Source organism: Streptomyces krungchingensis, assembly GCF_054729265.1.
The window spans coordinates 5,197,371-5,310,928 of sequence record NZ_JBPUKY010000001.1 but is presented as its reverse complement, the minus strand read 5'-3'; the positions used below and the strand labels follow the sequence as shown (position 1 = coordinate 5,310,928).

General features: G+C 71.2%; 92 protein-coding genes, 5 tRNA genes, 3 rRNA genes and 1 riboswitch (2 of these 101 cut by a window edge). Of the genes, 54 read left to right on the top strand and 46 right to left on the bottom strand.

The window, feature by feature from the left end; translation table 11 throughout:
• From hrpA to ACSYGO_RS23300, 6 genes are all read right to left on the bottom strand, one after another.
• On the bottom strand, nt 1-3,587 hold the 5' portion of the coding sequence (hrpA, locus tag ACSYGO_RS23325; protein WP_460387506.1) for an ATP-dependent RNA helicase HrpA. It extends 358 nt beyond the left edge of the window; the window shows 3,587 of its 3,945 coding nt (coding positions 1-3,587); its start codon is at nt 3,585-3,587; its stop codon lies beyond the left edge, outside the window.
• A 148-nt stretch (nt 3,588-3,735) separates the two neighbouring features.
• Nucleotides 3,736-4,293: a hypothetical protein gene (locus tag ACSYGO_RS23320; protein WP_460387505.1), complete on the bottom strand. Its 558-nt coding sequence runs from the start codon at nt 4,291-4,293 to the stop codon at nt 3,736-3,738.
• Between the two features lie 100 nt (nt 4,294-4,393).
• Nucleotides 4,394-4,467: transfer RNA gene (locus tag ACSYGO_RS23315), tRNA-Phe, on the bottom strand.
• Nucleotides 4,468-4,491: 24 nt separating this feature from the next.
• A tRNA-Asp gene (locus ACSYGO_RS23310) sits at nt 4,492-4,566 on the bottom strand.
• Nucleotides 4,567-4,615: 49 nt separating this feature from the next.
• A tRNA-Glu gene (locus tag ACSYGO_RS23305) sits at nt 4,616-4,688 on the bottom strand.
• An 80-nt stretch (nt 4,689-4,768) separates the two neighbouring features.
• Nucleotides 4,769-6,352 carry a metallophosphoesterase family protein gene (locus ACSYGO_RS23300; RefSeq protein WP_426677194.1) on the bottom strand — a complete coding sequence of 528 codons (1,584 nt, stop codon included), beginning with the start codon at nt 6,350-6,352 and terminating at the stop codon, nt 4,769-4,771.
• 198 nt (nt 6,353-6,550) lie between these two features.
• Between ACSYGO_RS23300 and ACSYGO_RS23295 the strand changes: the two genes are divergently transcribed.
• The 5 genes from ACSYGO_RS23295 to ACSYGO_RS23275 all read left to right on the top strand — a co-directional run bounded on the left by ACSYGO_RS23295 (nt 6,551) and on the right by ACSYGO_RS23275 (nt 11,909).
• Nucleotides 6,551-6,901, top strand: a complete 351-nt coding sequence (locus ACSYGO_RS23295) for a metallopeptidase family protein (protein WP_028804536.1) — start codon at nt 6,551-6,553, stop codon at nt 6,899-6,901.
• 114 nt (nt 6,902-7,015) lie between these two features.
• On the top strand, nt 7,016-7,528 hold the full coding sequence (locus ACSYGO_RS23290) for a hypothetical protein (protein ID WP_460389751.1): 513 nt from the start codon (nt 7,016-7,018) through the stop codon (nt 7,526-7,528).
• A gap of 245 nt (nt 7,529-7,773) precedes the next feature.
• Nucleotides 7,774-9,912, top strand: a complete 2,139-nt coding sequence (locus ACSYGO_RS23285; protein WP_460387503.1) for a DEAD/DEAH box helicase — start codon at nt 7,774-7,776, stop codon at nt 9,910-9,912.
• A gap of 267 nt (nt 9,913-10,179) precedes the next feature.
• Complete coding sequence (locus ACSYGO_RS23280; protein ID WP_426677196.1) at nt 10,180-11,715, top strand: amino acid permease; 1,536 nt, start codon at nt 10,180-10,182, stop codon at nt 11,713-11,715.
• Nucleotides 11,716-11,836: 121 nt separating this feature from the next.
• Nucleotides 11,837-11,909: transfer RNA gene (locus tag ACSYGO_RS23275), tRNA-Lys, on the top strand.
• Between the two features lie 79 nt (nt 11,910-11,988).
• Here ACSYGO_RS23275 and ACSYGO_RS23270 read toward each other — a convergent pair.
• Both ACSYGO_RS23270 and ACSYGO_RS23265 read right to left on the bottom strand, forming a co-directional pair.
• Nucleotides 11,989-12,615: a GTP cyclohydrolase II gene (locus tag ACSYGO_RS23270; RefSeq protein WP_095935266.1), complete on the bottom strand. Its 627-nt coding sequence runs from the start codon at nt 12,613-12,615 to the stop codon at nt 11,989-11,991.
• A gap of 195 nt (nt 12,616-12,810) precedes the next feature.
• Nucleotides 12,811-13,314, bottom strand: coding sequence for a MarR family winged helix-turn-helix transcriptional regulator (locus ACSYGO_RS23265; protein ID WP_426677197.1), 504 nt, complete (start codon nt 13,312-13,314; stop codon nt 12,811-12,813).
• 103 nt (nt 13,315-13,417) lie between these two features.
• Between ACSYGO_RS23265 and ACSYGO_RS23260 the strand changes: the two genes are divergently transcribed.
• The 5 genes from ACSYGO_RS23260 to ACSYGO_RS23240 all read left to right on the top strand — a co-directional run bounded on the left by ACSYGO_RS23260 (nt 13,418) and on the right by ACSYGO_RS23240 (nt 18,937).
• Nucleotides 13,418-14,563: a dihydrofolate reductase family protein gene (locus ACSYGO_RS23260; protein WP_460387501.1), complete on the top strand. Its 1,146-nt coding sequence runs from the start codon at nt 13,418-13,420 to the stop codon at nt 14,561-14,563.
• An 88-nt stretch (nt 14,564-14,651) separates the two neighbouring features.
• Nucleotides 14,652-14,725, top strand: a tRNA-Met gene (locus ACSYGO_RS23255).
• Between the two features lie 189 nt (nt 14,726-14,914).
• Complete coding sequence (locus ACSYGO_RS23250) at nt 14,915-16,120, top strand: PP2C family protein-serine/threonine phosphatase (RefSeq protein WP_460387500.1); 1,206 nt, start codon at nt 14,915-14,917, stop codon at nt 16,118-16,120.
• A 233-nt stretch (nt 16,121-16,353) separates the two neighbouring features.
• A riboswitch (cyclic di-AMP (ydaO/yuaA leader) is annotated at nt 16,354-16,508 on the top strand.
• 11 nt (nt 16,509-16,519) lie between these two features.
• Entirely contained in the window at nt 16,520-17,560 is a 1,041-nt protein-coding gene (locus ACSYGO_RS23245) for a M23 family metallopeptidase (RefSeq protein WP_460387498.1), read from the top strand.
• A gap of 432 nt (nt 17,561-17,992) precedes the next feature.
• Nucleotides 17,993-18,937, top strand: coding sequence for an aldo/keto reductase (locus ACSYGO_RS23240; protein ID WP_460387496.1), 945 nt, complete (start codon nt 17,993-17,995; stop codon nt 18,935-18,937).
• Between the two features lie 116 nt (nt 18,938-19,053).
• Here the strand turns inward: ACSYGO_RS23240 and ACSYGO_RS23235 are convergent, their stop codons facing one another.
• The 4 genes from ACSYGO_RS23235 to ACSYGO_RS23220 form a co-directional block, all read right to left on the bottom strand.
• The gene (locus ACSYGO_RS23235; protein WP_460387494.1) at nt 19,054-20,439 is read right to left on the bottom strand and encodes a PrsW family intramembrane metalloprotease; all 1,386 of its coding nucleotides are present in this window, start codon (nt 20,437-20,439) and stop codon (nt 19,054-19,056) included.
• 115 nt (nt 20,440-20,554) lie between these two features.
• A complete protein-coding gene (trmB, locus tag ACSYGO_RS23230; RefSeq protein ID WP_426677203.1) occupies nt 20,555-21,400 on the bottom strand; it encodes a tRNA (guanosine(46)-N7)-methyltransferase TrmB in 846 nt (281 codons plus the stop codon).
• A gap of 179 nt (nt 21,401-21,579) precedes the next feature.
• Nucleotides 21,580-22,785, bottom strand: coding sequence for an L-2-hydroxyglutarate oxidase (lhgO, locus tag ACSYGO_RS23225; protein WP_426677204.1), 1,206 nt, complete (start codon nt 22,783-22,785; stop codon nt 21,580-21,582).
• A 133-nt stretch (nt 22,786-22,918) separates the two neighbouring features.
• Entirely contained in the window at nt 22,919-24,343 is a 1,425-nt protein-coding gene (locus ACSYGO_RS23220; protein ID WP_028805910.1) for a hypothetical protein, read from the bottom strand.
• Between the two features lie 804 nt (nt 24,344-25,147).
• Here ACSYGO_RS23220 and ACSYGO_RS23215 point away from each other — a divergent pair.
• On the top strand, nt 25,148-27,244 hold the full coding sequence (locus ACSYGO_RS23215) for an asparagine synthase-related protein (RefSeq protein ID WP_426677205.1): 2,097 nt from the start codon (nt 25,148-25,150) through the stop codon (nt 27,242-27,244).
• Nucleotides 27,245-28,023: 779 nt separating this feature from the next.
• On the top strand, nt 28,024-31,320 hold the full coding sequence (locus ACSYGO_RS23210) for a BTAD domain-containing putative transcriptional regulator (protein WP_460387491.1): 3,297 nt from the start codon (nt 28,024-28,026) through the stop codon (nt 31,318-31,320).
• 13 nt (nt 31,321-31,333) lie between these two features.
• On the opposite strand, the gene ACSYGO_RS23205 is transcribed toward ACSYGO_RS23210, so the two are convergent.
• Both ACSYGO_RS23205 and ACSYGO_RS23200 read right to left on the bottom strand, forming a co-directional pair.
• Complete coding sequence (locus ACSYGO_RS23205; RefSeq protein WP_460387489.1) at nt 31,334-33,430, bottom strand: sigma-70 family RNA polymerase sigma factor; 2,097 nt, start codon at nt 33,428-33,430, stop codon at nt 31,334-31,336.
• Between the two features lie 461 nt (nt 33,431-33,891).
• The gene (locus ACSYGO_RS23200; RefSeq protein ID WP_426677208.1) at nt 33,892-34,659 is read right to left on the bottom strand and encodes a TetR/AcrR family transcriptional regulator; all 768 of its coding nucleotides are present in this window, start codon (nt 34,657-34,659) and stop codon (nt 33,892-33,894) included.
• A 372-nt stretch (nt 34,660-35,031) separates the two neighbouring features.
• On the opposite strand from ACSYGO_RS23200, the gene ACSYGO_RS23195 reads away from it, so the two are divergent.
• From ACSYGO_RS23195 to ACSYGO_RS23185, 3 genes are all read left to right on the top strand, one after another.
• Nucleotides 35,032-36,399 carry an NAD(P)/FAD-dependent oxidoreductase gene (locus ACSYGO_RS23195; protein ID WP_426677209.1) on the top strand — a complete coding sequence of 456 codons (1,368 nt, stop codon included), beginning with the start codon at nt 35,032-35,034 and terminating at the stop codon, nt 36,397-36,399.
• 131 nt (nt 36,400-36,530) lie between these two features.
• Nucleotides 36,531-38,189 carry an ATP-binding SpoIIE family protein phosphatase gene (locus ACSYGO_RS23190; RefSeq protein WP_432175933.1) on the top strand — a complete coding sequence of 553 codons (1,659 nt, stop codon included), beginning with the start codon at nt 36,531-36,533 and terminating at the stop codon, nt 38,187-38,189.
• A 115-nt stretch (nt 38,190-38,304) separates the two neighbouring features.
• Nucleotides 38,305-39,120 carry a class I SAM-dependent methyltransferase gene (locus ACSYGO_RS23185; protein ID WP_460387487.1) on the top strand — a complete coding sequence of 272 codons (816 nt, stop codon included), beginning with the start codon at nt 38,305-38,307 and terminating at the stop codon, nt 39,118-39,120.
• Between the two features lie 73 nt (nt 39,121-39,193).
• Here the strand turns inward: ACSYGO_RS23185 and ACSYGO_RS23180 are convergent, their stop codons facing one another.
• Complete coding sequence (locus tag ACSYGO_RS23180) at nt 39,194-40,468, bottom strand: MFS transporter (protein ID WP_426677212.1); 1,275 nt, start codon at nt 40,466-40,468, stop codon at nt 39,194-39,196.
• Nucleotides 40,469-40,661: 193 nt separating this feature from the next.
• On the opposite strand from ACSYGO_RS23180, the gene ACSYGO_RS23175 reads away from it, so the two are divergent.
• The 4 genes from ACSYGO_RS23175 (at nt 40,662) to rrf (ending at nt 47,035) form a co-directional block, all read left to right on the top strand.
• A complete protein-coding gene (locus ACSYGO_RS23175) occupies nt 40,662-41,210 on the top strand; it encodes a MarR family winged helix-turn-helix transcriptional regulator (RefSeq protein WP_359494733.1) in 549 nt (182 codons plus the stop codon).
• A 663-nt stretch (nt 41,211-41,873) separates the two neighbouring features.
• Nucleotides 41,874-43,399, top strand: a 16S ribosomal RNA gene (locus tag ACSYGO_RS23170).
• A gap of 313 nt (nt 43,400-43,712) precedes the next feature.
• Nucleotides 43,713-46,832: ribosomal RNA gene (locus ACSYGO_RS23165) — 23S ribosomal RNA — on the top strand.
• A gap of 86 nt (nt 46,833-46,918) precedes the next feature.
• A 5S ribosomal RNA gene (gene rrf / locus ACSYGO_RS23160) occupies nt 46,919-47,035 on the top strand.
• The 16S, 23S and 5S rRNA genes sit together here, the layout of an rRNA operon.
• Nucleotides 47,036-47,439: 404 nt before the next feature.
• Here rrf and ACSYGO_RS23155 read toward each other — a convergent pair.
• Nucleotides 47,440-48,201 (bottom strand): CDP-alcohol phosphatidyltransferase family protein, encoded by a 762-nt coding sequence (locus ACSYGO_RS23155; RefSeq protein ID WP_460387485.1) that lies wholly within the window; start codon nt 48,199-48,201, stop codon nt 47,440-47,442.
• A 160-nt stretch (nt 48,202-48,361) separates the two neighbouring features.
• Between ACSYGO_RS23155 and ACSYGO_RS23150 the strand changes: the two genes are divergently transcribed.
• Nucleotides 48,362-48,913: a GNAT family N-acetyltransferase gene (locus tag ACSYGO_RS23150; protein WP_426679128.1), complete on the top strand. Its 552-nt coding sequence runs from the start codon at nt 48,362-48,364 to the stop codon at nt 48,911-48,913.
• A gap of 133 nt (nt 48,914-49,046) precedes the next feature.
• Nucleotides 49,047-49,430, top strand: a complete 384-nt coding sequence (locus ACSYGO_RS23145) for an SH3 domain-containing protein (RefSeq protein WP_028804298.1) — start codon at nt 49,047-49,049, stop codon at nt 49,428-49,430.
• A 117-nt stretch (nt 49,431-49,547) separates the two neighbouring features.
• Here ACSYGO_RS23145 and ACSYGO_RS23140 read toward each other — a convergent pair whose 3' ends face one another.
• From ACSYGO_RS23140 to ACSYGO_RS23115, 6 genes are all read right to left on the bottom strand, one after another.
• A complete protein-coding gene (locus tag ACSYGO_RS23140) occupies nt 49,548-51,194 on the bottom strand; it encodes a type IV secretory system conjugative DNA transfer family protein (protein ID WP_460387483.1) in 1,647 nt (548 codons plus the stop codon).
• Between the two features lies 1 nt (nt 51,195).
• The gene (locus ACSYGO_RS23135; RefSeq protein WP_028804300.1) at nt 51,196-52,620 is read right to left on the bottom strand and encodes an ATP-binding protein; all 1,425 of its coding nucleotides are present in this window, start codon (nt 52,618-52,620) and stop codon (nt 51,196-51,198) included.
• 14 nt (nt 52,621-52,634) lie between these two features.
• Entirely contained in the window at nt 52,635-54,194 is a 1,560-nt protein-coding gene (locus ACSYGO_RS23130) for an SCO6880 family protein (RefSeq protein WP_426679126.1), read from the bottom strand.
• Complete coding sequence (locus ACSYGO_RS23125; protein ID WP_432175759.1) at nt 54,191-55,510, bottom strand: hypothetical protein; 1,320 nt, start codon at nt 55,508-55,510, stop codon at nt 54,191-54,193. Before ACSYGO_RS23125 ends, ACSYGO_RS23130 begins: the two co-directional genes overlap by 4 nt.
• Nucleotides 55,500-56,351, bottom strand: coding sequence for a hypothetical protein (locus ACSYGO_RS23120; RefSeq protein ID WP_432175758.1), 852 nt, complete (start codon nt 56,349-56,351; stop codon nt 55,500-55,502). Before ACSYGO_RS23120 ends, ACSYGO_RS23125 begins: the two co-directional genes overlap by 11 nt.
• A 198-nt stretch (nt 56,352-56,549) precedes the next feature.
• On the bottom strand, nt 56,550-56,858 hold the full coding sequence (locus ACSYGO_RS23115) for a hypothetical protein (protein WP_028804304.1): 309 nt from the start codon (nt 56,856-56,858) through the stop codon (nt 56,550-56,552).
• Nucleotides 56,859-57,455: 597 nt separating this feature from the next.
• Between ACSYGO_RS23115 and ACSYGO_RS23110 the strand changes: the two genes are divergently transcribed.
• Complete coding sequence (locus ACSYGO_RS23110) at nt 57,456-58,097, top strand: SRPBCC family protein (RefSeq protein WP_426679123.1); 642 nt, start codon at nt 57,456-57,458, stop codon at nt 58,095-58,097.
• Between the two features lie 253 nt (nt 58,098-58,350).
• Here the strand turns inward: ACSYGO_RS23110 and ACSYGO_RS23105 are convergent, their stop codons facing one another.
• Nucleotides 58,351-59,046, bottom strand: a complete 696-nt coding sequence (locus tag ACSYGO_RS23105) for a hypothetical protein (RefSeq protein WP_460387480.1) — start codon at nt 59,044-59,046, stop codon at nt 58,351-58,353.
• Nucleotides 59,047-59,134: 88 nt separating this feature from the next.
• Between ACSYGO_RS23105 and ACSYGO_RS23100 the strand changes: the two genes are divergently transcribed.
• Nucleotides 59,135-60,142, top strand: coding sequence for a C40 family peptidase (locus ACSYGO_RS23100; protein WP_426679121.1), 1,008 nt, complete (start codon nt 59,135-59,137; stop codon nt 60,140-60,142).
• Between the two features lie 216 nt (nt 60,143-60,358).
• Nucleotides 60,359-61,060, top strand: coding sequence for a phosphatase PAP2 family protein (locus ACSYGO_RS23095; RefSeq protein WP_426679120.1), 702 nt, complete (start codon nt 60,359-60,361; stop codon nt 61,058-61,060).
• Nucleotides 61,061-61,148: 88 nt separating this feature from the next.
• Here ACSYGO_RS23095 and ACSYGO_RS23090 read toward each other — a convergent pair whose 3' ends face one another.
• Entirely contained in the window at nt 61,149-62,708 is a 1,560-nt protein-coding gene (locus ACSYGO_RS23090; protein ID WP_426679119.1) for an FAD-binding oxidoreductase, read from the bottom strand.
• 77 nt (nt 62,709-62,785) lie between these two features.
• On the bottom strand, nt 62,786-62,968 hold the full coding sequence (locus ACSYGO_RS23085) for a hypothetical protein (RefSeq protein ID WP_095935238.1): 183 nt from the start codon (nt 62,966-62,968) through the stop codon (nt 62,786-62,788).
• Nucleotides 62,969-63,087: 119 nt separating this feature from the next.
• On the opposite strand from ACSYGO_RS23085, the gene ACSYGO_RS23080 reads away from it, so the two are divergent.
• The gene (locus ACSYGO_RS23080) at nt 63,088-63,933 is read left to right on the top strand and encodes a hypothetical protein (RefSeq protein WP_460387478.1); all 846 of its coding nucleotides are present in this window, start codon (nt 63,088-63,090) and stop codon (nt 63,931-63,933) included.
• A gap of 94 nt (nt 63,934-64,027) precedes the next feature.
• Nucleotides 64,028-64,216, top strand: coding sequence for a hypothetical protein (locus tag ACSYGO_RS23075; protein WP_426679118.1), 189 nt, complete (start codon nt 64,028-64,030; stop codon nt 64,214-64,216).
• 76 nt (nt 64,217-64,292) lie between these two features.
• Here the strand turns inward: ACSYGO_RS23075 and ACSYGO_RS23070 are convergent, their stop codons facing one another.
• A complete protein-coding gene (locus ACSYGO_RS23070) occupies nt 64,293-64,679 on the bottom strand; it encodes a metal-sensitive transcriptional regulator (RefSeq protein ID WP_426679117.1) in 387 nt (128 codons plus the stop codon).
• Nucleotides 64,680-64,881: 202 nt separating this feature from the next.
• Here ACSYGO_RS23070 and ACSYGO_RS23065 point away from each other — a divergent pair, with 202 nt between their 5' ends.
• Both ACSYGO_RS23065 and ACSYGO_RS23060 read left to right on the top strand, forming a co-directional pair.
• Complete coding sequence (locus tag ACSYGO_RS23065; protein ID WP_037622416.1) at nt 64,882-65,502, top strand: DUF47 domain-containing protein; 621 nt, start codon at nt 64,882-64,884, stop codon at nt 65,500-65,502.
• A 6-nt stretch (nt 65,503-65,508) separates the two neighbouring features.
• The gene (locus tag ACSYGO_RS23060) at nt 65,509-66,507 is read left to right on the top strand and encodes an inorganic phosphate transporter (RefSeq protein WP_426679116.1); all 999 of its coding nucleotides are present in this window, start codon (nt 65,509-65,511) and stop codon (nt 66,505-66,507) included.
• Nucleotides 66,508-67,017: 510 nt separating this feature from the next.
• Here the strand turns inward: ACSYGO_RS23060 and pstB are convergent.
• The 11 genes from pstB to ACSYGO_RS23005 all read right to left on the bottom strand — a co-directional run bounded on the left by pstB (nt 67,018) and on the right by ACSYGO_RS23005 (nt 78,761).
• Entirely contained in the window at nt 67,018-67,794 is a 777-nt protein-coding gene (gene pstB / locus ACSYGO_RS23055; protein WP_426679115.1) for a phosphate ABC transporter ATP-binding protein PstB, read from the bottom strand.
• Nucleotides 67,795-67,842: 48 nt separating this feature from the next.
• Nucleotides 67,843-68,901: a phosphate ABC transporter permease PstA gene (gene pstA, locus ACSYGO_RS23050; protein ID WP_426679114.1), complete on the bottom strand. Its 1,059-nt coding sequence runs from the start codon at nt 68,899-68,901 to the stop codon at nt 67,843-67,845.
• Entirely contained in the window at nt 68,898-69,905 is a 1,008-nt protein-coding gene (gene pstC / locus ACSYGO_RS23045; RefSeq protein WP_426679113.1) for a phosphate ABC transporter permease subunit PstC, read from the bottom strand. The genes pstA and pstC overlap by 4 nt, the downstream gene beginning before the upstream one ends.
• Before the next feature lie 95 nt (nt 69,906-70,000).
• Complete coding sequence (pstS, locus tag ACSYGO_RS23040; RefSeq protein WP_426679133.1) at nt 70,001-71,134, bottom strand: phosphate ABC transporter substrate-binding protein PstS; 1,134 nt, start codon at nt 71,132-71,134, stop codon at nt 70,001-70,003.
• A gap of 383 nt (nt 71,135-71,517) precedes the next feature.
• The gene (locus ACSYGO_RS23035; protein ID WP_426679112.1) at nt 71,518-71,940 is read right to left on the bottom strand and encodes an NUDIX hydrolase; all 423 of its coding nucleotides are present in this window, start codon (nt 71,938-71,940) and stop codon (nt 71,518-71,520) included.
• A gap of 10 nt (nt 71,941-71,950) precedes the next feature.
• Nucleotides 71,951-73,009, bottom strand: coding sequence for a CHAD domain-containing protein (locus ACSYGO_RS23030; RefSeq protein ID WP_426679111.1), 1,059 nt, complete (start codon nt 73,007-73,009; stop codon nt 71,951-71,953).
• Nucleotides 72,990-75,221, bottom strand: a complete 2,232-nt coding sequence (locus tag ACSYGO_RS23025) for an RNA degradosome polyphosphate kinase (RefSeq protein WP_095935293.1) — start codon at nt 75,219-75,221, stop codon at nt 72,990-72,992. Before ACSYGO_RS23025 ends, ACSYGO_RS23030 begins: the two co-directional genes overlap by 20 nt.
• Nucleotides 75,222-75,521: 300 nt before the next feature.
• Complete coding sequence (locus tag ACSYGO_RS23020; protein WP_460387475.1) at nt 75,522-76,496, bottom strand: hypothetical protein; 975 nt, start codon at nt 76,494-76,496, stop codon at nt 75,522-75,524.
• Entirely contained in the window at nt 76,493-77,446 is a 954-nt protein-coding gene (locus ACSYGO_RS23015) for a hypothetical protein (RefSeq protein WP_460387473.1), read from the bottom strand. Before ACSYGO_RS23015 ends, ACSYGO_RS23020 begins: the two co-directional genes overlap by 4 nt.
• The gene (locus ACSYGO_RS23010) at nt 77,443-78,366 is read right to left on the bottom strand and encodes an ABC transporter ATP-binding protein (RefSeq protein ID WP_460387471.1); all 924 of its coding nucleotides are present in this window, start codon (nt 78,364-78,366) and stop codon (nt 77,443-77,445) included. The genes ACSYGO_RS23015 and ACSYGO_RS23010 overlap by 4 nt, the downstream gene beginning before the upstream one ends.
• Nucleotides 78,363-78,761, bottom strand: a complete 399-nt coding sequence (locus ACSYGO_RS23005; RefSeq protein WP_460387469.1) for a GntR family transcriptional regulator — start codon at nt 78,759-78,761, stop codon at nt 78,363-78,365. Before ACSYGO_RS23005 ends, ACSYGO_RS23010 begins: the two co-directional genes overlap by 4 nt.
• A gap of 123 nt (nt 78,762-78,884) precedes the next feature.
• Between ACSYGO_RS23005 and ACSYGO_RS23000 the strand changes: the two genes are divergently transcribed.
• The 5 genes from ACSYGO_RS23000 (at nt 78,885) to ACSYGO_RS22980 (ending at nt 83,599) form a co-directional block, all read left to right on the top strand.
• Nucleotides 78,885-79,427 carry an RNA polymerase sigma factor gene (locus ACSYGO_RS23000; RefSeq protein ID WP_095935224.1) on the top strand — a complete coding sequence of 181 codons (543 nt, stop codon included), beginning with the start codon at nt 78,885-78,887 and terminating at the stop codon, nt 79,425-79,427.
• The gene (locus ACSYGO_RS22995) at nt 79,424-80,296 is read left to right on the top strand and encodes a cupin domain-containing protein (RefSeq protein ID WP_426679107.1); all 873 of its coding nucleotides are present in this window, start codon (nt 79,424-79,426) and stop codon (nt 80,294-80,296) included. The genes ACSYGO_RS23000 and ACSYGO_RS22995 overlap by 4 nt, the downstream gene beginning before the upstream one ends.
• A 146-nt stretch (nt 80,297-80,442) precedes the next feature.
• A complete protein-coding gene (locus ACSYGO_RS22990) occupies nt 80,443-81,303 on the top strand; it encodes an ABC transporter ATP-binding protein (protein ID WP_426679132.1) in 861 nt (286 codons plus the stop codon).
• Nucleotides 81,300-82,865, top strand: coding sequence for an ABC transporter permease (locus tag ACSYGO_RS22985; protein WP_460387467.1), 1,566 nt, complete (start codon nt 81,300-81,302; stop codon nt 82,863-82,865). The genes ACSYGO_RS22990 and ACSYGO_RS22985 overlap by 4 nt, the downstream gene beginning before the upstream one ends.
• Nucleotides 82,853-83,599 (top strand): ABC transporter, encoded by a 747-nt coding sequence (locus ACSYGO_RS22980; RefSeq protein WP_460387466.1) that lies wholly within the window; start codon nt 82,853-82,855, stop codon nt 83,597-83,599. Before ACSYGO_RS22985 ends, ACSYGO_RS22980 begins: the two co-directional genes overlap by 13 nt.
• Here ACSYGO_RS22980 and mshD read toward each other — a convergent pair.
• Nucleotides 83,577-84,503, bottom strand: a complete 927-nt coding sequence (gene mshD / locus ACSYGO_RS22975) for a mycothiol synthase (protein WP_359488820.1) — start codon at nt 84,501-84,503, stop codon at nt 83,577-83,579. The genes ACSYGO_RS22980 and mshD overlap by 23 nt on opposite strands.
• A 278-nt stretch (nt 84,504-84,781) precedes the next feature.
• Between mshD and ACSYGO_RS22970 the strand changes: the two genes are divergently transcribed.
• The 3 genes from ACSYGO_RS22970 (at nt 84,782) to ACSYGO_RS22960 (ending at nt 88,911) form a co-directional block, all read left to right on the top strand.
• Nucleotides 84,782-86,581: a bifunctional metallophosphatase/5'-nucleotidase gene (locus tag ACSYGO_RS22970; protein ID WP_460387464.1), complete on the top strand. Its 1,800-nt coding sequence runs from the start codon at nt 84,782-84,784 to the stop codon at nt 86,579-86,581.
• A 256-nt stretch (nt 86,582-86,837) separates the two neighbouring features.
• Complete coding sequence (locus tag ACSYGO_RS22965; RefSeq protein ID WP_426679103.1) at nt 86,838-86,966, top strand: hypothetical protein; 129 nt, start codon at nt 86,838-86,840, stop codon at nt 86,964-86,966.
• Nucleotides 86,967-87,141: 175 nt separating this feature from the next.
• Nucleotides 87,142-88,911, top strand: a complete 1,770-nt coding sequence (locus ACSYGO_RS22960) for an ABC transporter ATP-binding protein (RefSeq protein ID WP_460387462.1) — start codon at nt 87,142-87,144, stop codon at nt 88,909-88,911.
• A 1,237-nt stretch (nt 88,912-90,148) separates the two neighbouring features.
• Here the strand turns inward: ACSYGO_RS22960 and ACSYGO_RS22955 are convergent.
• From ACSYGO_RS22955 to ACSYGO_RS22940, 4 genes are all read right to left on the bottom strand, one after another.
• Nucleotides 90,149-91,648 (bottom strand): sensor histidine kinase, encoded by a 1,500-nt coding sequence (locus tag ACSYGO_RS22955; protein WP_432175746.1) that lies wholly within the window; start codon nt 91,646-91,648, stop codon nt 90,149-90,151.
• Nucleotides 91,645-92,376 carry a response regulator transcription factor gene (locus tag ACSYGO_RS22950; protein ID WP_095935216.1) on the bottom strand — a complete coding sequence of 244 codons (732 nt, stop codon included), beginning with the start codon at nt 92,374-92,376 and terminating at the stop codon, nt 91,645-91,647. The genes ACSYGO_RS22955 and ACSYGO_RS22950 overlap by 4 nt, the downstream gene beginning before the upstream one ends.
• A gap of 176 nt (nt 92,377-92,552) precedes the next feature.
• Entirely contained in the window at nt 92,553-92,759 is a 207-nt protein-coding gene (locus tag ACSYGO_RS22945) for a hypothetical protein (protein WP_426679100.1), read from the bottom strand.
• Nucleotides 92,760-92,821: 62 nt separating this feature from the next.
• Nucleotides 92,822-94,018 carry a S1C family serine protease gene (locus tag ACSYGO_RS22940; protein WP_432189325.1) on the bottom strand — a complete coding sequence of 399 codons (1,197 nt, stop codon included), beginning with the start codon at nt 94,016-94,018 and terminating at the stop codon, nt 92,822-92,824.
• Between the two features lie 345 nt (nt 94,019-94,363).
• Between ACSYGO_RS22940 and ACSYGO_RS22935 the strand changes: the two genes are divergently transcribed.
• Nucleotides 94,364-96,118: a trypsin-like serine protease gene (locus tag ACSYGO_RS22935; RefSeq protein ID WP_460387459.1), complete on the top strand. Its 1,755-nt coding sequence runs from the start codon at nt 94,364-94,366 to the stop codon at nt 96,116-96,118.
• Nucleotides 96,119-96,206: 88 nt separating this feature from the next.
• Here ACSYGO_RS22935 and ACSYGO_RS22930 read toward each other — a convergent pair whose 3' ends face one another.
• On the bottom strand, nt 96,207-97,229 hold the full coding sequence (locus tag ACSYGO_RS22930) for a LacI family DNA-binding transcriptional regulator (protein ID WP_345646861.1): 1,023 nt from the start codon (nt 97,227-97,229) through the stop codon (nt 96,207-96,209).
• A 52-nt stretch (nt 97,230-97,281) separates the two neighbouring features.
• Nucleotides 97,282-98,070: a winged helix-turn-helix transcriptional regulator gene (locus ACSYGO_RS22925; protein ID WP_426679097.1), complete on the bottom strand. Its 789-nt coding sequence runs from the start codon at nt 98,068-98,070 to the stop codon at nt 97,282-97,284.
• A 250-nt stretch (nt 98,071-98,320) separates the two neighbouring features.
• On the opposite strand from ACSYGO_RS22925, the gene ACSYGO_RS22920 reads away from it, so the two are divergent.
• From ACSYGO_RS22920 to ACSYGO_RS22885, 8 genes are all read left to right on the top strand, one after another.
• Nucleotides 98,321-99,214 (top strand): alpha/beta hydrolase, encoded by an 894-nt coding sequence (locus tag ACSYGO_RS22920; protein WP_426679096.1) that lies wholly within the window; start codon nt 98,321-98,323, stop codon nt 99,212-99,214.
• Between the two features lie 57 nt (nt 99,215-99,271).
• Nucleotides 99,272-99,526 carry a MoaD/ThiS family protein gene (locus ACSYGO_RS22915; protein WP_028804339.1) on the top strand — a complete coding sequence of 85 codons (255 nt, stop codon included), beginning with the start codon at nt 99,272-99,274 and terminating at the stop codon, nt 99,524-99,526.
• Nucleotides 99,527-99,534: 8 nt separating this feature from the next.
• Nucleotides 99,535-100,923: a hypothetical protein gene (locus tag ACSYGO_RS22910; RefSeq protein WP_460387457.1), complete on the top strand. Its 1,389-nt coding sequence runs from the start codon at nt 99,535-99,537 to the stop codon at nt 100,921-100,923.
• Nucleotides 100,924-101,074: 151 nt separating this feature from the next.
• The gene (locus tag ACSYGO_RS22905) at nt 101,075-101,818 is read left to right on the top strand and encodes an LmeA family phospholipid-binding protein (RefSeq protein ID WP_095935209.1); all 744 of its coding nucleotides are present in this window, start codon (nt 101,075-101,077) and stop codon (nt 101,816-101,818) included.
• Nucleotides 101,819-102,098: 280 nt separating this feature from the next.
• The gene (locus ACSYGO_RS22900) at nt 102,099-102,179 is read left to right on the top strand and encodes a putative leader peptide (protein ID WP_350310325.1); all 81 of its coding nucleotides are present in this window, start codon (nt 102,099-102,101) and stop codon (nt 102,177-102,179) included.
• Nucleotides 102,180-102,322: 143 nt separating this feature from the next.
• Nucleotides 102,323-103,168, top strand: a complete 846-nt coding sequence (locus ACSYGO_RS22895; RefSeq protein WP_095935208.1) for a sulfurtransferase — start codon at nt 102,323-102,325, stop codon at nt 103,166-103,168.
• Nucleotides 103,169-103,198: 30 nt separating this feature from the next.
• Nucleotides 103,199-103,486, top strand: coding sequence for a DUF1416 domain-containing protein (locus ACSYGO_RS22890; protein ID WP_028804343.1), 288 nt, complete (start codon nt 103,199-103,201; stop codon nt 103,484-103,486).
• A gap of 134 nt (nt 103,487-103,620) precedes the next feature.
• Nucleotides 103,621-103,881 (top strand): DUF3099 domain-containing protein, encoded by a 261-nt coding sequence (locus tag ACSYGO_RS22885; RefSeq protein WP_028804344.1) that lies wholly within the window; start codon nt 103,621-103,623, stop codon nt 103,879-103,881.
• Between the two features lie 28 nt (nt 103,882-103,909).
• Here the strand turns inward: ACSYGO_RS22885 and ACSYGO_RS22880 are convergent, their stop codons facing one another.
• A complete protein-coding gene (locus ACSYGO_RS22880; protein WP_432175741.1) occupies nt 103,910-104,272 on the bottom strand; it encodes a DsrE family protein in 363 nt (120 codons plus the stop codon).
• A gap of 273 nt (nt 104,273-104,545) precedes the next feature.
• Between ACSYGO_RS22880 and ACSYGO_RS22875 the strand changes: the two genes are divergently transcribed.
• From ACSYGO_RS22875 to ygfZ, 6 genes are all read left to right on the top strand, one after another.
• A complete protein-coding gene (locus ACSYGO_RS22875) occupies nt 104,546-105,355 on the top strand; it encodes a hypothetical protein (protein ID WP_460387453.1) in 810 nt (269 codons plus the stop codon).
• The gene (locus tag ACSYGO_RS22870; protein WP_460387451.1) at nt 105,352-106,260 is read left to right on the top strand and encodes a hypothetical protein; all 909 of its coding nucleotides are present in this window, start codon (nt 105,352-105,354) and stop codon (nt 106,258-106,260) included. The genes ACSYGO_RS22875 and ACSYGO_RS22870 overlap by 4 nt, the downstream gene beginning before the upstream one ends.
• Complete coding sequence (locus tag ACSYGO_RS22865) at nt 106,257-107,279, top strand: hypothetical protein (RefSeq protein ID WP_460387449.1); 1,023 nt, start codon at nt 106,257-106,259, stop codon at nt 107,277-107,279. The genes ACSYGO_RS22870 and ACSYGO_RS22865 overlap by 4 nt, the downstream gene beginning before the upstream one ends.
• A 249-nt stretch (nt 107,280-107,528) precedes the next feature.
• A complete protein-coding gene (locus tag ACSYGO_RS22860) occupies nt 107,529-108,104 on the top strand; it encodes a heme-binding beta-barrel domain-containing protein (protein WP_426679090.1) in 576 nt (191 codons plus the stop codon).
• Between the two features lie 35 nt (nt 108,105-108,139).
• Nucleotides 108,140-108,577: a Fur family transcriptional regulator gene (locus ACSYGO_RS22855; RefSeq protein ID WP_028804350.1), complete on the top strand. Its 438-nt coding sequence runs from the start codon at nt 108,140-108,142 to the stop codon at nt 108,575-108,577.
• A gap of 9 nt (nt 108,578-108,586) precedes the next feature.
• Nucleotides 108,587-109,561, top strand: coding sequence for a CAF17-like 4Fe-4S cluster assembly/insertion protein YgfZ (gene ygfZ / locus ACSYGO_RS22850; RefSeq protein ID WP_432175737.1), 975 nt, complete (start codon nt 108,587-108,589; stop codon nt 109,559-109,561).
• A 35-nt stretch (nt 109,562-109,596) separates the two neighbouring features.
• Here the strand turns inward: ygfZ and dtd are convergent, their stop codons facing one another.
• Nucleotides 109,597-110,022 (bottom strand): D-aminoacyl-tRNA deacylase, encoded by a 426-nt coding sequence (dtd, locus tag ACSYGO_RS22845; RefSeq protein WP_432175766.1) that lies wholly within the window; start codon nt 110,020-110,022, stop codon nt 109,597-109,599.
• Between the two features lie 389 nt (nt 110,023-110,411).
• Here dtd and ACSYGO_RS22840 point away from each other — a divergent pair, with 389 nt between their 5' ends.
• From ACSYGO_RS22840 to ACSYGO_RS22830, 3 genes are all read left to right on the top strand, one after another.
• On the top strand, nt 110,412-111,065 hold the full coding sequence (locus ACSYGO_RS22840; protein ID WP_432175736.1) for an RsiG family protein: 654 nt from the start codon (nt 110,412-110,414) through the stop codon (nt 111,063-111,065).
• Between the two features lie 408 nt (nt 111,066-111,473).
• Nucleotides 111,474-112,478 (top strand): asparaginase, encoded by a 1,005-nt coding sequence (locus tag ACSYGO_RS22835; RefSeq protein ID WP_426679087.1) that lies wholly within the window; start codon nt 111,474-111,476, stop codon nt 112,476-112,478.
• A gap of 179 nt (nt 112,479-112,657) precedes the next feature.
• Nucleotides 112,658-113,558 carry the 5' portion of a GNAT family N-acetyltransferase gene (locus ACSYGO_RS22830; protein ID WP_460387447.1) on the top strand. It continues 356 nt past the right edge of the window, so the window shows 901 of its 1,257 coding nt (coding positions 1-901); it begins with the start codon at nt 112,658-112,660; the stop codon falls past the right edge of the window.

The following is a 113,558-nucleotide window of genomic DNA, read 5'->3' as shown; positions in this document are numbered from 1 at the left end:
AGGTTCGTCAGCAGCGTGGGGCTCCTGACGCCCTTCAGACGGCGCTCACAGGCCTGCCAGGCGGCCAGCACCTGCTGCACCTGCCCGACCGTGCGGACCGTCGTGTCGACGATCTCGGCGCGCACCTTGTCGTACAGCTTCCGGTACGACTCCTCGTCCCACGCCGGGCCGCCGAAGTCACCGATGAGCTTGTCCGCCGCCGCCATGGCGCAGTCGTCGAACAGGGCCTGCACCGATCCGTGCGGGTTCGCCGACAGGGCGAGCTTCTGGGCGTTGCTGAGCTTGTCCGACGCGAACTTGCCGGGGTTGACCGGGATGTTGCGCAGGATCAGCCGGCGCGTGCCCTTCCACATGGCCTGCTGCTGCTCGGCCTCCGTGTCGAAGAGTCGTACGGAGACGGTGTCGCCGTCGTCGACGAGCGCCGGGTACGCCTTCACGGGCTGGCCCGCCCTGCGGGTCTCGAAGACGCGCGTCAGCGAGCCGATCGTCCAGTCCGCGAGCCCGGAGCGCTCCAGGGACTCGCCGCCCGTGCGCTCGGCCGTCGCCGCCGCGGCCTGCGAGATCGCCTTGCGCGCCTTCGGCTTCAGGCGCAGCTTCAGCTCCTCCAGATCCTTGTCCTCGGCGAGCTTGCGGCGCCGCTCGTCGACGATCCGGAAAGTGATCTTCAAGTGGTCGGGGACCCGGGACCAGTCGAAGTCGTCGGCCGTGAGCGGCACGCCGACCATCCGCTTCAGCTCGCGCGCCATGGTCACGGTGAGCGGTTCCTGGAGGGGAACCGCCCGCTCCAGGAACCGCTGGGCGAAGTTCGGGGCCGGGACGTAGTTGCGGCGGATCGGCTTCGGGAGGGAGCGGATGAGCTCGGTGACGACCTCTTCGCGCAGGCCCGGGATCTGCCAGTCGAAGCCCTCGTCCGTGACCTGGTTGAGGACCTGGAGCGGAATGTGGACGGTCACGCCGTCCGCGTCCGCGCCCGGCTCGAACTGGTACGTGACCTTGAACTTCAGCCGGCCCTGCCGCCACGTGTCCGGGTAGTCGTCCTTGCTGACGTCGCCGGCGCGCTCGTTGATCAGCATCGAGCGCTCGAAGTCGAGGAGTTCGGGCTCGTCGTGGCGCTTGTGCTTCCACCAGGAGTCGAAGTGCGCCCCGGACACCACGTGCTCGGGCACCCGCTGGTCGTAGAAGTCGAACAGCGTCTCGTCGTCCACGAGGATGTCGCGGCGCCGTGCCCGGTGCTCCAGCTCCTCGACCTCGGTCAGCAGCTTGCGGTTGTCGGCGAAGAACTTGTGGTGCGTGCGCCAGTCGCCCTCGACGAGGGCATTGCGAATGAAAAGCTCCCGGGACGCCTCCGGGTCGATCCGCCCGTAGTTCACCTTGCGCTGGGCGACGATCGGCACGCCGTAGAGCGTGACCTTCTCGTACGCCATCACCGCGGCCTGGTCCTTCTCCCAGTGCGGTTCGCTGTACGTCCGCTTCAGCAGGTGCCCGGCGAGCGGCTCGACCCACTCGGGCTCGATCTTCGCGTTGACGCGCGCCCACAGCCGCGAGGTCTCCACCAGCTCGGCGGACATCACGAACCGCGGGGGCTTCTTGAAGAGAGCGGAGCCCGGGAAGACCGCGAACTTGGCGCTGCGGGCACCCAGGTACTCGTTCTTCGCGCCGTCCTTGACGTCCTTCATCCCGATGTGCGAGAGCAGGCCCGCGAGCAGCGACACATGGACGCTCTGGTCGGCCGCGTCCTCCTCGTTCAGGTGGATGCCCATCTGCTTGGCGACCGTGCGCAGCTGGGAGTAGATGTCCTGCCACTCGCGGATGCGCAGGAAGTTCAGGTACTCCTGCTTGCACATGCGACGGAACGCGGACGAACCGCGCTCCTTCTGCTGCTCGCGGACGTACCGCCACAGATTCAGGAAGGCGAGGAAGTCGCTCGTCTCGTCCTTGAAGCGGGCGTGCTGCTGGTCGGCCTGCGCCTGCTTGTCGGAGGGGCGCTCGCGCGGGTCCTGGATGGAGAGCGCGGCGGCGATCACCATGACCTCGCGCACACAGCCGTTCCTGTCGGCCTCCAGCACCATGCGCGCCAGGCGCGGGTCCACCGGCAGCTGGGCGAGCTTGCGGCCGGTCTGCGTGAGCCGCTTGCGTACGTCCTTCTGCGCCGGGTCCAACGCGCCCAGTTCCTGGAGGAGTTGGACGCCGTCACGGATGTTGCGGTGGTCCGGCGGGTCGATGAACGGGAACTTCTCGATGTCCCCGAGTCCGGCCGCGGTCATCTGGAGGATGACGGAGGCGAGGTTCGTACGGAGGATCTCCGCGTCCGTGAACTCCGGGCGCGCTTCGAAGTCGTCCTCGGAGTACAGGCGGATGCAGATGCCGTCGGACGTACGGCCGCAGCGGCCCTTGCGCTGGTTGGCGCTCGCCTGCGAGACCGGCTCGATGGGCAGCCGCTGGACCTTGGTGCGGTGGCTGTACCGGGAGATCCGGGCGGTGCCCGGGTCGATGACGTACTTGATCCCGGGGACCGTCAGCGAGGTCTCGGCGACGTTGGTCGCCAGAACGATCCTGCGGCCGGTGTGCGGCTGGAACACCCGGTGCTGCTCGGCGTGCGAGAGGCGGGCGTACAGCGGCAGCACCTCCGTGAACCGGTAGTTCTTCTTCGTCAGCGCGTCGGCGGTGTCACGGATCTCCCGCTCGCCGGAGAGGAAGACCAGGATGTCGCCCTTGCCCTCGGCCTGGAGCTCCTCGACGGCGTCGCAGATCGCGGTGATCTGGTCGCGGTCGGCGTCCTCGGCGTCCTCCTCCAGGAGGGGCCGGTACCGCACCTCCACGGGATACGTCCGCCCGCTGACCTCGACGATCGGGGCGTCCCCGAAGTGCCGGGAGAAACGCTCCGGGTCGATGGTCGCGGAGGTGATGACGACCTTGAGGTCCGGCCGCTTGGGCAGCAGCTGGGCGAGGTAGCCCAGCAGGAAGTCGATGTTGAGGGACCGCTCGTGGGCCTCGTCGATGATGATCGTGTCGTACGCGCGCAGCTCGCGGTCCGTCTGGATCTCGGCGAGCAGGATGCCGTCCGTCATCAGCTTGACGAAGGTGTTGTCCTGGTTCACCTGGTCCGTGAAGCGGACCTTCCAGCCGACGGCCTCGCCGAGGGGGGTGTCCAGCTCGTCCGCGACGCGCTCGGCGACCGTGCGGGCGGCGATGCGGCGGGGCTGGGTGTGCCCGATCATGCCGCGCACGCCGCGCCCCAGGTCGAGGCAGATCTTGGGGATCTGGGTGGTCTTGCCGGAGCCGGTCTCGCCCGCGACGATCACGACCTGGTGATCGCGGATGGCATCCGCGATCTCGTCCCTCTTCTGGCTGACCGGCAGCTGTTCGGGGTACGAGACGGCAGGTATGCGCGCGGCGCGCTCGGACATGCGGGCCACGCCCTTGGCGACCTCGGCCTCGATCTCGGCGAGGACGGCCGTGCGGGCCTCGGGCTTGCGGATCTTGCGTGCGCCTTCGAGCCTGCGCCCGAGCCGGTGCGCGTCGCGCAGGGACAGCTCGGCCAGGCGGGGGGCGAGATCGCCCAGGGCGGGGGCGGGATGCGTAGACATACGCGGTCCAGGATCTCACCTCGGCGAAATGACTGGCGAACGCTTTTGCGTCCGAGGCGTCCGGGGTGCCCGACGCGGCCGAGGCCTTTGGTGGTGCCGCCGCCCGACGCGTACGGTCCGCCCCCGGACCCGCCCCGGCGCGTCCGGCCTATTCCCCGGGTGTCTGCTTGGGCAGTGGCGGCTGCGCGGCGGGCGGCGGAGAACCGGCGGGGGCGCCGGACCCGGGCTCGGCCGCCGGGGACCGTTCGGCGGCGGGCCGGTCCGCGGCCGGCTGCGATCCGGTGGTCCGGGACTCGGGGAGCCCGGTGGCCGGGGTCGGGGACCCGGGGGGCTCGTCCGCCGGTGTGCGCGCCCCGGACGACCGGAGGTCCGGGCGGCGTGCGCCGTCGCCGAGGGCGATCGACTTGGCGGTGTTCGAGACGGCCTTGATGCCGAGGTAGGCCGTGGTCATGCTGCTGACCGCGGTGAAGGCCGCGGTGAGCACACCGACGATCACGGACTTGTCGCCGCCCAGGCGCCAGACGCCGAAGATCGCGACTCCGGCGATCGCCAGGTTGCTCAGGACCACCGCGACCAGCCCGTACCGGGCCCGGTACCGCTCGAGATCGAGCTCACGCACCGGTTTCGCCTCACGTCCGCCCACCATCAGGTCCCCCGCCCAAGTCGCCGTCCTGCCGGCCAGAACGTAGCGCTGTGCCGGGAACATGCCAAGCAGGGGGAGGGCGGGCGCGTGAGGTGCCGGGGGAGCGGACGGGAGCCCGGAACGACCGAAGGCCCCGTCCTGTACGGACGGGGCCTTCTGCTTGTGGCTGGGGCCGGGGTCGAACCGGCGACCTATCGCTTTTCAGGCGATCGCTCGTACCAACTGAGCTACCCAGCCACGAGGCTTCCGTGGAAACCTCAGCGGTCCTGACGGGATTTGAACCCGCGGCCTCCACCTTGACAGGGTGGCGAGCACTCCAAACTGCTCCACAGGACCAAGCTGTTGTGTGCGAACAGGCGAACCTAGTGTCGCACACCGTCTTGCGTGCCCCCAACGGGATTCGAACCCGTGCTACCGCCTTGAAAGGGCGGCGTCCTAGGCCGCTAGACGATGAGGGCTATCGGCCCGCCTGCGCGCTTCTCAGCGCGTCGGGGACGTGAGAAGCATATGGGATGGCGGGAGGTATCGCCAAAACGGTTTACGGGGCGCTCGGGGAGGGCGTGCGGGAGGGGGTCGGCGTCGGTGTGGCGCCGGGCTGGTTCTCCTTCGGGAGATGGCGGCTGACCTCGGCCGTCGTCAGGCCCAGGCCCCCGAGTTCGATCTCGTCCCAGGCCTGCAGGCGCCGGGTGTCGCGGTCCAGATAGAGGACCGACGCCTCGATGGGGTCCGGGTACTTGCCCTCCACGGCGCGCAGGCCGCTGCCGCCCGTCGACCCCTCGACGCGCAGACGGGTGCCGTACTTCATGACCTCCATCTCCTCGTGGTGCAGATGGCCGGACAGGACGAGGGGCACGTCGCCGTCCGTCTCGCGCGCCGCGGACGGTTCGTGCGCGACGGCGACGTCCACGGGCGTGCCCGCCGCCCGCTGGTCGCGCAGGGCCGAGGCGAGCCGCGCGCCCGCCAGCTCCTCCGCGGCACCGCCGCCGGGCTCGACGGAACGGTCCGGGGTGAACTGGGGGTCGCCGATGCCGGCGAACCGCACGCCCGCGACCGTGACCGCCCGGCCGTCGTCCAGGACGTGCACGTTCTTCATCCGCTCCAGGTAGCGCTGGGTGACGCGGGAGTCGTGGTTGCCCCGGACCCAGACGTACGGGGCGCCGAGGTCGGCGACGGGGTCCAGGAAGCCGTTCTCGGCGGCCGTGCCGTGGTCCATGGTGTCGCCGGAGTCGACGATCACGTTGATGGAGTACTGCTTCACCAGCGAGGCGACGATCTTCCAGCTCGCCGGGTTGAGGTGGATGTCGGAGACGTGCAGCACACGGATCGTCGTCGGGTCGGGCTCGTACGCGGGAAGGGTGGACGTGACGTCGTACAGCTTGGTCACGTTCGTCACCAGCCGGGCCAACTCCTTCTGGTAGACGTCGAATTCGCTGACGATGCTGCGTGCGTTGCCGACCAGGGAGGGGGCCGAGGAGAGCAGCCCGGAGAACTTCGGCTCCAGGACCGAGTTCGGATTCCAGGTCGCGACGGCGGTCGCGCCGGAGGCGGCCAGCAGGGTGAGCGCGAGCCCGCCCGCGGCGAGGGCGCGGCGCGGGCGGCGGTAGACGGCGAGGCCGAGGGCCGTGGCGCCGGACACGACGGCGATGCACGACCGCACGGCGACGTCGAGGGTGCCGTGCTCGACGTCGCGGGCGACCTCGTCCTGGAGGCCGGAGAGCCGTTCCGGGTGGTCGACCAGGGCCTGCGAGCGGACCGGGTCGAGCTGGTCCACATCCACGTCGAGGCGGATCGGGGCCTCGTGGCTGCGCAGCTCCAGCGCACCGAGCGGAGACACGTTGATCTTGGTGCCGCCGGTGAGGGAGGGGCGCAGGGTCATCGTGGTGTTCATGGGGCCGACCGGCACGCGGACGTTGCCGACGACCAGCAGTCCCAGCCAGGCGCCCAGCAGGACGACGCAGAGCAGGCCGAGCGCACGGGTCCAGGGGCGCGCGTGGGGGTCGAGGTCGACCGCCGTGAGGGTCCGGGGCGGGCGGTGGCGGCGGGTCAGGGCGCGGGGCACCGTGCGCGCGCCGTTTCGTATGCGGTGCACGGTGGCGGTCACGGCAGCGGGGACGCGGGCCATTGGTCCCGTATGCCCAAGTGTGCGGGCGGGTATGCGGGCGCGGCCCGCGGGCGTGCGGACCGTGGCCCGCCGACTCCCCCTCGTCGGCGCCGTTCGCCCGCGCGTGCCGTGGCCGACGCCCCCGTGCGGCGTCGTCGTGAGCTCGCGCGCGGGGGTCGCCGGCTCTCGTACGGTGGTGTCGTGCCGGACAATGGCCGTGTGCTGGAGATGACGCGCGAGGAGTTCGAGGAACTGGTCGCCGAGGCGTTGGACCGGATCCCCCCGGAACTGACCCGGCTGATGGACAACGTGGCGGTGTTCGTCGAGGACGAACCGCCCGCCGACGATCCCGAGCTACTCGGTCTGTACGAGGGGACCCCGCTGACGGACCGTGGGGAGTGGTACGCGGGCGTGCTCCCCGACCGGATCACGATCTACCGCGGCCCGACGTTGCGGATGTGCGACACCCGCGAGGACGTCGTCGCCGAGACCGAGGTGACCGTGGTGCACGAAGTGGCGCACCACTTCGGGATCGACGACGCCCGGCTGCACGCGCTCGGCTACGGGTGACGGCGGCCCGTTTCGCCGGGCCGGCCCGCCGGGGCGCGTGTCCTCTTGCGGGCGGCGGGAGTTGGGCAGGGGGACTCCCGTACCCGCCCTCGGAGGTGGCTGCCCGTGCGCGCCATGTACGTACCCGTCCGACTGGCCGTCACGGTCCTGGCCGCAGCCGCGGCGGCCGGCTGCATGAACGTCGGTGACGACGGGCGGCAGCCGGGGCCCTCGCACTCGGCGGGACAGCACGGCGGGCAGGCCCCCGGCGGAGGCGGCGCGGTGAACGGAGGCGGCGCCGGCCACCACGGGGGCAAGGGGGCGAAGGGGGGCTCCCGCGGGGCGAAGCCCGGCGAGTCCGCGTCCGGCGAGGAGTCCGCGTCGGCGTCGCCGTCCAAGGGCGGGAAGCCCTCCGCCAAGGCCTCGGACAAGGGTGGCAAGGGATCCTCGACGGTGCCCGAGCCGCCGCCGGGGCAGCCGACGCCCACGCACACGACGGCCGAGCCGACACCTCCCCCGCCCCCGCAGGAGACACCGCCGCCGGCCACCGATCCCGGCACGGCGGAGCCGTCGTCCTCGGCGCACGAGCAGCAGGCCGCGCAGCTCGTGGAGCGGGAGCCGGCACCCGAGGCGGGGGCGCCGGCCTGACCGGCGCGCGGGCCGCGGACCGCCGCGGAAGCCGCTGACCTGCTCCTTCGGGCTCGGTTTGCCTTCAGGGGTGGTGGGTGCGTATGGTGGTAGATCGTTTGATCCCATTTGCCCGGCGCCATTGCAGAGAGCGCCGCGTTGGCGCGTACTCTCCCTTGCCGTGGCCGGACCGCATTGAGGCGGTCGATTGCGACTTCACGGAGTTTGGGCGCGTGCCGTAGAACTCCGGAAGGTTCGCATTTCGCATGTCCGTTTCCAGTACTGATCACGTCGTCGTGCCCGAGAACGCCGAGAACGAGGGCGCCGAGGCCGTCGAGAGCACGCAGAGCGCCCCCGAGATCACCTTCGGTGACCTGGGTCTGCCCGAGGGTGTCGTCCGCAAGCTCGCGCAGAACGGCGTGACCACCCCCTTCCCGATCCAGGCCGCGACCATCCCGGACGCCCTGGCCGGCAAGGACATCCTCGGCCGTGGCCGCACCGGCTCCGGCAAGACCCTCTCCTTCGGTCTGCCGACCCTGGCCCGTCTCGCCGAGGGCCGTACCGAGAAGAAGAAGCCGCGCGCCGTCATCCTCACGCCGACCCGTGAGCTCGCGATGCAGGTCGCCGACGCGCTCCAGCCCTACGGCGACGTCCTCGGCCTGAAGATGAAGGTCGTCTGCGGCGGTACGTCGATGGGCAACCAGATCTACGCCCTGGAGCGCGGCGTCGACATCCTCGTCGCCACCCCGGGCCGACTGCGCGACATCATCAACCGCGGCGCCTGCTCCCTGGAGAACGTCGAGGTCGCCGTCCTCGACGAGGCCGACCAGATGTCCGACCTGGGCTTCCTGCCCGAGGTCACCGAGCTGCTCGACCAGGTCCCGGCCGGCGGCCAGCGCATGCTGTTCTCGGCCACCATGGAGAACGAGATCTCCACGCTGGTCAAGCGCTACCTGGTCGACCCGGTCTCGCACGAGGTCGACGCCGCCCAGGGCGCGGTGACGACCATGACGCACCACATCCTCATCGTGAAGCCCAAGGACAAGGCGCCGGTCACCGCCGCGATCGCCTCCCGCAAGGGCCGCACGATCATCTTCGTCCGCACCCAGCTGGGCGCCGACCGCATCGCCGAGCAGCTGCGCGAGGCCGGTGTGAAGGCCGACGCGCTGCACGGCGGCATGACGCAGGGCGCGCGCACCCGCACGCTGGCCGACTTCAAGGACGGCTACGTCAACGCGCTCGTCGCGACCGACGTCGCCGCGCGCGGCATCCACGTCGACGGCATCGACCTGGTGCTGAACGTGGACCCGGCGGGCGACCACAAGGACTACCTGCACCGCTCCGGCCGTACCGCCCGCGCGGGCCGCTCCGGCACCGTCGTGTCGCTGTCCCTGCCGCACCAGCGCCGGCAGATCTTCCGGCTGATGGAGGACGCGGGCGTCGACGCCTCGCGCCACATCATCAACTCCGGTACGGCCTTCGAGCCCGAGGTCGCCGAGATCACCGGTGCCCGCTCGATGACCGAGGTCCAGGCCGAGTCCGCGGGCAACGCCGCGCAGCAGGCCGAGCGTGAGGTCTCGCACCTCACCAAGCAGCTGGAGCGTGCGACGCGCCGTGCGGCCGAGCTGCGCGAGGAGGCCGACCGTCTGGTCGCCCGTGCCGCGCGTGAGCGGGGCGACGACCCGGAGGCCGCCGTCGCCGCGGCGGCCGAGGCCGCCGAGCAGGCCGTCGTGGCGGAGGAGCCCGCGGAGGCTGCCGTCGCCGAGCAGCCCGCCGAGCGTCCCGCCTACGAGCAGCCGCGTCAGCGCCGCGACGAGCGGGGCAACTACGAGCGTCGCGACGACCGCGGTGGCTTCAACCGTGACCGTCGTGACGACCGTGGTGGCCGTTCCTTCGAGCGTCGTGACGACCGTGGCGGCTTCAACCGTGACCGTCGTGACGACCGTGGTGGCCGTTCCTTCGAGCGTCGTGACGACCGTGGCGGCTTCAACCGTGACGACCGCGGTGGCTTCAACCGTGACCGCCGCGACGACCGTCGTGACGACCGTGGTGGCCGTTCCTTCGAGCGTCGTGACGACCGTGGCGGCTTCAACCGTGACGACCGCGGCGGGTTCAACCGTGACCGTCGTGACGACCGTGGTGGCCGTTCCTTCGAGCGCCGTGACGACCGTGGCGGCTTCCGCCGGGACAACGACCGCGGTGGCCGTTCCTTCGAGCGCCGCGACGAGCGCGGTGGCCACCGTGGCAGCGACCGCCCCTTCAACCGCGACCGTCAGGGCGACCGCCCCTCCGGCGGCTTCCGCTCCGGCAGCCACGACCGCCCGTACGGCCGTCGTGACGACCACCGCGGCACCGGCTCCTTCGGCCGCCGCGACGAGAAGCCGCGCTGGAAGCGCAACGGCTGACGCCCGCTGAAGCAGTGAACTGACGTGGCCCCCACCCGACTCGGGTGGGGGCCACGTCGTCGCTCGGGCGGCGGGAGCCCCGCAGACGTCCTCGCGTTCGCCGGAGAACGGGGGACGAGAACGGCACGCCGTATTGCGACGACGGCAAGGGGAACGGCTCCTTCGGTCCGCGGGTGAAGATCGCCTGCGGACGGCGGGGCCGCAGGGGGCTCTTTTGGCCAACCGATGGGCGCATGTCATGCCCCCGGCAAGGGAATCGCTGGGGGCATGAAAGATGACGCCATCGCGAGTGGGCTGTCGGACGAAGAACGGCTTGCCCAGCTCGGCTACACGCAGGTTCTCGCCCGCCGCATGTCGGCGTTCTCCAACTACGCGGTCTCCTTCACCATCATCTCGGTCCTGTCGGGCTGTCTGACGCTCTATCTGTTCGGCATGAACACCGGCGGCCCCGCCGTGATCACCTGGGGCTGGGTGGCGGTCGGACTGATGACGCTCTTCGTCGGGCTGGCGATGGCCGAGATCTGTTCGGCCTATCCGACCTCGGCCGGGCTGTACTTCTGGGCGCACCGGCTCGCCCCGGAGCGCAGCGCGGCGGCCTGGGCGTGGTTCACCGGATGGTTCAACGTCCTCGGACAGGTGGCGGTGACCGCCGGTATCGACTTCGGCGCGGCCTCCTTCCTGGGGGCCTATCTGAACCTCCAGTTCGACTTCGAGGTGACCCCGGGCCGCACCGTAGTCCTGTTCGCCGGGATCCTGGTGCTGCACGGCCTGCTGAACACCTTCGGCGTCCGGATCGTCGCCCTCCTCAACAGCATCAGCGTGTGGTGGCACGTGGTGGGCGTGGCGGTCATCGTGGGCGCGCTCGCCTTCGTGCCGGACCACCACCAGTCCACGTCCTTCGTGTTCACGGAGTTCGTCAACAACACGGGCTGGGGCAGCGGGGTGTACGTCGTCCTCGTCGGCCTGCTGATGGCCCAGTACACGTTCACCGGGTACGACGCGTCCGCCCACATGACGGAGGAGACCCACGACGCGTCCACGGCGGGCCCCAAGGGCATCGTGCGGTCCATCTGGACGTCGTGGATCGCCGGCTTCGTCCTGCTGCTGGGCTTCACGTACGCCATCCAGTCCTACGACGCGGAGCTGAACTCGGCGACGGGCGCGCCCCCCGCCCAGATCCTGCTCGACGCGCTGGGCGCGACCGCGGGCAAGCTGCTCCTGCTCGTCGTGATCGGCGCGCAGCTGTTCTGCGGGATGGCGTCGGTGACGGCCAACAGCCGTATGATCTACGCCTTTTCGCGGGACGGCGCGCTGCCGTTCTCCCATGTGTGGCACACCGTGAACCCGCGGACGCGGACACCGGTGGCGGCGGTGTGGCTGGCGGCGATGGGAGCGCTGGTGCTCGGCCTGCCGTACCTGATCAACTACACGGCCTATGCGGCGGTGACCTCGATCGCGGTCATCGGACTGTACGTCGCGTACGTCATCCCGACGCTGCTGCGCGTGCGCAAGGGTGACGCCTTCGAGCGCGGCCCCTGGCACCTGGGCCGCTGGTCCCGCCCCGTGGGCGTGGTCGCGGTCTCCTGGGTCGTGGTCATCACGGTGCTGTTCATGCTGCCGCAGGTCTCGCCCGTCACCTGGGAGACCTTCAACTACGCCCCGGTGGCGGTGCTCGTGGTCCTCGGGTTCGCGGCGACCTGGTGGCTGGCCTCGGCCCGCCACTGGTTCCTCAACCCCGACCACGAACGGACGATCGCCCGTGAGGCGGCGCGCCGGGGTGCGCCCGAACCGGTCGATCCGTGACCTAGCGCGCTTTTGGCGTGGCCGGTGCGCCGATACCCGATCGGAGTCCCGGCCACGTCCGGCTATGCTCGGGGATGCATCGGCGCGGACCGGTGCAGCGCGTCGGCGTCGGCCGGTGCGTGGACCCTTAGCTCAATTGGCAGAGCAGTGGACTTTTAATCCATTGGTTGTGGGTTCGAGTCCCACAGGGTCTACCGCGAACGGCGCCCCACCCGGTCTCGGGTGGGGCGCCGTCGTCGTCCGTGCGGCCGAGCGCCGCGGGGCGGCGGGACGTCAGCCCGCCGTCAGTTCCGGCAGGGGCAGCGTGTGCTGGGTCTGGAGGACCTTGGCGCGCAGGTAGCGGACGTTGTGCGCGGTGGTGAAGACGCCCGTCGGGACACGCCGGGCGACCGTGATGCCGAGGTCGCGGAGCTGGTCGGCCTTGTCCGGGTTGTTGGAGAGCAGGTCCACGGAGTCGATGCCGAGGGCCCGGAGCATCTGGGCGGCGGCCGTGTAGTCGCGGCCGTCCTCGGGCAGCCCGAGCGCGGCGTTGGCGGCGTACGTGTCGAGGCCCTGGTCCTGGAGGGCGTACGCGTCGAGCTTGTTGTAGAGGCCGATCCCGCGGCCTTCCTGACGGAGGTACAGCAGCACGCCGCCCCGGTCCGCGATCCGTTCCACCGCCTCGCGCAGCTGCGGGCCGCAGTCGCAGCGGGCCGAGCCGAAGACGTCGCCGGTCAGGCACTCGGAGTGCAGCCGCACCAGCGGGTCGGGCCCGGGCTCGCCGAGCACGACCGCCAGGTGTTCCTGCTCGTCGGCGAGGCCGTGGAAGGTGACCAGCTCCGCGTCGACCGAGTAGCCGTCACCGAAGCGCAGCGGCACGCGGACGCGGGTGCGCACCGTGGCGGTGGGGTAGTCGCGCATGTTGTCTCTCCGTCCAGCTGGTTCGTTCGAGGCAGTGCTTCAGATTTGAAGCAAGCTCTCGGAGGGAGACAATACACGGTGCTTTAAAGTTCAAGCAACGCGTTCCGCCGTGTGGCGCCCGGTGTGCCGTGCGGCGCGACCCGAGGCCGGGGCCGACTCGCGCATCCCCCGGTCCGCGCGTCTGGCGCGCGGACCTCACGAAGAACGCCGCCGCCAGGGCAGATCTTCCCCGCAGGTCCCGGACTGGTCGCCCTGGATCGCCCGCGTGATGACCCCGCAGATCTCCTCCAGCTGGCCGACCTGCTCCGGGGTGAGGTGGTCGAAGAGCGCCGCCCGCACCGTCTCCACATGCCCCGGCGCCGTCCGCTCCAGGACGGCCATGCCCTCGTCGGTGAGGGCCGCCACGTGGCCGCGCTTGTCGGTGGGGCAGCCCTCGCGGCGCACCGTCCCGTCCTTCTCCAGCCGTGTCACCGCGTACGTCAGCCGGCTACGGGTGATCTTCAGGATCTCGGCCAGCTCGGTCATGCGCAGCCGCCGGTCCGGTGCCTCGGAGAGCATGGCGAGGATGGAGTAGTAAAGGTGTGGCATGCCCGCCTCCGCCTGGAGCCGACGGTCGATCGTGTCCTCCAGGAGCGAGGAGGCGGAGACGTACGAGCGCCAGGCGCGCTGTTCGGCGGGGGAGAGCCAGCGGGTCGTCATGCCGCCAGTCTAGGTATTGTTTAAAAGTTGAACCACTGAGTCCAGCCGGGCCGGGCCGCCGCGAGCCGGTTCGAACCGCCGAGAGCCGGAGGGTGCGCCTCCCATGCCCCATCCCTACGTCCTGCTGTCCGCCGCCGTCTCCCTCGACGGCTTCCTGGACGACACCGGCCCCGAGCGGCTGCTGCTCTCGGGAGCGGCCGACTTCGACCGGGTCGACGAGGTGCGGGCGTCCAGCGACGCGATCCTGGTCGGAGCCGGCACGATCCGCGCGGACAACCCGCGCCTCCTGGTCAACTCGACCGAGCGCCGCGCGGCACGCGTCGCCGCGGGACGCCCGGAGTACCCGCTGAAGGTCACCGTCAGCGGATCCGGCGACCTGGACCCGGCGGCGCAGTTCTGGCACACCGGTGGCGAGAAGGCCGTCTACACGACCGACAAGGGGGCGGTCCGGGCGGCCGAGGCCCTGCGCGGACTCGACCACCTCGGCATCGACATCGTCTCCACCGGCCCCGAGCTCGACTGGCGCGCGCTGCTGGAGCACCTGCACGACGTCCGGGGCGTGCGCCGCCTCATGGTCGAGGGGGGCGGGCGGGTCCACACCCAGCTGATGCGGGAAGGGCTCGCGGACGAGCTGCAACTCGCCGTCGCACCGCTCTTCGTGGGCCAGCCGGACGCGCCGCGGCTGTTCGGCCCGGGCGCGTATCCCCCCGGGCGGATGCGTCTCGTGGAGACGCGGGCCGTCGGAGACGTCGTCCTCATCCGGTACGTCCCCACGGCACCCGGCACCGGGGAGCTCGCCGGTGCCGCGGACCGGCAGTGGCTGGCCCTCGCCTGCGAGCTGGCCGCGCAGTGCCCGCCCTCGGAGACGGCGTTCAGTGTGGGCGCGGTGGTGGTCGCGGCCGACGGCACCGAGCTGGCCCGCGGTCACTCCCGGGAGGGCGACGACCCCGTCGTGCACGCCGAGGAGGCCGCGCTCGTCAAGATCGACCCCGCCGACCCCCGGCTGGCCGCCGCCACCGTGTACAGCAGCCTGGAGCCGTGCGCCCGACGCGCCTCCCGGCCCGCCCCCTGCGCCCGGCTGATCCTCGACGCCGGGGTGCGGCGTGTGGTCACCGCGTGGCGCGAGCCCGACACGTTCGTCACGGAGGCCGACGGGAGCGGGCTGCTCACCGCCGCGGGCGTCGACGTCCTCGAACTGCCGGAGTTCGAGGAGCGGGCGAAGGCGCCCAACCGGCACCTGCTCGGATAGTCCCGGGGCCAGCGCGACACGCCGGGCGGCGGCGCGGGGAAACGTGTGTGCTTCGGGTCCCGCGGATGGCGTACACTGGTTTCACCGACGCGGGGTGGAGCAGCTCGGTAGCTCGCTGGGCTCATAACCCAGAGGTCGCAGGTTCAAATCCTGTCCCCGCTACTGAAACAAGGGCCGGACTCGACATGACGAGTCCGGCCCTTGGTCTTTCCTCCGGCCCTTTCCCGCTCCTCGGCCTTTCCCCTCGTCCTCGCCCCGCGCCCCCAGGTGGCGGCCGGGCACGACCTGGCGCGTTCCCCCGGTCGGTCCACACCGGTCGCTGCCCGCCCCCGGGCCGGGAAATCTGGACGGGTGGGGCGACCAGGAAGCGAGCGGCGAGCGGCCACGGGCCCGTACGACCGGTCCGGTGGACGGCTGCCCGGCGACCCCGTGCCCGACCCCGGCCTCGGGGACACCCCGCGGCCCCGCCCGGCGGGCACCGGGGAGCGCGGGGTCTCCTCCATGCGGACCTTCGTCCGGGTGCTGCCCGTGCTGTTCGTCGTCGCCGGGGTCCTCTACGACTACCTGACCCCGGCGGAGTTCACCGCCGCCCCCTTCTTCACGGCCGACCCGCTGGTGGCCGCGCCGCTCTACACGCTGCTGTGCACGGCGCTCACCGGCCTGGTGGCCGTCGCCGCCGTCCTCGCGGTGCACCTCAGGCTCGGGATCGTCTTGCACGTCGACGCGGTCACGGAAGTCGTCACCGTGGCGACCGCCGCCGCCCTGGCCGCGCTCATCAACGTCCTCGTGCGCCGCAGCGACGAACGGCTCGCCTCGGTCCGGGAGGTCTCCGAGTCCGCGCAGCGCGCGGTGCTGCCGGAACCGGCCGAGCGGATCGGCGGCCTGGAGGTCGCCGCCCGCTACGAGGCGGCGCAGGCCGACGCGTTCATCGGCGGCGACCTGTACGCGGTGCAGGACTCGCCGCACGGCGTACGCCTGGTCGTGGGCGACGTGCGCGGCAAGGGCATGGGCGCGGTGGCCGCCGTCGCCGTCGTGATCGGCGCGTTCCGGGAGGCGGCCGAGCAGGAGGCGACCCTGGAGGCGGTCGCCGGCCGTCTGGAGCGGGCGCTGGCGCGTGAGGGCACCCGGCGGGAAGGCCTCGACGCCTTCGAGGGCTTCACCACGGCCGTGCTCGCGGAGGTCCCGCACGGCGAATGCGCCGTGCGGATCCTCAACCGCGGTCATCCGCCGCCCCTGCTGCTGCACGCCGACGGCACGCTCGTCACGCTCGACGGCGGTCCTTCGGCGCTGCCGCTCGGGATGAGCGAGTTGGGCAGCTGGCCCGACCGCGCGGTGTGCGAGAAGTTCCCGCACGGGGCGACGCTGCTCCTCTACACCGACGGTCTGTCCGAGGCGCGCGACAGGCGCGGGGACTTCTACGACCCGGCGGCGCGTCTCGCCGGACGCGTGTTCCCGGGTCCCGACGCCCTGTTGACCGTCCTGGCCGAGGAGGTCCGGCGGCACGCGGGAGGCGGCACGACGGACGACATGGCGCTGCTCGCCGTGCGACGCCCTTGATCGTTGTCACCCGGGGTGACCGGACCGTACCCCTCCGCATAACAACTGACGCACCATCAGAGAAGGGCGTGTTTACGAGGTGCGGTCAACTCGCCCGGTTTCCGGCAGCGGTGCCCCCAAAGTCCAGGCCAAAAGCGTTAACGATCAACCCGAACGGCTTGGAATCCGGTGCCTGCGTCTATTAACGTTCGATAACGCAGCGCGGTCGTCCCAGCCGTCACAAGAGGCGGCTCCGTGCGCACGCGCCGAATCCCGCAAGGGAACCGGGGAACCACCAACTTGGGGTGAATCGGGCGTTCTTCGCGGTCATTTCCGTGAGGGACGCGCGTAGGAGACCTTCCTGCTCCGAACCCGTCAGCTAACCCGGTAGGCGAGAAGGAAGGAAAGGAGCGCGCCCACGTGGCGTCCAACCGGCCTGCCCAGCCAACCTCGTTCGCGCCGGACGAAACCCAGTCCATCGGCTACGCGTACGGCAACGACGAGGGCCCCTGGGAGGAGTGGAATCCCACCGCGGATTCCGTCCGTCCCGTCCGCGGCCGGCACCGCGTCAGCAAGCAGCGCGGCGGAGGACTCGCCCGCAGCTCCACCGTCCTCGGTGTCGGTGTGATAGCCGCCGTCGGCGCGGGTGGCATGGCCACCGCGGCGCCCGGCAAACCGCCGGTCTCGATCTCCCTGCCCGACCTCTCCTCGGTCACCGAGTCCGCCAAGGCCCTGATCTCCGACGGCGGCGAGTCCAGCGCGCCCAAGGGCTCCGACACTCCTCTCACCACCGCAGGGCTGACCAGCGCGGACGCCGCGCAGGGCAGCGCCGACGCCGGTGAGGCGCTGCGGGCCCGCATCATGCAGCAGGCCGAGTCGCAGCAGGACCAGGTCGACAACGCGGCCCAGGAGGCCGCCGAGACCGCCGCCGCGAAGCAGGCCGCCGAGACCGCCGCCAAGCAGCAGGACGCCGCCGAGGCCAAGGCCGCCGCCGCCAAGAAGAAGGCGGAGGAGGAGGCCAAGGCCAAGGCCGAGGCGGAGCGCCTGGCCGAGCTCGCCAAGAGCTACTCGCTGCCCACCTCCTCGTACACGCTGACCTCCACCTTCGGTGACGCCGGCTCCATGTGGTCCTCCGGGTACCACACCGGCCTCGACTTCGCGGCGCCCACCGGGACGCTCATCAAGGCGATCCACGGCGGCACCATCACGGAGGCCGGCTGGGCCGGCGCGTACGGCTACCGCACGGTCCTCACCCTCGACGACGGCACGGAGCTGTGGTTCTGCCACCAGTCGTCGATCAGTGTCACCGCCGGGCAGAAGGTCACCACCGGCGAAGTGATCGGGCGCGTGGGCGCGACGGGCAACGTCACCGGACCGCACCTGCACCTGGAAGTGCACCCCGGCGGAGGCGACTCCATCGACCCGATGGCCTGGCTGCGCGGCAAGGGCCTCACCCCCTGAGCCGACCGTCTCCACCCTTGCGCCGAGGGGCTCCGGCTCCGGGCTGAGGGTTTCCGCACGCGTGCCGAGGGGTCCGACCCCTGGCTGTGGTGCTCCACCCTTGTGCCGGGGGATCTCCCCTGGCACAAGGGCCTTCACCCTTGCGCTCAGGGATACGACCCTGGGCCGAGGGTCTCCGCCCGACCCCAGGGCCTCGCGCCCCGGGTCCACGGGCTTCGTCCCGAGCCGAGGGTCCTGGCCCCGGTGCGAGGGACTCCACTCCTGAGGCGCGACCACACACCCTCCGCCGAGGCGGCTTCGCTTCCTCAGCGGCAACGGTCTCCGGCGGTCCTGACGACAACCCCCCGACGTCAGGGCTGCCGGTCAGGTGCATTCGGGTGTCCTCGGATGCATGCGGAATACACCCATCCGGTACGGGTGTTGGGGCGAGGTATGACTCCTCTCCACAAGCTCGGTCCGTCCGACCTCGAGGTCTTCCCGCTCGCCCTCGGGGGCAACGTCTTCGGCTGGACCGCCGACGAAGCGCACTCCTTCGCCGTGCTCGACGCGTACACCGCCGCCGGCGGCAACTTCATCGACACCGCCGACTCCTACTCGGCGTGGGTCGACGGCAACGAGGGCGGCGAGTCCGAGACCCTCATCGGCTCGTGGCTGAAGAAGCGCGGCAACCGCGCCGACGTCGTCCTCGCCACCAAGGTCAGCCAGCACCCCCGGTACCCGGGCCTGTCCGGTGCCAACATCAAGGCGGCGGCCGACGCGTCCCTGCGCCGCCTCGGCACCGACCACATCGACCTGTACTACACGCACTTCGACAAGCCGGAGGTGCCGGTCGAGGAGATCATCGGCGCGCTCGACGAACTGGTGCGGGCGGGCAAGGTGCGGCACATCGCCGCGTCCAACATCTCCCCCGAGCGGCTCCGCGAGTCCCTGGAGTTCTCCGACCGCGAGGGCCTCGCGCGCTATGTCGCCCTCCAGCCCCACTACAACCTCGTCTCGCGCGAGACGTACGAGGGACCCCTGCACGACGTCGCCTCCCGCGCCGGCCTCGCCGCCGTCCCGTACTTCGCCCTCGCGTCCGGCTTCCTCACGGGCAAGTACCGCCCGGGCGTGAGCGTCGACTCGGCCCGCGCCGCCGGGGCGGGCAAGCACCTCGACACCGAACGCGGCATCCGCGTCCTGGCCGCCCTCGACGAGGTCGCCGAGGCGCACGGCGCACCGGTCGCCACGGTGGCCCTGGCCTGGCTGGCCGCCCAGCCGACGGTCGCGGCCCCCATCGCCTCCGCCCGCACGGTCGAGCAGCTCCCGGCGCTGCTGGGCGTGGCGGACCTGGTCCTCACGGAAGGGGAGCTGGCGAAGCTGACGAAGGCGTCCGCCTGACGCCGACGGCGGCCCGGCGAAGGCCTCTGCCCGAGGGGAGCAGCCGCTAGGTGTATTGGCCCGCAGCGTTGTTGATCAAGCCCCGTCAGTGTCAACAACGCTCGTGATCAATACAGCTAGGTGCGGTACGGGTTGTAGGCGGGGTTCGGGGCCACCGGGCCGTACGGGTTCCCGTGCGGCTGTCCCTGCGGTCGCTCCGGGGGCTGCCCGTACGCCCAGGCGTACCCGCGGCCGTACCCGCTCGCGTGGGCGGGCCACGGCGGTGCCGGAATCCGCGGCGCGACCGCCCGTGCCGCGTACGCCAGGGCGGGCCGGGCGATCTCCCTGCGCCGCCACAGCTCGTCGAGCAACTCCCGTTCCCGCACGACGAAGTCGGCGCCGGCCCGGCCGCGGCGGCCCCGGTGACGCAGGAACGCGAGCGAGGTCGCGTACGCCTCGTACTCCGCGACCGAGCGCGCCGCGGCCTTCCCGCCGTGATGCCCCGCGTACTCGCGGGCGAGCCGCCGCGCGCGCATGGAGCCGAGCACATGGGGTTCGACCGGGGTCAGCCACCCGGCGACGGCGTACGCCGGAAGCTCCGTGCGCACGGTGCGCAGTTCACGCTGCCGCGTCCAGACGACCAGCCAGGTCAGCAGTCCGAACGCGGGCACCATGAACGCGGCGTACACCGCGAAGAACCCGTACTCCCCGAACGTCGAGGAGCCGTTCCACACGGAGTGCATGCCCATGGCGAGCAGCAGCCCGCCGAAGGGCAGCAGCACGCGGCGCAGCTGCTGGCGTTCCGCGGACAGCGCCGCGACGCCGAACCCGATGCCGGTCAGCACGGTGAACAGCGGATGCGCGAACGGTGACATGACCACGCGGACGAAGAAGGTCGCGGCGGTGAGGGAGGCGAGCCCCCGCTCCCCGCTGAGCTGGTCGGTTCCGAACGCGGTGCCGAGGTAGAGGATGTTCTCGGTGAACGCGAAGCCGGTGGCCGTGATCCCGGCTATCACGACCCCGTCGACGATCCCGGTGAAGTCCCGTCTGCGGAAGAGGAAGACCAGCAGCACGGCGGCCGCCTTCGCGGATTCCTCGACGATCGGCGCTATGACGGTCGCGCCGAGCGTGTCGGCGCTCGACGGGTCCGCGGTCGAGGTCGCTATCCATCTGGTCGCGAAGCTGTTGGCGACGATCGCTATGAGCGCGGCGGCGCAGGCGCCCCAGGCGAACGAGAAGATCAGATTGCGCCAGGGGCCCGGTTCGACACGGTCCAGCCAGCGGAACGCGGCGACGAGGAGCGGTACGGGGAACACGGCGAGACCGAGACCGACCAGAAACCCCTCGGTGCCGGTCTGCTCGCGGACGAGCGCCAGGATCACGAGCCCCGACATCGCGAGCAGGGTGATCAGCGCGCCGTACCGGACCCATCGGCGCTGCCACCAGTGCGCGTGCCGCAGCCCACCGCCGGCGGGACCGCCGGGGTGTGTCGGGTACGTCGGGTACGGGGGGCAGGTGGCCACGGCATCGACCCTAACGAGGGAGGGGCACGGTCCGCGACGGTGCCTGGTGCCGCCCGGGGCACCCGCGCGGACACCGAAGGGACGCCCGGGTGGCTCCCGGGGCTTCAGCGGCCCTTCAGCCGTCGGCGGACTGCTGGTCCGGGTGTTCTTCGAGCTGCAGTACGCGCCGGAAGAGGAGGTCGTTCACCACATGACCCTTGTCCAGTCCCTGGCCCTCGAAACGGGTCAGCGGCCGGAAGCCGGGACGTGGCGCGTAACCGCCGTCGGGCCGGGTGTTCTCGAAGTCGGGGTGCGCGCTCAGCACTTCGAGCATCTGCTCGGCGTAGGGCTCCCAGTCGGTCGCGCAGTGCACGATCGCCCCCGGCTTGAGGCGGGTCGCCACCAGGCTGAGGAACTCGGGCTGGATCAGCCGCCGCTTGTGGTGCCGCTTCTTGGGCCAGGGGTCGGGGAAGTAGACCCGCAGACCGCTCAGGGACTCGGGCCGGAGCATCTCCCTGAGCAGGATGATCGCGTCGCCGTTGGCCACGCGGACATTGGACAGGCCGCCCCGGTCGGCGAGATTGAGCAGGTTGCCCTGGCCCGGCGTGTGCACGTCGACCGCGAGGATCCCGGTCTTCGGGTCCTCGGCCGCCATCTGCGCGGTGGCCTCGCCCATCCCGAAGCCGATCTCCAGCACGACGGGGCAGTCGGTCCCGAACAGTTCGGCCAGATCGATCGTCCGCTGCCCGTCGATGTCCAGACCCCACTTGGGCCACAGCCGCTGGAGCGCGTCCGCCTGCCCGGCCGTCACCCGGCTGCGGCGCGGCTGGAAGCTCCGGATGCGCCGCTCGAAGTGCGACCCGGCGGGGTCGGCCTTCGGACCGTCGGGGAACCGGGGCTCGCCCTTCGCACGGGTATGCCGCAGCGAGCCGGCGTCGGTGGCCGGCCCGGCCTCTTCGGGGGAGTCAAGGAAGTCAGACACAGTGGTGTCGATTTTACGGGGGTGTGCGGGGTGGGGGATCCGGGTCCGCGGGGCAAGGCCCCGAGGCCCCGAGGCCCCGAGGGGCCGGCAAGACCCCAGGGGCAGGGCATGGCCAGCCAGGGGCAGGGGCCAGGGGCCGCCAGCGGCAGGGGTGAGGTCCGGCCGGGGAAGCCGGGGTGTCATGTGCCGGCCAGCGCGGCCAGCGCCCTGCGGGCGACCTCCCGTCCGATGGGCAGCGAGGCCGTGGCCGCGGGGGACGGCGCGTTCAGCACGTGGACCGTGCGGGGGCCCTCCTTGATCAGGAAGTCGTCCACCAGGGTGCCGTCGCGCAGGACCGCCTGGGCCCGCACCCCGGCCGCCGCGGGGACCAGGTCCTCCGGGGCCACCGCGGGCAGCAGACGCCGGACGGCCGTGGTGAACGCCGCCGTCGACAGGGAGCGCCGCAGCTCCCCGGCGCCGTACCGCCAGTGCCGTCGGGCGATCCGCCAGGAACCGGGCCAGCTCAGGGTCGAACCGAGCTCACGGGGACGTACGACGCCCCAGTCGTACCCCTCGCGGGCGAGCGCGGGCACCGCGTTCGGGCCGATGTGGACGCCGCCGTCGATGCCGCGGGTGAGGTGCACCCCGAGGAAGGGGAACGCGGGGTCGGGCACGGGATAGACCAGTCCCCGGACCAGCTCGGGCCGCGCCAGCGTGTAGTACTCGCCGCGGAACGGCACGATGCGCATCCCGGGGTCGTCGCCCGTGAGCCGGGCGATCTCGTCGCAGTGCAGCCCCGCGCAGTTCACGAGGACGCGGGCGCGGACGATCGTGCCGTCGGCGGTGCGCACCGCGGCGCCCAGGGCCGGGCGGCGGTCGATGCGGACGACCTCGGCCCCGTACCGGATCTCGGCTCCGGAGGCCTCCGCCAGCTGCCGGGCCACCGCGACGAAGTCGCAGATCCCCGTCGTGCCGACATGGATCGCGGCGAGGCCGCGGACCTCCGGCTCGTACTCCGCGATCTGGGTGGGGCCCAGCTCGCGCACCGGAATGCCGTTCTCCCGGCCGCGCTGCACCAGGGCGTGCAGCCGGGGCAGCTCGGCCTTCTCCGTGGCGACGATCAGCTTGCCGGTGACGGCGTGCGCGATGCCGTACTCCGCGCAGAACTTGACCATCTCGGTGGCGCCGCGCGTCGCGTACTGCGCCTTGAGGGAGCCCGGGCGGTAGTAGACACCGCTGTGGATCACCCCGCTGTTGCGTCCCGTCTGGTGACGGGCGGGGCCCTGCTCCTTCTCCAGCACCGTCACCCGCGTGCCCGGCGCCGCGCGCGTGATCGCATACGCCGTCGACAGACCGACGATCCCGCCGCCGATCACCAGCACATCGCAGTCGTACGTGCTCCGCACCTGCCACACCTCCCGACTCGATAGTGCACTGCGCCACTGACAATGCCCTCAAACCCGGAAGGTGCCCCGAGGACGCGCAGGACGCATCCCGGCCCGCGTCGTGCCCGCTCCTCGGGGCCCGGCACCGGTGCCGCTAGGCCGGAGCCATCAGCAGCGGCCGTGCGCGCTCCCGCAGCTCGACCACGCGCGGCTCGTCGCCGTACGGCTCCAGCCGGTGCAGGAGATCCTTGACGTACTCGGTGGTGCGGGCCGAGGAGATGCGCCCCGCGACCTCCACCGCCCGGACGCCCTGCTCGCACGCCGCGTCCAGATTGCCCGACTCCAGCTCCGCGACCGCCGACACCACCAGGCGCAGGCCGTGGGAGCGGACGAACTCCTCCGTCGGCTTCGACAGCGCCTGCTCGGTGAAGCGGCGCACCTGGCGCGGCGCCTTCAGGTCGCGGTAGCACTCCGCCGCGTCGGCGGCGAAGCGGTCGTAGGAGTAGAAGCCGAGCCAGGACGGGTCGTTGTCGCCCTCCCGGGACCGCTCCAGCCAGCCCTCGGCGGCCTTCAGGGCCGCGCCCGCCGCCTGCGCGTCACCCGCGCGTGCATGCGCGCGTGCCTCGACGAGACGGAAGAAGCTCATGGTGCGGGCCGTGGCCAGTCCCCTGTTGCGCTCCAGGGCGGCCTGGGCGAGGTCGACGCCCTCGTCGCCGAATCCGCGATAGGTCGCCTGGAGGGACATCGACGCCAGGACATAGCCCCCGAGGGGGACGTCGGCGGCCGCGCGCGCGAGCCGCAGCGCCTGGATGTAGTAGCGCTGGGCCGCCTCCTGCTGGCCCGTGTCGAAGGCCATCCAGCCCGCGAGACGGGTGAGTTCGGCGCTGGCCCCGAACAGGGCCCTGCCGACCTCGTCGGAGTACGAGCCGAGCAGCAGCGGTGCCGCCTCCACCCGTAAGCACTCGGGCACCATCGACGAACGCCAGTCGCCGCCTCCGTACTTGGAGTCCCAGCGCCTGGCGTCCTCGGCTGCCTCGCGCAGCTTCTGCACGTCGCTGTGGCCGACTTTCAGCGGTGCTCCGGAGCCCTCACCGGGGCTCACCTCGCGCGCCACCGAACTGTCGGCCGGTGTTATCAGCCAACGGGAAGCGGGAGTTGCGTATGCGCTCACTGCGAAGGAGCCGGCCAGCGACTGCCAGATGCCGCCGCCACCTGCGCGGCGACCCGCGAGGTCGAGGCGGTACAGCTCGGTGGCCGACCGCACCGCCTGTCCGACGTCCCGGGGGAAGGCGAGGCCCACTTCCGGCGCGGGGTCCGCGTCCGCCAGGCCGATCTCGTGGAGCGGCACGGGGCGGCCGAGCTTCTGGCCGATGGCGGCGGCGATGAGGTGCGGCGCCGCACCTTGCGGCACCATTCCCTTCGACACCCAGCGTGCCACCGACGTCTTGTCGTAGCGAAGAGTCAACCCGCGTTGGGCGCCAAGGTCGTTGACGCGTCGCGCGAGTCCTGCGTTGCTGATTCCCGCGAGGGCGAGAACGGCGCCGAGTTTTTCGTTCGGCCCGCGTTGCTCCCTGGACATGCGCCACCCCTCGACACAGACGGCTGCCGCGCTGGCATAACCACGCGGCATTCGTAAACCCAGCGTAGTTCGCCCGATCCCAAGCGTTAAGGGGCGTTCTTCCGGATGGCGGGATTGTGGTCCGTACGACTGTACGGACGGTTGCGATGTGCTCCCGCTGTGTGGCTGTGCGCCTGCCCGTGCGCTCTTCTCCGGCCATCCGGGGAGCGCTTCCATGGACCCTGCGTGGGTCGGCCCGCTGTACTGGATCCAGTGGGCTGGGGGACACCGCCGCCTCCATCCCCGCGGGCGGCGGACCGGTCCGGGAGGCGAACTCCGCCTCCCGGACTGTGCGTTGCCGAAGCGGTGCGCAGGGCCTGTACGGAGAGTGTGCATGCCTGTGCGTCCGTAGCCGATTTGGCTGAAAATCGATGGCGGCTTTCCGCGGCGAATAAGGCTCCCACCACGTCAGTTGAGGGCGCGTAGGGGGTTTTGGGGGAGCGTATCGGGGGCGCATTCGCGTCGGCCGGGCGGGGGCGGGGGGAGCCCGCGTGGGCCCCGGGCGGACTGCGGCGCGGGGCGGGCGCGCCGGGTCTCCTGGTGTGGATTCGCCTGTGAGCCAAGGCGGTTGAGCGCCGGCACTCCGTGCCCGGGTGGGCGGGTCCCGTGGGCGCGTGGCGGGTGCGGAGCGGCGCGGTCGCATGCACAGGGGCGCATTTCAGGGAGCGCAAGCCGCCGCAGGGGCCCTCCCGCGCGCTTCCTTCGTGGCAGCATGGTGCCCAGTTCGTGCGGTGCACTGGTTGTCCACAGCCTGTGGAGGCGGCGATGCGATGGTTGGTGGGGTGGAGCAGTACCGCCGCCAGAGCGCCTGAGATCGGCTCGGCGGGCGCCACCGGCAACGACGGCGAGACCGTGCATCCGGTCGGCTCCCAACTCCTGTGGGGCGACCCCGATCCCCTCTGGGCCGTCGGCGACTGGCGCCCCGACGAGGTCCGCGTCGTCAAGGCCGACCCGCAGAACCGCATCGCCGTCCTCGGCACCTGCGCGGCCTCCGACGAGGAGCTCCGCGTCGGGCTGTTCGCCGCGCGCGGCGGGGCACTTCGGCACCTGACCAACTGGGCCGGCAGCTACACCGCCGTCGTCCAGGTGGGCCGGCGCGTGACCGTCTGCGGTGACCTCGCGGGCGCCCGGCCCGTCTTCTACACGCCATGGGCCGGCGGCACCGCGTACGCGACCGCCGCGCTGCCCCTCGCCGACCTCATCGAGGCCAACCTCGACTTCGGGCATCTCGCTGCCCTGCTCGCCGCCCCCGACGTGCCGGACGCCGTGCACGACTCGACCCCCTACGAAGGGGTGCGGCGCATTCCGCCGGGGCACGCGCTCATCCTGCGCGCGGGGGCACGTGAGATCGCCGGGTACGAACCCGTCGCGTCCCTCGCCGTCGCCACCCCCTCCGCCGACCCCGACAGCGCCGTGGACGCCGTGCGGGACGCCCTCGTGGAGGCCGTGCGGGCGCGTCTCGCCGCGCCGCGGCACGTGCCCGGCACCGACGTGGACCCCGGGCCGGTGCCCGGCATGGGGCCGGCCGAGCGGCGCGCCGCGCGCGGCATGCCCGTGCCCGGCATCGGCGCCGACCTCTCGGGCGGACCCGCGTCCGGGACGCTGGCGCTGCTCGCCGCCGGGCTTCCCGGGGCGCCCGGCACGGTCCTCGGGCACGGCACCGGCGCCGGTGAACGGCTGCTCGCGGTCACCTTCAACGACCTCGCCGTCAGAGGGCGGGAGGCCGAACTGGAGCGGGCCGGGACGCTGGCCGCGAATCCCCGGCTGCACCACGTCGTCGTCGCCGGGGGCGAGGAGGTCCTCCCCTACGCCGACCTCGAAGGCCCGCTGACGGACGAGCCGGGGCCCTCCCTGGTGACGGCCGCACGCCACCGCGCGCGACTCGCCTCCGGCAGCGCGGACCACTTCACGGGGTACGGCGCCCGGCAGGTCCTCGACGCGCACCCCGCCCGGCTCGCGGACCTCCTGATGGACCGCAAGCGGCGCCATCTGGTGCGGCCCGTCGCCGCGTTGGCGAAGGCCGACGGGTCGGTGATGGTCCCCGCGCGCGTGTACGCCGCGGCGCGGAAGCTGGCCCGTACGCCCTACCGCACCGGGGTCGACGTCCTCGCCGAGCGGCTGCTGCACCGGCGGTTCGAGGAGCCCGGCGGGGCCGTGGGGGCGTCGCTCGCCGCGCTCACCTGGGCCAGACCCGGGCCTGCGGCGCGTTGGCTCACCGGCGAGGCGTTGGCTGAAGTATCGGTTCGCCTCCAGGCGGGTGGGGGGCGCGCCGGGGTCGGACCCGGGCAGCGGCCCGGCGACTTCCGGGCGCGGGCCGCGCTGGCCCGGCACGCGGCGGACGTGCGGGTGCTGGAGCAGGCCGCCGAGATCCGCTTCCAGCGGCTGCACGCTCCGTTCCTGGACAACCAGGTGGTGCGGGCCTGCCGGAGCCTTCCGGAGGCGCTGCGGGTGCAGCCCGGGGCGCGGGCGGCGATTCTCCGTACGGTGCTGGAGGGGGCCGGGGTGGGGGATCTGCCGCCGGGGTGGGGTGCGCCGTCCCATGCGTCGTCGGCGGCGGCCGCGCGGACGGGGTTGCGGGCGTTCGCGGATCCCCTGATCGACCTGTTCGACACGCCGTTGCTCGCTCAGGCGGGGCTGGTCGAGGCCCGCGTCGTCCGCAAGGCGCTCCGCGCGGCCTCGGAGGGCGAGACCCTGCCGCTGGACGGCCTCGCCCATCTCGTCTCCCTGGAGGTGTGGCTGCGCCGGCTGCTGTCCCGCCGCGGCACGTGCTGGACGGGGACTCCGGCTCGCCAGCGGGCCGTTCCCGCGGGGATAGTGCCGCAGGGACGTGCCCTGGGCGCGGGGGCGGGCCGTCACGCCTGAGCCGGGGCTGACCGCGGCGTGCGGGCTCGGGTGCGGTGGGCCTCGCCTCCGGTGCGGTGGACCTCGCCTCCGGTGCGGTGGGTGGGTCGCGCCTCCGGTGCGGTGGGTGGGTGGGTCGGGTCCGTGCCGGTGATCCGCCGGTTGCAGCCGTCGTGGGGTCCGGTGGGTCGCCTTCGGTCCGGTGGGCCTCGCCGTCTGTCCGGTGGGTGGGTCGGGTCCGTGCCGGTGATCCGCCCGTTGCAGCCGTCGTGTGGTCCGGTGGTTCAGTGCGGTGGGCTTGTGTTGCCGTCCGCAACGGGCATTTGATGCACCGGCACGGCCCCTTCGGTGCATGGGCGACTGCGGGTGTGAGTGGGGCTGAGGGCCGACCGTTGACCCGTCCGGCGGCAGCTCCGGTGCCGTGTCCGGCGGCGGCTTCCGTCCTGTCCAGGAGCAGTTCCCCTCGGGTCCGGCGACAGCTCCCGTCAGGTCCAGCAGCAACTCCCCTCGGGTCCGGCGACAGCTCCCGTCCGGTCCAGCAGCAACTCCCCTCGGGTCCGGGACAGCTCCCGACCGCCCGACGGCAGTTCCCCGGCGCCAGATCCCGTCCCGTCCTGCCTTGAGGGCAGAGAGCCACCTTCCAGCCCGTCCGGCGTTTGAGGACGAGGCCGTCCAGGCCGATCGGGGGTCCGGGGCGGAGCCCCGGGGCGGAGCCCCGGGGGAGGGTGCCGGTGGGGGTGCGGACCGGCTCGCCGGGGAAAGGCGGTGTTCCGGCGGGCGCGGGCGGCGAGAATGGGCGGGTGCGGTACAGAATTCTGGGGATCACCCAGGCGGAGGACGACCGGGGAACCCAGGTGGACGTGGGCGGCCCCCGCGTACGCGCCCTGCTCACCGCACTCGCCCAGCGCCCCGCCCGCCCCACCAGCCCGGCCACCCTCATCGACGAGGTCTGGGCGGACGCTCCCCCCGCGGACGCTCCCGCCGCGCTCCAGGCGCTGGTCGGCCGTCTCCGCCGGGCCATCGGCAAGGACGAGGTCACCTCGGAGGCGGGCGGCTACCGCCTCCGTGCCACCGGCGACGACGTGGACCTGTTCGTCTTCGAGCGGCTCGCCGCGGAGGGCCGGGCCGCTCTGGACCGCGGCGACGCCACGACCGCGGCCGACCGCCTGCGCGAGGCCCTGGCGCTGTGGCGCGGCCCGGCCCTGGCCGACCTGCCCGACCGCTCGGCGGCGACCCGCCCGGAGGCGCTGCGTCTGGAGGCGACGCGGGCCCGGGCCGAGGCGGACCTGCGGCTCGGCCGTGCCTCCGACGTCGTACCGGAACTGCGGGAGCTGACGACGGCCCATCCCTACGACGAGGGGTTGCAGGTCCTGCTGATCCGCGCCCTGCGAGACGCGGGGCGGGGAGCGGACGCCCTCGCCGCGTACGAGGAGGTGCGCCGCGGGCTGCTGGAGGGCCTGGGCGCCGATCCCGGGCCGGAACTGCGGGCCCTGCACGCGCAGTTGCTGAACGGGTCGCCCGGGGGCGGTCCTGAGGCCGGACCCGCCGAGCCCTCGCGGGGCGGGAATCTGCGCCCGCGGCTGAACTCGTTCGTGGGGCGCGAGCCCGAACTCGACGCCATCCGTGCGGATCTCGGCAGGGCCCGCCTGGTCACCCTGACCGGACCGGGCGGTTCGGGAAAGACACGCCTCGCGGAGGAGGCCGCCGCCGGGCTCCCGCAGGCCTGGCTCGTCGAGCTGGCCCCGCTCGACCGGCCCGAGGCGGTCCCGGGCGCCGTGGTCAACGCGCTCGGCCTGCGCGAGACCGTCCTGATGACCAACGAGATGGCGGGCGTGCCGCAGGACGACCCGGTCGCGCTGCTCGTCGAGCACTGTGCCCCGCGCAGCCAGCTCCTGATCCTCGACAACTGCGAGCACGTCGTCGACGCGGCGGCCGAGCTCGCCGAGACCCTGCTGACGCACTGCCCGGGGCTCACGATCCTTGCGACCAGTCGCGAACCCCTCGGTGTGCCGGGCGAGTTGCTGCGCCCGGTCGAGCCCCTGCCACCGGATCCGGCCCGCCGGCTGTTCATGGAGCGGGCATCGGCCGTGCGTCCCGACGCCGGTGTCGCGCTCCACGACGCGGCGGCGGTGGACGAGATCTGCCGGCGGCTCGACGGTCTTCCCCTCGCCATCGAGCTGGCGGCGGCGCGGCTGCGGCTGCTCACCCCCCGCCAGATCGCCGACCGGCTCGACGACCGTTTCCGTCTGCTGACCTCCGGGAGCCGTACGGTGCTGCCCCGCCAGCAGACGCTGCGTGCCGTCGTCGACTGGTCCTGGGACCTGCTCGACGAGCGGGAGCGGACGGTGCTGCGCGAGGTGTCCGTGTTCGCCGGCGGCTGGGACCTGGCGGCGGCGGAGGCCGTGTGCACCGGACCGGCGGCCGATCTCGTCGGGGCGCTCGTCGACAAGTCCCTGATCGTTGCGACGCCGTACGACGACGAGTGGGGCGGCATGCGGTACCGCATGCTGGAGACGATCCACGAGTACGCCGCCGAGCGCGCCGCCGAGGTCCCCGGGCTGCGCGCCGCTGCCGAGCGCCGGCACCGCGCGTGGGTGCGCGCGCTCGTGGAGGAGGCCGAACCACTGCTGCGTTCCGCCGCGCAGCTCCCGTGGATCCGCCGGCTGGAGACCGAGCTCGACAACATCCGGGCGGCCCTGCACCGCACGGTCGTCGCCGGTGACGAGGAGACGGCCGGCGCCGTGGTCCTCGCCATGGGCTGGTTCTGGTGGCTGCGCAACTACCGCCGCGAGGGCACGGAATGGACGGAGCTCGTGCTGCGGCTGGGCACGGCGGCCGAACTGGGCACGGTGCCCGCGGCGGACGACACCCACTCGTTCCTCGCCGCACTGCAAGCGGTCGACCCCGTGGCGGTGTTCCTCGAGGCACCCGGGCGCGACGCGCTTCATCCGCTGCGTCCGATGCGCATGAGGCTGCGGATGTTCGACCTGTTCATGAAGCTGGAAGCCGGGCCGCCCGGCGACTGGGCGGACGACTGGTCGCGGGAGTACATCGAGCGGGTGCAGGCCGCCTTCAAGGCGGGCGGCCCGGACGCGGCGCGGATGCCGGGACTCGTCTGGCCGCTGGCCTCGTACTTCCTCGGCGGGGCGGTCGACGCGCAGCCCGCGCTCGACGCGGCGATCGCCAACTGCCGTGAGTACGGCGGTGAATGGGAGGTCGGCGTGATGCTGATGTTCCGCACGCACATGGTCGTCGACGCCCCCGGCGGCATGCCCGGCGTGGACGACGACCTGACGGAGCTGCGCGGGCTCAGCCGCCGGGTGGGCGACCGCTGGATGCGCGCCCAGGTGTGCAGCGCGGCCGGTGAGGCGGCCATGGCGCGCAGCCGTTTCGGTGAGGCGAAGGGCGAGTACGAGGAGGCGCTGCGGCTCGCCCACGAGGTGGGGGCGTACGCGGAGACGCCGTTCCTGATCGCGCGGCTGGCGGAGGTCGCGTACCGCTCCGGCGAGCGGTCCAAGGCCCTGGCGACCCTGGACGAGGCGGGCGCCGCCGCCGACCGCTACGGGGTGATGGACTCCAGGCCGTTCGTCCATCTGCTGCGTGCCCAGATGGTCCTGGACGAAGGGGAGGTCGCCTTCGCGCGCGAGCTGTGCGAGCGGGCGCGCTCCGAGTCCGCCCAAGGCAGCCCGCCGCCGCAGTTCACCGCGGCGCTCAACTGGGTCGACGCGCTGGTGACGGTCGCCGAGTCCGGGCCGCTCATCGGTCTGCGGAAGATGGTCGACGCCCTGCGGGAGGCGGTGGACCTGCGGTGTGCCGACGTGGTGGCGGCCGCTTTCGTCGACGTCGCCGCGGGGCTCGTCGGCGAGCTCGGTGACCATCCGCTCGCGGTCCGGCTGCTCTCCGCCGGTGCACGGTGGCGTGGCGGCCATCCGCGGCCCGCCCGCGAGGAGTCCGTCGCCGAGCGCACGGAGGCCGCCGCGCTCGCCGCCCTCGGCCCGGTCCGCCACGCGTCCGAGCGGGCCGCCGGCGCGGACTTCACCACCGAGGAGGCGCTGCGGGACCTGGCCGCCGCGCTGCGGGAGCGTGCCGTCGGCTGACGGCGTACCGCGCTCACCTGCACCGGAACTTCGACTCCGCCCAGTCCGCCAGCGACGCGGAGTCGAACGGGCCGTGCGGTTCGACCTCGAGGCGGACCGTCCTGCGGCCGGTGAGGTCGACGTGGACGGGGACGGCCCGGTCGCCGCCCTCGATCAGCGGTGACCGCCACAGCCGCGTCCCGTCGGCGTGGACGGAGAAGCGCACGCTGCCGAGGCCCATCGTCAGGTCGTCGACGCCGACCATCGCGTCGTACGAGGAGCAGGTGCGGTTGAGGTCGATGGTGACGGAGGACCGGCCGTGCACGGTCACCCCGTGGGCGTACCGGTCGTTCGCGATCGACAGGCCGTCGCGCTGCCACACCCAGCTGCTCTCGCCGAGCCGCATCTCGGGCCCGGTGTGGTCGCCCTCGATGCTGTAGCCGAGCTCGCTCCACCGGTAGACGACCGGTGCGGGAGGGGGCGGCGGCGGGGTCGGCGTCGGCGACGGCGACGGCGGTGGTGTCGGGCGGGGCGTGGGCTGTGCCTTCGTCGGGGTGGGCGTGGGCGTCGGGGTGGGGGACGGATCGGGGGCGGGTTTCGGGGAGGACGTCGGCGTCGGCTTCGGGGGCAGGGTGGGAGCCGGGGCCGGGGGATTCGGCGCGGGCGCCTGCTTCGGAGGCTTCGGTGAGGGCAGCGGCGCCTCGACGGCGGGCGAGGCGGGTGGCTTGGCCTCGGGCTGCTTCGCCGGGCTGTCGTTGCCGGCCAGGGCGAGTGCCACCGCGGTCGCGGCGACGGCGACGACGCCTGCCGCGATGCCCGCCTTGACCGGCGCCCCGAGCCCTTCCGCGGCTGCCGCGCCGCCTCCGGCGCTCGCCCCGCCGGAGCCGCCGCCCGCCGCTGCCGCGCCCGCGGCCCCCGCCGCTCCGGCCCCGGCGCCGCCGGCGATGAGCGCGACGGCCTTCGCGTACCCGGCGGCACCGAACCAGCCGATGACGGCGACGGGCACGACCGCGGGGATGCCGCCGGCGACTTCCTTGATCTGGCCGGCGGCCAGCCGGCACTTGGCGCACTCCTCCAGGTGCTTGCGCAGTCCGCGCTCGGCGCGAGTGCGCAGCCCGCCGCGGGCGTAGGCGCCGAGCCGGTCGGCGTACCGGGCGCACTCCTCGTCCATGGTGAGCGTGGCGCTGACGTGCGCCTGGAGGTAGGCCTGCTTGAGGCCTTCACGGGCGCGGCTGGCGAGGACGCGGGTGCCGTTGGCGTCGAGTCCGAAGAGGGTGGCCACCTCGCTCGGCGACTCGTCCTCGACCTCGGTGTGCCACAGCACGGCCTGCCAGCGCTCGGGCAGCGACCGGAAGGCCTGCATGGCCATGGACTGCTCGGCCTCGTGCATCGCGCGCACGTCCGCGCCCAGGTCGAGCGTGTCGTCGTCGGACACCTCGGATCCGCGGGCCGCCTGCGCGGCGAACACCGCGAAGTCGTCGACCAGATGCTCACGCTTCGCCGACTTCGTCCAGTTCGCGGCGACGCGGCGGACCGTCGTCAGCAGGTACGCGCGGACGGCGTGTTCGGGGCCGCTGCCGCCGCGTACCGCCTGGAGCATGCGGGCGAAGACCTCGGCCGTGAGGTCGTCGGCGGTGTGGGCGTCCCGGCAGCAGGTGCGGGCGTAACGGCGGACGGCCTCCGCGTGCCGCCGGTAGAGCGCTTCGTAGGCGGTGTCGTCGCCCGCGCGCATCCGTGCGATGAGGTCGGCGTCGGACGGCGGCCGTTCGACCGGGGGCGGCAGCACGCCGTCCTCGCGCCGGTCGCGCTGGGCCGGGACGCCGGCGTCGGGGGCTCCACCGGTGGGCACGGGGGGCGCGGGGATGCCCTGGCGTCCGCCCTGGCTGGGTACCTGTCCGGGCATGTGGCCGGGCACCTGGCCGGGCACCTGCGGGGTCGGGCCGTCGCCGGCTTCCGGGCTGTTGTCGGCTTCCGGGCTTCCGCCTGTTCCCGGCCTTCCGTCGGCTCCAGGGCCCCCGTCGGCTTCTGGGCTTCCGCCGGTTCCCGGGCCTTTGCCGATCTCCGTGTTGTCGTCCGCGCCGCCGTCCGCGTCACCGTCGCCGGGTGACCCGTCCCGCCCGTCAAAACTCATCGCGGAAAGCCCCCGCCTGCACACTCGGACCCGAATACCGGGCAAGAGTGCCACACGCTCCAGGGGCGGGTCCTTCCCGTACGGGCCAACCACTCGTCCGGGGGGACTTCCCGCCCGGGAGTACTACTGGTCACTCGTTCGGGGAATGGTCAACGGCCGTGGCTCGAACGGGAGTTGTCTTATGTCCTGATAGGGGTGGAGTGCGGTGCGAGGGCCGTGCGCACCGGCTCCGTGACCGTCGTACGCACGGCCCGCAACGGGCGTGTGTTCTTCGGGTCCTCGGCCCGCACCGGGCCATGGCTTCGTGCGCACGGTCCGCACCGGGCCGTGGTCTTCGTGCCCACGGCCCGCTGTGGCCCCGGAGCCCGCGGCCCGAACCGGCGCCCCCTCAGGGAGCATGTCGGCGCAGGGCCGGGGGCGACGGGACCGCACGCTTCACACCGAGCGCCCCCTGGCGTGCGTCACGCCGGGCGGGAGCGCAGCCCTTCCAGCAGGATGTCGAGCAGCCGGGCCGAGGCCGCGGCCTGCTGGGCGGCGTCCGGCAGCGACGGGGCGGCCGTCGCGATCACCAGGAGGACGTCCGCGACGGTGACGTCCGCGCGCAGTTCGCCCGCCGCACGGGCCCGGTCCACCAGCCGGCCCACCACGTCGAGCAGGGCCGCCACGCCGGCGTCGTCCGCCGCGAGGATCGACTCCTCCTCGGCCGGTGCCGGCCGCTGCTCGACGAGCCGCAGTTCGGGCGTGGGCTGCGAGCGCTGCTGCGGCACCCGCGCCTCGTCCGTCTCGGAGCCGTCCTCGGCGACGCCGACCCGCAGCACCTGCGGGGGCAGCAGCCGTCCGGCGCCCGAGGCCACCGAGGTGCGCAGGAAGCGCGAGAGCGCCGACCACGGCTCGTCCTCCTGGCCGAGTGCCGCGCGCGCCTGGTCGGTCAGCCGGGAGGTCTCCTCCTCGGCTATGCGGCGGACCAGGACGTCCTTGCTCGGGAACCGCCGGTACACCGTGCCGACGCCGACCCGCGCGCGCCGGGCGACGTCCTCCATGGGCGCGCCGTACCCCAGCTCGCCGAAGACCTCGCGCGCCGCGCGCAGGACGTGCTCGAGATTGCGCTGTGCGTCCACGCGCAGCGGTGTGGTGCGCGATCCGTCCGCCGGCACCCGGCCGTTGCCGCCCGCCGCGCCGCCGGGCGCGATGGCAGACGCGGAAGACCAATGAGAGTCCTGAATGTGCATAACGTTCCCCCGGTAATGACGTCTCCCCCCGGAGACTCTCCCCGCCATTGATAGCCGGAGCATGGGGCACGAGCTCGTCCGCACGGGTCCCCGTCGGACCCGTGGAGCGCATCCCCCTACACTCCGTCGACACACGAACATAGTTGAGAGGCAGTCAATTCAGAAGGGGCAGGTTCCGCACGGAGCGCCCCCCGATCGGAGTACGGGCCGGTTACGTCCCGATTGCGCCCCCTCCGTGCCCCCCTCGCACCCTCTCTGAGCTGCGGTTTTCTCGCAGAGCCCGGCAAATCGGCCAACTCTTCGCGTTGTCGGCGGCCGGTCACACAAATTGCCGGGGCTGTGGACAAACGCTGTTGTCGGGTGCGTCATGGGATGGTGAAGGAACGTGCGCGCATTCTCATTGTCGGCGGCGGCTACGTCGGGATGTACACGGCCCTGCGCCTCCAGCAGAAGTTGAAGGCCGAACTGAAGCGGGGCGACGTCGAGATCACCGTCGTGTCCCCCGACCCGTACATGACGTATCAGCCGTTCCTTCCCGAGGCCGCCGCGGGCTCGATCTCCCCGCGGCACGTCGTCGTCCCGCTGCGCCGGGTCCTCGGCCAGTGCAGGATCGTCATCGGCGAGGCGCAGTCGATCGACCATGCCAAGCGCACCGCGACCCTCACCACCCTCGCCACCGAGGAGGAGGGAGCCGGCGCCGAGCAGATCGAGTACGACGAACTGGTCCTCGCCCCGGGCTCCGTCTCGCGCACCCTCCCGATCCCCGGCCTCGCCGACTACGCCATCGGCTTCAAGACGGTCGAGGAGGCCATCGGCCTGCGCAACCACGTCATCGAGCAGATGGACATCGCCTCCTCGACCCGCGACCCCGCGATCCGCGACGCCGCGCTGACCTTCGTCTTCGTCGGAGGCGGGTACGCGGGCGTCGAGGCGCTCGGCGAGCTGGAGGACATGGCGCGCTACACCGCGCGCTACTACCACAACGTCCGGCCCGAGGACATGAAGTGGATCCTCGTCGAGGCCTCGGACCGCATCCTCCCCGAGGTCGGCGAGGCGATGGGCAAGTACACCGTCACCGAGCTGCGCCGCCGCAACATCGACGTGCGCCTGGAGACCCGCCTCGAATCGTGCGCGGACCGCGTCGCGGTCCTCAGCGACGGCGCGCGCTTCCCGACCCGCACGGTCGTGTGGACGGCCGGCGTGAAGCCGCACCCGATCCTCGCCGCCACCGACCTGCCGCTGAACGAGCGCGGCCGGCTGCGCTGCACCCCCCAGCTGACCGTCGACGGCGCACCGCACGCGTGGGCCGCCGGGGACGCCGCCGCCGTCCCGGACGTCACCGTCGACAAGCCCGGCACGGACACCGCGCCCAACGCCCAGCACGCCGTACGGCAGGCCAGGACCCTCGGCGACAACATCGCGCACTCCCTGCGCGGCGAGCCCCTGGAGACGTACTCCCACACCTACGTCGGCTCGGTCGCTTCGCTGGGCCTGCACAAAGGTGTCGCACACGTCTACGGCCGTAAGCTGAAGGGCTATCCTGCCTGGTTCATGCACCGCGTCTACCACCTGAGCAGGGTGCCCACCTTCAACCGCAAGGCCCGTGTGCTCGCCGAATGGACCTTGGCGGGGCTCTTCAAGAGGGAGATCGTGTCTCTCGGCTCGCTCGAACACCCCCGTGCGGAGTTCGAACTCGCGGCCGGTGGAAAGCCTCCTCACGACCCGAAGGGGTCGTCCTGACCGGACCGCGGAACTCCACCGGCCGGACCGGCGTCTGACGGATGTCGGCCCGGTCCGCCAGACTGCCAGACTGGTCCACGACCTCGGGCGGGCGAACCGCTCGCCCTTCTCACCACGAGGCTTTCCCCACTGTGAACTTCACGCGCTGGAGCGCCCGGCTCCCCGGAACGCAGCGCCGCGCCGCAGCGCGGACCGAGCACACGGTCTCCCCGGACCGACGAGGGGAGGGCTCCGTGCCGGCGGCCCGCGTCGAGCAGCTGACCGACGACGCGCCGCCCGCCCTCGCCGTCGACGAACTGCGCGTGCGCGAGGTCCTCGACCGCGTCCCGGCGCTCGTCGCCCTCGTGCACGGGCCCGACCACCGCCTCGCCTACGTCAACGACGCCTATGCGGCGGCCTTCGGCGTCCGCCCGGTCGGCGTGCCCGCGCGCGAGGCACTGCCCGAGCTCGACGCGCTCGGCCTGCTCCCGCTCCTCGACCAGGTGCTGCGCAGCGCCAAGCCCCGCACGGTCAAGTCCCGCAAGGTGCCGAGCGGTCGCTCCTACACGTTCACCTGCACACCCGTCGACATCGCCCCGGACGGCGAGGGCCGCGGTGTGCTCGTCTTCGCCACCGACGTCACCGACCACGCCGAGGCCGCCGAACGGCTGCGCGCCAGCGAGCGCCGCCAGCGCGAGACGGCCGTCACCCTGCAACGCTCGCTGCTCCCCCAGGAGCTGGAGCAGCCCGACGACCTGCGCATCGCGGCGACGTACCAGCCCGGCGGCACGGAGGCCGCGGTCGGCGGCGACTGGTACGACGTGATCACCCTCGGCGGCGGCCGGACGGCCCTCGTCATCGGCGACGTCATGGGCCGGGGCGTGCGCGCCGCCGCCGTCATGGGCCAGCTGCGCACCGCCGTCCGTGCGTACGCCCGCCTCGACCTGCCGCCCCACGAGGTCCTGCAGCTGCTCGACGGCCTCGCCACCGAGATCGACGCCAACCAGATCGCCACCTGCGTCTACGCCGTCCACGACCCCAACGAGGGGCGTCTCGTGTACGCGTCCGCCGGCCATCTGCCGATCCTCGTACGGGACGAGAGCGGCACCGTCCACCGCGCCGACGAGCCCACCGGGCCGCCGCTCGGCACCGGCGGCTGGCTGCACGCCTCCGGCTCGGTCCCGCTCGCTCCCGGCTCCACGGCCGTCCTGTACACGGACGGTCTCGTGGAGCGCCGCGACGAGGACCTGGACGAGGGGATCGCCGCGCTGGAGCGCGCCCTGGCGGGAGCCACCGGCACACCGCAGGTGGTCTGCGACCGGCTGGTCCGCTCGGCGGGCGTCACGGCCGACCACGACGACGACGTGGCCGTCCTGGTCCTCCAGCACCCGGCGCGCACCGGAGCGGACAGCGACCTGTTCCGCAACGCCGCCCTGGAGCTCCTCGGCGGGGTGGAAGCGGCTCCACGCGCGCGTGCCTTCGCCTCCGGTGTCCTCACCAGCTGGCGCTTCCCCGCGGACCTGCACGACCTGGGCGTCCTCGCCGTCAGCGAGCTCGTCGCCAACTCGCTGCAGCACGGCACCCCGCCGATGCGACTGCGCCTGCGGCGCACCGACCGGCGCCTGACCATCGAGGTGACCGACGGCGACGAGCATCTGCCCCGCCGGCGCCGCGCCGAGCCCGGGGACGAGGCCGGCCGCGGCATCGCCATCGTCGCCACGATCGCCTCCGCCTGGGGCTCGCGCCGCACACCCGGCGGCGGGAAGGCGGTGTGGTGCGAGTTCGTCCTGCCCCGCGGCGGCACCACGTGAGCCCGCCCGACGCCTGAGATCTCCCGGCGCGTGCACGCGCGGAAGGGGGTGCGCGCCGGAGGCACCTCCGCGCGCCATCTAGCCGTCCGCACCCGCCGGTGCTAGTAGCTCCCCCATGGCAGACGAAACGGGCTTTCAGCTCAAAGGAACCGCCCCCGAGCGGTACGAGCAGTACGCCGCGCCGTTCATGGCGCCCTTCGTCGACGCGGCCCTGGACGCCGTCGACCTCTACCCGGGCGCCACGGTCCTCGACCTGGCGTGCGGAACCGGCTTCGTGGCCCGCGCGGTCGCCGCCCGCGTGGGCCCGCCGGGCCGCGTCTTCGGCGCGGACGTCAACGAGGGAATGATCAGGGTGGCCAGGGCGCACGCGCCCCGCATGTACCCGGACATCGACTTCACGACGGCCCCGGCCGACAAGCTCCCCTACAAGGACGCCACCTTCGACACGGTCGTCTGCCAGCAGGGCGTCCAGTTCTTCCCCGACCTCGACGCCGCCTTCGCCGAGGTGGCCCGGGTGACCCGGCCCGGTGGCCGGTTCGCCGCCACCGCCTGGGCCGCGCGGGAGCTGATCCCGTACTTCGTCGCCCAGTACGAGGCCGTCAGGGAGTACGGCGGACCCGAGGTCGCGGCGGACTACGAGGGCGCCTTCTCCGGCACCGCGGAGCGCCTCACCGCCGCCCTGCGCACCGCCGGCTTCCACGACGTCACCGCACGCGAGGTCGGCTTCGGCGTCACCCTCCCGCCCCTCGACGCCTACGCACCCGGCCAGCTCTCCTCGACCTCCTGGGGTCAGACGATCATCGACACCCGGGGCGAGGAGGCACTCGCGCGGGCCGGTCGCGCCGTCCACGCCCGGCTCGCGAACCGCACCACCCCCGACCACAGCGCGACCGTCCCCTTCACGGCCAACCTGGTCACGGCGGTGCGCTGAGAGACGGCGACGGCCGTCACCACGGTGCTCCGTGGTGACGGCCGCCGCCCGTCCGTGCCGGTACGTCCGTGCGTCAGGCGCTCGCCGTGACCGGCTCCGCCGGCGCGCCGCCCTGTGCGACCACCCGGCTCCTCACGAGCGACGGCTGGTTCTGCACGGGCGTGAGCTGCCGTCCCAGGCGCACGGCGAGGAACGTGATGCCGAGCGAGAACAGCAGGAACGTGACGATGTACGGGCCGTGCAGCGACGCGCCCATCGGGCCACCCACCGCAGGACCGATCGCCAGCGCGAGCTGCTTCACCAGGGCGAACGCGGAGTTGTACTGACCCGCCATGCCCGTCGGCGCCAGATCGGCCACCAGCGGGGCGACCGTCGGCGACAGCATCGCCTCACCGAGCCCGAAGAGCGCGTACGTCGAGACGAACGCGGCGGTCGCCATGGTCCGGCTGCCGTGCCCGAGACCCGCGTACCCGGCCGCGAGCCACGCCACGGCCCAGATGAGCCCGACCGCGGCGATCACCCGGGACCGCTTCCTGCGCTCGACGAACTTGAGGACCGCGAACTGCGCGACCACGATCATCGCGGTGTTGGCGGCCATCGCCGTGCCGAGCGCGGACGTGGAGATCCCGGCCGCCTCGACGCCGTACGCGGACAGACCCGACTCGAACTGCCCGTAGCAGGCGAAGAACAGCACGAAGCCCAGTACGGAGAGCTGCACCATGGCCCGGTTGCCGAGCAGTTCCTTCCAGTTGCCGCCCCTGGCCTGCGGCGCGTTCCCCTCGATCCGGGGTGCTCGCGGCATCCGCACGGTCGACATGATCACGACGAGCAGCAGGAACATGGCCGCTTCGATCGCGAACAGCAGGGTGAACGAGCTCGTCCTGCTCGTGTCGACGATGTGGCCGCCGATCAGGCCGCCGACGCCGAGGCCGAGGTTCTGCAGGAAGAACTGCATCGCGAAGGCACGCGAGCGGGTGTCCGCGGTGGAGCAGTCCACGATCATCGTCGCCAGCGACGGCTGCATCACGGCCTGGCCCGCGCCGAGCGCGGCGGCCGACAGCAGCACGGTGGCCGCGCTGCCGGCCAGGCCGAGGCTGAGCGCTCCGACGGCGGCGGTGAGCAGGGCAGCGAGCAGGACCGGCAGCGGGCCGCGCCGGACGATGGCCCGCCCGGCGAACGGCAGCACGACCAGGGCGGCGACGGCGAAGACGGCGAGCACGACGCCCGCCGTCATGGAGCCGAGTCCCCGCACCTGCGCCACATAGACGTAGAGGAAGGGGACCGTAAAGCCGAGCCCGAACGCGCTGAGAGCGTTGCCCACGTGGATCCGGCGCATCGCTGCGCCCATCGCCCTGGTCACTTTCACCTGCCTTGGTCGTGAAGCCCCGGGCCACGTACGTGCCCCCTGCCCATGTCGCCGCTGCGGGCGCATGTTCAGGGGGCATGAATGCAGACCTGAAGACTTCGAAGCTAAAGTTAGGAGTTGAACTCTACACCTTGAAGGACTTCAACGCCAAGCGACGTCGTGCGATACTGCCGCCATGGGCGACACTCCCGGCGTCAGCGAGCCGACACTCGAAGAACAGATCGCCGCCTACCAGCGCGAGTTCCAGGACCTCGACCCCCAGGTCGAGAAGATCGTCTCGGCGCTCTCCCGCCTGAACCGGCGCATGAACGTCGCCTACGGCCGCCAGACCGCCGCCCTCGGCATCAGCAACGCCGAATGGGAGGTCCTCAAGGCCCTCGTCCTCTCCGGCGCCCCGTACCGCATGGGCCCGAGCGACCTCGCCAAGCGGCTGGGCCTGACCCCGGCCGCGATGACCCACCGCATCGACCGCATGGTCGCGGAGGGGCTGGTCACCAGGGAGCGCGACGAGTCGAACCGTGTGCGCGTCATCGTGGAGCTGACGGACGAGGGGCGGGAGAAGTGGCTGGAGGCGATGCGCCTCGCCACCGTCTTCGAGGAGGACCTGCTCCAGGACCTGTCCGCCGAGGAGCGGGGTGTCCTGGGTGAGGCCCTGACCCGCCTGCTGCGGCGCGTGGAGCACGCCCAGCCGGACGCCGGCGGCCGGCTCAGCGACCTCGATTAAAGATCTTGACAGGGATGGTTGACATCGTCCTGCCAGATCCGTAAGGTTCTTCGAGTTGCCACGGGGCCGTAACGGTTCTGCGGCAGCACCTCCGCCGCTGATGCGGCAACCCAACCACCAGCACGATCTCCCAACCGGGGTGAATTCGGCGTGCCCGAATTCAATTCGATTCGGGCTCGACGGCCCGATTAGGAACCGCCGGGAGGATCCGCTAAAGTTTGGGACGTCGGAACGGCCCAACAGCCGGGAAGACAAGCCCCCCTGACTGGGAGTCAGACACGAAAGAGTCTGATAGAGTCGGAACCGCCGGAAAGGGAAACGCGAAAGCGGGAACCTGGAAAGCACCGAGGAAATCGGATCGGAAAGATCTGATAGAGTCGGAAACGCAAGACCGAAGGGAAACTGCCCGGAGGAAAGCCTGAGAGAGTCTCTCGGGTGAGTACAAAGGAAGCGTCCGTTCCTTGAGAACTCAACAGCGTGCCAAAAATCAACGCCAGATATGTTGATACCCCGTCTCCAGTCATTCGGCTGGGGCGAGGTTCCTTTGAAAAAGTCCTGCCGGGCACTGCCTGGCAGGCGCACAGCGAGGACGCTGTGAACCGAGGGGATCATTCCTCTCCTTGGTTCCGCTCTCGTGGTGTTCGACCGGATTACCGGTAAACATTCACGGAGAGTTTGATCCTGGCTCAGGACGAACGCTGGCGGCGTGCTTAACACATGCAAGTCGAACGATGAAGCCCTTCGGGGTGGATTAGTGGCGAACGGGTGAGTAACACGTGGGCAATCTGCCCTTCACTCTGGGACAAGCCCTGGAAACGGGGTCTAATACCGGATACGACCTGCCGAGGCATCTCGGCGGGTGGAAAGCTCCGGCGGTGAAGGATGAGCCCGCGGCCTATCAGCTTGTTGGTGAGGTAGTGGCTCACCAAGGCGACGACGGGTAGCCGGCCTGAGAGGGCGACCGGCCACACTGGGACTGAGACACGGCCCAGACTCCTACGGGAGGCAGCAGTGGGGAATATTGCACAATGGGCGAAAGCCTGATGCAGCGACGCCGCGTGAGGGATGACGGCCTTCGGGTTGTAAACCTCTTTCAGCAGGGAAGAAGCGAAAGTGACGGTACCTGCAGAAGAAGCGCCGGCTAACTACGTGCCAGCAGCCGCGGTAATACGTAGGGCGCAAGCGTTGTCCGGAATTATTGGGCGTAAAGAGCTCGTAGGCGGCTTGTCGCGTCGGTTGTGAAAGCCCGGGGCTTAACCCCGGGTCTGCAGTCGATACGGGCAGGCTAGAGTGTGGTAGGGGAGATCGGAATTCCTGGTGTAGCGGTGAAATGCGCAGATATCAGGAGGAACACCGGTGGCGAAGGCGGATCTCTGGGCCATTACTGACGCTGAGGAGCGAAAGCGTGGGGAGCGAACAGGATTAGATACCCTGGTAGTCCACGCCGTAAACGGTGGGCACTAGGTGTTGGCGACATTCCACGTCGTCGGTGCCGCAGCTAACGCATTAAGTGCCCCGCCTGGGGAGTACGGCCGCAAGGCTAAAACTCAAAGGAATTGACGGGGGCCCGCACAAGCAGCGGAGCATGTGGCTTAATTCGACGCAACGCGAAGAACCTTACCAAGGCTTGACATACGCCGGAAAACCCTGGAGACAGGGTCCCCCTTGTGGTCGGTGTACAGGTGGTGCATGGCTGTCGTCAGCTCGTGTCGTGAGATGTTGGGTTAAGTCCCGCAACGAGCGCAACCCTTGTTCTGTGTTGCCAGCATGCCCTTCGGGGTGATGGGGACTCACAGGAGACTGCCGGGGTCAACTCGGAGGAAGGTGGGGACGACGTCAAGTCATCATGCCCCTTATGTCTTGGGCTGCACACGTGCTACAATGGCAGGTACAAAGAGCTGCGAAGCCGCGAGGCGGAGCGAATCTCAAAAAGCCTGTCTCAGTTCGGATTGGGGTCTGCAACTCGACCCCATGAAGTCGGAGTTGCTAGTAATCGCAGATCAGCATTGCTGCGGTGAATACGTTCCCGGGCCTTGTACACACCGCCCGTCACGTCACGAAAGTCGGTAACACCCGAAGCCGGTGGCCCAACCCCTTGTGGGAGGGAGCTGTCGAAGGTGGGACTGGCGATTGGGACGAAGTCGTAACAAGGTAGCCGTACCGGAAGGTGCGGCTGGATCACCTCCTTTCTAAGGAGCACTTCTTACCGAGTCCTTCGGGACGAGGTCAGAGGCCAGTACATCGGCGAACGTCCGATGCTGGTTGCTCATGGGTGGAACGTTGATTATTCGGCACTTTCAGTCATCTCGGGCTGCCAGTACTGCTCTTCGGAGCGTGGAACGCTGATCACGAGTAGCGAGGGTGTCGGGCACGTTGTTGGGTGTCTGAGGGTACGGCCGTATGGCTGCCTTCAGTGCCGGCCCCAGTGAACTTGCCTTGTAGGGCAGGGTGATGGGTGGTTGGTCGTTGTTTGAGAACTGCACAGTGGACGCGAGCATCTGTGGCCAAGTTTTTAAGGGCGCACGGTGGATGCCTTGGCACCAGGAACCGATGAAGGACGTGGGAGGCCACGATAGTCCCCGGGGAGTCGTCAACCAGGCTTTGATCCGGGGGTTTCCGAATGGGGAAACCCGGCAGTCGTCATGGGCTGTCACCCGCTGCTGAACACATAGGCAGTGTGGAGGGAACGCGGGGAAGTGAAACATCTCAGTACCCGCAGGAAGAGAAAACAACCGTGATTCCGGGAGTAGTGGCGAGCGAAACCGGATGAGGCCAAACCTTGTATGTGTGAGACCCGGCAGGGGTTGCATGCAGGGGGTTGTGGGATCTCTTTTCTGTCGTCTGCCGGCGACAGGACGAGTCAGAAACCGTTGATGTAGGCGAAGGACATGCGAAAGGTCCGGCGTAGAGGGTAAGACCCCCGTAGTCGAAACGTCAGCGGCTCGTTTGAGAGACACCCAAGTAGCACGGGGCCCGAGAAATCCCGTGTGAATCTGGCGGGACCACCCGCTAAGCCTAAATATTCCCTGGTGACCGATAGCGGATAGTACCGTGAGGGAATGGTGAAAAGTACCGCGGGAGCGGAGTGAAATAGTACCTGAAACCGTGTGCCTACAAGCCGTGGGAGCGTCGGGCAAGCACTTGTGCTTGCCTCGTGACTGCGTGCCTTTTGAAGAATGAGCCTGCGAGTTTGCGGTGTGTTGCGAGGTTAACCCGTGTGGGGAAGCCGTAGCGAAAGCGAGTCCGAATAGGGCGATTTAGTAGCGCGCTCAAGACCCGAAGCGGAGTGATCTAGCCATGGGCAGGTTGAAGCGGCTGTAAGAGGTCGTGGAGGACCGAACCCACCAGGGTTGAAAACCTGGGGGATGACCTGTGGTTAGGGGTGAAAGGCCAATCAAACTCCGTGATAGCTGGTTCTCCCCGAAATGCATTTAGGTGCAGCGTCGTGTGTTTCTTGCCGGAGGTAGAGCACTGGATAGGCGATGGGCCCTACCGGGTTACTGACCTTAGCCAAACTCCGAATGCCGGTAAGTGAGAGCGCGGCAGTGAGACTGTGGGGGATAAGCTCCATGGTCGAGAGGGAAACAGCCCAGAGCATCGACTAAGGCCCCTAAGCGTACGCTAAGTGGGAAAGGATGTGGAGTCGCACAGACAACCAGGAGGTTGGCTTAGAAGCAGCCACCCTTGAAAGAGTGCGTAATAGCTCACTGGTCTAGTGATTCCGCGCCGACAATGTAGCGGGGCTCAAGCGTACCGCCGAAGTCGTGTCATTGCAGCAAGAGGGCCAACGCCCGCTGTGATGGGTAGGGGAGCGTCGTGTGCCGGGTGAAGCCGCGCCGGAAGGCAGTGGTGGACGGTTCACGAGTGAGAATGCAGGCATGAGTAGCGATACACACGTGAGAAACGTGTGCGCCGATTGACTAAGGGTTCCTGGGTCAAGCTGATCTGCCCAGGGTAAGTCGGGACCTAAGGCGAGGCCGACAGGCGTAGTCGATGGATAACCGGTTGATATTCCGGTACCCGCTGTGAAGCGTCAAACATCGAACCAGGCGATGCTAAGTCCGTGAAGCCGCCCCGGAGCCTTCGGGCAAAGGGGAGTGGTGGAGCCGACGGACCAGACCTGTAGTAGGTGAGTGATGGGGTGACGCAGGAAGGTAGTCCATCCCGGGCGGTGGTTGTCCCGGGGTAAGGGTGTAGGCCGTGCGATAGGTAAATCCGTCGCACTTGTGGCTGAGACCTGATGCCGAGCCGATTGTGGTGAAGTGGATGATCCTATGCTGTCGAGAAAAGCCTCTAGCGAGTTTCATGGCGGCCCGTACCCTAAACCGACTCAGGTGGTCAGGTAGAGAATACCGAGGCGTTCGGGTGAACTATGGTTAAGGAACTCGGCAAAATGCCCCCGTAACTTCGGGAGAAGGGGGGCCATGTCTGGTGATGAGTCTTGCACTCTGAGCTGGGTGTGGCCGCAGAGACCAGCGAGAAGCGACTGTTTACTAAAAACACAGGTCCGTGCGAAGCCGTAAGGCGATGTATACGGACTGACGCCTGCCCGGTGCTGGAACGTTAAGGGGACCGGTTAGTCACTCTTCGGGGTGGCGAAGCTGAGAACTTAAGCGCCAGTAAACGGCGGTGGTAACTATAACCATCCTAAGGTAGCGAAATTCCTTGTCGGGTAAGTTCCGACCTGCACGAATGGCGTAACGACTTCTCGACTGTCTCAACCATAGGCCCGGTGAAATTGCACTACGAGTAAAGATGCTCGTTTCGCGCAGCAGGACGGAAAGACCCCGGGACCTTTACTACAGTTTGATATTGGTGTTCGGTTCGGCTTGTGTAGGATAGGTGGGAGACTTTGAAGCGGCAGCGCCAGCTGTTGTGGAGTCGTCGTTGAAATACCACTCTGGTCGTGCTGGATGTCTAACCTGGGTCCGTGATCCGGATCAGGGACAGTGTCTGATGGGTAGTTTAACTGGGGCGGTTGCCTCCCAAAGGGTAACGGAGGCGCCCAAAGGTTCCCTCAGCCTGGTTGGCAATCAGGTGTTGAGTGTAAGTGCACAAGGGAGCTTGACTGTGAGACCGACGGGTCGAGCAGGGACGAAAGTCGGGACTAGTGATCCGGCGGTGGCTTGTGGAAGCGCCGTCGCTCAACGGATAAAAGGTACCCCGGGGATAACAGGCTGATCTTCCCCAAGAGTCCATATCGACGGGATGGTTTGGCACCTCGATGTCGGCTCGTCGCATCCTGGGGCTGGAGTCGGTCCCAAGGGTTGGGCTGTTCGCCCATTAAAGCGGTACGCGAGCTGGGTTTAGAACGTCGTGAGACAGTTCGGTCCCTATCCGCTGTGCGCGTAGGAGTCTTGAGAAGGGCTGTCCCTAGTACGAGAGGACCGGGACGGACGAACCTCTGGTGTGCCAGTTGTCCTGCCAAGGGCATGGCTGGTTGGCTACGTTCGGGAGGGATAACCGCTGAAAGCATCTAAGCGGGAAGCCTGCTTCGAGATGAGGACTCCCACCCACTTGATGGGGTAAGGCTCCCAGTAGACGACTGGGTTGATAGGCCAGATCTGGAAGCGCCGTAAGGCGTGGAGGTGACTGGTACTAATAGGCCGAGGGCTTGTCCTCAGTTGCTCGCGTCCACTGTGTTGGTTCTGAAACCACGAACAACCCCGTACAGGTCACGTACGGTGCGGTTGACAGTTTCATAGTGTTTCGGTGGTCATAGCGTGAGGGAAACGCCCGGTTACATTCCGAACCCGGAAGCTAAGCCTTACAGCGCCGATGGTACTGCAGGGGGGACCCTGTGGGAGAGTAGGACGCCGCCGAACAAATTTTGAGAAGAAGCCCCAATTCCTGGGTACAGCCCAGGAATTGGGGCTTTTTCGCGTTCACCGGGCAGTCATGAGTGCGTCAGTCTCGGCCGGCCCAGGAGCAGACTCTGCCTGGCCAGAATCGACTTCCGGCAGTTCGTGCCGCCTGCGGGCGCCCTGGTGACGGCGGCCGGACCACTTGGGCGCCCGCCAAAGGCAGGGCTGCTGTGGATCGGTGGGGCGAACTGCGGGCTCCGGGACCAGGTCCTGAATGCGGGGAGCGGCCAGGCCTCGGGCCTGACCGGCCTCGGGCGCCCCGGCTCGGCAGAGGAGTACCGGGAGACGGAGAACGCAGAGCGACAGAAAGCGGGGGCGGCCTCGTCATGAGGCCGCCCCCGCTTTCTGTTCTCCGGCGATACGCGCTACTTCAGGCGGGACGACGCGACGATCGAGACGATGTGCGCGGGGACCAGCAGCCACACGATCGCCGTGACGGCGACGGTGGCGATCCTCGTCGCCGTCAGATCGCCGAGCGCCAGGTCGACGACCGCGGTCACGAGCAGCAGCAAGGTGCACTCGATGCCATTGACCAGCCGGTGGAGACCGACGGCCGAGGCCAGCCGGCGGACCCTGGCGAGACCGGTGGAGCGCGGAACGACGGACTGGTCGGTGGCCTTCTCCATGCCGCTGTCGGAGCGCGCCACGTGGACGAGGTCGGAGGAGGACTTCAGGAGCAGCACGCCGATGGCCGCCACGAGGCCCGCCACGAGGTAGGGGTCGAGGCCCATCTCCGAGGCGCGGATACCCATGCCGACCATCACGGCGGCGTCGGCGAGATATGCGCCGAGACGGTCCAGATAGACACCGAGCGGGCTGAACTGGCGTCGCCAGCGCGCCACTTCGCCGTCCACGCAGTCCAGCAGCAGATACAGCTGCATGAAGACGACGGACAGGACGGCGCCGCCGAGGCCCGGCAGGGCCAGGGCCACTCCGGACAGGACGCCCGCCCCCACCATGATCACGGTGATCTGGTTCGGAGAGATGCGGGTGTCGAGCAGGTGGCGGGTCACACGGAGGGAGAGGGACCTCATGTAGAGGCGGCCGGCCCAGTGCTCCGCCCGGCTCTCCAGCTTGCCCGGAGGGTGGATCACATGGCGGAGTTCGTCGAGTTGGACCTTGGGCATGCGGCTTTCTCCCTGGCGCGCTGGCAGTTGGTTGTGCGGTGTCTGTGCACCGAAGTGCGGCGTGGTACAGGGAAGAGCATGACGGGGGGTCGTACGGCGGGATGCGGCAGGGTGGATATCCGGTGGGGGGAGACCGTACGCGGGGGCTACCGTGGCTCCCATGAGTCACGTGATCCGTTCCATACGTTCCGACGAGTGGGCCCTGGTGAAGGAGCTCCGGCTCGCCGCCCTTCAGGACCCGGTGGCGCACCTCGCGTTCCTGGAGACGTACGAGGACGCTGCGGCGAAGTCCGACGCGTTCTGGCAGGAGCGGGCCGCCGGAGCCGCGGAGGGGACGACCGCGCGGCAGCAGATCGTCGCCGAGGGCGCGGACGGCGTGTGGGCCGGCTCCGTGACGGTGCTGGTCGAGGAGGCGGGGACGCAGGACCCGTTCGGGACGGCCGTCGAGCAGAGCCAGGGCCATCTGGTGGGGGTGTTCGTGCGGCCGGAGCACCGGGGGAGCGGGGCCGGGGTGACGGGAGCGCTCTTCGACGCCGCCCTGGAGTGGTCGTGGGGGATCGGGCTCGACCGCGTACGGCTCTTCGTGCACGAGAAGAACGCCCGCGCCGAGGCGTTCTACCGCAAGGCGGGGTTCGTGCCGACCGGGGGGACCGCGCCGGTGCCGGGCGCCCCGGGGGAGCTGGAGCTGGAGTACGTCATCGCGCGGCCGTAGCGGTGCGCGCGGGCGACGTGGTCCGGCGTCATTGCGTCAATCGCCGGGATTCCGGGGCTGGTCGGAGCGGATCTTCATAGCGTTGCTGATCGACATCAGTGATCGGGCAACGCAACTGGGAGGGACCGACCCCATGGCAGAACTCTTCGGCGCACTCGGACGTGGGTCGCGCAAGGCATGCGTGTTCGCCGCGAGCGCCGTGATGGCGGGTACGGCGCTCGTCGTGAGCGCGCCGACGGCGTCCGCGGCCTCCTGCGGGCAGGTCGGCGTGGACCGGCAGCCGGGCCAGGGCACGGTGACCGCGTCGGCGCTCGCGCGCCGGAGCGGGCCGTTCACCTCGTGCACCGCGCTGGGCCAGGTGTCCAAGGGCACGAAGATCAACTATTACTGCTTCGAGATCGGCACCGCGGTCAACGGCAACAAGCTGTGGACGTACGGAGAGGTCGCCGGCACCGGGCAGAAGGGCTGGTTCGCCAGCGCCTACCTCGACGACAACGGGGCCTCGCTGGGCTGCTGAGGCCGTCCCGGCCGGCGGGGTGCGGGGCCGGGGCGAGCCCGTCAGGCCTGCGGGGCCGGGGCGAGCCCGTCAGGCGTGGGGCCGCCGGATCTGTCCCGGGCCCGCATCACGCCGGGATCAGACGGCTCCGTCGTATCGCGGCCAGCGGGCGCGGAGTTGCTCACGGGAGCGGAGCAGGGCCAGGGTCGGCAGACCGCGGTCGGCTCCGCCGGTCAGCAGCTCCGGGAGCTGCGGGAGCGGTGCCACGGCCGCGACGTCGTCCAGGACGAGGGTGACTGGTGGGTCGAGGCGACCGGAGGATGACCGTTCGGCCATGCGCCGGCCGCGCTCGACCACGCTTGAGGCGAGGGCCGTCAGGAGCGGCATCGCGCCGGGCTTCGCCTTGGGGTCCTCGATGGGTTCACCGACCACATAAAGCGTGCCCCCTTCGTTGACGAAGGAATCCAAGGCGAGGCTGTCATTTCGGTTCGCAGTGCAGGATTCGCGGATGTTGACCGTGAACAGCGAGGCCAGCGCGCGGGACGTCAACTCCTGGGCGATGTCGCGTCGTTCGGGGTGCGAGGTGAGAGCGGCCTCCAGTTCGCCGGCGGAGCCGGGCGCGGCCTTCGGGTTGGTGCGCAGGACTCGTACGGCGTCCTGCACCTGGGTGCCCTGGGCCCACCGGTGGACGTGGCGGAAGGCCTTGCCCTCCACGGCGGCGGCGTGCAGATAGCTCCGCAGGAGCGTTTCGGCGACGTCGGCCATCGGCTGGTCCATCTTGGCGGTGGGGCGCACCGGGGCGAGCAGGGCGGCGGCTCTGGCCACCGCGGTCGCCTTGTCCTCGCAGCCCGTCGAGGGGGACCAGTGGAGGCGGGCCGGGGTGTCGCACAGGTGCGTGGGGTCGTAGAGGAGGACGGGTCCGAGCTTGGCTCGCGCGTCCTTGGTCTCCGACCAGGTCCGGGGGTTCGACGTGACGACCAGGACGGCGCCCTCGGCGTCCCGCACGGCCTGTGTCGCGGTGAGGTGGCGGGAGTCGGCGGGGGCCAGGACGAGCGGGCCCGTGGCGGGCGGCTTCTCCCGGCCGACCGGCTGTTCACGGCCCGTGCCTTCATGGCCCGTACGGTCGACGACCGCGGCGGAGGCGGTGGCCGCCGATCCCGCAGGCGGGGGGTCCGCTATGGGCTGGAGGGTCGCGGCGCGCGCCGCATCCGGTCCGCCGAGGTACTCGCCGCCCGCCGCGAAGGGAGCGGGTGACGACACCGCCCGCTCGGCTCCGGCGGACGGAACGGTCGCCGTGTCGGCCGCCTCCGTCCCGCCGCGGTACGGGCCCGCCACGGCCTCGCCCGGGCCTGGCCCAGGCGCAGTCCTGGCGGCGCCGTGGGACGCCTCCGTGGCGCCCGAGGCCGCCTCGGCGCGGCGCCGGGCCCGGCCCGCACGCCATCTCGCGACCGTGCCCATCACGAACACGGTCAGGACGAGCAGGACCATCAACTGCCCGATGAACAGGCCCCAGAAGAGCCCGTACCCGGACAGTTGGCCCGCGGGGGTCTCCGGCCAGGCGCCTGTGATGTCGTGCGGCCGGCCGATCAGATGCCGCATGGCCAGCGGCGTCCGGGTGAAGGTGACCGCGTCCGGCCAGGCGCCCCGCGCCAGCCGGGCCGCGAGCCCCGTAGCCGTCCACACCATCAGCGTCATGCCGAGGAGGAAGGCCAGCACCCCGATCAGCAGCCCGTCGGGGATGCCGCCCTCGCCCTCGCGCCGATGGTCGTGCCGGTCCTGTCTCATCTCACGCCACCGTGGACTCGGAGGAGCCGTCCAGATCGGCCAGATGCTGCTCCACGAAGGCCGCCGCCCGTTCCTCCGCCTCCAGTTCGGCGGCGCGCAGCGCGTCGTCGGAGAGGAAGTCGGCGGAGGACTCGGTCATGGCCCGGTCCGTGAAGACGAGGGGGCGTTCGGTCTCGGTGATGAGGTGCTTGACCACCTGGACGTTGCCGTTGACGTCCCAGACGGCGATGCCCGGCGTCAGCGTGGGGATGATCTCGACCGCCCACCTGGGCAGTCCGAGGACTCTGCCCGTCGACCGTGCCTCGTCCGCCTTCTGGGCGTAGATCGTCCTGGTGGAGGCCATCTTCAGGATCGCCGCGGCCTCCTTCGCCGCCGCGCCGTCGACCACGTCCGACAGGTGGTGCACCACCGCCACGAAGGACAGGCCGAGGCGCCGGCCGAACTTCAGCAGCCGCTGGAACAGCTGGGCCACGAAGGGGCTGTTGATGATGTGCCACGCCTCCTCCACCAGGAAGATGCGCTTCTTGCGGTCCGGCCGGATCCAGGTGTGCTCCAGCCACACGCCGACGATCGCCATCAGGATCGGCATGGCGATGGAGTTGCGGTCGATGTGCGACAGGTCGAAGACGATGAGGGGCGCGTCGAGGTCGATGCCGACCGTCGTGGGGCCGTCGAACATGCCCCTCAGGTCACCGTCGACCAGGCGGTCCAGGACCAGGGCGACGTCCAGGCCCCAGGCCCGTACGTCGTCTATGGCGACGTTCATCGCCTCGGCCGACTCCGGTTCGGGATGGCGCAGCTGCTCGACGATGTCGGTCAGCACCGGCTGGCGCTCGACGATGGTCTCGTTCACATAGGCGTGCGCGACCTTCAGGGCGAAGCCGGACCGCTCGTCGAGGCCGTGGCCCATCGCGACCTCGATGATCGTCCGGAGCAGCGCGAGCTGGCCGGTCGTGGTGATCGCCGGGTCGAGCGGGTTGAGGCGGATGCCGTGGTCCAGGGCCGCCGTGGGGTCGAGGCGGATGGGAGTTATTCCCAGCTCCTCGGCGATGAGGTTCCACTCGCCGACCCCGTCCTCGCCCTGTGCGTCCAGGACCACGACCTGCCGGTCGCGGAACCTCAACTGCCGCAGGACGTACGTCTTCTCCAGCGCGGACTTGCCGTTGCCGGACTCGCCCAGGACGAGCCAGTGCGGTGCCGGCAGCTGCTGCCCGTACAGCTGGAAGGGGTCGTAGATGTAGCCCTTCCCGGAGTACACCTCGCGGCCGATGATGACGCCGGAGTCGCCGAGGCCGGGTGCCGCGGTCGGCAGGTAGACCGCCTGGGCCTGGCCCGTGGACGTGCGGACGGGCAGACGGGTCGTCTCGACTTTGCCGAAGAGGAAGGACGTGAAGGCGTCGGTGAGGACGGAGAGCGGATCCCGCATCAGAACATCAGCCCCTACCTGCGGATTCCGGTGGCGAACGGCAGCGTGTTGACGAAGGCGCGGTGGTGCTCGCGGTCGCACCACTCCAGCTTCAGGTACGACTTGCCGGCGGAGGCGCGGATGGTGCGCTTGTCGCGGGCGAGGGCCTCGGGGGAACGGGCGGAGACGGTGATGTAACCGACCAGGTTCACGCCCGCGGCGCCGCTCGCGAGGTCCTCGCCGCGCTGGTCGAGGCGGTTGTGCGAGGCGATGTCGCGCGGGTCCACGGTGCGGTTCATCTTGGCGGCGCGGCTGGCCTCGGCCTCGTCGTTCGTCTTCTCGGTCAGCATCCGCTCGATGGCGACCTCGGTGGGTTCGAGGTCCATGGTGACGGCGACCGTACGGATGACGTCCGGGGTGTGCACGAGGAGCGGGGCGAGGAAGTTGACGCCGACCGGCGTCATGGGCCATTCCTTCACCCAGGCCGTGGAGTGGCACCAGGGCGCGCGGGTCGAGGACTCGCGGGTCTTCGCCTGGAGGTAGGTGGGCTCCATGGCGTCCAGCTCGGCCGGCCAGGCGTTGCGCTTCGTCATCGCCTGGATGTGGTCGATGGGGTGGTCGGGGTCGTACATCGAGTGCACCAGGGAGGCGAGCCGCCCCTGACCGAGCGGCTGCCGCACCCGGATGTCGGCCTCCTGCAGACGCGAGCAGATGTCGGTCAGCTCGCGTGCCATGACGACGGCGAGACCCGCGTCCCGGTCCAGCTTCCGGCCGCTCTGCGGGCGGGCCGCCCGTGCCATCGCCTGTGCCTCGGCGGCCAGTTCACGCGAGTAGTGCATGCAGGCGACGAGGTACGCCCGGTGCTGCTCGCTGCTCGTGGACACCATGGACTGGAGCTGGTCGTACGACTGCTGGAGCCAGCCGGGGGCGCGCTCGTCACCGCGTACGGCGACGTCCTTGGCGTGTGCGTCCGGGTCGGCCGGGAGGGTACGGGCGAGCATCTGGAGGCGGGTGACGAAGCCGTCGCCGTTCGCCACGTGCTTGAGGAGCGTGCCGAAACGGTCGACGAGGGCTTCCTGGTCCTCGCTGTCGCGCAGGCCGACGCCCGGCCCCTCGATCTCGATCGCCGCGGTGACCGTACGGCGGTCGGCGTGCAGCAGCACGGCGATCTCGTCGGGTCCGAAGGGCGCGGCGAGCCAGGAGATCCGCCCGATGCCGGGCGGCGGCCCGATCTCGACCTCACGCCCGTCGAGCGCCGTGCCCGCCTCCATCACATTGCTGCGGTAGGTGGTGCCCTGGCGCAGGGTGCGCTTGTAACTGCGGTTGACCTCGAACCACTTGTAGAACGTGCGGCGCTTGTACGGGACGTACACGGCCGCGAGCGCCAGCAGCGGGAAGCCCATCAGCAGCACGATCCGCAAGGACAGCACGGGGACGAGCAAGCCGCACATCATGCCGAGGAACGCGCCCGCGATGATCAGCGCGATCTCGCCGGACTCGCGGTTCCGGCCGACGATCGCGTTCGGCCGGGCACGGCCGATCAGATATGTACGGCGGGGCGTGACCGGATGGGACACGTGGGACTCGGTCGTCAACGCCCTTCACCTCCCGTGCGGTTGGTACTGCTGTTGCGGCTGTTGCTCGCGTGCGGGGTGTTGGCCGGGCTGCTGCGCGGTGGGGGTGCGGCGGAGGGGACAGATCCGCCGCCTCCGTTCGAGGTGCGCGTGCTGTGCGCGGCCACACCGCCGGACGCGGGATTGGAGGGGCGGGGCTGCTGGCTTCCGCCGCTGCCTCCGCCGTTGTTGTCGGCGCGGGCGCTGTGGGTCTTGATGCCCTGCGCGACCAGGGTCGCGGGCGAGCTGATGACGGCCGCGGCCTTGCCCTCGGCGCCCTGCATGATGCGGTTGCTGCGGGAGTTCGCGATCTCGTCGCCGAAACCGGGGACGAAGCGGTAGATCATCGCGCTGGCGAAGATGGCGAGCAGGATGATGGCGAGGCCGGAGACCACGGCGGAGAAGGCGTCCGGGCCGCTGTCGGTGGACAGTGCGCCCGCGAGACCCAGCACGATCACGATCACCGGCTTCACCAGGATCACCGCGATCATGATGCCCGCCCAGCGGCGGACGTGGCCCCACAGGTTCTTGTCGACGAGGCCCGCGTAGACGACCGTGCCGAGCAGGGCGCCCACGTAGAGGAGGGCGGCCCGGATGACGAGCTCCAGCCACAGCACGCCGGCGGCGAGGATGGACACCAGCGACACGACGATGAGCATGATGGGCCCGCCGCCGATGTTCTCGCCCTTGTCCAGGGCGCCGGAGAACGTCCCGAAGAACGTGTCCGTCTGGTTGCCGGTCGTCTTGGCGAGGACGTCCGTGACCCCGTCGGTGGCCGAGACGACCGTGTAGAGGATCAACGGGGTGAAGGCGCTCGCCAGCACCGTCAGCCACAGGAACCCGATGGCCTCCGACAGCGCGGTGGTGAGGGGGACACCTCGCACCGCCCTCTTCGCCACGGCCAGCAGCCACAGCAGCAGGGTGAGGATCGTCGACGCCGCGAAGACGACGGCGTACTGCTGGAGGAACTTGGGGTTCGTGAAGTCGACGTTCGCCGTGTCGTTGACCGCGGCGGAGAGCTTGTCGATGGTCCACGCGGCGGCGTCGGCGCAGCCCTTGGCCAGGGAGGAGAGGGGGTCGAGCGTGCCGGTCGGGTCGAGGGACCCGCCCGTCTTGTTGCTGCCGCTGTCGCCTTCGCAGTAGTTCTTGGCCGGCCCATGGATGAGGCCGCAGGGGTCGCTGCTCTTCGACGGCGACGGTGTCGGTGCTGCGGCGGCCCGTGTGGCGAGCAGCAGCGCCGTGGTCTGTACGGCACCGACGGCTGCGGTGAGCTTGAGTACGCGGTGATTAGCGGGCATACGTGAACCCTCCGTACTCCTCCACGGCCTTCGCGATTTCGTCGGCGCCGGAGGCGCGGTCGTCACCCGGAACGGGCGCGGGGCCGTCCTTCTGGGAATGCGAGACGATCTTCCAGTCGTCACCGGTCCACTCCAGCTGCATGGTGATGGTGAACCAGCTGCTGGTGACAGGGTTCGTGGAGTTCTGGCCCGCGAGGCCGAGCAGGCCACCGCACCAGACCTCGACGGTTGCGGTGTCGCTCGAGGACTCGGTGACTTTGGTGCCGATGGGGCTCGTCCGGGACACGAACGTGTAGCCCTTGGGCGCCGAGCCGTCCTCGTTCAGTCCGACGTTCTTGTTGAACTGCGGGGTGTACGCCTTGTCCAGCGTCTCCTCGAACTCGGTCACCCGGGACGGGGTGATGATGGTCGAGAGGATCTGGTCCCGCCTGGCCTTGCTGAACATGTCGGTGGAGCCCAGCGCCACCGCATAGTTCGCCGCAGCGCTCTGCGCCCCCTGGGCGTTGTGTGCGTAGCCCGAGGGGATGCCTGAGGTCTGCGTGTCCACCGGGCGGTCGCCGGAGGCCGCCGTGGGCGAGGTTCTGGCCTTGTCGCCGTCGCCGTTCCCGGAGGAGGAGTCGTCCCCGCCGCGGTTCGCGAAGGCGATCGCGGCGATGAGCAGCACGACGACGCCGACGACCGTGACCAGGCTCCGCGAGGAGGACCCGCGGCCGCGCCGCGCCCCGCCGTAGACGTCCCCCGTGCGGTCGGGGAGCCGGGTACGGGTCTGGCCGGAGCCGCCGTACCCCCGGTCCTCGCCGTGCGAGGTGTCGCCGTAGCCGGGTTCGTCACCGGGACTCATGTCGCGTACGCCCCCTCAACCTCTCGCTGAACCAAGTAGTACGACGGTAGCCGTGCTGGTTCCCGCGCGGGCGCGGTGTGGTGACTCGACATCAGGGAAACGCAACCTCAGCCGGTGGGCACGACGGACGGGTGGGTCGGAGGGGAGGGGGGTCCGGGCGCGCCCGGCCGGGCATGGCTCAGGGGTGTCCCGCACCCCTTACACGGCCATGCCGTACACGATGGTGAAGAGCGTGCCGAGGGATCCGATGATGAAGACTCCGGTGAGGCCCGCGATGATGAGGCCCTTGCCCTGTTCGGCGCTGAAGGTGTCGCGAAGAGCGGTGGCGCCGATGCGCTGCTTGGCCGCGCCCCAGATCGCGATGCCGAGGCAGAGCAGGATGGCGACCGCCATCACGACCTCGATCATCACCTTCGCCTCGTTGCCGAGGCTGCCGAAGGGGCCCCAGTCCGGAGCGATCCCGCCGATGATTGTGGTGATGTCGCCCTTGTCGGCTGCGAAAAGCATGTAAGTCACCGCCCCTAGTGGGTAGTTCTGCACCCCCTGCCAGTGCGCAGAGGTCGGGCCCATTCTCGCCGACAATGGCGCCGTCGTATGTCGACTTGGCGTCATTGATTGGCGGGTTTCGTACGAATACCTTGCGGCCGCCCCGCGCGAGCCCCTCACGGGGGTGCGGGACGGTATACGAAGGGTCGTATGGTCACTCTGTGTATCACGGCAGGTCACGCCGGGCAATGAAGTCGATGCGGAACCTGTGGTGTGGTTCCGTCGTTGACCCCTTCTACGAAGCGCACGCTCCGCCCTTCCCGTACGTACGCCGAGCGCGCCGCCCGTTTCTGACAGGTCGTCGAGCCGATGTTCCCCGGGTCGCCGTGTCTGCGGGAGGTGGACGCAGGCCGACGGCCCCGGACGAGGCACAGGCTAACCCCCGCCGCGCCCCGCGGAGGAACGGGCCGGGTCGCGACCCGAGGGGGCGGGCCATGGGGCCGAATGGGCGTCTGGGTGCTGGCTCCCGGCCCCGGGGCGGGTAGGGGCGCAGGAGGCGGGAGGCCGTCCCGGGAAAAGTCCCGGCGGCGGTGACGGATCGGTTGCGAGGAGCGCCCCATGTTCGACGTCACCCAACAGATCGACGCCGTGCGGCGGCAGGTCGGCGCGCGCGAGTACCAGGGGCACGCCGCACGGGTGGTGACGGTGGGCCAGACATACGGCGCCGCCGTCGAGGACGTCTGGGACGCCTGCACCAACGCCGACCGCATCCCACGGTGGTTCCTGCCCGTCACGGGCGAACTCCGGCTCGGCGGCAGGTACCAGCTGGAGGGGAACGCGGGCGGTGTCGTCGAGCGGTGCGAGCCGCCCCTGAGCTTCGCCGCGACCTGGGAGTTCGGCGGTGAGGTCAGCTGGATCGAGGTCCTGCTGGCCGAGGAGCCGGAGGGCGGCACCCGGTTCGTGCTCCAGCACATCGCCCACGTCGACGACGCACGCTGGGCGGAGTACGGCCCGGGTGCCGTCGGTGTCGGCTGGGACCTCGGCATCATGGGCCTGGCCCGTCACCTCGGCGCTCCCGGCGGTGCCTTGGACCCGAAGGAGGGCACGGCCTGGCTCGCGTCCGAGGAGGGCCGCCGCTTCGTGAGGGAGAGCAGCGAGAGCTGGTACGAGGCGAACGTGGCCGCGGGCGAGGACGAGGCCGCCGCCCGTGCGGCCGCGGACCGCACCACCGCCGCCTACGGAGGGACCGCGCCGGAGTGAGGGCGGCCCCGGCGCGGAGGCGGGTACGGGGCCGCGCGGGCCGGTGGAATCGACGTGGTGCGGGGCCGCCCGGCCCCGCGCTCGCCCACGGACGGACTCCCGGCGCACGGCGTGCGGGCCTGTGCCGGTTCCCCGGATGACTCCTGGCGCGGACGCGAAGGAGCCCAGCAGCGCGTACCGGCGGGGTGCGGCGAGACCTGTGATGCGCTTCATCGCACCGGGCGGCAGCGGCGGGCCGGTCCGGCGAACCGTCCTAGCCGGACATCTCGTTGAACAGGTACGCGGCGAGCCAGAGCGCCGGCAGGAGCAGTACGACGTAGGCCAGCGGGCGCTGGAGGACCGGCTTGCCCTGGTCCATGACCACACCGGTCGGCGAGGGCGTCGTCGGGTGCGGCAGCTTGCGGATCCGCGTCCGGACGTAGAGGTTCCACAGCAGGGTGAGCGGGGTGAACAGCGCCAGGGACACCGGGCTCCACCAGCCGCCCGCCAGGGTCTTGGTCGTCATCTCCCGGTGGATCGCGGTGGCGCAGGAGCGGCAGAACGGGCCCTCCATCTTGGAGAACCGCATCGCGACCAGCAACCCCGTGTGCTGGCGGACGGTCATGTCGCCGGCCGGCTGTGCGGCACATATGCGGCAGCCGGGGGTGAGGGGCGGGGCGACCGCCGGGTCGTAGCCGCCCGCGGGGGCGAACGGGTTCTGTCCGTGCGGGGCGAACGGATTCTGTCCGTGCGGGGGGTGCGGGGCCTGTGCGGCGCCCGGTGCTGCGTAGGCCGCGTTCTGGGCGTAGGGGTCCTGCGCGTAGGGGTTCTGCGGGTGCGGGCCCTGGGCGTACGGGCCCTGCGCGTACGCGTTCTGGCCATGTGCCGGCGCACCGTTTGGCGCGTAACCGCCTTGCGGGGCGGCGGGGTTGCCCTGGGGCGCGTTCGGGTGCGGAGGCGGGGTCGCCACGTGCGGTTTCTCCTCGTGTGTGATCGTCCCGCCGCACGGTGCCCGCCTCTACACTGACGTCGGCGGACTCCTGGGCGACGAGGGGCGGTTGACGGTGCGTAAGGCATGGATCGTAGCGACCGCTGCCGTCGGGGCCGCGCTCAGCTTCGTGATGCTGCTCGTCGTCGGCGTCTACATGGTCGCGGGCAACCTGGCCAACGGTATCGGCGGGGGCTCCGTCGGCCTCGCCAAGGGTTCCGTGCCCGCCGCGTACCAGACGCTCGTGCAGAAGTGGGGAAACCTGTGCGGCGCCATCAACCCGGCACTGCTGGCCGCCCAGTTGTACCAGGAGAGCGGATTCAATCCGAATGCCAGGAGTCCGGCGAAAGCGGAAGGGATAGCGCAATTCATTCCGGGGACCTGGGCCACGCACGGAGTCGACGGCGACGGTGACGGCGACCGCGACGTATGGGACCCGAATGACGCGATTCCATCGGCCGCCTCGTACGACTGCCAGCTCGCCTCGTATGTGAAGGACGCGCCGGGGGACGTCACGGAGAACATGCTCGCCGCCTACAACGCGGGTGCCTACGCGGTCATCAAGTACGGCGGCGTTCCGCCGTACAAGGAGACCCGGAACTACGTGAAGACGATCACCACGCTGGCGAAGAGCTTCGCCGCGCCGGTGACCCGCGTCGACCCCTCCAAGCAGGCCGCCGCGGCCATCACCTACGCGCAGAAGAAGCTCGGCACGCCCTACCTGTGGGGCGGCAACGGCACGTCCGACCAGGGCGGACGCTTCGACTGTTCGGGGCTCACCAAGGCCGCGTACGAGAGCGTGGGCGTCACCCTCCCGCGGGTCGCCAACGACCAGTACAACGCGGGTCCGCACCCCAGGCGCTCGGAGCTGCTCCCCGGAGATCTGGTCTTCTTCTCGGACGACCCGGCCGACTCCCGGGCCATCCGTCACGTGGGTATCTACGTGGGCGGCGGATACATGATCGACGCGCCTCGTCCGGGGGCCGTGATCCGCTTCGACCCCGTCGACACCCCCGATTACTTCGGGGCGACCCGAGTGACCGAAGATGGCGCGAAAGCATTGCCGACTACTGTATGAACCCACCCCCTGAGCTGCGGCGATGTGTCTCTCTTCGATAACGTCTGCGTGATCATTCCGTGGAGGGTGGAACGTAGTAGAGGGGACTGTGCGTTCCTTTTGATGTAGCGCCGGGCCGGGTACGGATTCCGGCGGTTTCTACGACCACGGGGGTGGATCGAGCGGGCGCGCGAAAGGGCGTGCCCGCGGGAAAGACGACGAAGGGGCCGCAGCACCATGGCTGGACTCGCCGAATCCGGTTCGAACCCCGACGTCGACCTGCTCTACGACATCAATGGCCTGGCCAAGGACGCGCCCCACTGGTTCGACCGGATCATGGAGTTCGTCGGCGAGTACGGGCTGCTGCTCGGCATGGTCCTGCTCGTGCTGTGGTGCTGGTGGACCGTGCGGCGCCGCGGCGACGACTCCGCCGCGTCCTCCGTGGCCGCCCTCGTGTGGGCACCGCTCGCGGCGGGCATCGCCGTCCTGGTGAACGTGCCGATACGAGGTTTCGTCGAGCGGCCCAGACCCTTCGTGGACCACCAGGGCCTGGACGTCCTCGTCTCCGGCAAGACCGACTACTCCTTCGTCAGCGACCACGCCACGCTCACCATGGCGATGGGCGTCGCCCTGTTCGTCGCGAACCGCAGGTTCGGGCTCCTGGGGATCGGGCTGGCCCTGCTCGAAGGGTTCTGCCGGGTCTACATGGGCGTGCACTACCCGACGGACGTCGTCGGCGGCTTCGCCCTCGGCACCGCGGTCGCCCTGCTGCTGTCCCCCGTGGCCATGGCGCTGCTCACCCCGGTGATGAAGGCGGTGGAACGCTCTCCGCGCGCCGGCCTGCTGATCCGTGCCCGGGGCACCACGCCCACCGGGCACGACGCGCTCATCCCGGGATCGCGGACGGAGCGCTCCGAGGAACGGGACCTCGCCGCTTAGCCGCGTCCCCGGCGGGGCGCGGTCCCGCGCCGGAGCGCCCTCCCGTCCCGCATCCTCTCCCGCCCCGCACCTCCTCCCGTCCCGCGGGTCAGAGCGCCTGCGGGAAGGAGAAGAAGTGGTGCGGGTCGTACTGCTTCTTCAGCGCCGTGAGCCGGGTCGCCGCGTCGCCGTAGTACGCCTTGCGCCAGTCGGTGAGGGTGGCGTCCGTGTAGTTCTGGTAGGCGGCGCCGGAGGCGTACCGGCCCATGGCGGAGTGCGCGGTGCCCAGCCAGGACTGCGCCGTCGTGCCGGAGGTGCCCGCCCGCCAGGAGACGATGTACTGCGCGAGCATCCGTGAACGGCGGTGCACGAAGGCGGTGGCCGTGGGCGACACCCGGTTCACGGCGCCGCCCAGCGCCGTCAGCGCGATGCTGCCCGCGCCGCCGCGGACGCCGGATATCTGGTTCAACAGCGCCTGGATGCCGGCGGCCGGGATCGAACGGTCGAAGAAGTCCGAACGCGCCGCGTAGGTCTCACGGCCGAGCGCGCCCTGCGGGCTGCGGCCCGGCGTCGGACCCGGCAGGTGGCACTGCGCGTCCGTCGGGAAGGAGGAGCAGCCCGCGTACACCTCCATCGATTCCTCGTACGAACGCCTCTTGAGGGAGACGCTGCGTGCCGGGGCACCGATGCGGTCGGCCAGCCGGTCCACGGCGTTCTGGAGTTCACCGTAGGTGCCGAGCGAGAACGCGGCCACGGACACCGTGGGGGTGCCGCCCGCCGCGTTCGCGAGGTGGCACGACGACCAGATCTCGTCGGGCTGGTCCGGGCCCCACTCCTGCCACGCCTTCAGCACGGCGGCGGCCTTGGCCCACGGCCAGGTCATGTAGGCCGAGACGCCCTGCGGGGCCGGGTGGGTCTTGAAACGCAGTTCGGTGACGACGCCGAAGTTTCCGTTGCCGGCACCGCGCAGGGCCCAGAACAGGTCCTTGTGGTCCGTGGCGTTCGCGGTGAGCTGCTTGCCGTCGGCGGTGATCAGCGTGGCCTGCGTGAGGCTGTCGCAGGTCAGCCCGTACGCCCGGGACACCACCCCGTGGCCGCCGCCCAGGGTCAGCCCGGAGACGCCCACGGTGGGGCAGGAACCCGCGGGAATGGTGACGCCCTTCGCGGCCAGCGCGCGATAGACGTCGATCAGCTTGGAACCGGCGCCGACCACCGCCTCGTTCCCCGACGCCCGGATCTTGTTCAGCTTGGAGACGTCGACGACCAGGCGGCCGTTGCCGGAGGACCAGCCCGCGTACGAGTGGCCGCCGTTGCGGATCGACACCTTGATGCCGTGCGCGCGGGCGTAGTCCATGGTCGTGCGGATGTCGTCCGCGTGCGCGACGTACGCGACGGCCGCGGGCTTCAGCCCGTCGAAGCGCGTGTTGTACAGCTGGTGGGCGGCCGGCCAGCTGCGGTCGCCGGGGCGGATCAGCGCACCGTCCAGTTCCCTGGACAGGGCGGCCCAGTTCGCGGCCGCGCGGCTGCTGGCGGTGGCCGTGCGGACCGACGTGCCGGTACCGGCGCTCTCGGAGGCGCCCGCCGCCTTGGTGTCGCCGCCGTTGCACGCGGACGTCGCCGCCGCCGCGAGTGCGGCGGTGGCTCCGCCGATGAACGTACGCCGTTGCATGTGCGCCTCCTGTGGGTTCCGTGGAACGAGACGGGTCACCGGGCCCCGGGGTTCCACGCGCGAACGTCGCAGAACGGCTACAGCGCGCCCCGGCCGAGCACGTCCTCGGAATGGATCTCCGCGTCCGTCCGGGCCAGACTGCGCGCGCGGCGCGCGGGGCCTCGCCAGCCGCAGGTGCACCGGGCCACACAGAAGCGGCCCTGTTCGACCGTCGTCGTGCGGTGTTCGGGGAAAGGGCCGTCGTCGTCCTGCTGCGCCACGCCGACAACGTTACCCAAGGCAAGTGAATGGACGGGAGCCGCGTGACGGCCGCCCCTACCCGTCGTTAACCGGAACGACAGGGAGGGCCCAGGACGACCGGCTGGGGGTCGGCAAGGCGATGGTGGCGCAGGTGGCTCAGACGGAAGGGCGGACCGGCCTGCTGGTCGTCGCGGCCGTGACGGCGGGACTGGCCGTGTGTGCCACGGGATGCGCGGGCGGAGGTGCCGCCGACGACGCCCGGACCGGCTCCGGCACCGTCGAGGCGCTGCACCGGGCCGCCGCCACCCTGGAGCGCGCGGGCAGCGCCAAGGCCCGTACGTCGATGGAGATGGCCACGGGCGGGACCCGGGTCACCATCCGCGGGCAGGGCGTGTACGACTTCAGGAAGCAGCAGGGCGAGCTCAAGGTGCTGCTCCCGCAGGATCCCGCCGGCACGGCCGAGCACCGGCCGATCACCGAGCTGCTCGCGCCCGGAGCCCTGTTCATGAAGAACCGCGGCGCGGGGGTGCCCGTGGACAAATGGGTCCGCGTGGACACGGCCGGTCTCTCCGACGGGAACCTGGTGACGGGCGGCGCCACCGACCCGTACGCGGCGGCGGAACTGCTGCGCGGGGCCCGGACGGCGACCTTCGTGGGGGAGACGGAGGTGGCCGGGACGCGGGTGCGGCACTACCGCGGGACCGCCGACCTGCACGTCGCCGCCAGTGGCGCCTCGAAGGGGCAGCGGTCCGCGCTGAAGGCGGCGGCGAAAGGGTTCGCCACCGCGGAGGTGCCGTTCGACGCCTACCTCGACGAGCAGGGCCGGCTGCGCAAGGTGCGGCACCGCTTCAGCTTCGTCAACGGCCACCAGAAGGGCACGGTGGCCGTCGCCTCGACGACGCTGCTGTACGACTTCGGGGCGCCCGCCGATGTACGGCTGCCGCGCCCGCGGGACATTTTCGCCGGGAAGATCGCGGAACAGTAGCTTCCAGGGAGGGGCCGGAAATGGCCCTTCCGTGCCATGCGCGGTGTGTAGGCCGCTCCCTACTCTAGGAAGTCGGTGACGGCAGGAAGAGGTGATGCACGTGGCTCCGGTCGGCGGTACGGCAGTTCAGGACCACGTGGCCCTCGCCGAGATCGAGCTGTGCGGGGAGCTGATCATCGCGGCCTCGGCCGCCGACGAGGACCGGCTCAGTCTGGAGAGCATCGACGAGGTGCTGAAGGTGGCCGAAGAGCGCGCCCACGAACGGGGCGCGCGGGAGACGTAGGTCACCTCCCGCCACGCGGAAACGGAATGCGCGTACGGCCGGAATCGTGTCCCTTCGCCGGCCGACCCGGTCCGGGTCAGGTGCGCAGCAGCCGGCCGATCGCCTTGGTCGCCTCCTCGACCTTCGCGTCGATCTCCTCGCCGCCCTTGAGGGCCGCGTCAGCGACGCAGTGCCGCAGGTGCTCCTCCAGGAGCTGGAGCGCGAAGGACTGCAGCGCCTTCGTGGAGGCCGACACCTGGGTGAGTATGTCGATGCAGTAGACGTCCTCGTCGACCATGCGCTGCAGGCCCCTGATCTGGCCCTCGATACGGCGCAGACGCTTGAGGTGCTCGTCCTTCTGCTTGTGGTAGCCGTGGATCCCGCGGTCGTGATCCGTCACGACCTCGGGGGTCCCTCCGGCAGGTCCCTCGACGGCCTCGGTCTCGCCGGAGGGTGCCGTCGCGCCGGCCTCTGTGGTCGTCATCGCGTCCTCCCGCCAACTGATACCCCTGGTGGGTATATGGTATCGAACTTTGCTGGGTATGGAGCCCTTGCCCGAAGCCGGAACCGGACCCTGTGCTGATCACTGTGCCCGATGGGCGACACTGGGGGACGGCCCATTAGCCGTGGCCGGATGATGCGCCTAGCATCAGCCTGACCGAACCGAAGCACCCCGAGGACCCCAAGTGCGCTTTCGTCTGACCCCCAGGGAGACGAGCTTCTACGACATGTTCTCCGCGTCCGCGGACAACATCGTCACCGGCTCGAAACTCCTGATGGAACTGCTTGGGGCGGACGCCTCCGCCCGGGCCGAGATCGCAGAGCGTATGCGGGCAGCGGAACACGCCGGTGACGACGCGACGCACGCGATCTTCCACCAGCTGAACTCCTCCTTCATCACGCCGTTCGACCGCGAGGACATCTACAACCTGGCCTCGTCCCTCGACGACATCATGGACTTCATGGAGGAGGCCGTCGACCTGGTCGTCCTCTACAACGTCGAGGAACTGCCCAAGGGCGTCGAGCAGCAGATCGAGGTGCTGGCCCGGGCCGCGGAGCTGACCGCGGAGGCCATGCCGAACCTGCGCACCATGGACAACCTGACCGAGTACTGGATCGAGGTCAACCGTCTGGAGAACCAGGCCGACCAGATCCACCGCAAGCTGCTCGCCCACCTCTTCAACGGCAAGTACGACGCCATCGAAGTGCTGAAGCTCAAGCAGATCGTGGACGTGCTGGAGGAAGCGGCCGACGCGTTCGAACACGTGGCGAACACCGTGGAGACCATCGCGGTCAAGGAGTCCTGAGGCTTCGTGGACACCTTCGCGCTGATCGTGACCATCGGTGTCGCGCTCGGATTCACGTACACGAACGGCTTCCACGACTCGGCGAACGCCATCGCCACGTCGGTCTCCACGCGGGCACTGACCCCGCGGGCCGCGCTCGCCATGGCCGCCGTGATGAACCTCGCCGGCGCCTTCCTCGGCAGTGGTGTCGCGCACACCGTCAGCAAGGGGCTGATCGAGACGCCCGAGGGCGGCAAGGGGATGGGCATCCTCTTCGCCGCGCTGATCGGGGCGATCGTCTGGAACCTCGTCACCTGGTACTTCGGGCTTCCGTCGTCCTCCTCGCACGCGTTGTTCGGCGGGCTCGTGGGGGCGGCGCTCGCGGGGGGTACGACCGTTCTCTGGTCCGGCGTCATCGACAAGATCGTCATTCCGATGTTCCTGTCGCCGATCGTCGGTCTGATCGTCGGCTACCTGGTCATGTGCGCGATCATGTGGATCTTCCGCAGGGCCAACCCGCACAAGGCCAAGCGTGGATTCCGGATAGCCCAGACCGTGTCGGCGGCCGGCATGGCGCTCGGTCACGGTCTCCAGGACGCGCAGAAGACGATGGGCATCGTGGTGATGGCCCTCGTCATCGGTGACGTGCAGGGCGCCGACGACCCGATCCCGGTGTGGGTGAAGATCGCCTGTGCGGTGATGCTGTCCCTCGGCACCTACGCGGGTGGCTGGCGCATCATGCGGACGCTGGGGCGGAAGATCATCGAGCTCGATCCGCCGCAGGGGTTCGCCGCGGAGACGACGGGGGCGTCGATCATGTTCGTCACCGCGTTCCTGTTCAAGGCGCCGATCTCGACCACGCATGTCATCACCTCCGCGATCATGGGTGTCGGGGCGACGAAGCGGGTGAACGCCGTGCGCTGGGGGGTCGCCAAGAACATCGTGCTCGGGTGGTTCATCACCATGCCGGCCGCTGCGGTGGTGGCTGCCGCCAGCTTCTGGGTCGTGAACCTGGCGTTCCTCTAGGGTTCGGTGCCCGGGGCGGGGGGAGGGTTTTCGCCCCCTCCGCCCCTGCCCGTCCCTTGTTCCCGGAGGCTTCGCCCCCGGACCCCCGGATCGGCCTGGACGGCCTTGTCCTCAAGCGCCGGACGGGCTGGAGTGTGCCGCCCCTGTTCTCAGGGGGCCGGCGCCCAGGGAGTGCGTCGGTCTGGACGGCCTTGTGCTCAAGCGCCGGACGGGCTGGAGTGTGCCGCCCCTGTTCTCAGGGGGCCGGCGCCCAGGGAGTGCGTCGGTCTGGACGGCCTTGTGCTCAAGCGCCGGACGGGCTGGAGTGTGCCGCCCCTGTTCTCAGGGGGCCGGCGCCCAGGGAGTGCGTCGGTCTGGACGGCCTTGTGCTCAAGCGCCGGACGGGCTGAGGCCGACTGTTCGGGTAAAGAATCGGGCCCGCCCCCCGGGAGCCAGGGGGCGGGCCCTTCTTCTTCCTCGCGGTGGCACCGCCATGCAGCACCGCGAGGGTTCTCGGGGAGGACGGGCCGGTCAGCCGAAGCGGCCCGAGATGTAGTCCTCCGTGGCCTGGACCGACGGGTTGGAGAAGATGCGCTCCGTGTCGTCGATCTCTATGAGGCGGCCGGGCTGGCCGACCGCGGCCAGGTTGAAGAACGCGGTGCGGTCGGAGACGCGGGCGGCCTGCTGCATGTTGTGCGTCACGATGACGATCGTGAAGCGCTCCTTGAGCTCCCCGATCAGGTCCTCGATGGCGAGGGTGGAGATGGGGTCGAGGGCCGAGCAGGGCTCGTCCATGAGGAGGACCTGGGGCTCCACGGCGATCGCCCGCGCGATGCACAGACGCTGCTGCTGACCACCGGAGAGGCCGGAGCCGGGCTTGCTCAGGCGGTCCTTGACCTCGTTCCAGAGGTTGGCGCCCTTGAGGGACTTCTCGACGATGTCGTTCAGCTCGGACTTCTTGTAGGAGCCGTTCAGGCGCAGGCCCGCCGCGACGTTGTCGAAGATCGACATCGTGGGGAAGGGGTTGGGGCGCTGGAAGACCATGCCGATGGTGCGGCGCACGGCGACCGGGTCGACTCCCGTGCCGTACAGGTCCTCGTCGTCCAGGAGCACCTTGCCCTCGACGCGGCCACCGGGGGTGACCTCGTGCATGCGGTTCAGGGTGCGCAGGAAGGTCGACTTGCCGCAGCCGGAGGGGCCGATGAAGGCCGTCACGGAGCGGGGCTCGACCGTCATGGAGATGTCTTCGATCGCCCGGTGGGCGCCGTAGTAGGCGGTGAGCCCGCTCACGTCGATGCGCTTGGCCATGTCTATCACTGCTTCTTTCGCAAGGTTTCGGGTCGCTGATCGGCCGCGTCAGCGGCCCGTCTTGGGTGCCTTCCAGCGCGCGATGCCACGCGCCGCCAGGTTGAGGATCATGACGAAGGCGATGAGCGCGAGTGCCGCTGCCCAGGCCCGGTCGTAGGCCACTTCGGTACCGGCGGCGTACTGCCGGTAGATGTAGAGCGGAAGCGAGGCCTGCGGGCCGGAGAACGGGTTGTTGTTGATGAAGTTCGTACCCCACACCAACAGCAGCACGGGAGCCGTCTCACCGGTGATACGTGCGACGGCGAGCATCACGCCCGTGGTGATACCGCCGATGGACGTCGGCAGAACCACCTTGATGATCGTGCGCCACTTCGGGACGCCCAGCGCGAGGGAGGCCTCACGCAGCTCGTTGGGAACGAGCTTGAGCATCTCCTCGGTGGAGCGGACCACCACGGGCATCATCAGGATCGACAGGGCGAGCGCGCCGGCGAAGCCGGAGTAGCCCATGTCCAGGATCAGGATCCAGAAGCTGAGGATGAACAGACCGGCGACGATCGACGGGACGCCCGTCATGACGTCGACGAAGAAGGTGACGGCGCGGGCGAGCTTGCCCCGTCCGTACTCGACGAGGTAGATCGCGGTGAGCACGCCGATCGGCACGGCGATCAGGGTCGCGATGCCCACCTGCTCCAGGGTGCCGAGGAGCGCGTGGTAGATACCGCCACCGGGCTCGTTGTCGGCCACCACGCCCATGGAGTGGCTGAGGAAGTAGAGGTCGAAGGCCTTCACGCCCCGCTTGACGGTCTCCCAGATCAGGGAGGCCAGCGGGATCACGGCGACGATGAAGCAGACCCAGACCAGGCTGGTGGCGACGCGGTCCTTGGCCTGACGGCGGCCCTCGACGCGTGCGGCGATGCCGTACGTGCCGAAGACGAACAGGAGCGCGGCGATCAGGCCCCACTGGACCTTGCTGTCGAGCCCCGCGCCCAGGCCGATGCCCACGGCGAGGGCGACGGCTCCCGCGGCGATGGCCCACGGGGACCACTTCGGGAGGCTGGCGCCGCGCAGCGTGCTGGGGCGCTTGTCGGTGAGGGGTGCGGTGCTCATGCGTTGGCCCCCGAGTACTCCTTGCGGCGGTTGATGATCACGCGCGCCGCGCCGTTGACCAGCAGAGTGATGACGAACAGGACGAGACCCGAGGCGATCAGGGCGTCCTGGCCGAACGTGGTGGCCTCGTTGAACTTGCTCGCGATGTTCTGTGCGAACGTGCCGCCGCCCGGGTCGAGCAGGCTGGCGGTGATGTCGAAGGTCGGGGAGAGCACGGTGGCGACGGCCATCGTCTCGCCCAGCGCGCGGCCGAGGCCGAGCATCGACGCGGAGATCACGCCGGAGCGGCCGAAGGGCAGCACTGACATGCGGATGACTTCCCAGCGCGTGGCACCGAGGGCCAGCGCGGCCTCCTGGTGCATCTGCGGCGCCTGGCGGAAGACCTCGCGGCTCACGTTGGTGATGATCGGAAGGATCATGATCGCGAGCAGGATGCCGACGGTGAGCATCGAGCGGGGCGCTCCGCCCTGCCACTCGAAGATGCCGGTCCAGCCGAAGTAGTGGTCGAGCCAGCCGAAGAGGCCGGTCATGTGCGGCACGAGGACGATGGCGCCCCACAGGCCGTACACGATGGACGGGACGGCGGCGAGCAGGTCGATCACGTACGCGATGGGGCCGCCGAGCTTGCGGGGCGCGTAGTGCGTGATGAACAGCGCGATGCCGACGGCGACCGGGACCGCGAGGGCCATGGCGATGATCGCGGAGACCACCGTGCCGAAGGCCAGGACCGCGATGCCGAAGGTCGGCGGCTCGAGGTTGGTGTTCCACTCGAAAGCGGTGAGGAAGTTCGCGTCGTCCTTGCTGATCGCGAGGGCGGCGCGGTAGGTGAGGAAGACCGCGATGGCGGCCATGATCACCAGGAGGAGGATGCCGGACCCGCGGGAGAGGCCGAGGAAGACACGGTCCCCGGGGCGGGTGGCGCCACGGGCCGTGCGCTTGTGCATGGCGGTGGAACGCGGAGGGGTGGGGGGAGGCGCTTCAGTGTTCTGAGTCGATATGTCCATCGTGAGTCTCCGGTCTGCGGAGCCGGATGGCGGCTCCAGGCGGCGGTGCACCGGACGGTGCGGCCCGCCTCGGTGAGGCGGGCCGCACACTCGGGTCAGCTCAGGTTCGAGACGGTGGAGCGAACCTTGGTGATGATCTCGGCGGGGATCGGCGCGTACTGCGCGTCGGTCAGGAGCTTCTGACCGTCCTCGCTCGCGATGTAGTTGAGGAAGGACTTGGTGGCGGCCAGGGTGTCGGCCTTGTTGCCCTTCTCGCAGACGATCTCGTAGGTGACCAGCGTGAGCGGGTAGGCGCCCTCGGCGGTCGGCTTGTAGTTCAGCTCCAGGGCCAGGTCGTTGCCGACGCCGGCGACCTTGGCGGTGGAGATCGCCTTGGTGGCGTTCTCGACGGTGGCCTTGACCGGGGTGGCGGCCTCCGTCTTGAGGTCGACGGTGCTGATGCCCTCAGCGGCGTACGAGAGCTCGAAGTACGAGATCGCGCCCGCGGTCTGCTTCACCTGCTGGGCGAGGCCGGAGGAGCCCTGAGCGGACTGGCCGCCCTTCGCCTGCCAGGCCTTGCCGCCCGAGTACTTCCAGTCCGACGGGGCGACGGCCTTCAGGTACTTGGTGAAGTTGTCCGTGGTGCCGGACTCGTCCGAGCGGTGGAACGCCTGGATCTTGGTGCTGGGCAGCTTCGCGTCGGGGTTCAGCTTGGCGATCGCGTCGTCGTCCCACGTCTTGATCTTGCCGTCGAAGATCTTGGCGATCGTCGAGGCGTCCAGGACGAGGTTGTCGACACCCGGGAGGTTGTAACCGATGGCGATGGGGCCACCGACCATGGGCAGGTCGACCGCGGCGTTGCCGCCGCACGCCTTCTTGGCCGCGGTGGCCTCTTCGGGCTTGAGGGGCGAGTCCGAACCGGCGAACGCGGTCTGGCCCTGGGTGAACGCCGTGACACCGGCGCCCGAACCCGTCGGGTTGTAGTTGATCTGGACGTCCTTGCAGGCGGCCGTGAAGGCCTTGACCCAGGCGTCGATCGCGTTCTTCTGGGCGGAAGAGCCGGAGGCCTGGAGCTGGCCCTTGGCGTCGTCGCACTTGATGGCGCTGTTGTTGCTGGCCGCCGACGAGCTGCCGCCACCGTTGTCCTTGCCGGTGTCGTCCGAGCCGCACGCCGTGAGGGCCAGGGCGCCGGAGACGGCGACAGCACCGAGCGAGAGGGCGCGAAGCCGGTTCTTGCGCTGAAGCTTCACTTTCGGGAGTTCCTTCCAGGAGCCGCCGTCAGGTTGGCGGCGTGCGAGGTTCGGTGTCATGCGGAGGCTCCGTCGAGAAGGCGCTCCGCACCGGGTAAGGCCGAAATTAGGCAGAACAGGTGAAGCCGCCGATGGCCATAAGTGAACGGGGGGTGAACCCCTGCGGACGGTGCGGTGAGGTCACGGAACGCTTACGTCGAGGACACAGGTCGGTTTCCGGCAACTCGGATTCCACCGACAACTCTAGGCATATGCGCAAAATCATTCAGATTTCGTTGTGAACAGCTCGGCGCCGTACAGAACGGCGATCGCCCGGTACATACACGCTGGAGCGGGCGGTATGTACCGGGCGGAGGCCGGTCCCCTGCCGGGAGCAGGAGTCCCTAGGCCAGGTGCAGCACGTCCGGCAGGGCGTCGACCAGGTCGCGGTCCCGGGACTGGGTCAGCCGGTGACGGGCCGCCGTGGGGGAGAGCCACAGGACACGGTCGACCTCGCGGTTCGGCGTGAAATGGCCGTCCACCGCCTCGGCCGCCCAGTAGCGGACCTCCTTGGGGCGGCCGCCGACGAGGTAGCGGAGCGCGGGGAGGGCGGCGCCCGGGGCGGCGACGTACCCCGTCTCCTCCTCCACCTCGCGGACCGCCCCCGTGAGCGGGTCCTCGCCGCGCTTCAGCTTGCCCTTCGGGTGCGACCAGTCGTCGTACTTCGGCCGGTGCACGAGGCAGATCTCCAGTTCCCCGTCGAACGGGGAGCGGCGCCACAGGACGCAGCCCGCCGCGCGGATGGTGTCGTCTGCCGTGGATGCCATGGGGCCTCCCTCAGGGGGTGCGTACGGCTTCCTTCTGCCATGCCTGCTGGAAGGCGAACCGGGCCGCCTCCACCTCGTGCCGCTGGTCGGCGTGGAGCACACCGAGCGCGTACGCCGTCGCCGGGGCGATCCGCGGGGTGCGCGCCGCCGCGGCGGCGGCCGAGGCCGCCTCCGCCGCGTCCCGGTGCCGGTTCAGCGCCTGGCCCGCGGCGAGCAGCCGCACGTCCACCGGGCACTCCTCGCCGTACAGCACCTCGCGGGCGTAGCGGTGCAGCCGCAGCAGCAGCCGGACCTGGTGCCACGGCGCGTCCTGCGGCTGCGGGGCGGTGTCGGCGGACAGGCCGTGGACGAGTGCCTCCGCGTTGTAGGGGTGGCCCGCGGTGGCCAGCGGCAGCGCGGCGACGGCGTCCGTCAGCCGGTCCTCCGCGGCGGCGGCCGACGGACGCAGGCCGGTGCCGGCCGCGCCGGGCACCAGCGGGACCTCGCTGGCGAGCACGGCGACGCTGTCGGCGACCGCGTGGAAGCGGGAGGAGCCCAGCGCCTGGAGGGCCGCGGAGTGCGCGCGGGTGCGGGCCAGCGTGAGCTGACGGTCCAGCAGGGCGCCCGCCTTCGCCGCACCGACGGTCAGGTTCCCCTTGGGGGCCGCGGGGGCGCCCGACGCGGGCAGGGCGGCGCCGGAGAGCCGGTTGAGGGCCCCGAGCAGCCGCTCCAGCCGGGCCCCGTACGCGTGCTCGCGCGCCAAGGTCCCGGACAGCCAGGCCAGTTCGGGGCGCATGCCCTCCGACCAGTCCGCTTCGAGCAGGGGGCGGAAGGTGTGCAGGCTGCCGCTGATGCGGCGGGCCGAGCGGCGCAGGGCGCGCACCGCGTCGACCGACTCCTGCGAGCCGTTCGCCGCGCCGCCGGTCTCCCGGTGCTGGCGCAGCGAACGGAGGAACTCCGTGGCCTGGGCCCTCAGATAGGCCGCGAGGTCGTCTCCGGTGGGTGTGCCTCCCTGCGCGAGCGGGGCCGGGAGCCGGGGAGAGGACCGGGCCGCGGGGTTGGTGGGGGGATCAAGGTGCTGCTGTGCCACGCCGGCGCCTCCGGGCGTCTATGAGCATCTCCTGGACGTTCCGCAGGGGCTGGCCATCCGCGTCGGTCGCGTGCCGGGTCCACTCTCCGTCGGGGCCGAGGTGCCAGGAGGCGGTGGTGTCGGACATACCGGTTTCGAGCAGCCGGTTGAGGGCCGCCCGGTGGGCCGGGTCCGTGACCCGGACCAGTGCCTCGATCCGCCGGTCGAGGTTGCGGTGCATCATGTCGGCGCTGCCGATCCACACTTCGGGCTCGCCGCCGTTGCCGAAGCCGAAGACCCGGGAGTGCTCGAGGAAGCGGCCGAGGACGGAGCGGACCCGAATGTTCTCGGACAGGCCCGTGACGCCGGGGCGCACCGCGCAGATGCCGCGCACCCATACGTCGACCGGCACGCCGGCCTGGGAGGCGCGGTACAGCGCGTCGATGATCGCCTCGTCCACCATCGAGTTGACCTTGATGCGCACGTAGGCGGGGCGTCCGGCGTTGTGGTGCTGTACTTCCTTGTTGATCCGCGCGATCAGGCCGTCGCGCAGGGACTTGGGGGCGACCAGGAGCCGCCGGTAGGTCTCGCGGCGGGAGTAGCCCGAGAGCCGGTTGAACAGGTCGGAGAGGTCCGCGCCGACCTGCGGGTCGGCGGTGAGCAGTCCGAGGTCCTCGTACAGCCGGGCGGTCTTCGGGTGGTAGTTGCCCGTGCCGACGTGGCTGTAGCGGCGCAGGGTGTCGCCCTCCTGTCGCACGACGAGCGACAGCTTGCAGTGGGTCTTGAGCCCGACGAGCCCGTACACCACGTGGCAGCCGGCCTCCTCCAGCTTGCGGGCCCACTTGATGTTGGCCTGCTCGTCGAAGCGCGCCTTGATCTCGACGAGGACGAGGACCTGCTTGCCCGACTCGGCGGCGTCGATGAGCGCGTCGACGATCGGCGAGTCGCCGGACGTGCGGTACAGGGTCTGCTTGATGGCGAGCACGTCCGGGTCGGACGCGGCCTGCTCCAGGAACGCCTGCACGGAGGTGGAGAAGGAGTCGTACGGGTGGTGCAGCAGGACGTCGCGCTCGCGCAGGGCGGCGAAGATGTCGGGCGCGGAGGCCGACTCGACCTCGGCGAGGTCGCGGTGGGTGCCCGCGATGAACTTCGGGTACTTCAGCTCGGGCCGGTCGAGGGCGCCGATGCCGAAGAGGCCGGTGAGGTCCAGGGGACCCGGCAGCGGGTACACCTCGGCCTCGGAGATCTTCAGCTCCCGGACCAGCAGGTCGAGGACGTACCGGTCGATGGACTCCTCGACCTCCAGGCGCACCGGCGGTCCGAAGCGGCGCCGCATGAGCTCCTTCTCCAGCGCCTGGAGCAGGTTCTCGGCGTCGTCCTCCTCGACCTCCAGGTCCTCGTTCCTGGTGAGGCGGAAGGTGTGGTGCTCGAGGACCTCCATGCCCGGGAAGAGCTCTTCCAGGTGGGCCGCGATGACGTCCTCGATGGGGACGTAGCGGTTCGGGGAGGCCTCCAGGAAGCGGGAGAGCAGCGGCGGGACCTTGACGCGCGCGAAGTGGCGGTGGCCGCTGACCGGGTTGCGCACGACGACGGCCAGGTTCAGCGACAGGCCGGAGATGTACGGGAAGGGGTGCGCCGGGTCGACGGCCAGCGGGGTCAGCACGGGGAAGATCTGGTGCCGGAAGAGCGTGAACAGGCGGGCCTGTTCCTTCTCGGTCAGCTCGCCCCAGCGGACCAGGTGGATGCCCTCCTCCGCGAGCGCGGGGGCGACGTCCTCCTGGTAGCAGGCCGCGTGCCGGGCCATGAGCTCGCGGGAGCGGGCCCAGATCATCTCCAGGACCTCGCGGGGCTGGAGACCGGAGGCGGACTTCGTGGCGACGCCCGTGGCGATGCGGCGCTTCAGGCCCGCCACCCGGACCATGAAGAACTCGTCCAGGTTGCTGGCGAAGATGGCCAGGAACTTGGCGCGCTCCAGCAGGGGGGTGTCCGGGTCCTCGGCGAGTTCGAGGACGCGTTCGTTGAACGCCAGCCAACTGCGCTCCCGGTCCAGGAAGCGGCCCTGCGGCAGGGTGACGCCGTCCTGCGCCGAGTCCTCGTAGGCATCGAGGTCGGCATCGATGTCGGGCTCGAGGTCGGAGACGTTCGCCGCCACCGTGTGCGGGCGGTGCGCGGCTATGGAGCCGACGGACGGCTGCGGGTGCTTGACCGGTGCCTGGGCGCTTGGCTGGTTCATGGACCCATTCTTCCGCGCCGAGGGCGAGACCGGCGCGTCGGAGAGGGCGGGTGGCAGCGCGGCGATGCGGATGATCCGGTTCCGCGTGACCGGCGTACGCTCACTCCCCGTCGCCGGCGTGGGATCGCTCTCCGGCACGAGCTCGTGGTCCGGCGGAGGCGAAGGCTCGGGCACGGCGGGCTTCATTGCTTGAGCGTTGCAAGGTCGTCTGAATCGATGGTTAAGACGACATGACGTGCGGGATATGGCGGAGCGGCTCCCGGACGTCCGTATGCCCGGGAACCGCGTCCGGCCCGCCCCCTACGGGGTGCGGTGGCGCAGGAGCCGGAAGGCGCCCGCGGTGGCCAGGCCCGCGACGGCGAGGACGATGCCGGTCTCCACCAGCTGGAGCGGCCAGAAATGGGCCTCGGGGTGGTAGGTGGCCCAGAAGTCCTTCAGGCCGGAGCGCCGCACGCAGTCCTGGATGTCGGCGGCGCTGTCGGAGCCGACGCAGGTCAGGTCGCCGCCGATGCGCCTGCCGGTGGCGGTGACCACGCCGTGTCCGAGGTCCAGGGAGCTCGCCGGAAGGCGCAGGGCGGCCCGGCCGGTGACCGTGTCGGCGGGCCACAGGCCCGTCCGCACCCGCTCCAGCACGGTGTGCAGCACCAGGACCGCGGCGAGGGCCGCGCCGACGGCGGGCAGGGCCTTCCGGGTCACCAGACCGGCGAGCGCGCCGAGGGCCAGACCCGCCAGGACGTGGGCGACGGCGACCGGGCCGGTGGAGACGAAGACGTCGGGGTCGTACCAGGCCCCGACCAGGTCGGGGTTGTCGTCCTGACGGGCCCAGACGGTGAGGAGCACCGCCGCGGTGGTGCCGGCCGTCAGCAGGACCGCGGGCAGGGCGAGCTTCGCGGCGAGCCAGCGCACCGGCGTCACGGACTGGCTCCAGGCCAGCTGCGCGGTGCCGCTCTCCAGCTCGCGGCCGATCAGGGCGCCGCCCGCCCAGGCGGCCACCGGGAACATCAGGTACGACAGGACGGTGCCGACGGAGTCGATGCCGGCCCCGTACGTCTCGTCGGTGCCGATCGCCCGGAGGGCCGAGCAGCTCGGCAGGCCGGTGCCCGGCGAACCGCACGGGCCGATGGCCGCGCGGGCGTCCGCGCCGATTGCGTACATCCAGACCAGGGTCGTCGCGACGGCGAGCAGGGCGGCGCCCCCGGCGATCAGCGCCGCGCGGTGCAGGCGCAGCACGGTCCAGGTCAGACCGGACGGACGGCGCGGGCTCAGGGCGCTCACGGGGCGGACCTCGTCTTCAGGACGCCGAAGGCGACGGCGACGAGGACGGCGGTGGCGGCCAGCAGGACGCCGGTCTCCAGCAGCTGGCGGGGCCAGTAGTCGGGGGACGGCAGGTACTCGCGGGTGAAGCGGACGACGTCGTGCCGGTCGAGGCAGGCGCGGTCCGAGTAGCAGCCCGGGTCGCGGATCTCGGCGCCGGTGGAGGTGATCGCCCGGCTGCGGACGGACAGTTCGGGCTGCTGGTAATGACCCTGGAAGGGCCAGGAGTTGGCGCGGAACGCGTTGACCAGGAACTGCGCGACGCCGGCGACCGCGAGGGCGGGCAGCGTGCGGCGCAGCACGAGTCCGGCGACCGCGCCGACGGCCAGGCCGAGCAGCGGCGCGGCGACCGTGGCCGGGCCGAGGGAGTAACGCAGGGCGCGCGGTCCGATGCCGGCCATCAGCAGATTGCTGTGGGCGGACCAGAGCAGTTCGTAGAGCAGGACCAGCAGGCTCGTGCCCGCGGTGACGAGCAGCGCGGGCACCGCCAGCTTGGCGGCGAGCCAGCGGGCGGGCGACACGGACTGGGTCCACGCGAGCCGCGCGGTGCCGGTCTCCAGTTCGCGGGCGATCAGCGCGCCGCCCGCGAACACGGCCACCGCGAAGGAGGCGAGCTCCAGCAGGGAGGACGGGGCGTAGAAGAGGTCGTTGTAGGTGCCCGAGAGGTAGGTGGAGGTGATCCCGGAGGACCAGGCGGCCTCGTGCACGCCGGAGTACCCGAACGTGTCGAGCTTCTTCTGCGTGGGGCCGGCGCCGGGCCCGTACAGCCACAGCAGCAGCCCCGCGGTGAGGACGACGAAGCCGGTCCAGATCCACAGCGCGGTGCGATGCAGCCGCAGGACGGTCCAGACCAGGCCGCGGGGGCGCGGCAGGGCGCGGCGCGCGGGGGCCGCGAGGGCGGTGGCGCTCACGGGGTCACCCCCGCCGGGGCCGCGGTCGTGCCCGGGGTGAGCAGGGCCGGGGCCGAGGGGGAACGCAGGTGGGCGAGGAGCAGTTCCTCCAGGGACGGCTCCGAGGTCTCCCAGCCGTCACCGACCGGCCCGTCGCGGCGGATCAGCGCGGTCAGGCCGCGGCCGGTGGCGCGGGACTCGACGACGGTGTGCGGGGCGAGGTCGGCGGGGGTGCCGCGGCCGGTCACCACGCTGTGCGCGTGCAGCAGGTCGTCGATGCCGCCGCCGAGCCGTATCCGGCCGCCGCCCAGGAGCAGCAGGTGGTCGCAGGCGTCGGCGAGTTCGGCGACGATGTGCGAGGACATCAGCACCGTCGTGCCGTGTTCGGCGGCGTCCGCCATGAGCGTGCCCAGCAGTTCGTGGCGGCCCAGCGGGTCGAGGTCGGCCATCGGCTCGTCCAGCAGCAGCAGTTCGGGCCGCTTGCCGAGCGCGAGGGCGAGTGCCACGCGGGTGCGCTGGCCGCCGGACAGGCCCCGGACCCGGGCCTTCGGGTCGAGGGAGCCCTGCTCGACGATCGCGGCGGCGTGCGCGGCGTCCCAGCGGGCCGGGTTGAGCTCGGCGCCCAGGCGCAGCGTCTCGGCGACGGTGAGCTGGGGGTGCAGGGGCTTGTCCTGGGAGAGGTAGGCGATGCGCTCGCGCGCCTCGGCCGGTGCGGTGCCGAGGACGGTGAGCGTGCCGGAGGTGGGCCGCAGCAGTCCGGCGGCGGTGGCCAGCAGCGTGGACTTGCCCGCCCCGTTGGGACCGACGAGGGCGCTCACCCGTCCGGCCGGGAGGCGGAAGGAGCAGTCGTCGAGGGCCGCTGCGGAACGCCTGCCGTACCGCAGGGTGAGCCCGTGCGCCTCGACGGCGACGGCGGGCGGGGTGGTGCGGGTGGAACTCACTGGTCCCCCTTCGGGAAGTGTGCGTCCAGGACGGAGCCGAACAGCGCGGCGACGTCCTCGCGGTCGAGTCCCGCGGCGTGCGCGTCCTTCGCCCAGGCGTCGAGTTCCGCGCGCAGCGGCGAGTCCGCCGGGGCGGCACCGAGGGTCTTGCGGACGAAGGTGCCGAGGCCGCGGCGCGCCTCGACCAGTCCCTCGCGTTCGAGTTCGCGGTAGGCCTTGAGGACGGTGTTCGGGTTGATGGCGGTGGCCTCCACGACCTCACGGGCCGTGGGGAGCTTGTCGCCCGGCTCCAGCAGGCCCAGACGGAGGGCCTGCTTGGTCTGCTGGACGATCTGCAGATAGGTGGAGACGCCGCTGCGGCGGTCGATGCGGTACTCGATGCCGTGGTCCCCCATGGCGAAACCCCCTTTCACTAATTGAGTAGTGAAAGGGTGGTGCAAGACGGTGCCCGGCGTCAAGGCGAAAATTTCGCGGACCGATCCGTGAACCGATCGGCGGGGCTCGTCCGATGAGGGGGTGTGAGGGAAACGAGAAGCGACGGAGAACTGCTGCGGGCCATCGCGGCGGACGAGGACCGTCGCGCCTTCGAGGAGCTGTACCGGCGCTACGCGCCGTGGCTGACCGCGCGACTGCGCGGCCGGTGCGCCGACGCCTCGGTCGTCGACGACGTGGTGCAGGAGACGTTCCTCTCGGTGTGGCGCGGCACCGCCCGCTACCGCGAGGAGGGCGACCCGGCGGGCTGGCTGTGGCGCATCGCCTCGCGCCGGCTCATCGACACGCTGCGCGGCGACGGCGCACGCGGCCGGCTCCGGCAGGCCCTGGCCCGCCTGCGGCACCGCGACGAAGCCTCCGCCGAGGAGCGCGTCCTCGCCGGTGTGGAGCACGGCGACCTGGCCGGCGCACTGACCCGGCTGTCGCCCGAACTCCGGGCGGTCCTCCAGGCCACGGTGATCGACGGACTCACCACCAGAGAAGCGGCCGTCCTGCTGGGGATTCCGCCCGGCACGGTCAAGACGCGGGCGCTGCGTGCCCGCAAGCAGCTGAGGGAGGCGCTGGCATGAGCGCACACGGTACGGCCTGGCACGTGCCGGAGGACGACCTGCGGGCCTACGCGCGGGGCGAGGCCGCACCTCCCCGGCTCTGGTCCACCGACACCCACCTCGCCTCCTGCGCGCGGTGCCGCGAGGCGCTGGCCGCGTTCAGCGACCCGGTCGCCCTGGACGCCGGCTGGGAACGGCTCGACGCCGAGCTGGACGCCCCGCGGCCGGGCCTCGTCGAGTCGCTGCTGGTCCGCGTCGGCGTCGCCGAGCACACCGCGCGGCTGCTGGCGGCCACGCCGGTGCTGCGCCGCTCCTGGCTGGGCGCGGTCCTCGCCGTGCTCGTCATGACGGTGGTGGCGGCCGACGCGGTGCGGACCACGGCCACGCCCACGATGTTCCTGGCGCTCGCACCGCTGCTGCCGCTCGCCGGGGTCGCCCTGTCCTACGGGCCCCTGCTCGACCCGACGTACGAGATGGCGGTCGTCTCCCCGACCCACGGCTTCCGGCTCCTCATGATCCGCACGGTCGCGGTGCTCACGGTGAGCCTCGGCCTCAACGGTCTCGCCACCCTCGCCCTCCCCTCCTACGGGCTGCGCGCGCTGGCCTGGCTGCTGCCCGCCCTCGCCCTCACCGGGAGCGGCCTCGCGCTGACCCCCCGGCTCGGGCCGGTCCTCGCGCCCTCCCTGGTGGGCGGCGCGTGGATCGCGGTGCTGATGGCGGCACGGTCGACGGCCGAGGCGCACGCGACGCTCGCGCCGTTCACCGCGGCGGGACAGGGCGTCGCCGCGGCCGTCGCGGTGCTCGCCACGGGCCTGCTCTACCTCGTGCGCGACCGGTTCGACGCCTCCCGCGTGCCCCTCACCGACACCTTCCGCGGCGGCACGGCGTGACCACGCCGGCCACCGCCGCCGACCGCTCCACCCATGTCTCCCGCGGGCGCGCCGCGTGACCGCCGCTCCCGTCCACCTCACTCCTCCGACAGGGGCGCCGCGTGACCGCCGCCCCTGACCACCACTCCGACAGGAGCCCCCTGCGCATGCCGCCCACCGTCTCCGCCTCCGGCCTGACCCTCCGCTACGGCGGAACCGTCGCCCTCGACGACGTCTCCCTGCGACTGGCCGAAGGTGTCACCGGACTGCTCGGCCCCAACGGCGCGGGCAAGACCACCCTGCTGCGGGTCCTCGCCACCGCGGTGCCCGCCGACCGGGGAGCCTTCACCGTCCTCGGGCACGACCCCGCCGGCCCGTCCGGCCGCCTGGACGTCCGGCGCCGGCTGGGCTACCTGCCCCAGACACCCGGCTTCCACCAGGACTTCTCCGCCTTCGCGTTCGTCGACTACGTGGCGATCCTGAAGGAGATGACGGACCGCACCGCCCGGCACCGCGAGGTGCGACGTGTGCTGGACGCCGTCGACCTGTCCGACGTGCGCGGCAAGCGCATCAAGAAGCTGTCCGGCGGCATGCGCCAGCGGGTCGCGCTGGCCGCCGCACTCGTCGGCGACCCGGGCTTCCTCGTCCTCGACGAACCGACCGTCGGCCTCGACCCCGAACAGCGCATGCGCTTCAGGGAGCTGATCGCCCAGGCGGGCGAGGGGCGCACCGTCCTGCTCTCCACCCACCAGACGGAGGACGTCGCGATGCTCTGCCACCGCGTGATCGTCATGGCCTCGGGCCGGGTCCGCTTCGAGGGCACGCCCGCCGAGCTGACCGCGCGGGCGGCCGGCCGGGTCTGGAGCAGCACGGAACGCGACCCGGGCGCCCGCGCCGGATGGCGTACGGGCACGGGCAGCTTCCGCAACGTCGGCGACCCGCCCCCGGGCGCCGAACTTCTCGAACCGACCCTGGAGGACGGCTACTTGCTCACCCTCGACGGCGAGACCGCGGAGGTGGCCGCATGAGCGCCGCCGACACGATCGAACGGACGGCCCCCACGGGGGTGGAGCCGACCGCGCCCGGACAGGGCTCCAGGACGCGCGCCGTCCTCGCCCTGGCCCGCTTCGAAGCCCGTGAACTGCTCCTTCAGATCCCGGTGTTCGCCTTCCTCGTGCTGTACGTCGTCTACACCGGCTGGCAGACGTTCTCCGGCCGGGAGGGCATGGACGACTTCCCCGTCCTCCAGGACGTCGACCGCGACACCCAGTCGGGGCCCATACTCCTCGGCGTCGCGCTCTTCGTCTGCGCCAACCGGGCCGTGCTGCGCTCGCGCCGCCGGGACACCGACCGCCACCTCGACGTCCTCCCCATGGAGCCCTGGCGGCGTACGGTCGCCCACGGGCTGTCCGTCGTGCCCTTCGCCGCCGTCACCGCGCTGGTCGTCACCTTCCAGTTCACCTGGGCGGCGCTCAAGCCCGGCGCCGTCGGTCACGGATCACCGGCCGAACTGGCCGTGGGCCCGCTGTCGGTGCTCCTCTCCGGCATCCTCGGCGTCCTGGCCGCCCGGCTGGTGACCAGCTCGTTCGCCGCACCGCTCCTCGTCGTCGGCATCGTCGCCTTCGGCACCCTGGTCTCCGTCGGGGCGAGCGACGCGCACTGGGAACGGTGGCTGTGGCCGAGCGTCTCCGAGATGGGCCGCACCGCGCTCCCGTCCGACCTGATCGGCCGCCCGGCCGCCTGGCACGCGCTGTACCTGTCCGGGCTCGTGGTGCTGCTGCTGTGCCTCGCCGTACTGCGGGGCGGCGGCCGGACGCGCACCACTGTCGCCGTGACGGCTCTCGCCCTCGTCGCGACGGGCGCCGGGATCGCCGGGCAGTCTCCGGGCGACCCGGCCTCGCTCGCCGCCGCCCGCACCGAGGCGACCGTCACCCCGCAGAAGGTGCAGTCCTGCGTCACCCACGGCAGGTCGACGTACTGCGCCTACCCGGAGTGGACCGGCCGCACCGCCGACTGGGCACACGTCGTCGACGGCGTCCAGTCCCTCGCGGGCGGAGCGGCCGGCGGCGAGCGGCTGACCGTGCGCCAGCGGGTCGACGCCCGCTACGGCCTGGACGGCGACGCGGCACTCGACCCGTCCACCACCCGTGGCACCGTCACCGTCGGCACCCGGTGGGGCGGCAACCGCACCCCCGAGTTCGCGGTCGGCGTCGCCTCGGTCCTCGTCGCCGGCGACGAGGAGTCCGGCGGCACGATGTGCGACGCCCGCGGCGTGACGGCCATGTGGCTGGCGCTGGGCGCGCTGCCCCACCCGACGACCGCGTTCACGAACGTCACCCTCGACGACCACGTCGACGGCGCCGAGGTCATCCTGGCCCCCACCAACCCGATCTCCCTGACCTCCGAACAGACCCGGATCGTCCAGGAGTTGCTCAAGCGCCCCCGCTACAGCGTCGTCCCCAAGGTGAAGGCGCACTGGGCGGAGCTCACGTCCCCCAGGACGTCCACGGCGCGGGCGGCCGAGCTCCTCGGGGTCCCCGCGGGCGACGGCGGCACAAAGACCTCGGACGGTGACTCGTGCGGGGGCTAGAAACGGCCGCCGCGGCGGGGCCCGCGCCCTCTGCCGGAGGAGGCGCACCGACCCCCGCGGGCACGGCGCCCGGCGCGGGCCCGTACGCCGTGGCCGGCGCGCTGCTGCCGCCCCTGTGGCGCGCCCTGCCCCGGGCGGCCCTCACCACCGGTGCCGTCCTGGCTCTGCTCCTGACCGCCCTGCCCCGGCTGCTGTCCACCGAGCCCGACCCGTGGCTGAGCCTCAACGTGCTGCGGGCCGCCGCACTCACCCTCGGCCTGGGCCTGGCCTTCCTGCTGGACGACCCGGCCCGGCACACCACCGCGCCGGTGCCGACCCGGCGGCCGGTACGCGTCGGGCTGCGGGTCGCGCTCGTCGCCCCGCTCGTGGCGCTGTGCTGGACGGCCGCGCTGCTGCTGACGCCGGCGCGGGTGCGGCCCCCGGTCGGCGCGGTCACCCTGGAGGCGGGCGCCCTGGCCCTCCTCGCGCTGGCCGCCGCCTCCCTGGCCGTGCGGTGCACGGACGCCGCCGAACCGGGCGTCGTGGTGTCGGCCGGGCTGCTGGGCACGGTCTGCGCCGCGGCCCTGCTGCTGCCCTACCGCTGGACGCTGTTCCCGTCGGCCGACGACCCGGCCTGGGGCGACGCGCACCAGCGGTGGGCGTGGCTGCTGGCCGGCGCGGCCGTGACGGTCGCGTACGCAAGCACGGAACCCGTCCGCCGCCGGCGCGTCCTCAGGACTCGGTCCGGTACATGAGGTCCGTCTCGTGGGTCACGAAGCCGAGCCGCTCGTACACCGTCACCGCCGCCTTGTTGTCGGCATCGACGTAGAGCATCGCGGTGGGCAGGCCCTGAGCGGCCAGATGACGCAGACCGATCGTGGTCAGCGCCTTGCCCAGGCCGCCGCCCTGGGAGCCGGGGCGCACACCGAGGACGTACACCTCGCCGATCTGCTCCTCGGCGTGCACCTTGGTCCAGTGGAAGCCGACCAGTTCGCCGCTCTGGAAGGCCAGGAAGAACCCGGAGGGATCAAACCACGGCTCGGCCATCCGGTCGTCCAGGTCCCGCTGGGTGAGGGAGCCCTGTTCGGGGTGGTGGGCGAAGGCCTCGGAATTGACGGCCAGCCAGGCGGCGTCGTCCCGGCCGGGCACGAAGGCCCGGACGTTCGTACCGTCCGGGAGCTTCGGCTCCCCGAGGTCCATCCCCTCCAACGGCCGCCGCATCTGGCGCAGTTCGCGGAACAGCGTGAGTCCGAGGACCTGCGCCAGATGCCGGGCCGCGGAGTGCCCGCCGTGCGCCCACACCCGCAGCCGCTTCCCCGACTCGGCCAGCAGCGCGGAGCCGAGCGCCCGGCCGTGCCCGTGCCCGCGGTACGCCGGGTGCACGACCAGCTCGGCGGCGGGGGCCTCCACCGGATCGGTGTCCTCCAGCTGCGCGTACCCGACCAGTTCGGGACCGACGGTCAGCAGCAGATGCCGTACGCCCTCCCGGGGCCCGCCCTTCAGCTGGAGCCGTCCCTGCTCGGACACCGCCTGCTGGCCGTCGGACCGGGCGGCCTCCGCGAGCAGCCCGAGCACGTCCTCCGCCTGGGCCGGGGTGAGCTCGGAGAAGGTCTGGATGGAACGCGAGTGCGCAAACGGTGCGGTGTCGTCGCTGGTCATGCATACGAGGGTACGGCCCGGTGATTTCCGGACAAGGAGTTGAGCGCGGCGGATGTCGATCGTGGCGGGCCGTCCGGGCGGCCGTGGTCGGGCGGAGGCCGTCTCCCGGCGAACCGATGGCAACCAGTCCGTAACCGCTAACCCCCTGTTGCGCTACGCGCGTTGAATCTAAGGTGCGTGCACAAGCCACAGCCGTCCCACAGTTCTCGTGGTTCCGGCGGACCGCCCCCGCGGTGGTCCTCGCTCCGCAGTTCTCACCGGTCTCCAGGGGGGATCCCATGCAGCCGACGCCCCGGCACAGACGTACTCATCGCATGCTCGCGGCAGCGGCAGGACTGGCCACCGTCGGTGCGCTGGCCTCCGCGATGCCCGCGAGCGCCGGCCAGGACACGGCCACTCCGTCGCACCACAAGGGCAGCGGCCGCTACCAGGACGTGCAGTTGCTGTCCTTCAACGACCTGCACGGCAACCTGGAGCCGCCGTCCGGCTCCTCCGGCCGCGTCACCGAGCGGCAGGCCGACGGCACGACGAAGACGATCGACGCGGGCGGCGTGGAGTACCTCGCCACCCATCTGCGCGAGGCCCGCAAGAACCACAAGTACTCGATCACGGCCGGGGCCGGTGACATGGTCGGCGCCTCCCCGCTGATCTCCGGGCTCTTCCACGACGAACCGACGGTCGACGCGCTGAACAAGCTCGACCTGGACGTGACGAGCGTCGGCAACCACGAGTTCGACGAGGGTGCCAAGGAGCTCGCACGGCTCCAGAACGGCGGCTGCCACCCGAAGGACGGCTGCTACGACGACCACGCGAAGTTCCGCGGCGCCGACTTCCCCTACCTCGCGGCGAACGTCACCGACGAGAAGACCGGCAAGCCGATCCTCGCGCCGTACTGGGTGTGGCGGAAGAACGGCGTCAAGGTCGGCTTCATCGGCGTGACCCTGGAGGGCACTCCGAACATCGTCTCCGCCGAGGGCGTCAAGGGCCTGAAGTTCGGCGACGAGGTCGAGACGATCAACAAGTACGCCAAGGTGCTCCAGCGCCAGGGCGTGAAGTCGATCGTCGCGCTCATCCACGAGGGCGGCGCGCCCGTCTCGCAGTCGTACAACTACGACTGCGACAGCCCCGGCCCCGGCGACGGCATCTCCGGCCCGATCGTCGACATCGCCAAGAACGTCACGCCGGCCGTGGACGCGCTCGTCACCGGCCACACCCACCAGGCGTACGCGTGCACGATCGACGACCCGGCGGGCAACCCCCGCATGGTCACGTCGGCGTCCTCTTTCGGCCGCCTCTACACGGACACCACGCTGACCTACGACCGCTGGACCGGGGACATCGCCCGTACGGCGGTGAAGTCCGCGAACCACGTCGTCACCCGTGACGTGGCGAAGGCCGCCGACATGACGGCGCTGATCGGCAAGTGGAAGACCCTCTCCGCCCCGATCTCCTCGCGTCCCATCGGCTACATCGCCGGAGAGATCGGCAACGCCGGCACCGAGTCCCCGCTCGGTGACGTGATCGCCGACGCGCAGCTCGCCCACGCCAAGTCGCTCGACCCCGAGGCCGATCTCGCGCTGATGAACCCGGGCGGCATCCGCGCCGGTCTCACCTACGCCGCGAGCGGCGGCGAGGGCGACGGCGTGGTGACGTACGGCGAGGCGTACACGGTGCAGCCCTTCTCCAACACCGTGAACCTCGTGAACCTGACCGGTGCGCAGCTGATCACCGGGCTCCAGCAGCAGGTCAGCGGTGCCAACGAGGCCGCGCCGAAGATCCTCCAGGTCTCCGGCGGCCTCACCTACACGCTGGACCTGACGAAGACGGGCGCCGCCCGTGTCGTCACCGACTCGATCAAGCTCAACGGCGCCGCCATCGACCCGGCCGCCACCTACCGCGTCGCGATGAACTCCTTCCTCGCGGGCGGCGGCGACGGCTTCGCCGAGCTCGGCAAGGGCACCGATGTCCTCGTCGGAAGCGACGACCTGGCGGCCTTCGAGTCCTTCCTGACGGCCAACTCCTCGGCCACCAACCCCTACCCGGTGCCCGCGGCGAACCGGATCACGGTTCTGAAGTGATCGCACCGATCATGGAATGCGCCTGGGAAATGGCCTGTCTGTTTCCCAGGTAAGTTCCAAGTGAGGCCGGTAATAAGTTCTGTGTGAGTGGCGGCTCGGTTCCGCCGCCACTCTGAGAATTACTTTCAGTCGTAATTCATCGAGGTCTCAGCAGAATTGGCGATTTCAGGGTCCGGGCTCCCGTAATGTTTTCCATGTCGAAAGCGAACAGCGCGAACGACAAAGGGAATTCACCCACAGGGAAGAAGGAGAACCCATGAGCTTCCACAAGATCGCCCCGGTCAAGAAGCACCGCAAGGCCGCTCCCAAGCCTGCGCCGAAGCCCGTCGCGAAGAAGGCCGCCGCCGCGCCGAAGCCGCGTCCGGTGGGCCGGCAGGGTCGCTAGCAGCAGCCGCGAGGCGGGGTCCCGGAATTGTTCCGGTGGCCCCGCCTCGGCCGTTTCCCGGGTTCATTCCGGGATTGACATGGGCTTTGCGCGGGTCTGGCGCGGCCCCGTACGGCACCGAATCCAGGTCGGTCTGCCGGGTGTCTGCCCTGCGGGGAAAGGGAGTTGAGAAGTCATGCGGGAAGTTCGGGAGGCGTTCGCGCGGTTCTGGCCGCTCACGCGCGGGGACCGCACCTGGCTGGTGCTGATCACCGGCTGCGTGGTGCTGGCCGCGCTCGCCGAGACGGCGTCCATCCTGCTCTTCGCGGATCTCACCGACCACGCGCTCGGGGCTGGGTCGGTGTCCGCGTTCTGGGGGCCCGCCGGCGCCTGGCTCGGTGTTGCGGTGCTCGGCGCGCTCGTCGGCTACCTCGGCAACTCGCTCGCCGTGTGGACCGCCGAGAGGTTCGTGCTGCGGCTGCGCGCGGCCGTTTTCCGGCACGTCCAGGAGCTTCCCCCGCACTTCTTCCGGCGCCACCGGCGGGGCGACCTGGTCGAACGGCTCACCGGCGATGTCGAGGCCATCGAACGGATGGTCGTGTCGGGTGTCGTCGGGACGGTCTCGGCCGCGTTCTCGGCGCTCTTCTACGCGGCCGCCGCGCTCTGGCTCCGCTGGGACCTGGCGCTCGTCACCTTCGTCCTCGCGCCGCTCTTCCTCGTCGCGGCGCGCCGCTTCTCCGGGCGGATCAAGGCGGCCTCCCAGGAGGAGCGGGCCGCCGACGGCGCGATCACCTCGGTCGTCGAGGAGGCGCTCGGCAACGTGGTGCTCACCCAGGCGTACAACCGGCGGCGCGCCGAGGAGAGGCGGCTCGACCGTGAGGCGCGCGCCTGGATGCGGGCGTCCGTGCGGGGGGCGCGGGCGAGCGAGAAGTACGAGCAGCTCGTCGAGGTTCTCGAGACGCTGTGCGTGCTCGCGGTGATCGGCCTCGGGGCCTGGGAGATCTCCCAGGGGCGGATGTCCCTCGGGCAGTTGCTCGCCTTCGCCGCGTTCCTCGGCTACCTGTACCCGCCGGTGCGGACGCTCGGCCAGCTGGGGCTCACCGTCACCGCCGCCACCGCGGGGGCCGAGCGGCTCCAGGAGATCCTGGACGCCGAGCCCGCCGTCCGCGACCCGGCCGAACCGGTGCGGGCGTGGCCCGTGAACGGTCGGGTCGGGCTGCACGGCGTCTCGTTCCGTTACCCGGGGGACGAGCGGGACTGCCTGCGTGAGGTGACCTTCACGGCCGGACCCGGTGAACTCGTCATCGTCACCGGCCCCAGCGGCGCCGGGAAGTCCACGCTCTCCAAGCTGCTGACCCGCTTCTACGACCCGACGGCCGGGGTGATCCGTCTCGACGGCGTTCCGCTGGGCGACATGTCCCTGGAGTTCCTGCGCGAGAACGTGACGCTGCTGCCCCAGGAGACGCTCGTCCTGCACGGCACGATCCGCGAGAACATCGCGTGCGGCCGGCCGGGGGCGTCGGTGGAGGCGATCGAGCAGGCCGCGGTGGACGCGTTCGCGCACGACTTCATCAGCGCGCTGCCCGACGGGTACGACACCGAGATCGCGCCCGGTACGGCGACGCTCTCCGGCGGCCAGCTCCAGCGGATCGCCATCGCCCGCGCCATGCTGCGCGCCGCGCCCGTCCTCGTCCTCGACGAGCCGACGGCCGGGCTCGACTCGGTCGCCGCACGCAGGGTGGTCGGGCCGCTGCGCCGCCTGATGGCGGGCCGGACGACCGTCATGATCACGCACGACCTGTCACTGGCGCCCGACGCGGACCGCATCCTCGTCGTGGACGGGGGACGCCTGGTGGAGTCGGGCACCCACGAGGAACTGATCGCCCACGACGGCACGTACGCACGCCTCGCCGCACCGGACCTCGCCGCCGCCGCTCCGGTGGGTGGGTCGGGTCCGTGCCGGTGATCCGCCGGTTGCAGCCGTCGTGTCGTCCGGTGGCCGTTTCGCCTCCGGACCGTTTCGCCTTCGGTTCGGTGGGTGGGTCGGGTCCGTGCCGGTGATCCGCCCGTTGCAGCCGTCGTGTGGTCCGGTGGGTCAGTGCGGTGGGTTGGTGTTGCCGTCTGCAACGGGCATTTGATGCACCGGCACGGCCCCTTCTGTGAGAGGGCGACTGCGGGTGCGTCCGGGGTACGGCCCCTGCGGGGAGAGGGCGGGGAGAGGGCGGGGGCGGGCGCGGGTGGGTGTGAATGGGGTGCGGGTGCGGATACGGACACGGGTGTGAGTGGGTGCGGGGGCGGGTGCGCGTGGGGCCAGGGAGCAGCCACGGCCCGTCCGGCGGCAGCGTCGGCGCCGTGTCCGGCAGCGGTTCCCGTCCCGCCCGGCGGCGGTTCCCGTCCCGCCCGGCGGCAGCTCCCAGCCGTCCGGCGCCGGCTCCTGTCCCGTCCCGCCTTGAGGGCAGGGAGCCACCTTCAGCCCGTCCGGCGTTTGAGGACGAGGCCGTTCAGGCCGATCTGGTCCGGCGCCGGGTGGCTTACGAGTTCCGGTGGGCCTCTCCTGGCTCGTCCCGCCTGGGAGCGGAGGGAGCCACCTTTCAGCCCGTCCGGCGTTTGAGGACGAGGCCGTTCAGGCCGATCTGGCCCGTCGCCGGGTGGCTTACGAGTTCCGGTGGGCCCCTTCTGGCCGGTCCCGCCTTGAGGGCAGGGAGACACCTTTCAGTCCGTCCGGCGTTTGAGGACGAGGCCGTTCAGGCCGACGGGGGTCTGGGGGCGGAGCCTCCAGGGGATGGGTCGGGTAGGGGCGGCGGGGGCGAAGAAGCGTCGTGAGCCCGCAGCAGCGCCGGGCGCGATGGGCAGGGAAGCCCGGATGAGCCGGGTGGGCCGGAAGTATCCGAGGGCGACGCGGTGTCCCGGTGGACCGGAGGGTCAGGCGGGCTGGGGCACCCAGGTGGACCGAATTCCCAGGAGGGCCGGGCACCCAGGTGGACCGAATTCCCAGGAGGGCCGGGCACCCAGGTGGACCGAATTCCCAGGAGGGCCGGGCTACCCCAGTAGACCGATCTCCCAAGCGGGCCGGGCTACCCCGGTGGACCGTATTCCCGGGTGAGCCGAGGACGCCTGGGTGGGCCGGAGTCCCAGGTGGGCCCGGGGTACCCAGGTCGGCCGGGGGCTCGGGCGGGCCGGAGCGTCCAGGTGGGACCGGGGTGTCATTCCGTTTCGTAGGGCTCGAACTTCTCGTACGTGCCGAAGAGTTCCGGCGGCGGCGTCGGCGCCCCTGGCAGCCGAACCGTCGCGACCGTACCGCCCCCCTGCGCGGGCCCGAGCGACACCTCGCCCCCGCACTGCTGCACCGTACGGGCCACGATCGAAAGACCGAGCCCCGACCCGGGCAGCGCACGGGCGGACTGCGAGCGCCAGAAGCGGTCGAAGACGTGCGGGAGCTCCTCCGCGGGGATCCCCGGCCCATGGTCGCGGACCGTCAGCTCGCCCTCCTTCAGCACGACCTCGATCGTGCCGCCCTCGGGGCTGAACTTCACCGCGTTGTCGAGGATGTTCACGATGGCCCGCTCCAGCGCGGCGGGCTCGGCCTTCACGAACCAGGGCTGGAGGTCCGCCGTGATCGTCAGCTCGGGCCCGCGCAGCCGGACCCGGCGCAGTGCCGCCTCGACGGTGTCCTCCAGGGCGACGAATTCGAAGCGGTCGGCGGGCTGGCCGGAGTCCGACCGCGACAGCGTCTGGAGGTCGCCGATCAGTGCCGCCAGCTCGGTCATCTGCGCGGTGACCGAGGCGAGGAGCGCCTTGCGGTCCGCCGGGGGGAGCGGCCGGCCGGTCTCCTCGCTGCGGGAGAGGAGCTCTATGTTCGTCCGCAGCGAGGTGAGCGGCGTCCGCAGTTCGTGACCCGCGTCGGCGATGAGCTGCTGCTGGAGGTCGCGGGAGCTGGCGAGCGCGGACGTCATCGAGTTGAAGGAGCGGGACAGCCGGGCGACCTCGTCCTCGCTGTCCTCCTCCACGGGGATGCGGATGGTGAGGTCCTCGGTGCGGGCCACGTGCTCGACGGCCTCGGTGAGCCGGTCCACGGGGCGCAGCCCGGCGCGGGCGACGGCCAGCCCGGCCGCCCCGGCGCCGACCACTCCGACGCCGCCGACGACGAGGAGGAACACGGCCAGCTCGCTGAGGGTGGAGTTGGTGCCGCTGAGCGGCAGGGCGTTCAGGACGGCGGCGTCCGCCACCACGGTCGGCCGCCCGTTGGGCCCGTCGATCGTCAGGGGGGCCGTCAGTACGCGTACGGGGTTGCCCTTGGTGTCGACGCCGTTGCGCAGGATGCCTTCGTCGCGGACCGGGTTCTTGGCCAGGTCGGTGTCGCTGTCGGTGACCTTGACGGTGCCGAAGGAGTTCGAGGAGACGCAGGACTCGCCGTCGACCTTGACCACCTGGAGGTAGTACTCGGTGTTCGCGCGGAGCTCGCCCGGATCCGGTGCCTGGTCGCTCTGCTCGGTCTGGCCGCAGTTGGCGATGCTGTCGACGATGGCGGGCCGCATGGGGTGGCTGGCCTGCGACTTCAGCTCGCTGTCGACCTGGTCGTACAGCTTGCCGCGCACGATGAACCAGCACGTCACGGAGACGGCGGCCACCGCGAACGCCACCGCCGCCGCCACCAGCAACGCCAGTCGCGACCGCAGCGGCAGGGCCCGGAACCTGCGGATCACTCCGCGCCGCCGGACCTGAGGACGTAGCCCACGCCCCGCACCGTGTGCACCAGGCGCGGCTCGCCGCCCGCCTCGGTCTTGCGGCGCAGGTACATGACGTACACGTCGAGGGAGTTGGACGAGGGCTCGAAGTCGAAGCCCCAGACCGCCTTCAGGATCTGCTCGCGGGTGAGGACCTGGCGCGGGTGGGCCATGAACATCTCCAGCAGGGTGAACTCCGTGCGGGTCAGTTCGACGGGGCGGCCCGCCCGGGTGACCTCACGGGTCGCCAGGTCCATCCGGAGGTCGCCGAAGACGAGTGCGTCGTCCTCCTGGGTGCCGACCGCCGCCGCGGCGTACGAGCTGCGCCGCAGCAACGCCCTGACGCGCGCGAAGAGCTCGTCGAGCTCGAAGGGCTTCACGAGGTAGTCGTCGGCGCCGGCGTCCAGGCCGGTGACGCGGTCGCCGACCGTGTCGCGCGCGGTGAGCATCAGGATCGGCGTGGTCGTCCCCGCGCCGCGCATCCGGCGTGCCGCGGTCAGCCCGTCCATGCGCGGCATCTGGATGTCCAGGACCACCAGGTCGGGCCGGCAGGCCGTCGCCTTCTCCAGGGCGTCCGCGCCGTCGACCGCGACCTCGGTCTCGTACCCCTCGAAGGCGAGGCTGCGCTGGAGTGCTTCGCGCACGGCCGGCTCGTCGTCGACGATCAGGATGCGCTGGGGGTCACGGTCGCCATCGGCGGGGCTCATGGGCGTCGGTTCCTAGGGGGTGCGGTGGGACGGGGCTCGACTCATTCAGCCTCGCACGTTTCCGGGCGGGGGCGGAGAGGACCGGCGGGCCGCCGGAGGCCCGCCGGTCGGGGCGTGCGGCCCTCCGGTGCGTACGGCGGACCCGTCCGGTGCCGGCCGCGGGGCGGGCACGGCGGTCAGCCCCGCAGTGCGTCCAGCCGGTGCAGGCGCACTCGGCGGAGGTGGGTCCGGGTGGCGGGGGTGCGGAGGCCCATCAGCTGCGGCGCGATCTCGGGCGCCCGGGTAGCGGTGGGGGCGTGCAGTTCCCCGACGACCGCCAGGGCCAGGTCCAGCTTGGCCGGATCGATGCCGGCGACCGTCGCGTGCGCTATCTGCTTGATCATGACGAACCTCCTGGATCGGTGCCCCTCGGGGGGCGGTGGTGCACGCTCGTCCGGGCGTGCGGTCAGCTGTCCGAGCCACCTGCCCGCAGATCGGCCAGGTCTGCCTTGACGGTGTTGATCGGGATGGCGAAGCCGAGGCCGACGCTGCCCGCGCTCGACGAGGAGGACGAGTCCGAAGCGGCCGAGTACATCGCCGAGTTGATGCCGATGATGTTGCCGTTCATGTCGATCAGGGCTCCGCCGGAGTTGCCCGGGTTGAGCGAGGCGTCGGTCTGGAGCGCCTTGTACGTCGTCGTCGACGACCCGGTGTCGCCGTTGAACTCGCGGCCGCCGAACTCGAACGGCCACCGGCCGCCGCCGTCGCCCTGCTGCTGGCCCTGGCTCTCGTCGGTCGAGACGGTCACGTCACGGTCGAGCGCGGAGACGATGCCGCTGGTGACGGTGCCGGTCAGACCCTCGGGGGAGCCGATCGCGACGACCTGGTCGCCGACCTGGACGCCGTCGGAGTTGCCGAGCGTCGCGGTCTTCAGACCGGACGGCGCGTCCTCCAGCTTGATCAGTGCGAGGTCCTTCTTGCTGTCGGTGCCGACGACCTGCGCGGTGTAGGACTTGCCGTCGCTCAGCTGCACCTTGATCGACGAGGCGCCGGAGACGACGTGGTTGTTGGTGATGATCTCGCCGTCGGTCGTGATGATCACGCCCGATCCGGTGGACGAGCCGGCGTTCGAGGTCGCGCCGATCTCGACGATGCTCGGGCCGACCGCCTTGGCGACCCCGGCGACCGTGCCCTTCTGGCTGGTGGGCACCACGCTGGTGCTGGTGCTGCTGGAGGCCACGGTGTCGTTGCCTGCGAGTTCCTGGATGCCGTACGCGGTGCCGCCGCCGATGGCCGCGGCGACTATGGCGACCGCCGCGAGCAGGGCCAGGGGGCCCTTGGCGCGCTTCTTCGCGGGCGCGGCCGGCTCGGCCTGGACGGTGGCGAACGCCGCGGTGGGAGCGGAGTCCGGCTCCGGGTACGCGGTCCAGCCGCCGTGGCCGTCGCCTCCGTCACCGCCCTGACCGGTGCCCGGCCATACGGTGGTGCCCGGCTCGACGGCGTAGGGCCCGGCCGGCTCGTACGCCGGCGGCGGAGGCCACTCCGGGTTCACCGGTGAAGAGGCGTGCTGCTGCTGATGAGCCGCCCCCGGGTGCAGGGGGTGTGCCGGCTGGTGGTCGTCGCCCTGGGGGTGGTCGCCGCTGCGGCGGAAGCTCTCGGTCATGCAATTGAGAGTGTCCCCGGATCATGAGAGCTCCCTGAGTGTGCCCTGAGAAGCCCGACAGAACCTCGTATGCCCGATATAAAGGCCCGCGAGCCCGGGAAACAGCGGGTTGCGTGAGGGTGATGACACGGAGGGCGACGGACGAATACTTGTCCGACCGCTGTGAAGGCCGTGTGCACAGGGACTCCTGAGGCCTACGCTCTCCGCGCCGGAGGGGGGCTCCGCGGTAGGCCTGAATCGATGCAGCGACTGCTGTCGCGTCATTCGGGCCGGTGCGTCGTACGCCCTTCCCGGGCCTTTCACGACACGGAACACCACCACACGCACCCACTTCAGGAGCCCCGAGTGATACGTGCCCTGCGCGGTCGCTTCAGACGCCCCGCCACGGCGTTGCCCACGGCCGCTCTCGCGCTGGCGCTGACCTGCGCCGGAGCGGTCGCGGCGCAGCCCGCGACCGCCGCCGACAACCCGGCCGGACTGCCCGACGCGAACGTCGCCCAGTCCGTGAACCCCGCCCCGACCGCCTCCGACAAGGAACTGCACCGCCGGGTGGTCGAGGCGGCGAAGGACCAGGCGACCCCGGAGACGGACCCCAAGAAGACGCCGTTCATCATCGGCGGCAGCGAGACGACGATCTCGAGCGCCCCGTGGATGGTCCAGCTCGCCTACTACGACGACACGACGGGCGCGGGCTACTTCTGCGGCGGCACGCTCGTCGCCCCGAACAAGGTCCTGACCGCGGCGCACTGCGTCGCGGGCCTCGACTGGAAGAAGAACGGCGCGGTCGTGGCCGGCACCGCCGACCTGTACGACGGCACCAGCGGCACGGTCGCGGGCGTCTGGCGCCAGTGGAACCACCCGCGCTACAACGAGGACACCATCCAGCACGACATCGCTGTCCTCACCCTCGACCGTCCGCTGGACCAGCAGTGGATGCGTCTGGCCGCCGCCAACGACACCCCCTGGTACGCCCCGGGCAGCACCGCCACCGTCTACGGCTGGGGCCTGACCTCCGGCGCCGAGGGCGCCGATCTGTCGGCCAAGCTCCGCAAGGTCGACCTGACCGTGCGGGACGACGCCACCTGCGACTCCGCCATGCGGGACGTCCTCGGTGAGGACGACTTCATCGAGGGCTCGATGTTCTGCGCCGGCACCCCGGCCTCCGGTACCGACGAGGGCACCAAGAGCCCCTGCAACGGCGACTCCGGCGGCCCGGTCATCTCCGCGGGCAAGGTCATCGGCATCGTCTCGTGGGGCGTCTCGGGCTGCACGGCCAAGGGCGCCTTCCCGGTGTTCACCAAGGTGTCCTCGTACACCTGGGCGGCCCAGCCGCGGATCGACGACACCGACCTGTCCTTCGACGGCAAGGCCGACATCCTGGAGCGCACCCCCTCCGGCGGGCTGTTCGAGCAGGACAGCAAGGGCACCTCGCTCGCCCAGCGCGCCTTCCAGGGCAGCGGATGGCAGGGCATCAGCTGGGGCCTGCAGGCAGACCTGGACCGGGACTTCTACCAGGACCTGATCGTCCGCGACAAGGGCGACGGCAAGCTCTACCGCGACTACCTGGACCACTCCACCGGCGAGTTCACGTGGATGCAGATCAGCTCGGTGTGGGGCGGCTACAAGTCGTACGCCATCCCCGGCGACATGACCGGTGACGCCCGCCCCGACCTGGTGGCGGTGGACGCCGACGGCTCGGTCTACCTCTACCCGGGCAAGGGCAACGGCCAGTTCTACGGGCGCGTCAAGGTCGTCGACAAGTCCTGGAAGAACGTCAAGATCTTCGGCCACGGCGACCTGTCCGGTGACGGCCGCGCCGACCTGCTGGTCCGCAACAGCTCGGGCGTCCTGTACCTCTACCGGGGCACCCAGCAGGAGCACACCCCCTGGTCGACGCGGATCCAGGCGCGTACGGGCTGGAACTTCACCTCGTACGTCGCCAACGGCGACGTGACCGGTGACGGCATCGCCGATGTCGTGACCCGCGACTCCGGCGGCAAGCTGTGGCTCTACCCGGGCACCAACAAGGCCTCCAGCAGCCTCTTCGGCTCACGGATCGGCCTGGGCAGTGGCTTCAACCAGTACAACCTGCTGTTCTGAACCGTCCCGGACGCGCCGGTCCCGCGATCTTCGCGGGGCCGGCGCAGCCGTGCGGGCCGCCGCGCGCCGCCGTGAGACCGGGTGAGACCTATTCGCAGCCGCAGGAGCGGCGGACCACCAGGCGCGACGGGAACTGCTTCAGCCGCTCACGGCGGGAACCGGCCACCCGCAGGCCGTCGTCGAGGACGAGGTCCACGGCGGCGCGGGCCATGGCCGAGCGGTCCGATGCGATCGTTGTCAGCGGCGGGTCCGTCAGGGCCGCTTCCTTGACGTCGTCGAAGCCCGCCACGGCCAGCTCGCCCGGCACGTCGATGCGCAGCTCGCGGGCCGCGCGCAGCAGACCGATCGCCTGGTCGTCGGTGGAGCAGAAGATGGCGGGCGGCCGGTCGGGCCCCGCCAGCAGCTCCAGGGCGACCTGGTACGCGTCGTAGCGGTTGTACGGCGCCTCGAAGAGCCGGCCCTCGGTGGGGATCCCGGCCTCCTGCATGGCGCGCCGCCAGCCCTCGACGTGGTCGGAGACGGGGTCGCCGACCGCGGGCGTCTCGGCGGTGCCGCCGAGACAGGCGACGTACTCGTACCCGTGCTCCAGCAGGTGGCGGACCGCAAGCTGCGCGCCGCCCAGGTCGTCCGTGACGACCGCGACGTCGTCGATCGCCTCCGGGCGTTCGTGCAGCAGCACCACGCGGGCGTCCCAGGCGTCGATCTCGGCTGCCGCGTGGTCGTTCAGCGCGTGGCTGACGAGGATCAGTCCGGAGACCCGCATGCCGAGGAAGGCCCGCAGATAGTGGACCTCGCGCTCGGCGATGTAGTCGGTGTTGCCGACGAGCACCATCTTCCCGCGCTCGGCGGCGGCCTGTTCGACCGCGTGCGCCATCTCGCCGAAGAACGGCTGACGGGCGTCCGGGATGATCAGGCCTATGAGTTCGGTGCGGCGCGACGCCATGGCCTGGGCGACCCGGTCGGGCCGGTATCCCAGCTCCTTGATCGCGGCGAGGACGCGCTCGCGCGTGGCCGGGGCGACCGGCCGGGGTCCGTTGTTGATGACATAGCTGACGACCGCGGTGGAAGTCCCCGCCAGTCGCGCCACATCATCCCGAGTCACCTTGGCCACGCGCGGAGTCTACGCGGATGGACCGCCTCTGGGCAGGGCGTACCGGAGGCTTCTACGCCTCCGCGGTCACCTCGGTGGCGTCCACGGCGTCCACGCGAGCCGTCTCGTCCGCATCATCCGCCTTTGGCCGGGCCGCCTTGGCCTTCGCCTCGTCCGCCGAGCGGTCCAGCTTCTCGGGCGTAACGAATCGATAACCGACGTTCCGGACGGTCCCGATCAGCGACTCGTGCTCGGGTCCGAGCTTCGCGCGGAGCCTTCGTACGTGGACGTCGACCGTCCTCGTGCCGCCGAAGTAGTCGTAGCCCCAGACCTCCTGGAGCAGCTGGGCGCGGGTGAAGACGCGGCCCGGGTGCTGCGCGAGGTACTTCAGGAGCTCGAACTCCTTGAACGTCAGGTCGAGGACCCGGCCCTTGAGCTTGGCGCTGTAGGTCGCCTCGTCCACGGAGAGGTCGCCGTTGCGGATCTCCATGGGGGAGTCGTCGTTGACGATCTGCTGGCGGCCCATGGCCAGGCGCAGCCGCGCCTCCACCTCGGCCGGCCCCGCGGTGTCGAGCAGTACGTCGTCGATGCCCCAGTCGGCGGTGACGGCGGCGAGACCGCCCTCCGTGACGACGAGGATCAGCGGACAGCCCGGTCCCGTGGAACGCAGCAGCTGGCACAGGCTGCGGACCTGGGGCAGATCACGGCGGCCGTCGATGAGGATGACGTCGGCGCCGGGGGTGTCGACGAGAGCGGGGCCTTCCGCCGGAGCCACTCGCACGTTGTGCAGGAGCAGGCCGAGAGCGGGAAGCACCTCCGTCGACGGCTGAAGGGCATTGGTCAGGAGCAGCAGAGAACTCATCGCGCCCCTCCTGCCCGGGTCGTCATACGTTCGTGCACGGTTCGCTCGCCCATAACGTCTGGTTCCTCCTCGGTCCCTGCGAGGACGTTTGCGGCACTGCTTCGTACGTGCGGTTCCCGCGCCCTGGGATCCGCTGCGCGTCCGACGCCCGTACACCTGCGGTTTCCCGCTTCGTATACAACGCTTCCGAAAGCACAAAAGGACCCGGGGGCTACGCTGCCCGAGTCCTCTGCCCAGCAGAATAGCCCACATGAGCTCAGGTCCGGCAGGTCAAGTGACGCGATCTTCCCGTCGTCCACCCCTTGAGACGGCGCCGCGCGGCCCGCTGCGCGCGTTTCTGCGCACCACGGACGGAGTGTCCGTCGAAGCCGCGTACGACCCCGGAACGACGCCTTCGGGTGACCTCGCGATCGTCGTCGCGCACGGTTTCACGGGTGATCTGGACCGCCCCCACGTGCGCCGTGCGGCGGGCGTCCTCGGGCGGAACGCGGCGGTCGTCACCTTCTCCTTCCGTGGTCACGGCCGTTCCGGCGGGCGTTCCACGGTCGGCGACCGCGAGGTCCTCGACCTGGCGGCCGCGGTCGCCTGGGCACGGGAGCTCGGACACACACGCATCGCGACCGTCGGCTTCTCCATGGGCGGCTCCGTGGTGCTGCGGCACGCGGCGCTGTACGGACCGGGCGCGGCGGAGCGGGCCGCGCGGCCCGGAGAACCGGGAGAAGGGGACCAGGAGCACGAGGGGCGCACGGATGCGCGGACGGACGCGGTGGTTTCGGTGAGCGCACCGGCCCGCTGGTACTACCGCGGCACCGCCCCTATGCGGCGCCTGCACTGGCTGGTAACCCGCCCGGCCGGCCGCGTCGTCGGCCGCTACGGTCTGCGGACCCGCATCCACCACCGCGAGTGGGACCCGGTGCCCGCGTCCCCCGTCGAGTCCGTCCCCCTCATCGCGCCCACCCCGCTGCTGATCGTCCACGGCGACCGGGACGGCTACTTCCCGCTGGACCACCCGCGGATGCTCGCCGACGCCTCCGGCGGTCACGCCGAGCTGTGGCTGGAGCACGGCATGGGCCATGCCGAGAACGCCAGTGACGACGGGCTGCTGGCCCGGATCGGCGACTGGGCCGTCACGCACGCCAGCTAGCCTGACGGTGTTCACAGGATCCACTGATTCTCACGCAGCCACTGATTGAGGAACGAGATGGCAAAGGGCACGGTGCGTTACTGGGCCGCCGCCAAGTCCGCGGCAGGCGTCGCCGAGGAGCCGTACGACGCGGGCACGCTCGCCGAGGCGCTCGACGCGGCCCGCGAGCGACACCCCGGCGAACTCGTCCGCGTCCTGCGGCGATGCTCGTTCCTCATCGACGGTGACCCCGTGGGTACCCGCGAGCATGAGACGGTACGGCTGGCCGAGGGCGGCACGGTCGAGGTGCTCCCGCCGTTCGCAGGAGGGTGAGCGAGACGATGAGCAACCAGCCGCACGAGGGCAGGTACGAGCATCCCCACGAGGGGTACGACCCGTACCGGCAGCAGCCGTCGCAGCCGTCCGCGCACCACCCCCAGCAGCAGAACGCGCCCGAGCCCGACTGGCAGCAGCACACCCAGCAGTGGGAGGGGCAGACCTGGGAGACCCAGGCCCAGCCCCCGGTGCCGGCCGCGGACACGACCTACCTGCCGCCGCAGGGGTATCAGCAGGCGTACCAGGACCAGGACCAGGACCAGGGCCACGGGCACGATCAGGGGTACCAGGAGCCGCACGGGTACGGGTACGGGTACGGGCCGGGCGTCACGGCGCAGCCGCTTCCGCAGGAGAACGCGCACGGTGCGGCTCAGGGCTGGGACCACACCCAGGCCCAGTACCAGCAGCAGGGCCACGAGGCGCAGCAGCCCGTCCAGCACCAGCAGCCGCAGGCTCAGTACCCGCAGCAGCCGGTCCAGCAGGCGCAGCACCAGTACCAGCAGCAGCCGGTCCAGCCGCAGCACCCGCAGGCGCAGGACCGGTCGACGCACGCCCAGGCGCAGCCGCGGCAGCCCGGGGCGACCGCCGCGGACGAGGCGTCCGGGTACGGTCCGCCGACCCTCACCGGCAACGCGCGCATCACCGACGCCCAGCGGGCCCGCGCCGAGGGCCGCTCGCCGATCATCGAGCCCGGGATCCAGCCCGCGGGGCTGACGGCGGCGCTCGGGCTCCTGATGGCCGGTGCCGCGTCGGTCGGGGAGTACGCCCTGCTCGTCCCCCTCGTCCTTCTCCAGGCCGTCACCGCGGCGGGATGGTTCCGGCTGAACGGCATGTGGCCGGCCCGGCAGGGCATCGCCCTCGCCTTCCTGGGCGCGGTGACCGCCGACGTCGCCCTGCTCGTGGCCGGCCGGGAGAACGCGCCCGCCGCGATCCTCGGCACGCTCGGCGTGTGGGTGCTCCTCACCCTCGTCCTGCAGCTGCGCAGCCACGCCGACCCGGACACCCGGATGTACGGGTTGATGGCGACCGTCGCCTCGGCGGCGCTGTCGATCGTCGCGGCCGGACACCTCGCGGCCGAACCGGACGCCGTCACGGTGGGCGCGGCCGCGGTCGCCGTGGCGATCCTGGCCCGTGCGCTGCCGCTGCCGACGGTGGCCTCCGTCGCGGTGGCGCTGCTCGCCGCCGCGGGAGCCGGCGTCGCGCTGGGCGGTGCGACGGACCTGGGCGCGAAGGGGGCCCTCCTCGGCCTCGGCGCGGGTGTCTGCGCGCTGATCGGCCACCGGGTGGCCAGCTACGACTACCCGTCCCGGTTCGTCCACTTCACCGCGGGTGTCGCCCTTCCGCTGGCCGCGGCGGCCCCGGCGGTCTACCTGCTGGGCAGGGCGCTGGGCTGAGGCCCGCCGGCCCGTCCGGCGGCCTTGTCACAGGTGATCGACAACTTTCTGTGCACCCCCGGCCGGTCCTCGGCCGGGGTTAGGCTCGCGCTGGACGGCCACCCGGGTCGTCGAGACCGACCGAGCCGGCCGAGGTGGGGGAACACCGAGCATGCGCGCGCTGCGAATAATCCTGATCGTCGTCGTGGTCCTGGGCGGCCTGTTCGTGATCGCGGACCGGGTCGCGGTCGGATTCGCCGAGGACGAGGCGGCCGACCGGATCAAGAGCACGGAGGGGCTGTCCAGCACGCCCGACGTGTCCATCGAGGGCTTCCCCTTCCTCACCCAGGTGGTCAGCGGCGAGCTCGACGACGTGAAGATCGGCATCAAGGACTACGAGGCGTCGACGGGCGGCACGAACGCCGCCACCGCCAAGATCCGGATCGACGACCTGAACGCCGAGATGCACGGTGTCGCGTTCAGCGGCGACTACAGCTCCGCCACCGCCGACAGCGCCACGGGGACCGCCACCATCTCCTACGACGAGCTGCTCAAGGCCGCGAAGTCCGAGCCCGCGCAGGTGGCCCCCGGTGTCACCGCCCAGGTCATCGGCCTCTCCGACGGCGGCGACGGCAAGGTCAAGGTCACGGTCTCGGCGACGGTCCTCGGCACCAAGCTGCCCCAGCCGGTCTCCGTGCTCAGCTCCGTCAGCGTCCACGGCGACACGGTGCGGGTGCACGCCGACTCCCTGCCCAAGCTGGGCGTCGAACTCGCCGAGGGCCGTATCCGGTCCATCACCGACTTCCAGCAGAAGATCGACGAGCTGCCGGGCGGCATCGAGCTCGACAAGGTCGAGGCGGCCGAGGACGGCGTGGACATCTCGGTGAAGGGTTCGGACGTCAAGCTGGTCGGGTAGCCGGTCGGGGAGTCGGTCGAGCAGCCGGCCGGGGCGCGGCGGCGCGGGCCGGGCGGCGCGCCGACAGCGGCCCGAGGGCCTTGTGCGGGTCTCCGGGCGGCCGGGTGTCCGAGGGGCGAGACGGCCTGGTCCGTACAGCAGATGGGATGACGGATCCGGGAACCCGGAAACCGTGCGGGCGTGGCCTCGGCGGCTGATCCGTCCCGCAATGTGGACGATCGCATCTCAGGATACGACACACCGGTGACATGCCCGCCTGTCCGTCCCTACGATCGGACGCATGAAGCGACAGGCGGATCTCACGAAGCGGCGGGCAGTCGACCTGTGCCGCGTCGCCGCCATGCTCTGTCGCACCTTCTGAGCGGAAGCGTTCCGACTTCCGCGAGCCGGGCCCTCGACCTCTCTCGTCGGGGCCACCCCTGCGCCGCGCAGCCCTCACCGGCATGACCGCGCATTTCTCTCTAAAGCCCCGCCCCGCCGCAACTGCCCCGGAGGAGAAAGAGCATGAGCCGCAGCGACGTCCTGGTAGACGCCGACTGGGTCCAGGACCACCTGGACGACCCGAACGTGGCCGTCGTCGAGGTCGACGAGGACACGTCGGCGTACGAGAAGAACCACATCAAGAACGCCATCCGGATCGACTGGACCAAGGACCTCCAGGACCCGGTGCGCCGTGACTTCATCGACCAGGAGGGCTTCGAGAAGCTCCTGTCGTCGAAGGGCATCGGCAACGACACGCTCGTCGTCCTCTACGGCGGCAACAACAACTGGTTCGCGTCGTACGCCTACTGGTACTTCAAGCTCTACGGCCACGAGAACGTGAAGCTCCTCGACGGCGGCCGCAAGAAGTGGGAGCTCGACTCCCGCGACCTCGTCGACGGTTCGCAGGTGCCCGAGCGCGCCGCCACCGACTACAAGGCGAAGGCCCAGAACACCGCGATCCGCGCCTTCCGTGACGACGTCGTCGCCGCGATCGGCTCGCAGAACCTGGTCGACGTGCGTTCGCCCGACGAGTTCAGCGGCAAGCTGCTCGCCCCGGCCCACCTGCCGCAGGAGCAGTCCCAGCGTCCGGGCCACGTCCCGACCGCCCGCAACATCCCGTGGTCGAAGAACGCCAACGACGACGGCACCTTCAAGTCGGACGACGAGCTCAAGGAGCTCTACGCCGACGAGCAGGTCGACCTGGCCAAGGACACGATCGCCTACTGCCGCATCGGTGAGCGCTCGGCGCTCACCTGGTTCGTGCTGCACGAGCTGCTCGGCGTGGAGAACGTCAAGAACTACGACGGCTCCTGGACCGAGTACGGCTCCCTGGTGGGCGTTCCGATCGAGCTCGGCGCCAACAAGTAACCCCCAAGGCCTGAAGGACGGAATCGAAATATGTGTGGAGCGAAGGCCGGCGGCCCCGACGCCTCGACGATCAAGCCCGGTGAGACCACGATCCAGGGTCAGGTGACCCGCGACGGCCAGCCGGTGACGGGTTACGTCCGCCTGCTGGACTCGACCGGCGAGTTCACCGCCGAGGTCCCGACCTCGGCGACCGGGCAGTTCCGCTTCTACGCGGCCGAGGGCACCTGGACCGTGCGCGCCCTGGTCCCGGGCGGCAGCGCCGACCGCACGGTCGTCGCCCAGACGGGCGGCCTCGCCGAGGTCGCGATCGCCGTCTGACGGCACCGCCAGAACGGCCGAAGGGCCGCACCCCCGGGGGTTGGACGCTTACCGGATCGGGGTGCGGCCCTTCGGCTCGCCCGGGGCCCGCGCATCCCTGCGCCACCCGGCGTCCACGGGCCTACGCTGGTGGTATGTACGCACGCAGGCGGCACGTGTACTTCGCCATGATGGGGACGTGCATCGGGCTCTTCGTCCTGGCCTGGGGAGTGGTGCGCCTCTGGTCGATTCCCGTGGCCGTGGGCATGTGCGTGGTGGCGATGGTGATTCCTCCGGTGGCCGCGATGGTGGCCAACCGGCGTGGTCCCGAGGACCGCTGGTGGGACGACCCCTCCGGCGATCCCGAGTCCGACAAGTGGTGGGACGAGCTGGACGGCAAGAAGCCGCGCCAGTGAGCCCGCGCTCCCGCCGCCCCCGGCGGTGTCAGTAGACGAGGGCCTGGGCCCCGTCCGCCATCGCCTCCTGGACGAAGACCTGCGCGCCCGCGATGCGCACGCCCTTGAGGACGTCGTCCTCCGTGATCTCCCGCCGTGCGGCGCACTGGGTGCACAGGGTGATGCGGCCACTCGCCAGGATCGAGTCGATCAGGTCGGGCAGCGGTGCGGCGTGCGGAAGCTCGAACTCGGCCGCGCGGCCCGGCAGGGCGAACCACGAGGACTCGCCGGTCAGCCACAGGGAGACCTCGACGCCACTGGCCACGGCCACCGCCGCGACGGTGAACGCCTGTGAGCAGCGCTCCGGGGCATCGGCCCCCGCCGTCACCTTGATCACGAGCTTTTTCGCCATGGCCGAATGGTAGTCCGAATCGTAATCAAGTCCCGTACAACTCCATGCATGAGCCATGGGTCTCCTGTGCGCGCGGATACGGAATCTGCGCTTCACGTTCTGTGGGGGGACGTCATGGAAGTACCTGAAGGACCCGAAACACCTGAAAGACCGGTCGTACCTGGAGTTGTGCCGGTTGCCGATCCCGGCACGGCCGCTCCGGGCGGGGCCGGCCCGTCCGCGCCTGCCCGGGCGGCCGACGTACCGGCCGCGGTACCGGCGGAGTCGTCCGCCGTGCCGGCCGATCCGTCCGCCGTGCCGGCCGATCCGTCCGCCGTGCCGGCCGATCCGTCCGCCGTGCCGGCCGATCCGTCCGCCGTGCCGGCCGATCCGGACGGCACCACGGTGCGGCCCGCGCGCCGGCGCGGCCGTACGACCCTGATCGTCGCCACCGCGGCCGTGCTCGGCCTCGTCGCCGGGACCTGCGCCGGCTATCTGGTGCAGGCCGACCGCGAGCCCACCAAGCTGCCGTCGCTGTCGCAGCCGGTGATGGCGCAGGCCAAGGGCGAGGGCCCCGAGCCGCTGTCCGCCGCCCAGGACCGCCGGGTGAAGACCGACGGCGACCTGCGCAAGCTGCTGATCAAGCGGCCCAAGGGCACGAAGGTGCCCGATTGGGAGCCCGGCGAGGACGGCTGGCTGAACATGGCCGACTACGCCGACCAGCTGGAGAACTCGGGCCGGGAGTTCGGCGACCTCGTCAAGTCGGAGTACCGCCGGGCCGCCGGCACCAGCTGGCTGGTCGGCAGCAACCAGAGCGTCGAGATCCGGCTGGTGCAGTACCGCCAGGAGGAGAGCCTCGGTGCCTCCGACCGCGTCTCCTGGTGGAACACGGACGACACCAGCAGCTGGCCCATCCCGGGCGCGGGCGACGGCATGGTCTACCTCTTCAAGGTCGAGAGGAAGGCCGGCTACCTGCCCCTCTACAAGGCGCAGGCGTCCGCCTCACGCGGCGACATCGCCATGGAGATCTGGATCTACGACACCAAGCCGATCCCGAAGTCCAAGATCATGGACCTGGCCAAGCGGCAGATGGAGCGGCTGTGACCGAGCAACCGACGACCCCGGAACCCGCGCAGCAGCCCGCGACCCCGGCGCAGCAGCCCACGCCCCCCGTGGACGGCGCCCCTGCTCCCGCTCCGGCACCCCTGTCCGATGTCGTCCAGGCACCGGCCCAGGACCCCGCCCAGGAGCCCGCCCCCGCGAAGAAGCCCGTACGCCGTGGCCGCGTCGCCGCGGTCGTCGGCTCCCTCGTCCTCGTCGGCGCGCTGGTCGGCGGTGTCGGCTACACCGTCGTGACGGTCCAGGACGCCGACCGCGACGCGGGCGCGCCCACCTGGAAGTTCCCCAAGGGGCAGAAGGAGGAGGCCAAGGCGGCGAAGAGCTCCTCGTCCCTCGCCTCCATGCTCGTGTCGTACGGCGACGGCTGGACCCGGGGCCCCGACATCGCCGGGTTCGGCTCGGACGCCGCGCTCAGCGGCGGCGAGGCGGCCGCCCTGCGCAAGGAGTCGGTCCGTGATCTGCCCCGCTCCCAGCGGCGGCGGATCGAGAAGGAGATCGACAAGCAGCACACCAAGGGCATGGCGATGCGCAGCTACCTCTACGGCGGCTCCACGCTCGACGACGACGGCACCTACACCGTCAGCATCGAGCTGGCGCAGATCGAGGACAAGCGGGCCGTGCGGAACATGTCGACGTTCCAGAACGAGTTCCTGGAGGCCCTCTCCGTCTTCCGGCACGGGCCGAAGATCGAGGGCCACAAGAACGCCAAGTGCTTCCTGCCGCCCAAGGACAAGGAGGAGAAGCTCGACATGATGGTCTGCTCCGCGTACCAGGGCGACGTGCTGGTCAGCGCCACCGCGTACGCGGCGAAGCCACTGAACACCAAGGGGGTCGCGAAGCTCCTGCGCGAGCAGCTCGACCGCATCGAGGAGCCGGGGGAGGCGGTATGACCGAGCAGACGACACCGACCGGGACGCCCGCGGAGCCGGAGGCCGCTCCGCACCAGAGCGTGCCGCCCGCCCCCGCGGAGCCGCAGCCCCCGGCCGCGGTCCAGGCGCCGCCGGCCCCGGTGGCCCCGACCGTGCCCGACCTGCCGCAGGCGCCGCCCGCCACCGTCCAGGGCCAGCTGCCCGCGACGGCCGACGGCCAGGTGCCCGTGACCGTCGAGGGCCTGGTGCCCGAGGCGAGCGCGGTGAAGGTGAAGAAGGACCGCAGGGTCCTGCGCGCCGTGCTGCGCTGGACGGCCGCCACCGTGGTCTTCGCGGCGGTCGGCACGGCCGCCGCGTACGGCATCACGCGGATGGAGCGCACCGACGTACCGGGTCTGGCGACGCAGGCCGACGGACGCTGGGACTACCCGACGATCAGCAAGCCGCCGCTGCCGTCCGGCAGCCCGGGCCCGTTCGCCGAGACGAACATGAGCGGCAGCCACTACGCCGACCTGCGCAAGCTCGTGCTGCCCGCGCCGAAGGGCGCGAAGACCGACACGGCGCTGCGCGGCGAGGACGGCTGGCTGACGTGGAAGGCGTTCCTGGCCGAGTACGCCGAGAAGGCGGACCGGGACACCGTCGGCCAGCTGCTGACCGACTACGGTCTGCGGCACATCGCCGCGCGCGGCTGGACCGCCGCCGACGGCACGCGGACGCGGATCTACCTGCTGCAGTTCGACACCGCGGCCGTCGCGGAGGATCTGGCCTCCACCCAGCTCGCGAACTACGACTCGGCGCAGTTCGCGGTGCGCGGTGTCACCGGCACCGAGCGGGACGAGAAGTTCCCGGAGCGCGCCGCGGTCGACGAGATCACCCGGTTCGCGTACACGGAGAGCAAGCCGTACGGCGCCGAGCAGGTCAGGGAGGCGTACCTGTCCGCGGGGGACACCATCGCCCTCGTCGTGCAGTCCCACAAGGGCGTTGCGAAGGCGGTCCCGTTCCAGCAGACGGTGATCCTGCAGAGTCAGCTGCTCGGCTGAGCCGGGCGGCCCCGCGAGGGCGTACCTGACCGAGAGAGCCGGGCCCCAGCCGCGTAAGCTGGGGCCCGGCCTTGTGTACCGCCGATCCGCTCATCCGAGGAGCACCCTGTGGAGATCTTCTTCGAAACCCTGCTGGTCCTGGTCTGCGTCGGCGTTCTCGCCTTCGCCGGTCTGACCGTGAAGAAGCTGTACCAGGGCCAGCGCTGACCGCAGTCACCGAACTGACGCTACGAGACTTCTGAGCTGCTCATGATCGAGATCCCGTCGGACCTCCACAAGGACCTGGTCCCCCTCGCCTTCCTGCTCGGCACCTGGGCCGGCGCGGGCGTTCACGACTTCCCCGGCTCCGAGAAGTGCAACTTCGGGCAGGAGGTCACGTTCACGCACGACGGGCGCGACTTCCTGGAGTACCACTCGCACACCTGGGTGCTCGACGCTGACGGGAACAAGGTCAGGCCGCTGGAGAGCGAGTCCGGTTTCTGGCGCGTCGACGCCGACCGCAAGGTCGAGGTCGTGATGACCCGCGACGACGGCGTCGTCGAGATCTGGTACGGCGAGCTGGCCGACAAGAAGCCGCAGATCGACCTGGTCACGGACGCCGTGGCGCGCACCGCCGCGTCCGGCCCGTACAGCGGCGGCAAGCGCCTGTACGGCTACGTGAAGAGCGACCTCATGTGGGTCGGCGAGAAGCAGACCCCCGAGGTCGAGCTGCGCCCCTACATGTCCGCGCACCTGAAGAAGGTCGTCACCCCGGAGGACGTCGAGCGCTGGGCGAAGGCCCTGCCGGACGACATGCCGGACGACGGCATCGCGTTCTTCAAGTAGTCATCGTCTCCCGGAGTGGTCCTAGACTCTCTGGTGTGGTGAGCACCGACTGGAAGAGTGATCTGCGGCAGCGCGGCTACCGGCTGACCCCGCAGCGGCAACTCGTGCTCGAAGCCGTGGACACCCTGGAACACGCGACCCCCGACGACATCCTCGTGGAAGTGAGGAAGACGGCGTCGGGGGTCAACATTTCCACGGTGTACCGGACCCTCGAACTCCTCGAGGAGCTGGGGCTGGTCAGTCACGCGCACCTCGGACACGGCGCGCCGACCTACCACCTCGCGGACCGGCACCATCACATCCACCTGGTGTGCCGCGACTGCACGAACGTCATCGAGGCCGACGTGTCGGTCGCCGCCGAGTTCACCGCGAAGCTGCGCGAGACCTTCGGCTTCGAGACGGACATGAAGCACTTCGCGATCTTCGGGCGCTGCCGTGACTGCACCCTCAAGAGTTCAACTACCAAGTCGTAGGCTAGGCGCATGAAGAGCCCCCTGCTGTCCCTGCCCGGCGCTGTTCCCGCCGAGGGCGTGGACGAAGGCGTCGCCGCCCACTACGGCGATCTGTTCCGCGAGCAGCGCGCCCTCGCCGACGGCGCGGGTTTCGTCGACCTCTCCCACCGCGGTGTCGTCACCGTCACCGGGGAGGACCGGCTGAGCTGGCTGCACCTGCTGCTCACGCAGCACGTCACGGACCTCCCGGTGGGCCGCGCCACCGAGGCGCTGATCCTCTCCGCGCACGGTCACATCGAGCACGCGCTGTACCTCGTCGACGACGGCGAGACGGTGTGGATGCACACGGAGCCGGGCACCCAGGAGGCGCTGATCGCGTACCTGGAGTCGATGAAGTTCTTCTACCGCGTCGAAGTCGCCGACTCGACGGCCGAGTTCGCGGTGGTGCATCTTCCCGCCGGCTCCATCGCCGAGGTGCCCGAGGGCGTCGTCGTGCGTGAGACGCCGTACGGCCGTGACCTCTTCCTCCCGCGCGCCGACCTGGAGCCGTACGCCGAGGACGCCGCGAAGCACGGGCCGCCCGCCGGGCTGCTCGCCTACGAGGCGCTGCGGGTGGAGCACCACCGTCCCCGGCTCGGCTTCGAGACCGACCACCGCACCATCCCGCACGAACTGGGCTGGATCGGCACCGCGGTACACCTCCAGAAGGGCTGCTACCGCGGCCAGGAGACCGTCGCCCGCGTGCAGAACCTGGGCAAGCCCCCGCGCCGCCTCGTCTTCCTGCACCTCGACGGCAGCGAGGTGCACCTGCCGCCCCACGGCACCGAACTGCGGCTCGCGGCCGACGGCCCCGACGGCCGCAAGATCGGCTTCATCACCACGTCCGTACGCCACCACGAGCTGGGCCCCGTCGCCCTGGCCCTGGTGAAGCGGAACGTGCCGGTGGACGCGCCGCTCATGGCGGACTCGACGGCGGCCGCCCAGGAGGTCGTGGTCGAGCCCTAGGGTCCGGCTCCCGGCCGCGGGGCGGTGCCCCGCGGTCACATCTCCAGCAGCACGGTGAACGGGCCGTCGTTCGTCAGCGAGACCCGCATCCGCGCGCCGAAGCGGCCCGTCGCCACCGTCGCGCCCAGCGCGCGGAGCTGGGCGACGACCTCGTCGACGAGGGGTTCCGCCACATCTCCCGGCGCTGCCGCGTTCCAGGTGGGGCGGCGGCCCTTGCGGGCGTCGCCGTACAGCGTGAACTGGCTGATGACGAGCAGCGGCGCGTCGACGTCGGAGCAGGACCGCTCGTCCGTCAGCATCCGGATGGACCAGAGTTTGCGGGCGAGTTGGGCCGCCTTCTCCTTGGTGTCCTCGTGCGTGACGCCGACGAGGACGCACAGTCCCTCACCGGTGATCTCGCCGACCGTCTCGCCCTCCACGACGACGCTCGCGCCGTCCACCCTCTGCACCACCGCACGCATGCCGCCCATGATGCCGTGCCGCCGCGCCGCGACGTCGCGCGGGCCCTCCCACGCCTCACGCGCATCGCGGGCACCGCCTTCATCAGGCGCCGCCAGGCGTGCCGTACGGGCGCCGCCACGCGCCTCGGGCCGCGCCCGAGAGGTGTCGCGCGGGTCGTCCCGCACGCCGCGCGGTTCTGTCACGGGCGCCGTGCGAGCCCCGCGCGGGCGCCGCGCGGACCCCCGCGCGCGCCCGGCTCCCTTCGCGTGATTTCCGGGGGCGCTAACCCCCCATCTGGGGCCGATCGGGGGCACTCGGTCACATAGCGACCACTGGGAGTGGCACGATGCAGGGTGTTGCGGTGCATACGTGGGGTGGACCGCGCCGGTCGAGGGGACGGTAGAGGCAGATGAGCACACCTGGTACCGGGCAGCCGCCCGCAGCCGTATCATTGACCCGGACGAGCCCACGGGCCGGCAGGGTGGCCGCGCGGCCACCGGCGCAGCGCACCGACAGTCCCCTGTCCGTCGACCCGCCCCCGCACGACTTGGCCGTGCTCCGGCTGCCCGAACTGCGCACGCTGCGCCGGGACGCCCAGCGCGACGAGGCCGACCTCAGCTATGTGCGGCGGCTCCTGCAGGGACGCATCGACATCCTGCGGGCGGAACTGGCCCGCCGCGGCGGCCTGCGGATCCCCTCCCCGGAGCCGGGCGGGCCCGCGGCCCCCGAATCCTTCGAGGTGTCGGTCGTCGCACGGCTCGCGGAGATCCTCACGGACGCGCCCGCCCGGCACCGCTCGTCGGCCCGGCACGTGACCGTGGGCACACCGCATGGCGAGGAGTACCGGCGGCTGGCCGCCGACATGCTCGCCGAGGTCGAGCTCTCCGACCTCGACGCCCGCACCGACGAGGAGCTCGGCGCGGGCATGGGACGGCTCGTCCGCTACGAGCAGCAGGTCTCCCGGCGACGCCAGCAGCTCCAGCGCACGGCCGACGACTGCAGCGCCGAGATCGCCCGCAGGTACCGTGAAGGAGAAGCACAAGTAGACGACCTGCTCATGTGACGCGGCGGCCCCGGTGATCCCGGGGCCGTGCGGCGGTCGCGGCGGCCCCCCCGGGGCCGGCCGGGGCCCGGGGACCTCCCGGCCGGCCGGACCGGACGGGGCTCCCGCGCCGCCGCCCGGGAAGACCCGGGGCCGCGGTGGCGGTGGTCGCACGCGGCCCGGTGACCGGGGCCGTGGTGACGGTGACCGAGCCCCCGCCCGGGAGATCCGGGACGTGGCGGCGGCGCCGTGCCCGGCCCGGCCGGTCCGCGTCCGCGACGGCCGCGACCGGGCCCGGTGCCCGGGTCCGTGGCGGCGGCGACCGTGTCCCGGCCCGGAAGGTCCGGTGCGCGAGAGCCCGGCCCCGGATCCGGCGACGTTCCGGGTCCGGCCGCCTGAACGGGTCCCCGTCCCGGAAGGCCACCGCCGATGTCCGCCGTCCCCGCCCGCACCACCGCAGACCCCGCCATATCCCGCGAGCCCGCCCCGGCGCCCGCGCACCCCGTCCTCGCCGAGATCGTGCGCTCCGGATTCGTCGAGGGGCGGCACCGCGGCAGCCTGGTGCTGCTCGCCGCCGACGGGACGGTCGAGCTGGCGCTCGGCGACGTGACCGCGCCGGTCTTCCCCCGCTCGTCGAACAAGCCCATGCAGGCGGCGGGCGTGCTGCGCGCCGGCCTCGACCTGGCCGGAGAGCGGCTCGCCCTCGCCGCCGCCAGCCACTCCGGCGAGACCTTCCACCGTGATCTCGTCCACAAGATGCTGGACGAGCACGGGCTCGCCGCCACCCAGCTCCAGTGCCCGCCGGACCTGCCGCTCGACCCGGCCGAGGCCGAGACCTACCTGGCCACCGGCGAGGTCCGCGACCGCGTCACCATGAACTGCTCCGGCAAGCACACGGCGATGCTCGCGGTGTGCGCGCAGCGCGGCTGGCCCACCGAGTCGTACCTCGACCCCGGGCACCCCCTCCAGCAGCTCATCCACTCCGTGGTCGAGGAGGCGGCGGGCGAGCCCGTCGCCGCGGTCGGCACGGACGGCTGCGGGGCACCGCTGATGGCCATCAGCCTCACCGGCCTCGCCCGTGCCTTCCGCTCCTTCGTCCTCGCGGCCCCCGGCTCCGCGGAGCGCCGTGTCGCGGACGCGATGCGCGCCCACCCCGAGTACGTCGCCGGTACGCGCCGCCCCGACACCTGGCTGATGCGGGAGATCCCGGGCGCCCTGTCCAAGATGGGCGCGGAGGCCGTCCAGGCGGTGGCTCTGCCGGACGGCCGCGCCCTCGCCTTCAAGATCGACGACGGCGGGGGCCGCGCCCTGGGCCCGGTGCTCGCCCGCGCGCTCGGCCTGCTCGGCGTGGACGCGCCGGTCGTCTCACGCATCGGCCGCTCGCCGCTGCTCGGCGGGGGCCGCGAGGTGGGGGAGATCCGGGTGGCGTTCTGACGGAGCGGCCGCGGTCCGCACGGCGCGGGGTGGCCCCGGGGGGCGTTTCCCGGGAGTCCGCCCTCGCGGGGTGTGCAGGTAGTCCCGGGCCCCGTCCCTGGGGCGGGGCCCGGGCGGCAGGGCGGGGAGCGGTGAAAAACGCCGCGACACCCGCCGCGTCGTACACCTAGCGTGGCGCCATGAGCCCCCGCGACACCACAGACGTACGAGCGATCACCGAGGCCGAGATCGCGGACTGGATCCGCGCGCTGAACACGGGGTTCCTGCGGTCGCCGGCCGTGTCGGAGCGGGAGCTCGCGGACCGCAGCTCCTACATCGTGCCCGAGCGCACCCTGGGTGCCTTCGACGGCGCCCGGTGCGTGGCGACGTTCCGGTCCTTCCCGCAGGAGCTCACCGTCGTCGGGGGTGCCGCCGTACCCGCCGACGCCATCTCGAACGTCACGGTCACGGCCACGCACCGTCGCCGCGGTCTGCTCAGCCGCATGATGGCGGCCGACCTGGCGGCGGCGCGGGAGCGGGGAGACGTCGTCGCGACGCTGATCGCGGCGGAGTACCCGATCTACGGCCGGTACGGCTTCGGTCCCGCCACCAGCACCGCCCAGTGGACCATCGACGTGCCGCGCACGGGTCTCGATCCCCGGTGGGCGGGCCCGGACGACGGCGGTCGCATCGACCTGGTCGACGGCGAGGACGTCCGCAAGACCGGCCCCGAACTGCACGAGCGGCTCCGCCGCGCCCAGCCCGGCGCGGTCAGCCGCGACGACCGCTGGTGGCAGGCCAACACCGGCGCGCTCGTGCTGGACCGCTCGCCGTGGACCGAGCCGTTCTACGCGGTGTACCGATCGGCCGAGGGCGAGGTCGAGGGCCTGGTCTCGTACGAGGCGGACGACAACTGGGGTGACGCCAAGCAGCCGTTGAACACGGCCGACGTGAACTGGCTCATCGCGGTCACCCCGCGGGCCGAGCGCGCCCTGTGGCAGTACCTCTGCTCGATCGACTGGATCGCCCGGGTCAAGACGGGCTGGCGGGCTCCCGACGACCTGCTGCCGCACTTCCTGCCCGATCCGCGCGCCGCGCGCA

What these genes read in the sequence shown, in the direction of transcription:
- ACSYGO_RS23180 (WP_426677212.1), bottom strand. Translation starts at nt 40,468, where the DNA reads ATGGGCGCAGCGATGCGCCGGATCCACGTGGGCAACGCTCTCAGCGCG.
- ACSYGO_RS23260 (WP_460387501.1), top strand. Translation starts at nt 13,418, where the DNA reads ATGCCCCATCCCTACGTCCTGCTGTCCGCCGCCGTCTCCCTCGACGGC.
- ACSYGO_RS23080 (WP_460387478.1), top strand. Translation starts at nt 63,088, where the DNA reads ATGGTGGCGCAGGTGGCTCAGACGGAAGGGCGGACCGGCCTGCTGGTC.
- ACSYGO_RS23280 (WP_426677196.1), top strand. Translation starts at nt 10,180, where the DNA reads ATGAAAGATGACGCCATCGCGAGTGGGCTGTCGGACGAAGAACGGCTT.
- pstB (WP_426679115.1), bottom strand. Translation starts at nt 67,794, where the DNA reads ATGGCCAAGCGCATCGACGTGAGCGGGCTCACCGCCTACTACGGCGCC.
- ACSYGO_RS22990 (WP_426679132.1), top strand. Translation starts at nt 80,443, where the DNA reads ATGCCGCCCACCGTCTCCGCCTCCGGCCTGACCCTCCGCTACGGCGGA.
- ACSYGO_RS22925 (WP_426679097.1), bottom strand. Translation starts at nt 98,070, where the DNA reads ATGAGTTCTCTGCTGCTCCTGACCAATGCCCTTCAGCCGTCGACGGAG.
- ACSYGO_RS22915 (WP_028804339.1), top strand. Translation starts at nt 99,272, where the DNA reads ATGGCAAAGGGCACGGTGCGTTACTGGGCCGCCGCCAAGTCCGCGGCA.
- ACSYGO_RS22905 (WP_095935209.1), top strand. Translation starts at nt 101,075, where the DNA reads ATGCGCGCGCTGCGAATAATCCTGATCGTCGTCGTGGTCCTGGGCGGC.
- ACSYGO_RS23285 (WP_460387503.1), top strand. Translation starts at nt 7,774, where the DNA reads ATGTCCGTTTCCAGTACTGATCACGTCGTCGTGCCCGAGAACGCCGAG.
- ACSYGO_RS23175 (WP_359494733.1), top strand. Translation starts at nt 40,662, where the DNA reads ATGGGCGACACTCCCGGCGTCAGCGAGCCGACACTCGAAGAACAGATC.
- ACSYGO_RS22865 (WP_460387449.1), top strand. Translation starts at nt 106,257, where the DNA reads ATGACCGAGCAGACGACACCGACCGGGACGCCCGCGGAGCCGGAGGCC.
- ACSYGO_RS22860 (WP_426679090.1), top strand. Translation starts at nt 107,529, where the DNA reads ATGATCGAGATCCCGTCGGACCTCCACAAGGACCTGGTCCCCCTCGCC.
- ACSYGO_RS23270 (WP_095935266.1), bottom strand. Translation starts at nt 12,615, where the DNA reads ATGCGCGACTACCCCACCGCCACGGTGCGCACCCGCGTCCGCGTGCCG.
- ACSYGO_RS23005 (WP_460387469.1), bottom strand. Translation starts at nt 78,761, where the DNA reads ATGGGGGACCACGGCATCGAGTACCGCATCGACCGCCGCAGCGGCGTC.
- ACSYGO_RS22920 (WP_426679096.1), top strand. Translation starts at nt 98,321, where the DNA reads ATGAGCTCAGGTCCGGCAGGTCAAGTGACGCGATCTTCCCGTCGTCCA.
- ACSYGO_RS22985 (WP_460387467.1), top strand. Translation starts at nt 81,300, where the DNA reads ATGAGCGCCGCCGACACGATCGAACGGACGGCCCCCACGGGGGTGGAG.
- ACSYGO_RS23025 (WP_095935293.1), bottom strand. Translation starts at nt 75,221, where the DNA reads ATGAACCAGCCAAGCGCCCAGGCACCGGTCAAGCACCCGCAGCCGTCC.
- ACSYGO_RS22910 (WP_460387457.1), top strand. Translation starts at nt 99,535, where the DNA reads ATGAGCAACCAGCCGCACGAGGGCAGGTACGAGCATCCCCACGAGGGG.
- pstC (WP_426679113.1), bottom strand. Translation starts at nt 69,905, where the DNA reads ATGGACATATCGACTCAGAACACTGAAGCGCCTCCCCCCACCCCTCCG.
- ygfZ (WP_432175737.1), top strand. Translation starts at nt 108,587, where the DNA reads ATGAAGAGCCCCCTGCTGTCCCTGCCCGGCGCTGTTCCCGCCGAGGGC.
- ACSYGO_RS23125 (WP_432175759.1), bottom strand. Translation starts at nt 55,510, where the DNA reads ATGCCCGCTAATCACCGCGTACTCAAGCTCACCGCAGCCGTCGGTGCC.
- ACSYGO_RS22970 (WP_460387464.1), top strand. Translation starts at nt 84,782, where the DNA reads ATGCAGCCGACGCCCCGGCACAGACGTACTCATCGCATGCTCGCGGCA.
- ACSYGO_RS22840 (WP_432175736.1), top strand. Translation starts at nt 110,412, where the DNA reads ATGAGCACACCTGGTACCGGGCAGCCGCCCGCAGCCGTATCATTGACC.
- ACSYGO_RS22880 (WP_432175741.1), bottom strand. Translation starts at nt 104,272, where the DNA reads ATGGCGAAAAAGCTCGTGATCAAGGTGACGGCGGGGGCCGATGCCCCG.
- dtd (WP_432175766.1), bottom strand. Translation starts at nt 110,022, where the DNA reads ATGCGTGCGGTGGTGCAGAGGGTGGACGGCGCGAGCGTCGTCGTGGAG.
- ACSYGO_RS23120 (WP_432175758.1), bottom strand. Translation starts at nt 56,351, where the DNA reads ATGAGTCCCGGTGACGAACCCGGCTACGGCGACACCTCGCACGGCGAG.
- ACSYGO_RS22995 (WP_426679107.1), top strand. Translation starts at nt 79,424, where the DNA reads ATGAGCGCACACGGTACGGCCTGGCACGTGCCGGAGGACGACCTGCGG.
- ACSYGO_RS23140 (WP_460387483.1), bottom strand. Translation starts at nt 51,194, where the DNA reads ATGAGACAGGACCGGCACGACCATCGGCGCGAGGGCGAGGGCGGCATC.
- ACSYGO_RS23290 (WP_460389751.1), top strand. Translation starts at nt 7,016, where the DNA reads ATGTACGTACCCGTCCGACTGGCCGTCACGGTCCTGGCCGCAGCCGCG.
- ACSYGO_RS23215 (WP_426677205.1), top strand. Translation starts at nt 25,148, where the DNA reads ATGCGATGGTTGGTGGGGTGGAGCAGTACCGCCGCCAGAGCGCCTGAG.
- ACSYGO_RS23205 (WP_460387489.1), bottom strand. Translation starts at nt 33,430, where the DNA reads ATGAGTTTTGACGGGCGGGACGGGTCACCCGGCGACGGTGACGCGGAC.
- ACSYGO_RS23265 (WP_426677197.1), bottom strand. Translation starts at nt 13,314, where the DNA reads ATGACGACCCGCTGGCTCTCCCCCGCCGAACAGCGCGCCTGGCGCTCG.
- ACSYGO_RS23155 (WP_460387485.1), bottom strand. Translation starts at nt 48,201, where the DNA reads ATGCCCAAGGTCCAACTCGACGAACTCCGCCATGTGATCCACCCTCCG.
- ACSYGO_RS23115 (WP_028804304.1), bottom strand. Translation starts at nt 56,858, where the DNA reads ATGCTTTTCGCAGCCGACAAGGGCGACATCACCACAATCATCGGCGGG.
- ACSYGO_RS23200 (WP_426677208.1), bottom strand. Translation starts at nt 34,659, where the DNA reads ATGCACATTCAGGACTCTCATTGGTCTTCCGCGTCTGCCATCGCGCCC.
- ACSYGO_RS23320 (WP_460387505.1), bottom strand. Translation starts at nt 4,293, where the DNA reads ATGTTCCCGGCACAGCGCTACGTTCTGGCCGGCAGGACGGCGACTTGG.
- ACSYGO_RS23300 (WP_426677194.1), bottom strand. Translation starts at nt 6,352, where the DNA reads ATGGCCCGCGTCCCCGCTGCCGTGACCGCCACCGTGCACCGCATACGA.
- ACSYGO_RS22945 (WP_426679100.1), bottom strand. Translation starts at nt 92,759, where the DNA reads ATGATCAAGCAGATAGCGCACGCGACGGTCGCCGGCATCGATCCGGCC.
- ACSYGO_RS23150 (WP_426679128.1), top strand. Translation starts at nt 48,362, where the DNA reads ATGAGTCACGTGATCCGTTCCATACGTTCCGACGAGTGGGCCCTGGTG.
- ACSYGO_RS22940 (WP_432189325.1), bottom strand. Translation starts at nt 94,018, where the DNA reads ATGACCGAGAGCTTCCGCCGCAGCGGCGACCACCCCCAGGGCGACGAC.
- ACSYGO_RS22950 (WP_095935216.1), bottom strand. Translation starts at nt 92,376, where the DNA reads ATGAGCCCCGCCGATGGCGACCGTGACCCCCAGCGCATCCTGATCGTC.
- ACSYGO_RS23240 (WP_460387496.1), top strand. Translation starts at nt 17,993, where the DNA reads ATGACTCCTCTCCACAAGCTCGGTCCGTCCGACCTCGAGGTCTTCCCG.
- ACSYGO_RS23145 (WP_028804298.1), top strand. Translation starts at nt 49,047, where the DNA reads ATGGCAGAACTCTTCGGCGCACTCGGACGTGGGTCGCGCAAGGCATGC.
- ACSYGO_RS22900 (WP_350310325.1), top strand. Translation starts at nt 102,099, where the DNA reads ATGAAGCGACAGGCGGATCTCACGAAGCGGCGGGCAGTCGACCTGTGC.
- ACSYGO_RS23090 (WP_426679119.1), bottom strand. Translation starts at nt 62,708, where the DNA reads ATGCAACGGCGTACGTTCATCGGCGGAGCCACCGCCGCACTCGCGGCG.
- ACSYGO_RS23135 (WP_028804300.1), bottom strand. Translation starts at nt 52,620, where the DNA reads ATGCGGGATCCGCTCTCCGTCCTCACCGACGCCTTCACGTCCTTCCTC.
- ACSYGO_RS23195 (WP_426677209.1), top strand. Translation starts at nt 35,032, where the DNA reads ATGGTGAAGGAACGTGCGCGCATTCTCATTGTCGGCGGCGGCTACGTC.
- ACSYGO_RS23095 (WP_426679120.1), top strand. Translation starts at nt 60,359, where the DNA reads ATGGCTGGACTCGCCGAATCCGGTTCGAACCCCGACGTCGACCTGCTC.
- ACSYGO_RS23070 (WP_426679117.1), bottom strand. Translation starts at nt 64,679, where the DNA reads ATGACGACCACAGAGGCCGGCGCGACGGCACCCTCCGGCGAGACCGAG.
- ACSYGO_RS22890 (WP_028804343.1), top strand. Translation starts at nt 103,199, where the DNA reads ATGTGTGGAGCGAAGGCCGGCGGCCCCGACGCCTCGACGATCAAGCCC.
- ACSYGO_RS23110 (WP_426679123.1), top strand. Translation starts at nt 57,456, where the DNA reads ATGTTCGACGTCACCCAACAGATCGACGCCGTGCGGCGGCAGGTCGGC.
- ACSYGO_RS22965 (WP_426679103.1), top strand. Translation starts at nt 86,838, where the DNA reads ATGAGCTTCCACAAGATCGCCCCGGTCAAGAAGCACCGCAAGGCCGCT.
- ACSYGO_RS23185 (WP_460387487.1), top strand. Translation starts at nt 38,305, where the DNA reads ATGGCAGACGAAACGGGCTTTCAGCTCAAAGGAACCGCCCCCGAGCGG.
- ACSYGO_RS22835 (WP_426679087.1), top strand. Translation starts at nt 111,474, where the DNA reads ATGTCCGCCGTCCCCGCCCGCACCACCGCAGACCCCGCCATATCCCGC.
- ACSYGO_RS22895 (WP_095935208.1), top strand. Translation starts at nt 102,323, where the DNA reads ATGAGCCGCAGCGACGTCCTGGTAGACGCCGACTGGGTCCAGGACCAC.
- pstA (WP_426679114.1), bottom strand. Translation starts at nt 68,901, where the DNA reads ATGAGCACCGCACCCCTCACCGACAAGCGCCCCAGCACGCTGCGCGGC.
- ACSYGO_RS22885 (WP_028804344.1), top strand. Translation starts at nt 103,621, where the DNA reads ATGTACGCACGCAGGCGGCACGTGTACTTCGCCATGATGGGGACGTGC.
- ACSYGO_RS22960 (WP_460387462.1), top strand. Translation starts at nt 87,142, where the DNA reads ATGCGGGAAGTTCGGGAGGCGTTCGCGCGGTTCTGGCCGCTCACGCGC.
- ACSYGO_RS23075 (WP_426679118.1), top strand. Translation starts at nt 64,028, where the DNA reads ATGCACGTGGCTCCGGTCGGCGGTACGGCAGTTCAGGACCACGTGGCC.
- ACSYGO_RS23220 (WP_028805910.1), bottom strand. Translation starts at nt 24,343, where the DNA reads ATGTCCAGGGAGCAACGCGGGCCGAACGAAAAACTCGGCGCCGTTCTC.
- mshD (WP_359488820.1), bottom strand. Translation starts at nt 84,503, where the DNA reads ATGACCAGCGACGACACCGCACCGTTTGCGCACTCGCGTTCCATCCAG.
- ACSYGO_RS23035 (WP_426679112.1), bottom strand. Translation starts at nt 71,940, where the DNA reads ATGGCATCCACGGCAGACGACACCATCCGCGCGGCGGGCTGCGTCCTG.